Below are 115343 nucleotides of genomic sequence, written 5' to 3'. Positions count from 1 at the left end.
ATTGAGAATATCTCTGCTGGTGCTGTTAAAGGATAAGAATTATTTGAAGCCACTTCACTTATGTGGCTTCTTTTAGAATAGATTGAAAGGAACATAAAATGAAAAACTCAAAATTGTATTATGGTGATACAGTTTTAAACTCAGATGATAAGAAGGTCCTCTTTGATACAGTGGATTTTGGTGGTGAAACTTATTTCAAAATCGAAAACTATGATCAAATGAACCCCTTCTTTATGACCATAGTAAGTCCGGTAGACTTCTGGACATTTGTATCTTCTACAGGTGGTATTACTGCTGGTAGAAAGAGTCCAGATCATGCATTTTTTCCTTATTATACAGATGATAAAATTCATGACAGTCATACCACAACAGGCTCTCATACAAGTATTATTGTAAGAGGGGATGATAAAAGCTTTATATGGAATCCCTTTAATATGGGACAGGTTAATCTTTACAAGATAAGTAGAAACATCTATAAGAATACCATGGGCAATAAACTTGTTTTTGAAGAAGTCAATCATGATTTAAGTTTAAGCTTTAGGTACACTTGGAAAACCAGTGATTTATACGGTCTTGTAAAAGAATCAGAGCTTGTCAATAATTCTGATGACAACATCAGTGTGGAGATTTTAGATGGTATCAGAAACATCTTACCTTATGGCGTTGATCAAATGTTGCAAATGTCTAAGAGTACCCTAGTAGATGGCTACAAGAGAAATGAGTTATTAGAGGATTCAGGCTTAGGTTTGTTTACTTTGAGTTCGATTATTACAGATAAGGCTGAGCCAAGTGAATCATTAAAATGTACAAGTGTTTGGTCAAAAGGTCTTATGAATCCAAAATACTTATTGTCAACGGTACAAGTAGATGGCTTCATGAAAGGGGATCAGATAGAAACAGAAAGAGACATTAAGGGACGTCGAGGTGGATTTTATGTTTCTGATTCATTAGACCTAGATGGTCAATCATCTAAAAAGTGGGTAATTGTTTCTGAACTTAACCAGTCTGCTTCAGATATAGAAAACTTGATCCATGAGCTTAAAGATGAGTGCATTCTTTCGAAATTATCTGAGGATATAAATAAAGGTGACCAAATTCTTAAAAACCTAGTATTTGAAGCGGATGGTCTACAAATAAGCAAGCATTCAAACAATGCTCATAGACATTTTTCAAACACACTTTATAACATCATGCGTGGTGGCATTTATGCGGATGCTTATAAAATTGATGTCAGTGATTTAAAGCTCTTTATCTCTAGCTGGAATAAAGATACTTACAATAAATATGTGGATTTCTTAGATGAATTAGGTTCTAACATAGACTATAAGGACCTGCTTATCCATGTGAAATCTCAGAAAGACTTGTCACTTGAACGATTAATTTACGAGTATTTACCTTTGACATATTCAAGACGTCATGGTGACCCAAGTAGACCTTGGAACAAGTTTAATATTGAAGTTACCAAAGAAAATGGGGATAAGAATCTTAATTATGAAGGTAATTGGAGAGATATTTTTCAGAACTGGGAGGCCTTATCTTTGTCCTATCCACTTTACTTGGGTGGTATTATCTCTAAGTTTGTAAATGCATCAACACCTGATGGTTACAATCCATATAGAATAACAAAAGACGGCATAGATTGGGAAGTATTAGACCCTGAAGATCCATGGTCAAATATTGGCTATTGGGGAGACCACCAGGTTATTTATCTTCAAAAGTTAATGGAACTTTCTAGAAGCTATAATTCTGATGAGTTAGATGAACTTCTTTCAAGTGAAATCTTTGCCTATGCCAATGTGCCTTATAGAATTAAAGGCTTTGAAGACCTGTTAGCTGATCCTAGAAATACAATTTTATTTGATGATATAAGTGCTGGTCAAATTGAAGAACGCGTAGAAAGCTTAGGTGCTGATGGCAAGTTGGTATTTGTAAATGATGACATTTATCAAGTTAACTTAATGGAAAAAATTCTAGTCATGCTACTGGCGAAACTATCGAATTATGTGCCTGAAGGTGGTATTTGGTTAAACACACAACGCCCAGAATGGAATGACGCCAACAACGCATTAGTTGGTGGCGGTGTCTCTATGGTTACCTTATATTACATGCACCGCATGGTAATGTTTATGTCACATATGGTTGAAAATAAATCGATGGATTTTTCAATTTCAAGTGAAGTAGTAACCATGTTTGAAAGAATATTTGAAGTTTTTAATGAGAATAGTAACCTACTTGGAAAAAACATGGATGACAATAAGCGCTTTGAAATTGTTAGAGCCCTTGGTAGTATTGGTCAAACATACAGAGAAAGCATCTATTCTGGGTTTTCTGGTCATAAGGCTACTTTATCATCAAAGTCGATAGAAAGTTTCTTTGAAGTGGTTGCAGAGCATTTAAAAGACACAATCAAAAAAAATAAAAGAGAAGATGGCTTATACCATGCTTATAACTTACTGGAATTTGAAGGTGAAACTTGTAAAACAACTTACTTGTACGAAATGCTTGAAGGTCAAGTTGCTGTCCTAAGTTCAAATGCCTTAAAAGCAGATGAAGCTTTAGATGTTATCAAACACCTAAAAAACAGCGATATCTATAGAGATGATCAAAATTCTTTTATGCTCTATCCGAATAGAGACCTTGCAAAGTTCTTAGATAAAAACATTATTCCTAAAGAAAAAGTCATGTCATCAAGTCTTTTGAAAACAGAAGTAGAAAAAGGTTTAAGTAGATTTGTTGAAAAAGATAGAAATGGTAATTATCATTTCAATGGACTCTTTAGAAATGGTGATGAACTGGTTGAGGCAATTATAGAAACGAATGAATACAGCGAAAATGATGCAAAAATGGTTGGTCTTCTGTTTAGCGACTTATTTGACCATCGTGCTTTTACTGGCCGTTCAGGCACATTTTATAAGTATGAAGGTTTAGGCTGCATATACTGGCATATGGTTTCAAAACTGGTTTTGGCATGTGGTGAGAACCAGGAGTTTGCTCAAAATCTAAAAGATAAGAAGGACTTATCAGCTTATTTCCATGACCTTAAAGCAGGCATTGGTGTTGATAAATCTCCTGAAGAGTATGGTGCATTTCCAACGGATGCCTATTCACATACCCCTGGTTTTGCTGGTGTTCAGCAGCCTGGTATGACAGGCCAGGTCAAAGAGGATATCTTATCTAGATTCAAGGAACTGGGTGTTCATGTAACGGGTGGTGAACTTAACTTTAATCCGACTTTACTATCAAGTACTGAGTTTTTAGACCAGGAAAAGAAATGGACCTTGCCAGAAAAAGAATTGCTTATGGAGAAAAATCAACTTGGCTTTACTGTTTGTACAGTACCTGTTGTTTATACCAAGAGTAATTATCAGTCTATCACAGTATGTTATCAAAATGGCGATAGATACACCTTTGAAAATACATCTAAATTGACTAGAGAAATTAGTCAAAGTGTATTTGAAAGAAAAAATACAATAGATAAAATACTGGTAAATGTTGATCAGTATAATCTAAGTGAATAATAGACAAACACCAATCTGTATAATCGATTGGTGTTTGTTGTTTCAGTATAAATAACTGTTAAACTTTTTTTCAAGCTCTAGTAGAGGAAGGACAAAGTCATCTGATATTTCAAGATGCATCATCCTAAAATAGATGCTTCTTAAGAAGTGTTTGACATTCACTTTTGCACTAGACCTATGCATCTTATCTTCTATTTCAAAAACACGATTGAAGCCTTGAAGCCAACTTGAAAAGATGACTGGTGTAATCATACTTTCTCCAATGTACTCATACACAATATTTGTTGCTAGTCTTTCATCTTCTTCTCGTGATAATGGTGTTTTGATTCTTAATATATTGTTTTGAATGGTTGATAAGACAGCCATACACATGTCAGTTGGATTTTCTAAACCCAAAGTGTAAAAGAAATTTGTGTCGCTCCAATGTGCAAAGGCATGGGCCCATCCATGTATATCATCGTAACCTCTAAAGTCATTTTCCTTGTTGATATAATCAATCATTTTATTTCTAAAAGCATCCATTTGATCTTCAGATAAAAAAGGTTCTTCTTCATGAACGCATAATATAGGATTGAGTGTTAAAGTAGAGAATGTTCTTCTGTATACAGATGTTTCATCCTTCTTGTCAATGTTATAAAAGATGTAGTTGTCGGACAATAAATCATCAAACATACGACTGAGTGTATCTTTATCAAGTTCTCTGTTGATCTCTATCCAGTGAAGCAGCGTCGGATAAATCAAGTCATCTCTTAAAACAGGGTCTGGATCACCAATGTGTAACATCATGGCTTTGATGTATTCATCTTTATTACCTTGTAGCTTGTAGTCATTTTTCTTAATGTCGAGTAAATCTTTTTTCAATAGTTTTCTTTCCATATGTTCCTCCTAAATGTTATAGTTTACGACCTTTAGGAAATAGAGTAAGGCATACCTGTACCTCCTTAGTTAGTATATAAATAATCTAGCATAAGTTATTATAAGGATACATAACATTTTGTACTCATCTATGTTAAGTAAATATTTCACCTGACAACAGGAATAAACAGTAGATAAATGTTAAGAAATAAAGCAACGTTTTCCTAAAGTTCTTGAAGGATTTTATTGACTATGAGTATGCTTGATGCTATACTACACTCGAATTGAAGAGGGGATGGAGTTCCCCAATAAGTGCTTAAATGCTAATGACTCCTACAAAAAATTCGGAAGGATTTTTTGTAGGAGTTTTTTGTTTTTGGGTTTCTTATAAGAGTTAGAAGGGAGTTATTATGTTACTGAGTTTGGCATTGATTTTAATTATAGGCTACATGTTGAGTGGTGTTTTCACTAGGCTTAATCTTCCAGGTTTTCTTGGAATGATTATCACTGGTATTGTTTTAGGACCTCATGTATTGAATCTTATATCAAGGAGTATTCTTGAAATATCACATGAGTTAAGAGAGATTGCTTTAGTTGTTATACTTGCAAGGGCAGGCTTGTCCTTGGATTTAAAAGACTTGAGAAAAGTCGGTAGACCTGCCATTTTAATGTGTTTCATTCCTGCCACATTTGAGATAATAGCGGTCGTTATATTTGCACCATTACTATTAGGCATAAGTGTTTTAGAAGCTGCTATTTTAGGTACAGTGCTAGCAGCGGTTTCTCCAGCAGTCGTTGTGCCTAAGATGATTAAGTTGATGGAATCTGGCTATGGTAAAAAACACAGCATTCCGCAACTTATTATGGCAGGTTCATCAGTGGATGATATATTCGTCATTGTGTTATTCACTTCATTTTTAGGCATGTATCAAGGGGGACATTTTGATATGATGACACTAATCAATGTACCAATTTCCATTGGTCTAGGCGTAGGTTTAGGTTATGTATCTGGCCTAGTGATGTCGATTGTATTTGATCATTTAAAAGTTAGAGATACGGTGAAGATTTTAATGATACTATCTGTATCATTCTTGTTTGTCAGTCTGGAAACAGCCTTAAAGGGTCTGGTTCCTATTTCAGGCTTACTAGCGGTGATGACGCTTGGTATTGCCATGCTTAAACACAATGAAACAAGAGGCAAGAGAATGGCTCATAGATTTTCTAAAGTTTGGGTACTAGCAGAGCTTCTCTTATTTGTACTGGTAGGAGCAGCAGTGGATATCAGATATGTGGCTTCAGCAGGCTTGTTTGCCTTACTTTTACTTGTTATAGAGTTGGTGTTTAGAATGATAGGTGTACAGCTTTGTCTAATTAAGACGCCTTTAGATATCAAAGAAAGACTCTTTGCATCTGTTGCCTATTTGCCAAAAGCTACTGTTCAGGCGGCTATTGGAGCCATGCCTCTTGCAGCAGGTGTTGAATCTGGAAACACAATACTGGCCGTTGCTGTTTTAACCATTTTAGTAACAGCTCCACTTGGCGCTATAGGAATTGATAAACTTACAGAACCATGTTTGAATAAAGGATAGTGTATAGGTTTTGAAAAAATCAATTAGAATGTCGAATAGATTTAATTTGAAATTGATGAAATCTCATTGATGCTTGTTACATTTGATTCATGATTTTCTTTATTACCTTTTGAACTTAAAAGATGTTTTTTCAAAAGCATTTTCTTTCTCACTAATCTATTTGCCGATATTTCTTATCCTGGGATAAGTCAATCATATCAAAATCCGAAAAACTTATAAGACATTTTATGTTAAATGATTAGTTGAGCTATGAATGATTAACTTCCCTGATTTTAAAGAAGTTTATGTGTATGTTGACCAAGCTAGTAGACAATGATACAATCAATGTGATAATTGTTATCAAGGAGGTTAAATGGCTTGTTCTAAAAGAAAGAATATGGAGACCTTTTATGGTCAAGTTATAAATATAATTAAACATGATGAAACAACTTTTAGTTTTGATATTGAAACAGAAGAAATAAGTAAATGGACGCCGGGTGAGCATACATTTCTTATAGTAAGAGTAGGCGAAAAAGAGGTTGGTAAAAAGCTGTCTATAGCATCTTCACCTCATGAGGGTTTTCTGCGTTTTACAACTCGTGTAACAGAACCTAGAAGCGACTATAAAGAAGTGCTTGTAAATCTTGTAAAAGGTGAGTATGTAAAGCTTGGCAAACCAGAAGGTGTTTTGAAGTTAAGAAGAGAACTTAGGCCATTAGTTCTTCTTTCTGAAGGCATTGGTATTGCACCCATGCGGGCTATGGTTTCATCTTATGTAGACAATCAAAACCATATCAGTGAAATGATTCAGCTAAGTTTAGATGAAATCGGTGATATATATAAGGAAGAGTTTGATCTGTACAAATCAGACTTGAAGCACTTTTCGTCTTATTACTTATCAAGTAAAGCTGGGTATTTTGACATGCTCCACCATGAACTTAGGATGTTGATGAAAAGACAAGATCTAGAACCCATCATATATTTAACTGGAACAGATGATTTTGTTGATGAAAATGTTATTAGACTTAAGGCTTTAGGGTTTTTAGATATTATCAAGGACGATCCCAAAGCTGGTTGTAATGGATGTGGCTCACATTAGAAGTATTCAAACGAATGCTTCTTTTTTGTTAAATTTTTATTTAGCGTCATTTTCTGTATTCGGGGTAACTATCTAACATAGTGAACATTCTAGTTTATACAACTTAAGGGGGATGACATGAAGCTTAAGAATAAGGTTTTAATACCGGTCTTATTGATATTACTGATTGCTATTGTAGGTTTAGGTGGTATCATCTTCTTCCAGATAGAAAACAAGTTGGTTTTGGGATTGATTGAAGAACAAATGGAAAGCCAACTAGATAATATCGAAGAAAGTATCAACACAAGAAGAGAAGTAGAAGCAACGTTTTTTCATACTTTAGATGAAAAAAACTTAGATTTGGCAAAAGCTGTAGCAGAGGCAATTAAATACGGTCCTGAGGCATTAGAACTAAATAATATGATTGCCATAGCAGATAGTATAGGTGTGGATGAAATCCATGTGATGAACAGTGATGGTGTTTTAACAAATGGTAACATCGAAGGCTTTTATGGCTTTGATTTTAACACATCTGATCAAACCAAACCCTTCTTAGATTTAATTGGATCTGAAAATGGTAGATTGGCTCAGGCACCATCTGAAAGAGGGACCGATGCCGTCTTGTTCCAGTATATTGGTGTTTCAAGACTTGACCAGCCTGGTATTGTTCAAATTGGACTTGCACCAAGTTATATTGATGAACTAAGAGAGATTATTGGCCTTCAAGGCTTGATTGAGGGGATTAAAGTTGGTAAAAGTGGTTATGCCTATGTCGTGGATAAGAGCGGCTTGACACTCTTTCATAAAACTCCAGCAAATGTAGGTTTAGATGTAAATGAGATTCCGGTTCTAAAACCATTATTTGAATCTAACACAGGATTTTTCGATTATGTCTATGAAGGCAATAAAATATATGCTTCATTTAGAACTGTAGGAGATTGGAAGATTGTAGCGACTGTTCCTGAAGCAGATTTTGCTGGATCTGTTCAAAGTATTATGACCAATATTATGATTTTTATGGCAGCGATACTTATAGCTGTGGCAATCAGTATCACAGTCATCACAGGCTTAATATTTAGACCAATTACCACCTTATCTAAAAACATGGAATATGCAGGTAATGGTGATTTAAGTGTTAGAATGTCAATCAAGTCTAAAGATGAACTGGGTATCCTTGCTAATAGTTTTAATAAGATGCTTTCAGATATCCAATCACTTATCAAACAGACCCATACTTTAGCAGATGATATTACTGAATCTACTGTAGAGATCCAAAATATTATTGACAATGTCACTGAATCTAATGCACAGATTTCTGCTTCTGTAGAAGAAATATCTATAGGGGCCACTTCACAAGCCCAATCATCTAGTGATTCAGTAGGGGCTATGAATAATCTGTCAGAGCATATTGACATGGCAGCAGAAGGATTAAATAAAACCATTCATTTAACAGAAGATGTTAATGTTAGCAGTCTAAAGAGTGAGTCTTCATTAAAGACACTTAGAATTAACTTTGAAGATAATGTTTCGGCGACAAGAGTTGTTACGGAAAGTGTCGATGAGTTGGCTAAAAAATCATCAACCATTAGTGAGATTATTACAACCATCAGAAATATTTCAGATCAAACAAACTTGTTGGCTTTAAATGCAGCCATTGAAGCTGCTAGAGCTGGTGAACAAGGAAGAGGTTTTGCTGTAGTTGCAGATGAAATTAGAAAACTGGCTGAGCAGTCTTCAGATTCTGCTGAAGAAATAAACTCCATTATATCTGAGATTGTTGAACTGGTAACCAGTACCAACGAAACAATCAGAGGTACCAATACAGCTGTTGAAAAAGTAAATGATTCTGTTTCGGAAACACAGTCTATATTTGAAGAAATCAATGATGCCATAGAAAAAGTATCAGGATTTGTTACAGATCTAGGCACCCAGTTTGAGGAAGTCAATCACATTAAAAATGAGGTGTTAACTGAAATCGAATCTATTTCAGGCGTTTCAGAAGAAACCGCTGCAGGTTCTGAGGAAATCAGTGCATCCACTGTTGAGCAAACAGAAAATCTCAGGAGTATCAGTAGAAAAATTGCTGAAAATAGAAAGCAATTAGATGAATTAAACTCTTCCTTAGCTATCTTTAAGCTTTAGAAAATAGTAAGACCAGTTTCCAAAGGATGCTGGTCTTTTTTTAGCGAACTTATTCATAAGCTGCATAAATCCTCAGCTTTTCAGGAGCTTTAATACAGATGTCAAACCGATTAGAACAATCGAGCACACCTTCTTTTTCCAGTTGACTGAGTACCTTTGTTACAGTTACGCGGTGTAAAGAGGTCATCGAGGCAATTTCTGTATGAGTCAGTTCTAGATGGATATGTGTTTCATTCCCGAGCTTTTTTCCGTATTTTTCTGAGAATGGATAGAGCAGTCTGCAGACATTAGTAATAGGCTTTAAGTAAGCGCTCGTTTCCAGCTGATGAACAAGAACTCTTATCCGTTTTGACATAGATGTCAGCATTTCTTCAGCTAATTCTGGATGTTTTTTTATTATCTCTTGAAAGGTAACTCTATTAAACTCATAAACTTCACAATCCTCATTTGCTATGATAGATGCGTTGGTCGGATGGTGATGAAAAAAACTCACATCATTTAGAATATTACCGGCAAGTGTATACCAGAGTGTTTTTTCCTTACCTTCAGCAGTTACTAATTGAACTTTAACTTGGCCCTTGCTTAAGTAATAAAAAGCATCTGACGCTTGACCTTGACGTGAAAGATAAGCCCCTTTTTTAATTGTCTTTTGGTCTGCAAAATGTAAGAGGCTCTGTAGAACCGGCAAATCATCTACATGATCAATCCACTGCAGTGTAGAAATTGTATCAATATCAAAACCTTTCATTAAAACCCCTTTCATTCTTTGATGTAGCCACAGTTACAGAAATCCTAATTGGACTCATGATAAATTTATCATAAGAGGCATCTTATAACAAGTTAAGAAAACCAGCTTGGAATGAGAAGTTAGCAGATGGAGGGAATCGTATGAAAAATCAAACAAAAGTAGTTTTATTGGGAACCGGTACGCCTAATCCTGTACCTGAAAGATCAGGCCCTTGTGTGGCAGTGGTTGTGAATGACCAATCCTATTTAGTAGACTTTGGACCTGGTCTGGTCCGACAAGCTCAAAAAGCTTATAGAATGGGCATTGATGGTCTTCAAGCTAGAAAGCTTACAAGAGCTTTTTTAACGCACTTGCACTCAGACCATACAGTAGGCTATGCCGATCTAATCTATACACCTTGGGTTATGACCAGAGATCAGCCTTTACAAGTATTTGGTCCTAAAGGTTTGAAAAAGATGACAGAACATATTCTAGCCGCTTATGAAGTGGATATTCATGCAAGAAAATATGGGCTTGAAAAAGCTAATCAAGAAGGTATTGAGGTTGTAGCGAATGAAATCTCAGAAGGGCTTATATACAAGGATGACCTGGTAAGTGTAGAGGCATTTTTAGTTGACCATCCACCATTTGAATCATATGGCTATAAGTTTACAACCCCTGATAAGATTGTGGTTATTTCTGGTGATACTTGTCCATGCGACAATTTAGTCAAGCATGCGAAAGAATGTGATATTTTGGTCCATGAGGTTTATTCAAGTCAAGGGATTAAAGGTAGGACACCTCAGTGGCAAAAATACCATACAAGAGTCCATACTTCCAGCTATGATCTAGGAAAAATTGCAAGTGAGGTTCAGCCTGGTCTTTTAGTTTTATACCATCAACTCTTTATGGTGACAAGAGATGAGGCAACAGACGAATCAGCTATAAAAAAGAGAACTCATGAGATGATTGATGAAATCAAAGTCCACTTCACAGGGCACGTTGTGTCAGGAAATGATATGGATGTATTTGATTAAGCCTCACAGTCTGGATTTATTCAGACTTTTTCTTATATTGTGAAGACCCCTAATTGTTGATTTTCCAATTACTAGGGAGCGGTTTGAATGTCAATAGTTTAATAATAAAAGTTTCTGATACTTGGACCTCTAATTATATAATATTTCGATTTCTACATGTCTTTTCAGTATGCTATACTTCATGAGTCATATGTATTAATTAGGAGGAGTAATATGAAGAAGAATTGGGTCGTAGTTTTATTGGTTGTTACCTTAATTACAACAATGATGGGTTGTAATTCTAATGAAGCTAATAACACATCAAGTGAAGAAGTGGTTACTGAAACAAGTGAAGCTGCAGTTAAAGAAACAGAAGAAGTATCTTCTTATGTAGATGATTCTTATCTAGTAAGTGCAGACTACTTATTGGAAAACTTAAATAATGATAATATTTTACTTTTAGATGCAAGAGGGGACAAGGCATATGCTGATGGACATATTCCTGGTGCTATTGCTGTTTCATGGCCTGCATTTGCCAATGTAGGAGGTGCACCTGGCGAAGCTGGTTGGGGTGTTGTTTTAGACAGCCAAACACTTTCTGAAAAATTATCAACCATTGGCGTTGATATGAATAAAGAAATCATTGTTTATGCTGATACTCAAAATGGTTGGGGTGAAGATGGTAGAATCGTCTGGATGTTAAGAATGGCTGGTATTGAGAATTCTAAAATCCTAGATGGTGGTTATAACTACTGGACTTCTATGAAACATGAGACAACAAAAGAAGCGACACAGCCAGTAGAAAGTGACTTTGTTGTAGAAGCTTTAGATGAGACTTTAACAATTGGCACTGAGGAGCTAGCAAGTAGAAATGGTGACTTTGTTATCTTAGATACAAGAGAGCAAAATGAGTTCGATGGTGATGCTAACTTTGGTGAAAAAAGAGGTGGTCACCTTCCAAATGCAAGACTGCTTACTTTCAATACTTTACTAAATGAAGATGGTACATTTAAGACCGGTCAAGAGTTAGAAGCAATATTCTTAGAAGCTGGTTTAAATAAAGATGACGAGATTGTTACTTACTGCACAGCAGGTATCCGTTCTGCTCATGCACAAATTGCACTAAAAATGATGGGTTATGAAAATGTTAGAAATTACGATGCATCATTTTATGAGTATGCTGCAAATGAAGCTCTACCATTAGAAAGTAAAATTCTAGTGAAGGGTGATTTCAGATACTATACAGCTGATCAGTTAAAAGAAAACTTAGAAAACGAATCACCACTGGTATTATTAGATATTCAAGTTGAAGAAGAATTTGATGCACACCATATCAAAGGTGCTTTAGCAACCTATGCTTATCCAGTAAAGTCTGATGAAGACAAGGCAAAAGTTGATGGTGCATTAGAATCTATTCAAGCGACAAACAGTAAAGTTGTTATCGTATGTCCGAGAGGCGGCGGTGGTGCTGAAAGAACTTACAACTACCTACTTGAAAAAGGTATAGAAGAAGATAGATTATTCATTTTAGAAAACGGACAAGAGGGCTGGCCTTTTGCTGAACTACTAAACTAATCCTGTAAAATCCTTTCAGCTGAAAGGATTTTATTTCTTTCTGGAGGCATATTTATGAAGAATTTAAACAAATATCTAATTTTGAATTTTATAGTACCCATTCTAGTCATTCTTGTACTTTTTATGATAGAACCGGTTAGAACATCGTTTAAACAGGCGATCTTCATCCTGAGTTCTTTAAATGTAGATATTGTAAGAGGTTATATTTTGTCTTATGGTATTTTAGCGCCAGTGGTTTCTTTTTTACTAATGGTATTTCAATCCATAGCGGCACCACTACCAGCTTTTATGATTACTTTCGCCAATGCAGGTTTATTTGGTTGGGTCAAGGGGGCCATATTGTCTTGGACGTCTTCTATGGCGGGAGCCGCTTTGTGTTTTTACTTGGCTAAGTACTTTGGTCGCGGACTGGTTGAAAAGCTAACCAGTAAGCTAGCCCTAGAATCTATTGACAACTTCTTTGATAAATACGGTAATTATGCAGTATTAATCGCAAGGCTATTGCCTTTTATGTCATTTGACATTGTGTCTTATGCTGCTGGTCTTACTTCAATGAGTTTCTGGAAGTTCTTTATTGCAACAGGTATTGGTCAATTACCGGCAACCCTTGTTTATTCTTATGTAGGTGGTATGTTGGTTGGTGGTACAAAAATGTTGGTCTTTGGCTTGTTGATTCTTTTTGCATTGACGACAATGATCTTCTTGTTTAAAAGAATCTACAGTGATAAACAAAAGAAGGAAACACAGGTCCAAGATTAGTTAAATAGTTTCTTACCTATAAATATGTTATGATAAGTTAATCGGTTTATATTGCAGAGGTATTTTATGAAAAAAATTATATTAATGGTTATGATACTGACTTTCTTGGTTTCATGCCAAAGTGAAAAACAAACAAGTTTCGAGGATTATTCTGATTGGGACCAAGTTCTTCAAGAAGGGCAGGGACAAACTGTCACGATTTTGATGTGGGGTGGCAATGAAAGTATCAATCAATACATGGACGGATATGTCAGTGATCATTTAAAGGAAATGTATGACATTACACTCAACCGCGTACCGATGAATGCACCGGAATATTTGAACAAACTGCTTAACGAAAAGAAGTCAGGTGTAGAAATAGGGACTGCTGATCTACTTTGGATCAATGCTGAAAACTTTAAGACGGCCAAGCAAGGTGGTTTGCTTTCAGGTCCATTTACACATTTACTGCCAAACTTAAATACTTATTATGATCAAAATGCAAGTGACTTATCCTATGATTCGGGGATTGCCATCGAAGGTTATGAAGGCATTTGGGGTCGTGCACAGCTGGTTTTTACAGGTGATGACTTAAAGATTAAATCTTATGCAGAACTATTGGATTATGCAAAGTCACATCCTGGTCGAATCACTTACCCAAGAATACCAGATGATTTTGTAGGTGTTGCCTTTTTTAGAAATGCCTATTATGAGTTAACAGGGGAAACAGATATTTTTCAGACAGACATGACACGAGATGAATTTGAAATTTTATCTCAATCTGTCATTGACTACTTTAAGGACTTGCATACATATATGTGGAACCAGGGGCAAGTATTGCCTGCTTCACAGGCTCAACTCGATGAACTATTTAGGAATGGTGAAGTTGATATGACCATGGGATTTGAAATTGGTAAAACAGCAGGCCTTGTTGCTTCAGGTGTTTACGATGAAAGTGTTAAACCATTTGTCTTTGAAACAGGTACCATAGGTAATTCGCACTACTTGGCTGTACCTTATAATTCACCAGAAAAGGCTGGTGCTTTACTTGTTATAGACTTTCTAGAGAGTCCTCCAGCTCAAGTAGAAAAAATGAAGTCAGATGTATGGGGTGATATGCCTGCATTCGATACAAGTAAAGTTGATGATCATGTTCTTGAAGCTTTGAATCAAATAGAGTCTAAACCAGGTAGTCTGACTTTAGAAACTTTAACGGAACATAGAAATCCAGAAATGAAAGCCATTTATGTGGAATGGATAAAGGAAATATGGATAGAAGAATTCGCACAATAGCCTTATTGACACCTATCAGTCTACTTTATGTGGTCTTGATAGGTGGCGGGCTTTTTATGGTCTTAAGAGAAAGTTTAGGTTATATCCCTAACTTAGGTTTTAATCAGGTCACATTTGAATATTACAGACAAGCCTTTTTAGTTAAAGGCTTTTATTCTAGTATCTTGATTTCACTTCTTTGTGCAGGTATTTCATCATCGCTGTCTATGATCATTGGAACAAGTCTGGCCTATAGACTTTCGAGGACTAAGCATCAGGCTTTAAAGAAGGTGACAAACAAGCTGATGAGAATTGGTATGATTATGCCTTATCTTTATATGGTTTTCTTTGTAGTAATGTTCTTCTCTCAATCAGGTCTTCTGTCGAGAATTTTACATGTCTTTTTAAGTCAGTCTACAAACGACTTTCCTAACTTTATTTATGGTGTAGGTGGTGTCATACTGGTATTTACTTTAAAAGGCATTCCTTTTGTCATGATGCTAGTAGTGAATGTTATGTCAAATATCTCCTCAGAATATGATCATGTTGCCCTTACTTTAGGGAGTCATTCCCATCATTTATTCAGAAAAATCTATTTGCCCTTATCTAGAGATACCATTGTTTGGGCTGGCATGGTTTTGTTTGCCTATGATTTGGGATCCTTTGAGGTACCTTATATATTGAGTAATATGAGGAGTCAAACTTTTTCTGTAAAGTTATATAGCTTCTATTTAAGTCCAAATATCAGTGACATCCCTGTTACCATGGCCATGACAGTGATACTCTTTCTTGTCGGTCTGATAAGTGTTGTTATTTTTGCACTGTTCTTTAGAAATCTCATAAGGAGGCTTGGATGAAAAAATATCTAGTATGGGCTGTGATTTTAATACCGATTATCATGATGACCTTGTTATCAGTGTTTTCTTATTATAAGTTTCCGCAAGTGTTACCGAGTAATTTTACACTGGATTATTGGCATGACGTCCTTATAAAAAATCCTCTTTTTTATAAGGGGTTATTCTCGAGCATAGTCATTGGGTTATCAACGTCTCTAATGAGTACTATTATTGGTTTTCTTACAGGTCGAGCCCTTGTTTATCATCTAGGAGGTTTTTCAAAAGGCCTTGCCTTGTTGATTTCAATGCCTTTATTAATACCAGGAATGATTCTTTTTATGGGCATGCATCAAGTGATCTTGATAACACCGTTTAAAAATACCATGCTGGGCATCGTGCTGGTTCATACAGTTATTACTTTACCCTATACAACTAATATAGCCATCGCCTATTTTACTGGTATACCAAAGGCATATGAAATGATTTCTAGCACACTGGGAGCTGGTTATCATCAAACATTTTTAAGGATTACTTTACCTCTTTTGAAGCCAGGACTTTCACTTTCCTTAGTCATCAGCTTCTTAATATCTAATACAGAGTATTTTTCAACATTTTTAATAGGAGGAGGAAAAGTGATTTCTTTATCCATGGTCATGTTTCCCTATATTAACAATGCAGATTATGGCCACAGCGCGGTTATGGGCATCATCTTTTTAGGAATACACTTATTCTTGTTTCTAATTGTAGATAGATTAAGTAGAAAAAGTAGTCAAGTATTATTTGGAGGCAATTAATGGACTTATCAATAAAAAAATTAAATGTGTCATTTGATGAAAGGATCATTCATGATTTAGATCTTCATGTTACTAATGGTGAGTTTTGTACCATCGTTGGTAAATCTGGTTCTGGTAAAAGTACCATACTTAATAGCATTGCTGGTCTTTTGGACATTGAAGCTTCTGAAATGACACTCAATGGAAATAGCATTATGGATTTACCTGTTAATGAAAGAGAAATAGCCTTTGTCTTTCAAAAGCCTTTGCTATTTCCTCATATGACGGTCTATAAAAACATTGCCTATAGTTTAGAAATAAGAAAATGGCCTAAAGCTGATATTGATGAAAGGGTTGAAGAACTCTTGGATTTACTAGAACTTAAGGGATTAAAAAAACGTCTTCCAAGTGAATTGTCAGGTGGGCAACAACAGCGTGTTTCTATCGCTCGTGCCATTGCCTTTGAGCCGAGAATTCTCTTGATGGATGAACCCTTTTCAAGTTTGGATCCTAATCTAAGAGAAAACCTTGGAAGATTCATCAAGAAACTTCAGAAGCGCTTAAAACTGACTGTTTTATTTGTGACCCATTCTCCCATGGAGGCTTTAAGACTATCTGATCGTATAGCCTTTATTTCAAATGGCAGCTTGATTCAATATGCCACACCGAATGAAATTTATTTTGAGCCAGTCACTAGAGAAGTTGGTGACTTCTTTGGATCGGGTAACTGGCTTGAAAAAGAGGAGGTTCAGGCCTTACTTCCAAATGAAGATGCAGACGCTGTTTTCATAAGACCTCAAAAGATACATATGTCAGCTGGGGGTGATTTTGAAGTGGTCTCGTCTGAGAGGCTTGGCAAGTCCTATCTGGTAAGATTGAGAGGAAAAGGATTTGAGCTTATGGCTGAATCATTTAAAGACATGTCGGACCATGAAAACCTTGATATAGAAATCATAAAATACCATACTTATAAAGACCTATAATCCTCGTGATTGTAGGTTTAATTTTTTTCTTGAAAAAAATTTTATATCATAATAGACTGACCTTAATCAATGTTGGTTAAATAATTTAAGGAGAAATGGGTCTGCGCAGGTACTCAAGTGAGAAAATGAAGAATAACTTAGAACATTTAAAAGGTCTTATAGAAAGAGACTATAAGAACATGATGGGGATATGTATTTTAAAAGGGAATAATCTTGTTTATGAAGCATATTTTAATGGTTTTACAAGACATGACACCCTTCACATAGCATCGGTCACAAAGTCTATTACTTCAATTCTAGTAGGTATTGCTATTGATAGGGGCTTTATAAAAAGCGTGGAGGACTATGTACTGGACTATTTTCCTGATTATCATCTTAAAAGAGGTGAGAAGACCATAAAAGAAGTAAAAATCAAACATCTCTTAAGCATGACAGCTCCCTATAAGTACAGGTCTGAACCTTATACAAAAGTTTATTCTAGTAACGACTGGACAAAAGCCGCACTTGATCTTTTGGGTGGTAGAAGCGAGATTGGCAATTTTAAATACTCTACTGTCGGTATGCAGATACTGTCTGCTATTCTTGTAAAGGCTTGTGGGCAGTCTCTTTGGAAGTTTGCAAAGGAAAATCTCTTTGACCCACTGGAGATTATGGTGCCTAGTAGCTTGTATCTAGAAAACAAAGACCAGCACTTGGCCTTTTTGAAAGACAAGAAAGCTTCTGGATGGGTTGTGGATCCTAAAGGTATTCATACTGGTGGATGGGGATTGGCTCTTAAGACCTCAGATTTATTAAAGATTGGAAAGATGTGTCTTGATGGTGGCTATTATAATAAAAAGAGGGTTGTTTCTAAAGAATGGTTATGTAAAAGTACTCAAATACATAGTCGTTTCGAAGACAAAGCCTATGGTTATCTTTGGTGGCTTCTTGAAGGCGGCTATGCTGCTATAGGTGATGGTGGCAACATCATCTATGTATGTCCAGCAAAAAAGATCGTAGTTTCCATAACTTCTAGTTTTAAGCCGCGTGCAAAAGATCGGATAGAGTTTATTTATAAGGATATTTTACCATATCTATAAGAAAAGCCCTACATAAGTAGGGCTACTGATACTATTCTTTGACACTCTTGTCATAAATGAACTTTTCCCATTCATTCTTAAAACTTTTTCTTTCTGAAGAAATACTGATTTCACTTTTGCCGGATAGAAGCACATAGAAAAGTGCAAAACCTCCAAGAAAAGATGTAAAAACACCAGTAAATGCGGCACCAAATCCATAGAAAAAGCTAACGCTTCTAGAAAACTTGTAAAGCAAAAATACTGAAAGTATGGATGCAAATAAGCCAAATATAGTTGTCAGCTCTTGTCCTAAAAACAGGTCAACACCTTCTTGTTCTAAAAGATAAATAGCTGAATCCCTTATAACATTTTTTTCTTCCATTTTTTCAAATATGATATCATTGGTCTCTTTGATTCGATAAACGTTGTAGCTGTGTATAGAACCGATAATGATTGCTAAAACAATATTGATGACAATAGTTATCTTAGCCAACTTTGATAGTCTTTTGTTCATGATTACCTCCTAACGTATCTCTACGTTTTATCTGTTTCCCCCCATATTAAGTTGAATGAAAATTCAAAATTCAACGTAATAATTCATTATAGCATAGCTAGAAGGGAATTTGCATGATGTTAAAAAAATGTAAGGACTTGGATTTTGATAAAACTTGTGAAATATATATCATCTGATTAAGCTCTCTGATTTCGAGTATCTATATAATAGAGACAGTTTGGAGGAGTGTATGAAACATTCATTTTCAATAAGGACAGCTTTGCTTCTTCTAGTATTAATTATCATCATCATATTGGCCATCACTTTTTCATTTTTAGTAGATCGGACTTACAATACTTTGGTCTTAGAACATGGTGAATCTTTGATGTCTGCTATGGAGAAATCTGCAAATGACGATTTGTCTGATTTACTAATGGATCCTCAGTTGGCAAATGGTTTGTTGGCTGGATTACTAGAGCATGATAAATATTATGATCATGAAGATTATCAAGTATTAGAACCCTTGATCTTAGACTTCATGAAAAGAGTAACTGACAGCTTGCCGCAAGTAAGTGCAGTTGGCTATGGTGATGCAAAAAAGAACTATATTGGCTACCGTCTGAATGAAGATTTGACATATGGTTTGATGGTTAAAGATAAATATACAGAAGCCTTGCTGAACATATACACAGGAGAAACAAGAGCGTCAGATGTCATTGCCTCTTATGAGAACTATGACCCTACAAGTAGGCCTTGGTATATGCCAGTCCTTAATAATCCTGTTGCTCAGTGGTCTCAAGTTTATGTCAATTATGATGAAATTCAAAATACTACCATTACATCAATTATTCCTATTTTAGATGAAAAATCCAACGTCATGGGTGTTTCGGGGTTAGACGTGAATTTAAATAGCATCAATACTTTTTTAAGAGGTATAACTGAAAAAAATAAAGGTGTGCTTTATCTAGTTGACAGAGAGTTTAAGGTAATAGCCCATTCAACTGATGAAGTTCTCTTGACCTTAACTGGTGAGGATCCTCCACTTACAGAATTTGCTTATGCTGTAGATAGTGAGAACATATTGATCTCAAAGTCTGCTGGCTATTTGTCTGAAAAGAAACTCCTTAATTCTGTTCAGCAAGTAAATTTTGAAGATACTAGTATCTATACCATGTTGACCTCGATTGATCCGAGGATTGGTCTTGACTGGTACTTTGTTGTTGCTGTACCGGAAGATGATTTGATTGGGACCATCCAGTCTGAGTTTTATGCCATGAGAATGGCCGTCATAATAATTGGCATTGTAGGACTTTTAATAGGTGGATTTTTAGTAAACATTCTTATTTCATCGATCTTGAAGCTTGAGAAGAACCTTGCAACAGTTGATATGGACCATATGACAAAAGAAGTATTTTCACCCGGTAGGTTTGATTTTATAGAGGTATACAATCTTAAAATGGCCTACATGGGCATGATGGAACAGTTGAGTGATTCGTTCAAATCTTTAAATCATAGTAGAAACCGCTATAGATCTTTAATAGAAAATTCAGATGCTATTGTATTTTCTATGACGACGGATGGGATTGTCTTGACCTACAATTCTCATTTAGTCGAGTATATAGATGATAAAAGACATACTTTAGTAGGCGCATCCTTTTATGATTTGATTTCAGAAGACACCAATAGGAAGACTTGGGAAGGAATCATAAATGAAGTTGTTTCTTCTGGTCAAGCATATGATGGGACTTATGAGTATTATGACGCCATAAATAAGAGAAGTGTCTTCAAAATGAAGATCATTCCTGTAAAAAATGGAGATAGGGTCAATATGCTTATAGCGACTCTTGTGAACATCATCGAACTTATTGAGGCTCAAGAAGCGGTAGAAGAACTTATGTTAAAGGAAAAAGAAGAATTAGAACTTTTGGTACAAGAGCGTACCAAAGCCTTAGAACAGGCAATGGAGGAGTTGGTTCAGAAAGAAAAATTGGCTTCTTTAGGGAGTTTGGTTTCAGGCATCAGTCATGAAATAAATACACCATTAGGTGTTGCCGTATCAGTAAGTTCATTTTTAAAGACAAAGGCAAAAGAAGGAAAAGACAAACTCTTAAATGCTGAAATGACCAAATCTCAGTTTGAAAAGTATATTGAGCAGCTTGTAGAGTCTACAGACATAATTGAAGAAAATCTAGTCAGAGCCAATGATTTGATTAAAAGCTTTAAACAGATTTCTGTTGATAAGACATACGCCCATACCATTAATTTTAATGTAGCTCTTACTATTGAATCAACCATTAAAAGTCTCCATCATGAGTTGAAGCAAAATGGTCATGAGATCATCGTTGAATGTCCTGATGAGATAAGCATGTTTGGCGATCCGGGTTCCTTTTCTCAAGTGATAACCAATCTGGTTCTCAATAGCATCCTTCATGGCTATGATGGACAAGAAGGTCTCATGCGTATTGAGGTAGAAAGTGATGAAAATGAGCTGACCATGACTTATTTGGATAATGGTGTAGGTATTGAGGAAGAAAATTTAACTAAAATATTTGATCCATTTTTTACGACCAACCGAAAAAAAGGTGGTTCAGGATTGGGACTCAACATTGTTTATAATATAGTCACTGTTCAGTTTGGAGGTTCTATACATGTGGAATCTGATAAGTCAGGGACTAAGTTTATTTTCAAGTTTCCTCACCAGTCATAAATAGTCCGTATCATCAGATGCGGATTTTTTATGAAGATATTTCAAAATATACATATCTTATTTAGTAAGTTACTATAAATGTTCGGGTTTTGACTTGGTGATTAACTCTAGATATTAACTGAAATTAGAATGTTTTTGGGAATAATGTTGACGATGTGGGACGGGTTTTGTACACTTATATTGTTAAGAATTTGGAGGTAAAAGATGAATCCATTGAATAAAAAGATAGGCATAATTGGTGGCGGACAACTTGGGAAAATGATGATTTTAGATGCCAAGCGCTTGGGATTTAAAGTTGTTACTTTAGATCCAACAGAAGACTGCCCATCTCATAGTATTAGTGATACACATATTGTGGCTTCCTTCCATGACAAAGAAGCTTACAAAACTTTAGCTGAATCAGTTGATGTAATTACCTATGAATTCGAACACATTGATGCTGATTTGTTAATTGAGCTAGAAGAAGCAGGACATGTAGTTTATCCTACTGCGTCTTCTTTAAAGATCATACAGAATAAGTTTACTCAGAAGTCACTCCTCAGGGAAAAAGGCATAGAAATGCCTGACTTTATAAAAGTGGACTCTCTTGAAGACCTAAAAGCAGCTGGTATGAAGTTTGGCTATCCATACATGTTAAAGGCGACAACTGGCGGTTATGATGGCAAAGGTAATGCTGTTGTTAAGAATGAAGACGATATAGAAAATCAGTACAATGTACTTGGTGGTGGCAAGGTAGATCTAATGGCTGAGAAGTTCTTGAACTTTTCTAAAGAGATTTCTGTGTTAGCTTGTAGAGGTATTGATGGTGAGATCACTGTTTACCCAGTAGCAGAAAATATCCATAAGGACAGTATTTTAGATGAGACCATTGTACCGGCTGAAATGACTGATGAGAGCCAAAAAAAGGCTATGAAAATGGCCCATGATGTGATGGAGATATTTGAAGGTGTTGGCATGTTCTGTACTGAAATGTTTTTAGACGATGAGGGTGGAATCTACTTAAATGAAGTTGCACCGAGACCACATAACTCAGGTCATTACACCATTGAAGCTACCATCTCAAGTCAATATGAGCAGCATATTAGAGCAATAACAGGTTTACCACTTGGTGATGTTAATTTAATATCACCAGTTGTCATGAGAAATATACTAGGATCAGGACAGGCTGGAGTAAGTCTGGTAACGGGTATTGAAGAAACTTACAAAAACCCGAGAGTGAAGGTTCATATCTATGGCAAGGCTTCTTCAAAGCCTGGCAGAAAGATGGGTCACTTAACTGTCGTAGGTAATGATATAAATCAAGTGAGAAAAGAAGCCAATGAGGCTTATCATTCTATTAAAATTATAGGAGGCGACAAATGATTGGTATTATAATGGGTAGCGATTCTGATTTGCCAGTAATGAAAGCAGCAGCTGAATTTCTTGATGAGATTGGCTTATCATATGAGTTGACAGTAGTGTCTGCACATAGAACACCAGATAGGTTGGTTGACTATGCTAAAACTGCAAGAGAAAGAGGCATCAAAGTAATCATTGCTGGCGCAGGTGGTGCGGCACACTTACCAGGTATGATAGCAGCTATGACCTCAGTACCAGTAATCGGTGTACCAGTGAAAACAAGTACGCTCAGCGGAGTTGACTCTCTTTACTCTATTGTTCAAATGCCTCCAGGTATTCCAGTGGCAACAGTTGCTATAAATGGTGCTAAAAACGCTGGTATTTTAGCTGGTGAAATCATAGGCACATTTGATGATGAAGTTTACACAAGAGTGGATGACTATAAGAAAAGTCTTGAAAAAATGGTGCTCGATAAGGCTGAAAAGCTTGAGGAATTGAAATACAGTGCTTATCTTGAGCAGATGAATAAATAAGAAATGGCTAGATGCAAGCGAGCATCTAGTTTTTTTATTATTTTGGTATACAATCGAATATGTTTATATTTGGAAGTCGAACTATTAAATCATTTGATTTCTCTTTTTGAGATGGCCTTGGTAGAATGATGATGGATTAAGGAGGGGCTATGAAAAATAGAAAATTAATGATTGTATTAGGCGGCCTGATAATTGGGGTATTATCAGGACTGCTTGTGAAGTTTGGCAATCTAGGAAATATGGGTGTGTGCATTGCATGCTTTCTTAGAGATATTTCTGGTAGCTTAGGCTTACACTCAACATCTAAACTTGCCTACATCAGACCAGAAATTATAGGTATAGTTTTAGGAGCATTTATTGCAGCTTTTGTTGCAAAAGAGTTTAATGTAAAAGGCGGTTCTTCACCTTTTATAAGATTCCTATTGGGTATGACGGTAATGATTGGTGCTTTGGCATTTTTAGGCTGCCCAATGAGAATGGTATTAAGACTGGCAGGTGGAGACTTAAATGCCATTTTAGGTATTGCAGGTTTCTCAGCAGGTATTCTTGTAGGTATTTTCTTCTTAAACAAGGGTTTTACACTTAAGAGAAACTATGATCAGCCAAAAGCGGGCGGTTATATGTTGGTGGCAATTATGGTTGCACTATTAGTAGCACTGCTTGCTAGACCAGCATTTTTGATCTTTGGTGTGGATGGTAAACTACCACCAGCAGCGCCTATTGCACTATCTTTAACAGCAGGTTTGGTTGCAGGTGTTGTTGCACAAAAAACTAGACTTTGTATGGTAGGTGGTATCAGAGATATTATCTTGTTCAAAGACAACTATTTATTATTAGGTTTCTTAAGTATTTTACTGGGCGCTTTTGTTACTAACTTAGCATTTGGAAACTTCAATATTGGTTTTGAAGGTCAGCCAGCAGCTCACAATGTTTGGTACATCAACTTTGTAGGTATGTTTGTAGCAGGTTGGGGATCGGTACTTTTAGGCGGCTGTCCACTTCGCCAATTGATTTTATCAAGTGAAGGTAATGTAGACTCTTCAGTTACAATCATGGGTTTAATGATGGGAGCAGGTGTCGCGCATAACTTAAAGTTAGTTGCTGCATCGCCGAATACAATGCCAGCACTTGTTATACTTACAGTATTCTTATTGTTTGTGAGTCTTGTGAATAGGGAGGTTGTCTAATGAAAATTGATACGTCAGGATTGTCTTGTCCAGAACCAGTTTTAAGAACTAAAAAAGCAATTAAATCTAAACCAGCAAGTATTGAGGTTGTCGTTGACAATAACACAGCCATGCAAAATGTGAAAAGATTTTTAGAAAATAGTGGCTATCAGGTAAGTCTTGATGACTTGCTTGTAAAAGGTACAAAATAATGAAGTATCTTGTCATCTTTCATACTTTCTCAGGTGTTCTTTATTTAGAAAAATACATGAAGAAACAGGGCATAGAATATGAAACAATGCCAGCTCCTAGAGAATTAAGTGTAGATTGTGGCGTTGCTTTGACATTTGTTCATGATGATTTTAATAAGGTCATTGGAGAAATTCATGTAGAAAACATACATCGAATCTATGAAGTCGATGCAAATATATTGGTATATGAAAACAATTAATTGAGGGGATTTTCCCCTCAATAGTTTTTTGTCACATATTCAAATGAATGACTGATCAGCTCTTCTAAAACGGATAAGTCGATGTCATCAAGTTTGTTGATATAGAGACATGATTTGCCTAGTTTGTGTTTGCCTAGCCTTTTTAACAGGTCTTCATAATGGTCATAGCCATTCATGATATACAGGGTTAAGCTTTGTTTTCTAGGTGAAAAGCCTATTTTCATCCACTCAAATTCTTTGCCTGTCGAGTTACTATACTTGTAAGTTCCGAATCCAATAATGGAGTCTCCCCACATCTTTGCTTCTTCCTTTGTTAAGCGACTCATGATTTCTAATACCACAAGTGAGTCTTCTTTTCGTCTCTTATTGTCTACATTATTAAGAAACTCTAAAACATTCTTATCATTAATTTTAGTTTTTAATTCGTACATAATCATCACCTCATTATTGATATTACCCGTTTTTTATTAAAAACCCCACTTTTTTAGTGGGAATTTGCTAAAACTGTAACATAAGTTCTTGTTTAGGGCAAAAAAGTGTGCTATGATTAGGACGTATTTTGGAGGACGTTTATGAAAAGACATTTAATAAAGAACGGCATCATCTTAGGTGTATCACTTGTTATAGCACTTATAATAACCCTTGTAATGGGATGGTCAATGACAACTTTATCAAATTCTTTAACAGGCGTAGGTCTGATAGTTCTAGCTTACGGTGCTGCAGTTGCTTCTAACATCGGTTCCAGAGGTTCTAGAAAAGAACGTCAACAAGAAAGAAATATTCCAGGTAAAAGAGAAGAGAGAGAAAAGCAATATACTGCAAATTTAATCAGTGGATGGTTAACATTTGCTACAGGTGGTATAATAATAGCATTATCTGTTTTAGTGACAAGACTTTAGCGTATAAGTGATACACCGTATCACTTTATAATATAATACAATGTATACTAAAATTGTCGAATTGATGGAAGTTCGGATTTTAGGACGAATAATGAAAAGGAGGGTTTGCATGAAAATACAAACTAATCAAGAGACTGTAGATGCAATCAAAGCGATTGTAGAGCAGCAAGCAGACCAACCTAGCAATATCAGAATTTATATTGCAGGTATGGGTTGAAGTGGTCCAAGCTTTGGTTTAACTCTGGACGAGTTAAGTGAAAATGACGTTAAAGATGATTCTAATGATGTAACATTCATCATGGCAAAGGATCTTCACGAGCAATTAGGTGACATTATTGTTGAATTATCAGGTGGCGGATACATCGTACGTCCTGTAGAGCAACAAGAATCTGCATGTTCTTCATGTGCTGGTAGCTGTGGTTAGTCAAAGTACTCATTGAGTACTTTTTTTTTTTGCAAAAATAAATTACATTTTATAACAAATTATTGACAAACAATAATTTTAAGAGTAAGTTCTAATTAGAATTATAATAAAACAATAATTTTGGAGGACTTATGTATATAGATAAAATAAAAAAAATACTGATCGCAGTAGGTCTTATAGGTATAGCTTTGACCATATTCAGTTTGATAACGAATATTGGTTATAAAGAATTGGTGACATTTCCTTTTATTCAAGTTGCCTGGTTCTTAAGGTGGTTATCCCTTTCTTCTTCCATAGGCAATGTGGTGGCGATTCTTATTTATGTTTCCATTTCAGCCTTACCTTTATTTATACTCATTGGTGTAAGAAGAAAAAAATATGATACAGAAGATATTTTACTTGTAACCACAAGCATTTTACTCTTTGTTACAATATATCTGATGATCAATCCAAGAGAAATGACAGCTGTCATTCCTGGAGGATTAGAAGATTACGGTGGGATTATGCTTTCAAGTGTGACGTATATCAACATAGGTGGCTATGTGGTATTAAGGCTTTTAAGAAGATTTTCATCTAGTCAAACCAATCATTTGCTAAGAGATTTATCATTAGTCCTTGTTTTTACCGCTTCGTTTTTCGTAATAGCACTTTCGTTTATTTACCCACTAAAGGTTATAGAAGAAGTAAATAATCTTAGACTCAGTAATACAGGACGTGGCGATTTCTTCTTATCTGATTTCTTTATTATTTTAAAGTATGCTGTCATAGCCTTACCAACTGGATTTGGTCTTGTTATTATCTTGAAATCACTTGATTTAATTGAGGCCTTAAGTTTGGATAGATACAGCGAAAAAGTCATTGAAACTGCTCAAATCCTTGAAGGTATTTGTAAAAAGGCCATCATTGCATCAACATCAGCAACAGTTGTATTTAGCCTTTTACAAGTTCTCTTTGCAAAATCTTTGATAAGAACAGATTTTCAACTATCCATTCCACTAACATCCATTATACTTGTTTTGATGACCATGTTGTTGACACGTTTTTTTACTGAAACGAAAGAGATAAAAGAGGAAAATGATATGTTTGTCTAGGAGGTAACATGGCAATTAAAGTTTATTTAACCGACATCTTAAAAGAAAAGAACATTACCTCTAAAGAACTCTGCAAGCAAGTGGGGATCACTGAAGCCAACCTATCCATTTTAAGATCGGGTAAGGCGAAGGGCATCAGGTTTCATACCATTAACAAGATTTGCTATTATTTAGGATGTGATGTTGGCGATATTTTAAAGTTTGACGGACACTTGGAGGATGATCATGATTAAAAAAATAATAATATTGGTAATGTGTTTGAGTCTCATTGGATGTCAACTTGCCAAAGAAGATGGTGCAAAAGTTCAGTCAAAAGATGAGTTGATGGGGGTATATATAACCTTTGACTATGTAGACTTATTTGATATGGAAAAGTATCTAGAAGAAAATGCCTCTAAAATAGTAGCTGGTAAAGATATCATTATAGAAGATGATCAAAGAAACAGACTCTATGCCACATACAATGAAGACTTAGTAGATAAGTATGACTTTGGTATCGAAGGTGTTTTATTTGCAAACCTGTCTTATACAGATGAATATGGTGAGGTCTATAAAGTTTCTGGTGATGGTTACATTCATGAAGTTCATATAGGTTCGAGCAATACCTCTGAAAGCATTGAAGGTACACTCTATCTTAAAAGTGGGGGAACTAGGTCTATTTATACCAATCCAGTTTATCAAACAGAGGATGGTCAAGTTTATATGCTGACTGGAACTGGTATTTCAGCATCAGAAGGTTCATTTGGTCAAACTATATCAGAGAGTACAACGGAAACCATCGATGGTATCACAAGTGAGAAGTCATTTGAAGTAAAGGTTAATGTAGAACTGATAGAGCCAGCGGATGCTTATGTTTTTAAGCAGTTTAATGAAGATGATGAAATGATTAAAGTAGAGGATATTGATTTAAATAATATTCCCAAAAGTGTTCAAAGAGATGGTGACACGGCCTATATGATTTTAGAATACTGTCATGACGGACAGGTTGTTGATAGGACACTTATATCAGATGAAGATTATATGTCATTAAATGTATTTGGTGATTCAAAGGCTGCTAAAGGTCACTATGTGTCAATCGACTAGGAGAGAATAATGAGAAAAATTTTAGTAGTATTATCTATAGTTTTAGCTGTAGCAGGTGTCTATTTCATTGAAGTTCATTTTGCTGAAGCTTATGAATTAGAAATCGAAAGGGCCAGACAAGAAGCTGATTTGATAGAATCTGAAATAAACTTGTCTTTTGAAAAGATAGAAAGTGACCTGTCTACTTTATATGGTGATCCTAAATTAGTAGCTTACTTAAATGAAGTTAACTCTAAAGAAGACATAAGAAGCCATAGAAACTTCGACTATGTATTTGAACTTCTAAAATCTAAAGCAGATCAAGGTTATATGTATGCTTGGATTGCAAATGACAGGGCCAATTTCTTTTTAGACAATACAGATTTTATCGGACCAGACGGTTATGATCCTAAAAAGAGACCTTGGTACGAGGCGATAGATCAAGAGGGAATTTATTATAGTGACCCTTATTCTGATATTATAGTGGAAAATAGTTTAATGACAGCTATTAAAGTTATAGATGATATTCCATACAGTTTTGTATGTTTAGACTTTTCTATTTCTAACATATTTGATAGATTCGAAGAGGCTATTTTGATAGATGAAAATGGCATGGTTGTCTACAGTAAAAATCAAGAGCATTTTGCATCTAGTGTTGTAGACTTGGGTTATCTAACAGAGGATATACTGTCAAGTGATGAAGGTACTTATGAAAAAGAGGGGACCATTTCTGTTTTGAAGGAGATACAACCTATGAAACATAAGCTTCTTGTTCACAAGGATTTTTCTGAGATAAGAGACAAGCAGATGTCTTATAAAGTAATGATGCAAACAGGATGTGTAGGTCTTCTTTTACTGGTTATTTTAATCACTATCTTTTTTAAAAGACAAGTAAAGGAGTGTGATGAATGAAGATACTAACATTACTTCTAATGGTTTTGCTTTTAATAGCATGTGGTCCTGAACCTAGTGTAGAAGCTATATATTATACAGATGTTGACGGTAATATTTATGATACTCTTGAAATAGAGGGGACTGTTTGGACAAGTGTAGACCTTAAAACGATTCATGATTTAGATGGTGAAGACTTAACATCCTATGAGGTAGAAGGCCGTGAATCGAGATTATACAATATTAAAATGATTGAAAATCTTATATCAGAAGGCTGGCGTCTACCCACATCTAAGGACTGGGAAACTCTTATGTCAGCCTATCCAAGCATAGAAGATTTAAGAAGTGAACCTTTTAACTTATCCTATGCAGGCATGTATGATTTTACAGGTGTTTACCAATGGACAGACACAGGTTGTCTTTATATTGGTAAAGATGGTGATGAAATTTCCTATTACTTTTATGACGGTCAGGGCAATAGTTTAAAGACTGGCAACTTTCATCCAAAGGATGGATTTTCTATAAGACTGGTTAAAGTTAAGATGCCTAAATAGGCATTTTTCTTTATAAGTACTGAAAACGGTATCAGTTTCGTATTGATAAAGTTCAATAAAGTTAAAGTAAGTAATGATAAAGAACTTGCGCAGTTGAAACAAAAATGATATGATGTTTAAAAATAGAAACCGGTTTCAGTTAGGAGGAATGAATATGAGTACACATATTAATGCTAAACAAGGTGATATTGCAGAAAAAGTTTTGGTACCTGGCGATCCACTTCGTGCCAAATTTATAGCCGACACATTTCTAGAAGATGTTATTTGCTACAACTCGGTTAGGGGGATGTATGGTTATACGGGGACATACAAAGGCAAGAGAGTCTCTGTACAAGGGACTGGTATGGGAATGCCTTCTGCATCAATATACTTACATGAATTGATGAATGATTATGGTGTAAAAAGTGTTATCAGAGTAGGAACTTGTGGAGCGATTAGAGAAGATATAGGTATTAGGGACATCATCATTGCTATGACAGCTTCTACTAACTCAAATATGAATAAGAGAAGATTTGGAAATTTGGACTTTGCACCATGTGCAGACTTTGACTTGCTCCATGCTGCTTATCAGAGAAAAGATATGGTGGATGTACCAGTACATGTTGGAGGTATTTGTTCAAATGATTCCTTTTATGAAGGTGATCCAGAGGAAACAAAACTCTTGGCCTCTTATGGGGTAATGGCCTATGAAATGGAAACCACTGCCTTATATACATTGGCTGCCAAGTTTAATGTAAAAGCATTAACACTTCTTACTGTGAGTGATTCATTGGTAACACATGAAGAAACATCTGCAGAGGAAAGGCAAAATACATTTTTAGATATGATGAAAATAGCACTAGAAATCATTTAAGTCTTGTGCTTTCATCAAGATATTAGTATGATATTTCTTGTGATAGGAGGTTAACTTGAACATAAATGATATAGCAAAGATGGCAGGGGTATCTAAGGCAACTGTCTCAAGAGTTTTAAATGGCATTAAAGTTAAACCTGAATACAAGGAAAAAGTAGACAGGGTGCTACTTGAGACAGGTTATAAACCCAACCGTCTTGCAAGAGAACTGGTATCAAAAAAGACCAAGCTCATTGGTGTTATCTTACCCTCATTAAAACCTAATGTTTATTCATATATTGTAGAGGGCATGGCCAAAGTACTGCAAGATAAAGGCTATTCCCTGATTATAACAACTTGTGATGAGTTTAATGTCAAAGAGGATGATGTCATTGATCTACTTGACTTCTTCATTGACAGGCATGTAGAAGGTATTGTGTATGTGCCTAATATCATTACTGAAGAAACAAAGGCCTATATTGATACTTATCAACTGCCAATGGTTACAATAGGAGAAAAAATCAATGGGTTACCAGCTGTTTTATTTGATGATTACAACGCTTCTAAGTCTATCGTAGATTACCTGGTCAAACTGGGACACGAGTCTATTGGCTATATTGGTATAAAGGATGAATATCATTCAGTTGGTTATCTAAGAAGATTGGGCTATATGAACGGCTTAAAAGAAGCAGGTATTGAAATAGACGAGTCTATGATGGTCACTACAGGCTTTGAAAAAAACAATGGTTATGTTGCGGCTAAAGATTTTATCAAGTCAGTTGGTCAAGTGACGGCTATTTTTGCAGGCTATGACAGGATGGCTTACGGCATCATCAATTACTTAACCAAAGTTGGTTACAAAGTCCCGGAGGATATATCTGTTATTGGTATAGACGATGATGATGTTTCAGCTTATTTTACACCTTCACTGACTTCTGTATCTTTTGATTATGTGAAAACAGGGCAAGTGGCTGCAAATATGATTATAGATTTTATCAAGGAAAATTTAGACATAAAAGATCAAGTGATTGATTTTAAAATTATTGAGAGAAACAGTGTGATATAGCCATCATTGATGGCTATATTTATGGAGTTTTTATGAGAAAAATTATTGTTATGTTATTAGGACTGACCCTTTTGGCTTTGGGTATAAGCTTTATTATACAGTCAAATTTCGGTGCAGATCCTGTAACGGTTATGTTTACTGGGGTGGCCAACCTACTGAATGTCACCATAGGCAGAGCATCACAAATTATCATGGTATGTTTGATTGTCATTGTCTACTTTGTAGATAAATCAAAACTAGGATTTGCGACTGTATCACATGCTGTATTAGTAGGATTTCTAATGGATTTCTTTATGACCTTTAGTTTGCCACAGGGCATTATTTCAAATGTACTAGGGGTGACCATTATGTCAGCAGGTCTTGCTATGTATATAACAGCTGAGTTAGGCGCAGGTGCTTTAGACTGTGTAACCATGATTTTAGTTAATAAATCGAAGTTGGAGTTTAAGTATGTTAGAATAGGTCTTGATGTTGTATTTGTAGCCATAGGCCTTGTGCTCGATGCTACCATTGGCTATGGTTCAATGATTGCAGTTGTCATTACGGGTCCTTTGATTCAAATGTTTTTAAAACAGTTTAATACAATAAAAAAGCTGCGTACAGCATAAAACTAAGGCAAAGTTGCCTTAGTTTTTTTTAGGTTCATTATTGAGCATATGGTCCATAAAGTCTTTTGCTGTATTAGAAAGTGGTAGATTTTCTGATATTGCAAATGATATCTGTCTTGTTGGTAGTTTGGGCGTCAGTTTGACTGGATAAAGGTCGTTTTGGTTTTTTAGGGTATCATCCATGGCAAAACCTATACCCAAATCGGCTTTAACCATTTCTAATATCAAGTCCACACTGACCATTTCAAACTCAGGTTCTAAGACAAAGCCGTTTTCTTTAAAGAAGTGATCCATATACTTACGTGTATTGGTATTTTGCCTTAAAGTGATGATAGGGTGCCCTGAAAGTTCTTGTAGTGTTATTTTGTCACCAATTTTTTCATGCAGTTCCTCACCCACAACACATACTTCTTCATAATCTTGGAGTTTAATGAGTTTGATATTGTCATAAGTAGTATCCTTTGAGATGGCAACAATACCAAAATCCATTAGACCTTCACCTATCATCTGCAGTGTCTTTCTGGAAGGTTGATTGATGATGTTGATTTTTATCTGAGGATACTTTTTATGAAACTTCTTAAAATAAGGCAGCAGGAAGTATTTACATAAGGTATCACTGGCACCAATTGTGATTTCGCCTAAAGAATAATTTTCAATCTTTCTTTCAGCGGCTTTCAAATGCTGATATGCCTGAGAGACATGGGTCAAAAGTATTTGTCCTTCTTCAGTTAAAGAGATCTTTTTTTTATATCTGATAAACAGTTTCGTATCGAGTTTGGTCTCTAATTGCTTGATGGACTGACTCACCGATGACTGAGTAACATAAAGCTGTTCACTGGCTTTGGTAAAGCTTAGGTTAATAGCTGTGAAGTAAAAAATCTTATACAATTCAAAATTAATATCCATTCATTAGCTCTCCTTATCAACTTAATTACTATTATTAATTATAATTATATATCAACCTGTGTTAAAATCAAGGTGAAATTAGATTTTAAAACTGTGGAGGGTTTCGATGGTTAGAAGAATATTTGTTGAAAAGAAAAAAGGTTTTACAGTAGAAGGTGACCACCTTTTAAAGGAATTGAATGAGAACTTAAACTTAGATTTATCACAGGTTCGTGTGATCAATTGTTATGAAATTGAAAACATGAGTGATGAAATATTTGAAGTGGCTAAAGAAAATGTATTTTCAGAGCCAAATGTTGACTTAGTATATGAAAATACCAACTTTTTAGACATGGACTTTGTATTCAGAGTACAACTACTACCAGGCCAATACGATCAAAGAGCAGACTCGGCTGAGCAGTGTGTTCAATTGATTACAGGCATGGAAAGACCACTTGTTGAATCATCAAAAATCATTGCCATTGAAGGTGACCTTTCAGATGATAAAAAAGCTCAGATTAAAAAATACTTAATCAACCCAGTAGAGTCACATGAGATTGGTTTTGAGAAAAAAGTGTCTTTGAAGATGGTGACTGAAGAGCCTGAGCTGGTTAAGCATTATGATGGCTTTAGAAATATGGATTTAAATGCTTTGGAAACTTTCAGAGCTTCTGAAGGTTTTGCTATGAGTAAAGAAGACTTAGAGCACATTAGAAAATACTTTGAAACAGAAGACAGAGATCCAACAGTAACTGAGCTTAAGGCAATTGATACTTACTGGTCAGATCACTGTAGACATACAACATTCTTTACAGAGATTACAGATGTAGAAATTGAAGATAATGAGTTTTCTAAGGCTTTAGAAGATGCTTTAGAATTGTATTATTCAGATAGAAAAGCTTTAGACAGACTTCATAAGCCGGTATCTTTAATGGATTTAGGAACCATTGCAGCTAAGAAGAGAAGACAAGAAGGTCATTTAGAAGACTTAGATATTTCAGAAGAAATCAATGCATGTTCTATAGAAGTTAAAGTGGATGTAGATGGTCGAGAAGAAGATTACTTGGTTATGTTTAAGAATGAAACACATAACCATCCAACAGAAATTGAGCCTTTTGGTGGCGCTGCAACCTGTCTAGGTGGTGCCATTAGAGATCCATTATCAGGCAGAGCATATGTTTACCAGGCAATGAGAATCACAGGTGCTTCAGATCCTAGAAAATCAATTGATCAAACTTTAGCAGGGAAATTACCACAACGTACCATCACAACAGGTGCAACTAAGGGATACTCGTCTTATGGTAACCAAATTGGTGTGACAACAGGTCATGTCAAGGAATACTATCATGATGGCTTCTTGGCAAAGAGAATGGAAGTTGGTGCAGTGATTGCGGCCACACCCAAGTCTGAAGTTATAAGAGAAGTGCCATGTCCAGGTGATGTTGTATTACTTGTTGGTGGTTTAACAGGTAGAGATGGTTGTGGCGGTGCAACAGGGTCGTCAAAAGAACATACAGAAGATTCGATATTAGAGTGTGGTTCAGAAGTTCAAAAAGGTAACGCACCTGTTGAAAGAAAGCTACAAAGATTGTTTAGAAATGAAACTTTATCAAGAATGATAAAAAGATGTAATGACTTTGGTGCTGGAGGGGTATCAGTTGCCATAGGTGAAATTGCAGATTCTTTGGATATTAGATTAGATGCAGTACCTAAGAAGTATGAAGGCCTTGATGGCACTGAGCTGGCAATTTCTGAATCACAAGAGCGTATGGCCGTTGTGGTTACAAAAGAAGATGCAGAAAGCTTTATTAAACTTTCTGAACAAGAAAACCTAGAAGCTGTACATGTTGCAGATGTAACGGACTCAGGCAGACTGATCATGAGCTTTAAGGGGCAAGAAGTCTTTAATATCAAGAGAGATTTCTTAGATACAAATGGTGTAACAAGTAAGATGGATATAAAAATTGTACCACCAACAAAGGGTGATTTCTTTGAAGAAAAAGTGGAAGACTTAAGTGTAAAAGTAGACCAAGTCCTAAGTGATTTAAATGTATGTTCACAAAAGGGTATGGTGGAACACTTTGATGCTACAATAGGTGCTTCTTCAGTATTGATGCCATTTGGTGGTAAGAGATACCAAACGCCAACTGAAGGTATGGTGGCAAAGATTCCTGTTAAGGGTCTTGAAACCAAGACTGCTACTATCATGACGCATGGTTACCACCCAGACCTTGCTTTATGGTCACCATTCCATGGTGGTATGTATGCGGTTGTAGACTCAGTTGCAAAAGTAGTCGCTATGGGTGGCGATTATAGAAATGTTCGTTTAACTTTCCAGGAATATTTTGAAAAGCTAGGTCGTGATTCTGTAAAATGGGGTAAACCTATGGCTGCACTTCTTGGTGCACATGTTGCCCAAGATGCCTTTAAGACAGCAGCAATCGGTGGTAAGGATTCTATGTCTGGTACATTTAAGGACATCCATGTACCTCCAACATTGATTTCTTTTGCAGTAGCACCTGTTCATGTAGACGATGTTATCACTCCAGAGTTTAAAGAAGCAGGTTCTAAACTTGTTTTATTTGAGGCAAAGAGAAATGAAGATGAAACATTAAACTTTGATGCACTTGTGAAGATGTATGAAAGCATTCAAAGTTTAATCAAAGATAAAAAGATCATATCGGCTTATACAATTTCAGAGGGTGGTGCTTTTGCAGCTCTATCTAAGATGGCCTTTGGTAATGGCATTGGCTTTGATGTCAAGCTTGATACAAATAGATTATTTGAAAGAATGATGGGCTCAATTGTTGTTGAAATGACAGATGCAGAAGGCTATGAAGTTATCGGTCAAACAAGAGAGGACTTTAAAGCTGTCATCAACGGTCAAGCCTTTGATTTAGAGAAACTTGAAAAGAAATGGTCAGATCCACTCAGTCATGTATTCCCAATTTCAGAGGATGCAGACGGCAGCGTAGAAGCCATCACTTATCATGCATCTCGCCATATCAAGGCTAAGCAAACATATGATAAGCCTAAGGTTGTCATTCCAGCTTTTCCAGGTACAAACTGTGAAGACGATACAAGAAAAGCTTTTGAAAAAGTAGGCGCTGAAGTTGAAGTGGTACTGATTAGAAACTTGAAATCAGAATGGATTCAAGATTCAATTGCTAGCTTAGAAAAGGCGATTAGATCAGCTCAAATTGTTGCTTTACCAGGTGGTTTCTCAGCTGGTGACGAGCCAGATGGTTCTGGGAAATTCATTGCTTCTGTATTCAAAAATGATAAGATAAAGGCTGCTATTTCAGATTTGCTTGATAACCGTGATGGTTTGATGATTGGTATTTGTAATGGTTTCCAAGCATTAGTTAAGTTAGGATTATTACCATATGGTCAAATACAAGCATTAGATCATGATAGCCCAACACTGACTTACAATAAGATTGGTCGTCACGTAGCTAGATATGCTAAAACAAGAATTGCATCAAATCTTTCTCCATGGTTAAGGGGTGTTCAAGTGGGTGATATTCACGAGGTAGCCTTATCTCATGGTGAAGGTAGATTCTATGCAAGTGAAGACATGTTAAAAGAGTTTATTCAAAATGGACAGATTGCCACTCAATACGTAGATGAGTCGGGTAAACCTTCATATGATGGTATTACTAATCCAAATGGTTCTCTTTATGCCATAGAAGGTTTAACATCTAAAGATGGCCGTATTCTTGGTAAAATGGGTCACTCAGAACGTGTTTCTTATGGTGTTGCTAAAAACATTTATGGTGAAAAAGAAATGAAGATATTTGAAGCGGGTGTGAATTATTTTAGGGGCTTATAAAAAGTCTACAAATCAAGAAACCGTACTTTTATAAACGACGGTCTAAAATTGTTCGTGTTTTTATTGTCAAAAAAGAACTATGGTGTTACTATGACAGTATAAGCATTATATTCTTATTAACTAGCTCAGGAGGCATTCATGGAAAAGATGGAAATGTTATACGAAGGTAAAGCTAAGAAAGTGTTTAAAACAGATGATAAAGATGTTTATCATATTGTTTATAAAGATGATGCAACTGCATTTAATGGTGTTAAGAAGGGTACAATTTCTGATAAGGGTGCAGTCAACAATCAAATGTCTGCCATTTTATTTGAAATGTTAGAAGAAAAAGGTGTACCAACTCATTTTGTAAAACTACTAAATGAAAGAGAAATGCTTGTAAAGGCAGTAGAGATTCTACCTTTAGAAGTTATTGTAAGAAACATTGCTGCTGGTTCTTTGGCAAAACGTCTGGGTTTAGAAGAAGGCGTTGTCATGGAGGAAACAGTTTTAGAGTTCTGTTATAAGAACGATGATTTAGGTGATCCTATGATCAATGATTACCACATTGCTGCTATTAAGTTAGCGACTAAAGAGCAGGTGGAAGTTGTTAAGAAATATGCTTTCATGATTAATGAGGTTTTAGTAGACTTCTTTAAAGAAAGAAAGATCAAGCTTGTAGACTTTAAAATAGAGTTTGGTGTTTATGAAGGCAAGGTTATCTTAGCAGACGAGATTTCTCCTGATACTTGTAGACTTTGGGATGCTGAATCAAATAAAAAATTAGATAAAGATAGATTTAGACGTGACTTAGGTGATGTAGAAGATGCCTATCAAGAAGTTTTAAAGAGACTTAAATAGTCTGGAGGATTAAATGTTTGACGACAAACTGAGAGAAGAGTGTGGCGTTCTGGGGATTTATTCTCCAGAAAATGAAGTCCTAGCACAAATGATGGGATTTGGTCTAGTTGCCTTACAACATAGAGGTCAAGAAAGTGCTGGTATAGCTACTTCAAATAAGGGTACCATGAACTACTATAAAGATATGGGCTTGGTACAGGACGTTTTTACAAATAAGATATTAGAAAGACTTCAAGGTGATGTATCTATCGGTCATGTAAGATACTCTACAACAGGTGAATCTTATGTGTCAAATGCACAACCTTTGGTTGTCAATTATAAGGGAGGGTCCATTGCTCTTGCTCATAATGGCAACTTAGTAAATGCAGACAAGATTAGAGAACGTTTAGAAGATGAAGGTTCGATTTTCCAAACTTCTATAGACTCAGAAGTAATTGCAAACTTAATTGCTAGAAATTACAGTCATGGCTTTAAAGATGCCATTAAGGAAGCTATTTCTGAAATCAAAGGTGCCTTTGCACTCACAATTATTTGTGAAAATAAGTTGATTGGTGTAAGAGATCCAAATGGTTTAAGACCTTTATGTCTTGGTAAACTAGATGGTGGTTTTGTTCTAGCATCAGAATCATGTGCACTAGATGTTGTAGGTGCTGAGTTTATAAGAGACATTGAAAAAGGTGAAATGGTCATCATTGATGATGAGGGCGTTGAATCAATCATTTATGATGATACCAAAAGAAAGTCGCATTGTATCTTTGAATATGTATACTTTGCAAGACCAGATTCTAAAATGGATGGTGAATCTGTCTATATCACCAGAAGAGATGCTGGTAGAGAGTTGGCAAAAGAATTTAAAATTGATGCAGATGTGGTTATAGCAGTACCGGACTCAGGTATTGATGCTGCTATTGGTTATGCAGAAGCATCAGGCATTCCATATGGGGTTGGCCTTATTAAAAATAAATATATTGGTAGAACATTTATTCAGCCTGATCAAAAATCAAGAGAATTGGCTGTTAGACTTAAGTTGAATCCATTAACAGAAAACATCAAAGATAAGCGTGTGATTATGATTGATGATTCAATTGTTCGTGGTACAACTTCAAAGAAGATAGTATCTTCATTAAGAAAAGCAGGTGCCAAAGAAGTTCATGTTCTAGTTTCGTCACCACCAGTTGTACATTCTTGTTACTTTGGTATAGATACACCAGAGAGAAAAGAACTGGTTGGTGCAGTAAAGTCTGTAGAAGAAATTAGACAAATGATTGGTGCAGATAGCCTTGGCTATATCAGTGTGGAAGGCTTGATGAGATCGGTTCATAAAACTTCAGATAATTTATGTGTGGCTTGTTTCAATGGTGACTATCCATTAGAAGTACCTAAGTCTGCAAGTAAATTTATGTTTGAGACCAATAAAGCGGTAGAAATTAAAAATACATAGCTTTTGCTATGTATTTCATTGATATGAAAACTTGTTTTCATAAGTTATTATGATTTCAAATCATGTGTTTATTAAATAAATGAGGTGTAAAAATGAGTGGTTTAACTTACAAAGATGCTGGTGTAGATATTGAAGAAGGCGCGGTAGCAGTCGAAAAAATGAAACAATATGTAAAGGAAACATTTACTAAAGGCGTACTTGGTGGACTAGGTGGCTTTGGCGGTATGTTTGAACTTGACTTAACAGGTTATACAAAGCCAGTTTTGGTATCAGGTACAGATGGTGTAGGTACAAAACTTAAGATTGCGATTATGAAGGACCAGCACGATACAGTAGGTATTGACTTGGTTGCCATGTGTGTCAATGATGTACTTGTACAGGGGGCAAAACCACTTTTCTTCTTAGACTATATTGCAACAGGCAAGTTAGAGTCTGATAAGGTAGCTGACCTTGTAAAAGGTATCTCTGAAGGTTGTAAGCAGTCTGGTGCTGCACTAATCGGTGGTGAGACAGCTGAAATGCCGGGCTTTTATTCTGATGATGAATACGATATGGCTGGTTTTACAGTAGGTATTGTTGATAAAGATAAAATCATTGATGGCTCAGGTATTGAAGAGGGTCAAGTTTTAATCGGTTTACCTTCTACAGGTGTTCATTCGAATGGTTATTCCTTGGTTAGAAAGCTTTTCTTTGACGCACTTGATTTAGGCATTCATGATAGAGTAGAAGAGCTAAATTGTACCGTTGGTCAAGCTTTAATTACACCGACTAAAATATACGTTAAAGAAGTTTTAAAAGTGTTAGAACAAGTATCAGTTAAGGGTATGGTTCATGTGACTGGTGGTGGTTTCATAGAGAACATTCCAAGAATTTTACCTGAAGGTATGGGTGTTGATATCACTTTAAACTCATGGCCACAACTTGATTTATTTAACTTTATCCAAGACAAGGGTAAGATTCAATTAGAAGAGATGTACAAGACCTTCAATATGGGCATTGGCTTTATTATGATTGTTGATAAGAAGGACCAAGACAAGGTATTAAAGATCATCTCAGATATGGATGAAAAAGCTTATGTCATCGGTCAGGTAAAGACAGGTCACGGTGTTAACTTATGTTAAAGAGGATTGCAGTATTGATATCAGGTGGCGGTACCAATTTGCAAGCAGTGATAGACGCTTGTGAGTCTAAAAGGGTACCTGGTCAAGTTGTAGGCGTTATATCCAATAAAGCAGATGCTTACGGCCTGAAAAGAGCGGACAATCATTTGATTTCAAGTCATGTGATTTCTCGGTCTAACTATCCAGATAAGAAAGAAAGAACAAAGGCACTTATAAAATCACTAGAATCTATGAAACCGGATTTAATTGTACTTGCAGGTTTTTTAGAGATTTTACAACCAGAGTTCATTCGAGCTTTTTCTGATAAAATCATTAATATTCATCCTTCATTAATTCCAAAATACGCCGGTAAAGGTTATTATGGTATGAAAGTCCATGAAGCTGTTATTAAAGCAGGGGAAGCTTTTAGCGGCGCGACTGTTCACTTTGTCGACGAACATGTGGACACAGGTCAGATTATTATACAAGAATCATTAAGGGTGGCTTCAGACGAAACACCTGAAAGTTTACAAAAAAGGGTTTTAAATATAGAACATAAGATACTTATAGAGAGCATCAACAAATGTCTAAGGAGTGAGGTTTAAGATGAGAAGAGCATTGATCAGTGTATCGGATAAGACGGGTATTGTACCTTTTGCAAAAAAGTTAATTGAAATGGATATTGAAATTCTTTCGACGGGTGGTACTGCTAAGAGACTGAGAGATTCAGGTCTTAAGGTAACAGATGTATCAGAAATTACAAAATTCCCTGAATGCTTAGATGGTCGTGTAAAAACGCTTCATCCAGTTATTCATGGCGGTATCTTGGCTAGAAGAGACTTAGATTCTCATATGGGCCAGTTAAATGAACTTGGCATTGATACCATTGATTTTGTTGTTATCAACCTTTATCCATTTAAAGCGACTATAGAAAAAGAGGGTGTAGAGCTAGATGAAGCCATTGAGAACATTGATATCGGTGGTCCAACCATGCTTCGTTCTGCAGCTAAGAACTACAAAGATGTCACAGTTATTGTTGACCCAAGTGATTATGCACCTGTTTTAGAGGCTTTAGAAGAAGGGGATGTAAGTTTAGATAAGAAGTATGAACTTGCCTTAAAAGTATTCAAGCACACATCAGAGTACGACACTTTAATTGCAGGTTACTTACGTGAGAGAATTGGCGAAAAATACCCTGATACAATGACACTTGCATACGAAAAGGTAGAGGACTTAAGATATGGTGAGAACCCTCATCAATCGGCAGCCTTCTACAAGGAAGTTAAAAAGACAAAAGGTACTTTAGCAGATGCCAAGCAACTGCATGGTAAGGCTCTATCATTTAACAACATCAATGATGCAAATGGTGCTTTGGAGTTATTAAAAGAGTTTACAGCGCCTACAGTAGTAGCTGTAAAACATACAAATCCATGTGGTGTTGGTTCTGGTATTGACATGTATGATGCTTATACAAAAGCATATGAGTGTGATCCACAATCTATCTTCGGTGGCATTATTGCAGCTAACAGAGAAATCGACAAGCGTACTGCTGAAGAAATCAACAAGATTTTTATTGAGATTGTTATTGCACCTAGCTTCAGCAAAGAGGCTTTAGAGGTGTTAACTAAGAAAAAGAATATCCGTTTACTTCAACTAGACGACATCTTAACAAGAGAATTCTCTATGGACATAAAAAAAGTAAGCGGTGGTATATTGGTTCAAGATATGAATCATGCTTTAAAAGATGACATTGAAGTAGTGACAGAAAGAATCCCAACAGGTCATGAAATGGAAGCTCTAGAGTTTGCATGGAAGGTATGTAAGCATATTAAGTCAAATGGTATCGTTATGGCAAATGAAGATCAGACTTTATCGATAGGACCTGGTCAAGTAAGTAGAATATGGGCGCTTAACAATGCCGTTAGAAACTCATTTATGGATCTAACAGGTGGTGTTATGGCATCTGATGCCTTCTTCCCATTTGAAGACTGTGTTAAGGCTGCTGCTGAAGCGGGTATAAAGGCGATTATCCAGCCAGGTGGTTCAAAGAATGACCAAGCGTCTATTGAAATGGCTAATAAGTATGGTATAGCTATGGTATTTACAGGAATGAGACATTTTAAACACTAGGGGGTCTTATGAAGATATTAGTAATTGGAAGTGGTGCTAGAGAGCATGCGATTGTTTGGAAACTTAAGCAGAGTCCAAGGGTGAAAGAGATTTTCGCAGCCCCAGGTAATGCTGGTATAAAAGATCTTGCAAGATGTGTTTCTATCGCTGCTGATGATTTAGAGGCTCTTGTAGATTTTGCTAAAAAGGAAGCCATCGACTTGACGGTTGTAGGCCCTGAAGTGCCACTGGTTTTAGGGGTTGTTGATGTTTTTCAGGAAGCAGGCCTAAAGATATTCGGACCCAACAAACAAGGTGCTATGTTTGAAGGCTCTAAGGCTTATTCAAAGGCATTTATGGAAAATCATCACATTCCAACAGCTAAGTACAAGGAATTTACAAACTTGGATTCTGCCAAAGAATATGTGGATATGTTCGGTTTCCCTTTAGTAATAAAGGCAGATGGTCTTGCAGCAGGTAAAGGCGTGGTAATTTGTGAAAATCATGAAGATGCCATGGATACTCTAGATAAAATGATGCAAGACAAGGTCTTTGGTGATGCAGGTTCTAAAGTAGTCTTTGAAGAGTTCTTAACAGGAATTGAAGCTTCTATATTATGCTTTGTTGATGGCAAGACCATTAAGCCTATGGCGTCAGCTCAAGACTATAAGAAAGCTTACGACAATGATTTAGGCTTGAATACAGGCGGTATGGGTGCATACTCACCGAGTAGATTATTTGATGAAACATTAAAAGCCCATGTGGATGAGGAAATTTTACAACCTTTTATGAAGGGTGTACTAAGTGAGAACATCGACTATAAGGGTATCATCTTTATTGGCTTGATGATAGAAGATGGCCAAGCTAAGGTAATTGAGTTTAACTGTAGAATGGGTGATCCTGAAACTCAGGTAGTCTTACCAAGAATGGAGAATGATCTTTTGGATGTCCTTGAGGCTTGTGTTGATGGCACTTTAGAAGACATTGACTTAAAATGGTCAGATAAACAAGCTGTTGGTGTTGTTATGGCCTCAGGTGGTTATCCTGAAGCTTATGAGAAAAATAAACTTATCAAGGGACTTGACCAGGTAGATGCGATTGTCTTCCACGCTGGTACAAAAGCAGACAATGACCAGGTATTAACCAATGGTGGTAGAGTTTTAACGGTTGTCAGCTTAAATGAACATTTAAGCCAAGCGAGAGCACATTCTTATAAAGAACTAGAAAAAATTAATTTTGAACATATGATGTATCGAACAGATATTGCAAAATCACAATGCTAGCCATTGTGATTTTTGTTATAATTAAGATATAAGTCATGATAATGTGTACTTTTATAACAATATTGTGTATTTTTCTGTTATTGTCCAGTAAAATAAATTAACAGAATTTTTAGATAGTTTATGGGTATCAATCTTTTAGGGAGATGTTTATGAATAGAGAATTAACAGCAAAAATAATTACGACGATAAAACGGCGTGTATCTAACTGGCGTTTTCTTTTGATGATGCAGTTGAAAAAGGACTTTTTATTAGATGCCATATCATCTAAGTCTTTTTATCATGTCTTATTAAAACATGTGGAGAATAAGGACTTTACTTGTCAAGCTTTAAAAAATGCCTACGAAACCATCTATGCAGATATCTTTGATGAGCCTATGAAAGAAGATTTTTTATCGGTCACCTATCAATATGTCTTATCAAAGTCCTTTCCAGATGCCGTTACTATAGAACTGGATTTTGATTCGAAACCATTTGAGCTTTATTTGACCATGTTGAGGGTCTTTTCTGAGTTTCAAAAGCAGTCAGAGGACGACACTTTTATGAGTGTTTATCCCTTTGAACTACTCACAAAGGAAGAGGTCTTATCTCTTGAAGATCAGAGTGAATACAAAACATTTTCTGATGCCTTTAACAATCAATACATCTATGAAATGATGAAACTGAATTATGAAGTGACGGGACATTCGACCATAGAACATATTCTAGGTGTTCATTATCTTGCCTTAAAACTTGGTAGACAGTTGAAGGCTTGTGGTGTTGATATAGACCTGGGAAGAGTTTCAGGTGCAGCTGCAGGTCATGATATCGGTAAGTTTGGTTGCAGACCGGAGGAGTCCAAAAAGATTGCCTATTACCATTATTATTATACCTATCACTGGTTTAGTGAACTGGACATCAAGTATATCAAGAATGTAGCTGTGTATCACTCGACTTGGGATTTAGAACTTGAGAGTCTGAGCGTGGAATCGCTGATACTTATTTACTCTGACTTTTGTGTAAAAAGATCTAAGTCAAAGCCAGGTAACTTTAAGATGAAATTCTTAACAGTAGATGAATCATTTAAAGTTATATTAGACAAACTTGATAACTTGGATGATAAAAAAATCAAGCGTTATGAAAAGGTTTATCTCAAGTTAAAAAACTTTCATATGTATTTGGGATCTCTTGGCATAGATACTGAGGTTCAAAACTACATAGGCCATAGTTTGCCTGAAAAGAAAAGTCATGTTAAAACAGCATACGATATACTTGATCATGGCCAAAAGATAACTGATCATATCAAGGTCTTAGCAATTGAGAAGAGCATTCAGCTCATGCATCAACTAAGACATGTGGAAAGTTTGAATGAACTAATACAAGTTGCCAAAGATGAAAAAGATGTTTTGATGTTAAGACGTTATCTCTTTATATTTGAAGAGTATTCTACCTATCTGACACCAGAACAAAAGCTCATTACCATTCATTTTCTTAATAATTATATGATACATGGTGAAGAAGATGTCAGAAAAGCCTCTAGTCAGCTGATTGGTCAGCTGATTGCAGACTATGATGAAAACTATACTAAGGAACTGCCTGAAAGGGCTCAAGTAACCTATACGGTTGAAACCAAGTTCAACCTCATAAAGTCCATTATCAATCACTTTATTTATGATGATATAAGGCTGACGCCTATTAAAAGACAGCGCCAAATTACAAGTCATAAGGAGCTTTTAGTAAGCTTATTTAGACATGCTGACGATAGTTTTGGAGATATGTTGTCTAGTTTATTAATGTCTTACTATGAGAGAGATTTAGATGCTGCAGCTGTTATGTTTATGCTTGAGATCGTTGAAGTATTACCAGAAAGGTGTCTTCAAGGACATTATAAAGACATCATAAAGTTTATTGAAAAACATTTACATTCTACAGATGATATCAGAATGATGGCCTTGATGCAGTTGAGAAACTTACTAAAAACGACTTCATCCAATCAAATCATAGCGTCGTTGACTTCAAGACCAAGATGTCAAACCGTCGTTGAATCCTATTTCTTAGAAGATTTGATGGAGACTGGAGATGACTTGTCTATTGAAGCAGTAAAGTCGAGTATGTATTTAAGTAATCTAAAATCTGCTACACCTAAGACTGTTAAGGTCGCTCAAATTGACATGCTGTATAGATACTCATTGATACAAGATGAAAAAGAAAAATTTTATACTTCCATGCACTTTTGTAATATTCTTAAGGTTTCTGAGTTTGAGTCTGTAAGAAATAAGGCTGGAGAGTGTCTGCTTAACTTGTTTGAAGAGCTTACCAGTGAGCAGAAGAATGACATAGTTATTGAGCTTATTCGAGCACTTGAAATAGAAGGTTATGGTTTTACACGTTATATGCCGCACTATTTAGGACAGCTGGTACCAACATTAGAAATCAAGGAATACAAAGAGATTGTCGAAGACATTAAAATAAAGATGAACAATGCCGGTGTTAGAATACGTGTACTTTTACTCGATACACTGGGCACAATGATTCAGAAATGGTTGAGTCTAGGCTCTTTAGAACACATGGATGACCTACTTGGTTGTGTATTTAAAGGTTTCTATTCAGGCGACAAGCTGACGTCTCAAAGTGCTTTCAATGTCTTGTCAAAAGAAATTATTGGTAATCTTGACTTGACCTTAGAAGAACGTCATAAGATATACGGCATGATTTACAAGAAGCTTCATTTCTTTTTAATGGACAACAATCAAGATCAATTGGATATATTTAATTATTCTGTTGGCCTTCATTATGTTTATAAGTTTATCGCGGACTTTGAGTTTTTTAGTGGAAACATGACTTATAAAACCTTTGATAAGGTTGCCTTTTACAATGGTACATTTGATCCCTTCTCACTGGGGCAAAAATCTGCAGCTGTAGATGCTTTTAAAATGGGATTTGAAGTTTACATTCATATTTCTGAATTTCAGTGGCGAAGAAGAACGCAACCATCATTGATGCGAAAAAAAATTGTGGATATGTCCATAGCAGATCAGATGCATGTCCATACATTTCCACAGCACATGCCCATTAACTTAAGAAATAGTGATTACTTGAGGAAATTAAGAGGCCAGTTTAAAGATAAAGATGTCTACATCATCGTTGGTGAAGAAGCCTTGATACAAGACCACCTTTATGATGATCCAGAACATGATATCTTTGATATGCCTCATATTATCTATAAAAGAGATTCTATCAAACATACAGAAGAACATGAAGACTTAATTAAAAAGCGCATTGGTCTTATGAGAAACGACGTCATAATAAGATCTCTAGAGTACAGATACGATATGATTGATGTTGCTCAAATTCGTCGTAATCTTGATAAAAACTGGGATTCCTCTGATGTCATTGATGATTTGGCTATGTACTTTATCAAGAAAAACCGTCTGTATAAAAATGAGCCACAGTTCAAGTCTGTTGTAGCTCTTAGTGATATGGCGGTTAAAGTGATTGCACTAAAGTCGTATGAGAATTTGGAAGAGACGTGCTTAAAGTTTGATATACCTTATGACCGTATCAAAGGACTCTATCAAGGGCAAGCTGGATTAGAGCGTGAAATCTTAATGGTCGTAGAAGCTTCGACAGAAGAAGTTTTAGCTTTTACCGTATATGCTAAGGCGAAGCGAGAACATTTATTTGAAGAAATAAAGAGTTTAGATGTTTTAAAAGAAATAGCTTCAGAGAAGATTGAGAAGATTGTCATCGTAGATGAAATTGCCATGAAGCCCACCCAAAAGCATCATGCACTTGATCAAATCATTTTAACAGAAACCTTGATGCATTTAATACCACAAGGTTATGAGTATGCAGTTGTAAAATGTCATGATCCTCATAAGATGAACAAAGAAGTTAAGGGAGTTATTGTAAAAAGTGGCTTTGTTGAACATAGGTGTACTTATTCAGACGAGCTCTTGTTTGCAGTCGATATGCGTAGACCTGTTGTGATTAACTTAGATGGTACAACAAGGATGAAAGCAGATTATAGGCAAAATGAGTCTATACGTTATATGATTAAACTTGTTAGAACAAACTTACAACAAGCTTTGGTCAACCTTTATCCAGGTATCTTAGTCTTATCCTTTGATCGGTCCATGCTGTACAATCATTTGATTAGAGAAATTACTCGTAGAAATCAAGTAACTGTTGTAGATAATGGCCAAGTGGGTTCTTCAATATGTGTGCCTTATGGTGATATCTTTAAAAGGTGGCTATTGCCTAATACCATTACAAAGGCTTTCCATACAGAACGTTACTATGATGAGGAAATACTCAAATACGATGTATGGTCTTATCCTGGTTATATTTCCATTGAGGACCAGGCGCGGGTATTAAAGGCTTATGATAAACCCATCATACTTGTGGATGATTTGGTGGACAAGGGCAATCGTCTTAAAGCCATCAACCGTTATCTGAAAAAGGAAAGTATTGAGGTGGACGAAGTTGTAGTAGGCATCATGTCTGAAAGGGGGAGAAAGCTGTTTGAACTGGAAGGTATGAAGATTTCTAGTGCTTATTATATCCCTAAAATACGTGTTTGGTTTAATGAATCAGATGTTTATCCATTTATAGGAGGGGACTCTGTTAAAAGGCAAGCCACTTATAATTTCTTACCGTCAGTTAACTTGATGTTGCCATATGTGTATCCACGTTATATAAAGGATGTTTCAAAGGCGGCCCTATTTGACCTATCGAAGGTATGTCTTGAAAATGCCCTTGTTATCTTTGGAGAAATAGAAAAAGTTTATTCCGAGATCAACAATAGGATACTGAGTTTAGAGCATTTAAGAGAAGTTATGATAACACCGAGGGTACCTGATATTGGTGAACATCTTACTTATGATGAGAATTACAAGCCTACAGATTATTTGAGGAGTCAACTTCTAACCTTAGAAAAAATGAAAGCAGCATTTAGGGACACGTAAGTGTCCCTATTTTAAATTTCTAGATTGAGTTAAAAGTTGTATGAGCTTGTTATAGGCCCTGTCATAATAAACTGGCGCAATATCTTTTGCCCATGAGCACACGTTCACACATAATGTGAGCATATATAAGTCCATGGTTTTATGCATGTTTTTGTCCAGTTTTGAATAGGTCCTATAGCCTTCAAAAAATGCCAGTTCTGCTTTAGGGTTTTCTGGAAAGTCTCTTAACATGAGATGGGTGAAATCCGCATTTTTGTCCCAAGGCCTGCACAGTTCAAAGTCAAGAATGGCCTTGAATTTTCTCTGACCGTTTTCTTTAGAAATAAATATATTTCTAGGTGAATAATCAAAGTGAGTCAGTGTGGGGCTTGTTATATAATCAAGAAGAAACAGGTTGTTTTCTATCATTTTTAGACCATGGAGCAGAAAATCCTTGATATCATGATCACAAGATTTTACCTTGTCAAATGCATAACGGTTACTTTCTAAGAAGGCTTTCTTAAAGTCGCTGTATGGTTTTACAAACTTAAGATTTGCATCTAGACTGCCGTAATGGTCAAACTTCTTATATTCATGAAGTTTAGCCAGCTCCTCGCCCATGGACTTATAAATATCCAGCAGCTCATCTTCTGGAATATGCTTCATGATTTTATCCATTGGCATGCCGTCTAACATCTCCATTAAAAGCCATTCTCTTTCCTGACCAAATGTTCCAGAACTCACTAGTTTAGCATGCTTAATTTGAGATTGGTCAAGTAATTTCAAAGTAGAGATTTCTCTGCCGCCATAGGTATCTTGATAGTAATATTTAAAGGCAAAATCGCCTTCTTCTGTCTTAACCTTATAGACCAAATGTCTTCTAAGTTCATGATTGCCAATCGGTAGGAGAACAACATCCTTTTTTAGGATGCTCTCTACAATTGCCTGCATTTCGTTTCTTGAATATCTTTGTACTGCCATAAGCCCTCCTTAATAAATTTATACCACGAATCACCTGATTTAAGCAAAATGTCATTATCACAATTAAATATAGATAGATTCTCTAATTTGGGGTATTATGTAATAGAAGGAGAAGTGTATGAAAAAACAACTAGAGTATGTAGATAGTATTTTAAGAAGTGACCCTTTAAAAGCATATGAGATGGTCTTGGATTTTAAGGAGAAAATTCAAGATATAGAGTTAAAAGTTGAAGCTAAGATCTTAGAAGCTAGAGCTCTAATCGTTATGTCTAGGGTGTCTGAAGCTGTAAAAATAGCTGATGAACTCTTAGCTATGATCAATAAACATGGCTTTGATGAGAAAAAAACAACTGCTTATAATATTATTGGTACAATACAGTTTGAATTTATAAATTATGACAAGGCCCTAGAGGCTTATATGAAAGGTCTTGCAAATATTAAGGCCTATCCAGATACGGATACTGAGGCTATGATCCTCAATAATATTGGGGACATATACAATCATTTAGAAATGTTAGATGAAGCCCTAAACTATTTCTATATGAGTCTTGATTTGGCCAAAGAAAATGAATTTCACTCTTTGGTGGGGATTTGTCAGCTAAATCTTGCAGAAGTTCATTTTAAAAAAGGTGAGTTTGAAACTGCCCTAGATCAAATCAGATTAGCCATCAATTACTTTTCTACAGAGGAAGATTATATCGGTATTTCTCATGCCCATTATTCTATAGGTAAAATCTATAAGACAATTGGCAATTATGAGGAAGCCAAATCTGAACTGAACTTATCTATTACAATCATGAGAAGGCTCCATGAAAAGCATACTTTGATTCAGGCCTATGAATTGATGATTGAGATATTGATCGATGAAAAAGCTTACAATGATGCCTTGGAGTATGTAGAAGATGCCATGCAGATCAGTAAGATTCTTGCCAATAAGAAAGGTTTTGGTGACATAGCGCTTCATGCTGCAAACATTTATGAGATTCAAGAAAACTTAGTTGAAGCCATCAAGTATTATAAGATGTTTGCTGAAACGAGAGAGACATATGAAAAAGATATTGAAGAAGAACATCAAAAGAACATCGATGCCCAGATCAATATTGAAAAAGCCATGCATGAAAAAGAAATCTATCGCTTGAAGAATGTTGAGCTTCGTAAAAAAACGGATGAGATTCAAAAGCTTTATGAAGATATGAACACCATCAATGCTATTAGTCAGGATATTACATCAACCTTAGATATTAGAAAAATCTTATATGTCTTGTATGAAAACATCAATAAGCTTATGGATGCAACTCTTTTTGGTATTTTTTTATACGATGAGAAAAAGCAAAAGCTTTCAACGGACCTAATGCTTCAATATGGTGAACCTTTAGAAGCGATAGAGTTAGATATTGAAGATGAGTCAAGTATCATTGCTTGGGTTGTAAGAGAAAAAGAAGCGATTTTTACAGAAAACTTCTCTTCAGAAAAAGAAAAATATAAGAAAGATTTCGATAGAAACAACTTGGGACATAATTCAAAGTCCATTATTGCGATTCCTCTGATGATACAGGAGAAAGTAGTGGGAGTTATGACAGTTCAGTCTTCTAATGAATCTGCTTACAATTCTTATCATTTTAATCTCTTGATGACTTTGGCATCTCATATAGCCATTGCCATAAAGAATTCACAAGAATCTCTCAAGTTATCAACTGAGATTAAAGAGAGAATAAAAACACAGAATAAGCTGGAAGTATTAAATGAGAAATTGTCACATATGTCTTATATAGATGCTCTTACAAATATTCCTAACAGACGATCGTTTGTCGATTATTTTACAAGAGAGCTACATAGGGCTAAAAGGCAGCAGGAACTTGTAAGTCTATTGATTATTGATATTGATTTCTTTAAGGAATACAATGACAACTATGGTCATGTGGAAGGTGATAAGTGTTTATTCTTAGTAGCCAGTCTGTTAAAGCGTGCTTTGAAACGTGAAATTGACTTTGTTGCGAGATATGGTGGTGATGAGTTTGTTGCGGTCCTATCAAATGTTGATTACGATGGTGCTTTACAAGTAGCAGAAGAAATGACTTATAACATCAAAGACCATGCCATTGAGCATACTTATTCGCCTATTGAAGACATCATTACCATTACAATTGGTGGTTACAGTGTGATTCCATCTAATGATATGACTATGGAGCAAATCATTCATAATGCAGATAATGCTTTATATGTAGCCAAAGATAAGGGGAGAAATCAAATCAGTTTCTACAATGATATGGAGTAGTTTTGAAGAAGAGATATATTGTCATCAGTATAGTTTTAATACTAGTTGCTTTTATATGGATCAACAAAGCATCGAATGAAGCAACTGCAATAGGTATAATAGGTGGTGTAGATGGGCCTACAGCTACATTTGTAGCCACTAGAATACCTTCGTCAATTAGCATAGAAACGGTATTATTGATAGGAGTTCTTTTTATTATTAGTATCATTATATGGTTAAAAAAACGGTAGATTAACTACCGTTTTTCTTATGCCACTTTGACACGTGGCTCTTTTACTATTTTTGTTTCCCAAGTACCTGTTTTATAGATTGCATAGCCAATCAGGCAAATAATCAGGTTACTCAGTATCATGGCATACCATACAGAGTTGGTGCCAAGGTTTGTAAAGTTTTTAAAGATAACAATAAGCGGAATCCTTAGTAGCCATAGTCTACCAGCAGATATAAAGAGTGATAAGCCAGTATGACCTGAACCGATAAAGGTGCCATTTAAAACTGAGAATGCCGCCATAAGTGGTATGGTTGCAATAATGAGCTTTAAGTAAACCGTTGCCTGACTGACCACTTCCGGTACATTGTTAAACTGTAAAATAATCGGCTCTGCTAGGACAAAAATGATAGCCCCACCTGCAACGAGTATGCCTGATGAAAGTAAGAAGGAAACCTTAACCGCTGATTTAGCTCTAGGCACATTTTCAGCACCTAAGTTTGTTCCAACAATAGCACCCAGTGCTGATCCGATGCCCATAGCAGGCATAAGGATCAAACCTGTAATACGATTTCCAATACCAAAAGCTGTAAGAGTCGGCACACCAAATCCAATAACAAAGTTATTTAATACCCCAAAACCAAATGATGACATGACGCTTGAGATAGAAGCGGGTAAACCGATTTGAAATATTTGTTTAATAACAATCATATCTAACTTTAAGTCATGATAGTCCAGTTTCATATGTCTTTTAGATTCTTTAAACAAAGAACCTATGGCAAATACTATAAATAAGCCTCTTGAAAAGATTGTTGCAATGGCCGCACCGGCAATACCCATATCGAATACAATCATTAAGATTGGATCAAGTATGATGTTTAGGGTAACAGATAATATAGAAAATAACATAGGTGAGAAAGTGTCACCTTGAGATTGTTTAATTGCATTAAATGTGAAGAAAAGAAAAACAGTTGGCAGACCAAACATCATAAGTCTTAGATAGATGATGCCATTTTCTAAAACGGCGCCTTCAGCACCCAGTAGTTTGACGATTAGTGGTGTAAATATAGCACCGATAATCCCTAGAATAAGTGATGATATAAAAGAAAAAGATAGGGCTTGCGCAGCGACTTTTTTAGCATGGTCTTCATTACCAGATCCAATATATTGAGATATTAAACTGATACAGGCTGTTGAAATTCCTGTTCCTAAAGCCAAAAGCATACCGATTGCTGGAAATATCAAAATGATAGCAGAAAGCATTTCGCCTTCGAAGCCGTTCATCATTTCATACTGGCCAACCCAGTAGGTGTCAGCTAAATTATAAAGTGTCTGCATCAAGTTGGACATCATAACGGGCAGTGCCATCATCAAGACAACCTTGACCATTGGCGCCTTTAACATCATTTCTTTTTTGTTTTTCATAGAACCTCCCAAATTCATCAGTATTCATTATATCATAAATGTTTCGGATACAGAAATAAATTTTCTGTAGTCAAAATAAATTATGTGTTAAACTGTTTAAAAGAGGAGATTAGATATGATTCTAGAGAAGTCAGTTATTGACAATATGCTGTTAAAAGATGTGATGGATCATGATATTTTGCTTTATGATAACCGTGATTTCAACTTAGAAAGAGCAACAGGTCAACTATTAGATAAGGGTCATAAGTTTATGATGATCAAGAAAAAGGACCAATATGCCATCTTATCAAGTTACGATGTTCTTTCTTTACATATGAATAGAAAATCTTTAGAAGATAAATGGCATGGGGCCATTGATGGTGGTATGACCATAAAAGATTTTATTGAAAAAACAGATGATTACAGGTATTTTGGTGTTTATTCAAACCATGTGCATGGCTTTGTGGATAAGCAAAAGATTTTATCTATGTATCAACAGGTAGACGATGAGAACAGCGTTTTGATAACATCCATACTGGACAACATCCATATGGCCATCTGTATCATCGATACCTCATGTAGAGTTAAGTTTTGGAACAAGAGTGCTGAGAAACTCTATCAGATATCTAGAGAAATCATGTATAACAATGTCTTAACGGATTTTTTCCCAACGGCTCTTTTGCCAACAGTACTCGATACAGAAAAGAAATATGTTGATGTCTACAATCTACCTAGAGAAGGTTGCCATAATCTAATCACTGCCAGTCCCTTATATCAAGATGGTATTTTGATTGGAGCAATTTCTTACGATAAAGACATCTCTGAACAAATAAAAATTACAGAGGACTTAAAGAAAAAAGAGTCTAACTTGGAAGTACTACAGAAAGAATTACAAGCCATTGGTGAAGAAAGATATACCTTTGATACCATGGTAGGAAATGATCCTTCATGGGTTGAAGTTGTTAAACTGACAAGAATGGTTTCAAAATCCATGTTGAATATTTTGATTTCTGGTGAATCAGGTACTGGTAAGGAAGTCCTGGCAAGAGCCATTCACCATGAATCGACTAGAAGTGGTCTGTTTGTACCTATAAACTGTTCTGCTATTCCTAGAGACTTATTTGAATCAGAACTCTTTGGTTATGAATCAGGCGCCTTTTCAGGTGCGTCGACATCTGGAAAAGTTGGACGCTTTGAGTTTGCTAGTGGTGGTACCCTGTTTTTAGATGAAATAGGTGATATGCCGCTTGAAATGCAGGCCAAGTTATTAAGAGTTTTAGAAGATGGTGAAGTTGTACCAGTAGGGAGTAATGAGCCAATCAAAGTTGATGTAAGGGTGATTGCTGCTTCAAACAAGGATCTTTTAGAGCTGAGTGATCAAGGTCTCTTCAGAAAAGACCTGTATTTTAGGTTAAATGGTATTGGTGTTCATCTAGCGCCTCTACGTGAAAGACCTGGCGACATTGAACTGATTGCAAGAAAGTTTTTAGAGGACTTTAAAGAAACTTACGGCTACAGAAATTTAAATATGTCAGATGATATCATGTTACTTCTTAAGAACTATCACTGGGAAGGTAATATTAGAGAGCTTAAAAACATCATTGAAAGAATGGTCATCTTATCTAAAAATAATGGTCTGCATGACATATCAGATGCTTTTTTACCAGATGTTATCAGGAACATGGCCATTAAGATGAAGGTAGGACCTTCTTATTCTTTAAATGACTTGCTTGAAAAGACAGAAAAAGAAGCCATACAGTCAGCACTTGACCAATCAAGTTCAAAGGCTATGGCTGCCAAGCTTTTGAAAATACCGCGTTCTACCTTGTACTTTAAGATGGACAAGTATGGCTTAGAGTAGGTGTCAGGATTCTGACTGCGTGTCAATATTCTGACGTATTCAAATGATTGTGAATGTTATAACAATATTCTAAATTGTCTGAATAATCAAGTGTTTTCAAGATGTCTAAAATTGGCACTAAAAAAGTATAAATAAATAAGACGAATAGGACCTGTCAGAATTCTGACAGGTCTTCTTTTTATGTGTTGAAAAATAGCCATTTTATTTTGGCATGGTTTGTGCTTTATATAGGGCAAATATTGATATAGGGGGGAAATATGAGAATTCATGAACATCCAGTATTGGACTTTAAAAAGGGTAGAGAAGTAGAATTTACATGTAACGGTCAAGTCATTAAGGGTTATGAAGGCGAAACCATAGCGGCAGCACTTCATGCAGCAGGCATCAAGGTATTAAGTCATAGTCATGAACATCATCGACCTAGAGGTTTCTATTGTGCAATCGGCAATTGCTCTTCTTGTTTAATGGAAGTAGATGGCGTTGCCAATGTAAGGATATGTACAGAACCTCTGAAAGAGGGCATGGTGGTTAAATCTCAAGAAGGTAAGGGGGCAATCAAATGAAGCATGTAGAAGTTTTGGTAGTCGGTGGCGGTCCTGCTGGACTATGTGCTGCAATATCTGCAGCTTCAGCTGGTGCTGAGGTTATGTTATGTGAAAGAAGTGACATCCTTGGTGGTCAGTTAATTAAGCAAACACATATGTTTTTTGGATCTGAAAAACAGTATGCAGGTACTAGAGGGATAGATATTACAGATATTCTAATTGACCAGTTAAAATCATTTGAGAAGGTTGAAATCTTAAAAGATGCAAATGTACTGTCTGTTTATGAAGATGGTGTTATCTCAATAGAACAGAGAAACAAGTATTTTAAAGTGCGTCCGGAACGCATTATTATAGCGACAGGTGCTTCAGAGAAATCTCTAGCATTTCCTAATAACGACATGCCTGGTATCTATGGTGCAGGCGCCGTTCAAACACTTATGAACATTCACGGTGTGAGACCAGGTCATAATGTACTCATGGTTGGCGCAGGTAACATTGGCTTAATTGTTTCTTATCAGTTGATGCAGGCAGGTGTTAATGTTAAGGCGATCTTAGATGCCTCTCCAACAATTGGGGGTTATTTGGTTCATGCTTCTAAGATCAGAAGAATGGGTGTACCAATTTTAACAGGACATACAGTAAAACGTGCTGATGGTATAGACTCACTTGAATCTGCAACCATTGTTCAACTTGATGACAAATGGCAACAAGTGCCGGGTACAGAACAAACTTTTGATGTAGATGTCATGTGTGTATCGGTAGGTCTTTCACCACTTTCTGAGCTCTTATTCCAATCAGGTTGTGAAATGAGATTTGTTAGAGAATTCGGTGGTTATGTACCACTTAGAGATAAAGATTTAAAAACGTCGTCAGACCAGATATACATCGCAGGCGATGTTGGTGGTATTGAAGAAGCTTCTAGTGCAATGGTAGAAGGCCACATTGCTGGACTTGCTGCTGCAAAGAGTATTGGTAAAGTACATGATGATTTTGAAAACTTATATGAGGATTATCATGCACAACTTTCGTCACTAAGAGCAGGTCATGCTGGCGATCATATTCGTGCTGGTATGGCAAAAGCGAGTTTATAGGGAGGGACTTATGTTAGAAAAAACAGGTATAGCATCTGAAGAACAAATTGAAAGTAGCTTTCCTTCAATGGAAAGATTGAATAAGGGACCAGTAGCAATTATTGAATGTTTTCAAAGAATACCATGTAATCCTTGTGCAACTTCGTGTAAACGTGGCGCTATGAAGCCTTTTGAAGATATCAATGACTTGCCAGTCATTTATCATGATACATGCAACGGTTGTTCACTTTGTGTATTCAACTGTCCAGGATTAGCCATCATGGTTGTAGACTACACATATTCTGAAGATAAAGCGTCTTTTAAAATACCATATGAGTTTTTACCACTGCCTGAAAAGGGACAGATTGTTAAAGGTTTAAATAGAAATGGTGAGGAAATCTGTGATTGTGAAGTATTAGGTGTTATGAATAGCAAGGTGATGGATAGAACACCATTAGTAACCGTGGCTGTAGATAAGGAACATTTAAAAACATTTAGAAATATTAAGGTGGTGTCATAATGGAAGATAAAACAATTGTATGTCGTTGTTCAGATGTAACAATAGAAGAAATAAGACAAGCCATTAATGATGGATATACCACATTTGATGAACTGAAACGTGTCTTAAGAACGGGGATGGGACCTTGTCAAGGTAGGACATGTATGCCAATTATTTTAAGAGAACTGTCTATTATGACTGGCACACCAATAGAAGAATTAACACCTGGTAGAAATAGACCACCAGTAAATGCAGTTTCTTTAGGTGCAATTGCTGATGCTAAGGAGGATGATGATGAATAAGAAAGCTGATATTGTAATCATAGGTGGTGGTATCTCAGGTGCTGCAATTGCCTATAACCTTGCCAAAAAAGGTATGAAAAACATCATCGTTGTTGAAAAAAGATTTATAGCTTCAGGTGCAACTGGTGCTTGTGGTGCTGGTATTCGTCAGCAGTGGGGCACAGAGATGAACTGTAAAATTGCAAAAATGTCATGTGAATTCTTTGAAACCGCTAATGAAGTTTTAGAATACGATGGGGATATAGAGTTTAAGCAGGGTGGCTATTTGCTACTGGCAACGACTGAAAAAGAGAAGGAGCAGTTTAGAAGAAACATCAAACTTCAAAATTCTTTAGGCATTGAATCAAGAGAGTTGACTTTAGATGAGGCAAAAGAAATTGTACCTATATTAAATACAGACGGTTATGTCTCTGCTGCTTATTATGAAAAAGATGGTCACTTAAATCCATTCCATACAACGCTTGCTTTTGCAAAGGCTGCTGAGAAGCTGGGTGTTGAATTTATGAAATACACAGAAGTAACAGATATTGTTGTTGAAAATGGGCAAGTAACATGTGTTGTAACAGACAAAGGTTTGATTGAAACCAATCAAGTTGTTAATGCGGCAGGTGGGCATTCGCAAGATATCGCTAGAATGGTTGGTGTAGACTTGCCTATCTATTCAGAAAGACATCAGATCTTAGTTACAGAGCCGATAGATCCAATCTTATCAACAATGGTCATGTCTTTTACAGGTAATTTCTATTGTCAACAAGTACCACATGGTGGTTTGGTTATGGGACGTGGTGATGCTGGTGAACCAAGAGATGGCAACATCAATTCAGGATGGCACTTTTTAGATGAGATGGCTAAAACCATTACAGATTTATTACCTCCACTAAAAAAGGCTATGGTAATACGTCAATGGGCAGGCCTTTATAACATCACACCTGACAGACAGCCTATTTTAGGTCCTGTTCATGAAGTTAAAGGTTTTTACCTAGCTGTAGGATTTTCTGGCCATGGTTTCATGTTTGGTCCTGCTACAGGTATTTTGATGGCAGAAATGATTATGGGTGAGGAAACTTCTATTGATATCAGTGCTCTTAACCTGTATAGATTCGAAAAGGGTGAGCTTGTTTTTGAACCATCAGTTGTGTAGTTTAGTAATACTTTAATTGGTTTTGTTAAAAGTATAAAAAGGTATAACAATTGGTTGTTTTTTCAGAAAAATAAGTTTATAATTCATATAAGGCAAAGAGAATAGGGAGGTCGTATTGAAAGTTTTAAATGTGGCGATAGAGAAATGTATCAGCTGTGGCGCTTGCGAGGAAAAGTGCTCAACGCTATTTAAAAAAGAGAACAACAGAGAAAAATCATGTATTCAGATTTTACCTAAGAATGGTGGTAGACTCATTAATGTCTGTAATCAATGCGGCAGATGTATTGATGTCTGTCCAGCTGAAGCTTTAAAGCGTGATGCCAATGGTATTGTTAGGTTAGATAAGAATAGATGTGTTGGCTGTCTGATTTGTGTAGGTTTTTGCCCAACAGGTGCAATGAGACAACATGATGATTACTTGGTACCTTTTAAATGTATTTCATGTGGTCAATGTGTAAACGTTTGTGAACAAGACGCACTTAGCTTATAGGAGGAATCATGCAAATCGAAAAAATGAGAAGTGAACACAAGCTTTTAAAGTCATTTAATTATGAGTTAAAAGAGTTAGAAAAAGGTTATGCCAATCGTACCTTATACATCAACTTAAATGATAACCATATCGAAGAACAACCAGTTACTCAATTTATGAAAGATAAATTTGTAGGTGGTAAAGGTTTTGGTTTATATAAGTTATGGCATGCAGTTAAGCCAGAAACAAGATGGCAAGATCCTGAAAACGAAATCATTATAGCACCTGGCCCTGTTTGTGGTATTACTCAATACCCTGGTACAGGTAAATCACTTGTTGTATCTATATCTCCACTTACAGATATGGTAATAGATTCTAACGTAGGTGGTTATGTTGGTCCTTTCCTTAAGTTCTCAGGTTGGGATGCATTGGAAATTCAAGGTAAGGCTGATAAAGACGTCATTATTGTTATAGATGGTAATGATGGATCTGTTCAAATAGAAGAAGCACCACTAGAAGCTGTTGATGGTCACGTGTTAGGTGAACAGTTAACTGAGATGTATGCCAAAGATGAAGATGACAGAAGAAATGTTGCTGTTGTTACAGCAGGTACTGCTGCTGAGAATACATTAATCGGTTTACTTAACTTTACTTTCTACGATACAAGAAGAAAAGTAGCAAGACTTAAACAAGCTGGTAGAGGTGGTATCGGTACTGTATTCAGAGATAAGAATATCAAGGGTATTGTTATCAGATACGCTGGTACACATGGTAATATGAACAATGTTGATAATATTTCGCCAATTAATAAGGCTGGTATTAAGATTCATAAGCAGATAGACAAGTTAGATGATGTACAATGTAGAATGAGACAAATTGGTACTGCAAACATTGTTGAAGTGATGGATGCCTATGATTTATTACCAACGCACAACTATCAATATGGTTCTCACAAGGATACAATAAATATTGATTCACATACATTTGTTAGAGATTATATTACTCAAAATACACCTGACGGCTGCTGGTATGGTTGTTCATTATCATGTGCAAAAGCTGCAGATCATTTTGAATTAGAATCAGGTCCATATAAGGGTGACAAGGTTGTTGTAGATGGTCCTGAGTATGAAACAGCAGCAGGCTGTGGTTCAAACATTGGTGTCTTTGATCCTAGAGGTATCCTTGAGCTTAACTTCTACTGCGATACTTATGGTATTGATACAATTTCATTTGGTACACTGACTGCTTTTGTAATGGAATGTTATGAAAGAGGTATCATCAATAAAGAAATTACTGGTGGTCTAGAGTTAAACTTTGGTAACAAGTGGGCTGCATATGAGTTGATTCACCAAATGTCTAGAGGTGAAGGATTTGGTAAGATTGCTGGTTTAGGTATCAGAAAGATGAAGGATATCTTCGAAAAAGAATATGGTGCTGATAGAGCCTTCTTAGATGATATCGGTATGGAGCAAAAAGGTTTAGAGTACTCTGAGTATATGTCTAAAGAGTCTCTTGCTCAGCAAGGTGGTTATGGTCTTACTAATAAAGGACCACAACATGATGAGGCTTGGTTGATCTTTATGGATATGGTTAACAATCAAATTCCTACTTTTGAAGATAAGGCTGAAGCGCTTCATTATTTCCCAATGTTTAGAACATGGTTTGGTTTGTGTGGTTTCTGTAAATTACCTTGGAACGACACAACACCTGAATCTAACGCTACGGCTGATGAACCTGCTAAGATGCCTGAACATGTGCAAAACTATGTGGATATCTTTAATGGTGTAACAGGTTTATCCATAGACAAACATGAACTTATTAAACAATCAGAGCGTGTTTATAACTTCCAAAGAATCTTCAATATCCGTATGGGTAAAGGTCTTAGAAAACATGATGCAACGCCTTACCGTTCAATGGGTCCTGTTACTAAGGAAGAGTATTTATCTAGAGAAGAGCGTTATGATGGTCAATTGAAGGATCTAGTAGGTCTTGATCCAACAGGCCTTTCAGTTGAAGATAAAATGGCTAAAACTAGAGAATATAGAGAAAGTCAGTATGAAAAATTAACAGATGCTGTATACTTAAGAAGAGGTTGGACGCCTAATGGTGTACCTAAGGTAGAAAAGCTTGAAGAGTTAGGTATGGACTTACCAGAACTTCTTGAGGTAGTTAAAAAGCATTTATAGAAATGAGGTAGTATGATCACTGTAAACAATACACCTTTTGAAAATGATGGCAGTCTTACTATTAAGGAGCTGTTAGAAAAGAAGAGGTATATGGATCATATGATTGTCGTAAAAGTTAATGGCCTTCATGTACGACCAGAGGATTACAAGACCAAGGTTGTACATGATGGTGATGATGTAAAAGTCATCCATCTTTTTGGCGGTGGTTAAAGTGGAGCGAATGCTCCACTTTTTAATGTGTAAAACCATGCATTTATTCATAAAATTTATATATGGGTTATAAACTATTATTTAATGTTATCGTTAACTATGGTAAAATAATATAGGGGTCATGGTATTTATGAAGAAAAAAAGTATACTTTCTATGTTCATCTTAATAACAGTAAGTTCTTTATCTGCCATAATTACTATTTTTGGTCTCTTATTTTTATTTGATATTTTAAGTGAAAGTAAAGATTTAGAAGTTATCATTGATCAAACAGAGCTCATGCTTGAAGAGGGGATTGGGGTAACGCTGGATTTAGAAGCCACCATTGATGAAATGGTCGAAACTTATTCTTATGAGAAGATGGATAATGCTTTGGATGAAGTCATTGCATCAAGCTCAAATGACAAAGAAGCCTTGCTCTTACACCTAAATAGTAGAGAGTTTATTGATGGCATTTTTATACTAGATAAAAGAGGCAATATTTTATACAGTGATTTGGATGACTTTAAGTCCAATATCCATGAACTAAGAGACGATACCGGTAAAAGAGTAGGAGAGTTATTTTCAGAAGGACTCTTAAAAGAACATTCTTTAAAGTTTTCTTCTACATGGTTAGAAGATGGCGTTTTCGAAGATTATCTTTCTATTATAAAAATGGTTGAAGACAATTACTATGTTGGTATTTACGAAAAAAGAGAGCATGCTATAGAATACTTTAAAGAAAATGTTATCTCTAGTTTAAATACCATACCTGATTCTGAGTTGCTTCAGCTAATCGTTTATGATTATAAGGGCAATGCCATTCGTGGTCATTTGGATGTAGACTCAGATGTCCTTGAACAGATGATTGATGAGGCAAGCGATTCGATTCAAAGGTACAATCATCCAGAGCTCGGTCAGATGTACTACAAGACTTATCCGACCCTTAGATGGCTTGTTATCAATAAATCTGAAGTACTTACTAACTATGTGCGTGAATATGAGACCTTATCCAAAAAGAAAGAAACAAGATTGTGTGTTATGATTCATGTTATTGTCAGTCTACTCTTGGTTACCATAGTCTTTTTCATTTTGACATATCGTAAGATGAGAAAGAAAATTGATCATCAAATTACTTCTTTGTCACATGCGATTCAATTAGATGAACATTTATCGGAAGACGATATTAAGTTTGAGGAATTTAATAGGATTGTTAAGATCGTCAATCAGGTCAAGCCTGTTAAACCAATTTATGAACCAAAAGTTAAAGAAATTGTAGTAGAAGAAAACAATATTTATGTTATGAAGGAACTCTTTAATCAGCTGATTTTATCTAATGTTCATGCTTCTTATGAACATTTTGATATCAAGGCTCTTATAGATAAGAGTGTTGAAGGATATGATAAGGAAAACACCTCTTTCAACATGGATGTAACTTGTGATATAGATGTCATTCTTTTTCAAAACAAAGCACTTTTACAAGGTGTTTTAAGATTCTTGGTACTCAATATACTATTTAACTCAGGTAAAGGTAAGAACAATCAACTTTCAATAGAAGTCTTTTCAGATGAAAAACAGGTTCTGATCAATGTTATGAGAAATACCTCTTCATCCAGTCGTGTGAATGAAGATGACCTGATCAGCAAACTTTCAGAATGTGTAGAACTTGGTTTAAAGGGTCAACTGATAAGTTCCAAGTATGAAAACTCTACTAAGGAACTTACACTGAAGTTTCCGATTGTGAACGAATTGACAGATGACATGTAATTTGTTATGATGTGTATAAATTAATATCTTCAGGGCAGGGTGAAATTCCCGACCGGTGGTGATAGTCCACGAACCCAATGGGTTGACTTGGTGAAATTCCAAGACCGACAGTAAAGTCTGGATGGAAGAAGAATGGTGTTATGATATTTTTGCCCTGGTTTTTTGCCAGGGTTTTTTGCTGTTCTTCTAGGATTGTAATAGGAGGAAGTTTATGAAAAGAAACAGTCAAATCAATTATTTGATTAAAGTAGCACTTTTAAGTGCAGTTGCAGGTGTATTAATGCTTATTGAAGCACCACTTGCTATATTTCCAGAGTTTTTAAAATTAGATATTTCAGATTTACCTGCTGTCATTGGTGCTATCGTAATGGGACCTTTAGCAGGTGCTTTAGTTGAACTAGTAAAGGTCTTATTAAATTTCATTTTAAATGGTACCATGACGGGTGGTATTGGAGAGTTGGCTAACCTATTAATAGGTATATCATTGGTTGTTCCGGTGGGTTTGGTCTATAAGAAGATGCCTTCAGTAAAAGGTGCTGTTATCGGTGGTTTAATTGGTACTGTATTTATGACTTTCATGGGAGCTATGTTAAATTACTTTGTATTGCTACCACTTTATGCCAACCTATTTGGTATGGAAGTGATAGGATTTGTTGAAATGGCTGCTAACTTACCAATCTTTGGTCAGTTTATGGAAACAGTATGGGACTTTATCCTATTCTCTATCGTGCCATTTAACTTACTAAAAGGTATATTGGTAACAGTAATAACAGGTGCTATCTACAAGTTTGTGATTCCACCGTTGATGAGAATTCAAAATTAATCATGAAGCAGCGGTTAATCCGCTGCTATTTTTGTACCTGTATGAATCTTGTAGTATAATATAGTGGCGAGGAGAACTTATGAAGAATTATATAAAACAGATCTTATCACTGATTATTATTGTAGCTACAGCTTTACTTATATATCCTAGATTGAATCATATGACATCAGCAGGCATCATCAGACTGATTCATGTTGGTGAATTTGAGTTAATAGCAGTTTGTGCTATCATCCTTTACTTAGGATCTAAGATTTATCATGAAATGACTTCATGGCGACATGATCGTGAAAACTTATTCATTATGATAGTTATGATGCTCTTGTCATCACTTATGGTTATTCAGTTGATTTATGGCGGCCGTTCTTATTCTGAGTTAGGCTTAAGAATGACTATTTTTTATAGATTTTTTCTTATACTTGGCATGCTTTATATTATTGAAGTCTATGTCTTTGAAAATGTGGTCAACAGATATAGAATTGCCTTTTCGACAGTTATGATTATTCTGATGATATTTACCTTTATATTTACTTTGGACTTAATGTCGGAGTTGACCATCGGTTATTATTTTGTGGCATTAGCTTATTTGATGGTTATGTACCTCAATTGGCAGATGAAAGGAAATACACTTGATCGACTAAGAACCTTTGCAGTTTTCTTAATCAGTCTGGCGTTGATCAATGATATTCTTGTGGTTGCTTATGATATGTCATCAGAGATGTCTTTTATCGTAGTTGCTTTGATGATTGGTTTGGTTATAAGCGGCAAAGTATTACAGAAGGAAGAAAGGTACAGTGAAAAACTCAATGAAATCAAATCACTTAATACAGAAATAAGACGACTTAACAGGAAAAAAAGAGAACTTGAAACCAATGCAATTAGAACAAAAAATGAATTTGCAAATCTAAATTCTACTAGACAAAGTTATTATGAAAACTTAGAGCTTGTCATAGATGTATTAAATACAAATGTCTTGGTTATTAATGAAGATTACAATGTGGAGATGGCCTACGGTATCTTATTTGAATACAACCGTGGTGAAATCGTAGACGCATCAAAGCTTTTGTTTGAAGTAGGAAATGAGGATTCTGAATACTTTAAATCTGTAGTACAGAAGGTGTTTAAAGCAGAAGATCAGGTTAGAGAGCTCTTATTTTTATCGTTACTTGATAAACATTTAACCATTCAAAATGTACCTTACGCCATGCAATATCAGATGATGACTAAAAACCAAGGTGAAAAGGTTTTGATTGTTCATGCAGAGTTAAAAGATGAATACGATTATCAGGGAGAACATGAAGAGGAAAAAGAGATTGCTGAAATGGTGACGGCTGTTGTAAGAAACACTGATATGTTCTTTTCAGATTTATCATCCTTTTTAGATTTTGCTAAAAATATATCTAAGATACTGGATTCAGATGAAACTTTAGAAGACAATATATTCAAAGTATTGCGTAGGGTTCACACATATAAGGGCGTTTTCGACCAATACAATATGAATGCTACTGTAAGGGGCATTACGGATGTAGAAAATGAACTTTTTAATTCTTTACATAATATACAAGGTTTGACCCTTGACCACTTTACCCGTGTCTTGATTGCCTACGACTTAGAAGGTGTGATTGAAATGGACATCCAGCTCTTAAGACAAAGGTTAGGGGAGAAGTTCTTTGATAACAGAACCAAGATGGGGATTGACATCTCATCTTTTAACAGGGTTTACTTGTCTTTAACAGACAAGCTCGGTGTGGATCATGAGCTTGTAAAAGAAATGGAAACACTAAAAAAAGTAGATTTAAGGGATATAATGCTGTCCTTTAAAGAATATATATTGCGTTTAGCAGAAAAACAAGGTAAAATGGTTAACTATGTGGTCAAAGGTGATCCCATAAAAATTAATCGACAGGCCTATATAGAGTTTATTGAAGGTTTGATTCATATTTTAAAGAACTCAGTAACACATGGTGCTGAGTATCCTGATGAAAGAATGTCGGTAGGCAAAGATGAAGTCACGACGATTTCATGTTTTATTAGGAAAAAAGGATCTGACATTCAGTTAACGATTTCTGATGATGGTAAGGGTATAGATATAAAAGAGATTAAAAACCGTTTGTTTATACTTGGTAAGTTTTCCATAGATGAACTCGATCAACTTTCTGATCTTGAAGTGGCCAATATGGTTATTGAAGATGGTGTTACTTCCTATCTGACCCCTACGACGGTTGCCGGTCGAGGTGTAGGTATGGGCAGTATCAAAGAAATCGTTGATAAGGTTGGTGGTAGTATTGAGGTTAAGACTGTTGCCGGTCAAGGTGTTTCTTATGAAATCATCATACCAAATAACCATGATGAGATGATTGTGAGATTCGATAATGAGGAAGTTCTTAGAGATTTCAGCCTGCAGGCAGAAAGAATACTGACAAAATCTGAAAATAAGCAGAGGTTGTCTTCTTCATGGCAGTTTAACAAGTTAAAGATGACAGAAGACCTTTTATTAGATGTTTCTAGTTATTTATCTCTAAGGTCTTATGCAGAAAGAAAAGTGATTATCACAGCAGATGAAAACTTTATTTATCAGTTGATAGGGTCCTATGGGATGAGTATGAAATACAAGGGTTCAAATATAAATGTCATGAATGAAGTCTTATGTAAATTTATTGATGATGTGGTTGAAAAGACCATTGACAGTTTAAGATCTGATAGACAAAAGGTAGATAAAGATTGTCCTGTAATAATGGGAAAGACAATGTTTGAGCAAATCGTTTTTGGTAAGGAAGTTGTCATGTCTGAAATGCACATCCCTGAAGGCAGTCTAAAGATAATTGTTATTGAACATTAGGAGTAATTATGCGAATTGTTGTTGCAGATGAGGATATAGTATCTCGCAAGAAGTTAAGACGTATATTAGAACAAAAGGGATTAAACGTAGTCGGTGAAGCAAAAAATGGTTTACATGTTTATCATAAATATGTAGAAGTAATGCCAGACCTTTTGATCATGAGTTTGAATATGTCCATGTATGATGGCTTAAGTACATTAAGAAGGATAATGGATTATAATAAAGATGCAAAAATTGTCGTTATGGTAGAAGAAGGCGAGAATAAAAAGGCATTTGAGGCAATGGCGTGTGGCGCCATTCACTACCTTACACTTCCTCTTGATAACCACCAGGTGGATCTACTTATTGGGGATGTTATAAGGATACTAGAATAGGAGTTTATGATGTATAAATTAGGTGAGTTTCAACTATTAACGATTGTTGGAAAGAGTCAAGGTGGCTTCTTTATTAAAAGAGAAGATGAGGAAAATGCTGTACTACTACCTTTCGGTGAAGTAATTGGTGATGTAGAAGTATATGATGAGGTCATGGTCTTTTTATACAAGGACACAAAAGATCGCTTGGTTGCAACAATGAAGACACCGCTTGCAACAGTTGGTGAGCTGGCTGTTTTAAAAGTTAAAGAAATCGTTGAGTTTGGTGCTTTTGTTGAAATCGGTTTACAGAGAGATTTGTTTGTGCCTTTAAAAGAAATGGGTATGAACTTAAAGAAGGGTAAATCTTATTTATTCTACATCTATATAGATAAATCAGAACGACTTTGTGCAACACCTAGGGTTTATGATCACCTATCTACAGATCATGAGTATAAAGCCAATGATCAAGTAACAGGTACCATTATAAGGATTAATCCAGAAGTTGGTGTATTTGTTGCAGTAGACAACAAGTATGTAGGTATGATTCCTAAAAATGAGTATTTCGAAAACTTCGAGATGGGAGATACAATCGATCTTAGAGTTATTAGAGTTAGAGAAGACAAGAAGATAGACTTGGCAACTAGAAAACTGGTAGCAGATCAAATGTCTGTGGATGCAGAAAAAATCTACTCGAGGCTTTTAAGTCAAGGTGGTAAGCTTTATTACCATGATAAATCATCTCCTGAAGCTATTAAAGCAGAGTTTCAGATGAGCAAAAAGGCATTTAAGCGTGCCTTAGGCAGACTTATGAAAAACAATAAAATTGAAATATATGAAGATTATATAGAAAAGAAGGATGATTAATATCATCCCTTCTTTAGTTGGCTTGCTTTGTATATGATTTGATCGTGTGTTATTACAGCCGAAAGTTCAGAGTTAAATATATGATGTTTAGGGTTCTGATGAATGATGTCCATGATTTCTATATACTTGGTGATGAACTCGCGTATTGTAATCTCACCGTATGATTTTCCTTGTTCCTTATAGGTCAAGAAAACCCAGTTTTTCAAGGATTCAATGCTTATTTGCAAATCGAGAGGATGCACCTTTTTATAAATATAGGTCAGCTTCTCTCCAAGTTCATAAAAGACATCAAAAGGCAGTCGTTTGAGGTGCATAACGGGTTGTTTGATATCTAGCATGATACTGTGGTTCATATCAATAGAAGTACCTAGTCTCTGCCTAAGAGCTTCATAGGATTTAATGCCCTTGTCTGAATAAAAAAGGTCATGACTGCCACTGAACATAAAGCAAGTGTTTGGTATCTGACCACCTATGGTTAAATCAATAAGGTGTCTTAGATTATAATAGCATTTCTGTCTAATATCAGAACGCTCGTTCATGATGACATCCATTTCATCTACCATTATGATCATGCCTTGATAGCCGAGTAGGGTAATCAACTTGGTAAAGGCCTTTAAAAAATCAATGGAGTTGGATTGATTGATACGACCTTTTATCTGGACCTGTTCTTTTAATTGATAAGGAATACTACCTTCTCCTGTTATCCATGATACAATGGCACTAGTAAGTTCTTTATTGCCGTTGATTCTACCTTTGATATAAGACAAAAATGCACGAGCAAAGGATTGGTTGTATTTACCGATTTCAGAGATGACATATTGAATTTCTTTACTGGCATGATGTTTGTAGTTGTTAGATTTGAGTTTCCTAATCCATAAGTCAAAGATATTTTCAAAAGTTGTCTTTGATAAGGCACTGTTATGAACAAATAAGTTGTGCATAACATGGTAATACAGTTGTTCTAAGTTGTAAAACTTAAAGTTTGAATCGACTTCAATTTTTGCGACAACAAAGCCTAAATCCAAGGCTATGTTCTTGCTGTAGTCAAGTAAAAAAGTTTTTCCAGAGCCATAGGGACCTGTGATAAACTTTATAGTACCTATATCGTTTTGTGTTTGATCAAAGCATCTTTGAAGTTCTTCTATTTCCGCTTGGCGACCAGTCAGTAGAAAATCTAGATGACGATCGGGCACAAGGCCATTTTTGAATGAATTAATCAGTTTTTTATTTTCGTTTTCAATCATACATGCTCCTTTATTCTATTGTAAATGAAGCATATGTGATTTTCAATAAAGTCTAAGAAAGGCGTGTCTATTATGTGGGATGTAATAATAATCGGTTCAGGCCCAGCAGGACTATCTGCAGCTTGTGATCTAAAAGGACTTAAGGTACTTTTAATAGAAAAACAAGACTCCATAGGTATGAAATTAAGGTTATCTGGTGCAGGCCAGTGTAACTTAAGCCATGGTGGCGATATAAAGGCTTATGACAAACATTACAACAAATGGCGATTTGTTAGACATGCCTTGATGAATTATACCAATGATGAGTTAATTCATGATATGGACAAAATGGGTCTAAAAACTTTTGAACGTGAGGACGGAAAGATTTTTCCCGTGTCTTTAAATGCTCAAGATCTGATAGATAGACTCGTAGATGACATTGATAAGGATATTAAAATCAACTTAAAAGAAGAAGTAATTTCTATAGATAGAGAAAACACTTTTATTGTTACAACAAGTAAGGGGAAATATGAGAGTAATGCTGTGATTGTTGCAACTGGCGGTATTTCTTATCCAAAGACTGGCTCTACAGGAGATGCTATAAAGTTTGCAAAAGCATTCGGTTTGTCTTATGAACCTTTTAGGTATGCACTGTCACCTGTTTATTTGGAAAGTCACGATTTTAAGGACTTGATGGGTTTGTCTTTTAAAGAGGCGCAAATAAGTCATTTTAGAGGCAAAAAAATGGGTGATTATACAGGTGATTTACTGGTCACACATTTTGGTTACAGTGGTCCTGTAATCTTAAATGCATCTAGACATATGTTTCCAGGTGATGAACTCCATATAAACTTTATCAACAAGTCATCAGAAGAGTTGGATAAACTATTATTAGAAGACCATGGAAAAAAACTGATAAAGACTGTCATTCAAGCATTTGCACCACAGCGATTTATAGATGCAGTTATAATGTTGCTTGGTTTAAAAGAGACCAAGGTCAGTGAATTAAAAAAATCTGATCGTAAAGCTTTAATTCATCATTTGACCAATTATAGAATACAGATAGCCAAAGTCGGTAAATCACATATTGCCATGGTATCCGCAGGTGGCATAGCTACTACATCCTTAAAAAAGAAGTCTTATGAATCTGATATAGAAGGTTTATATTTCATAGGAGAATGTGTTGATATAGACGGTGATACGGGTGGCTACAATATCCAGTATGCCTTCTCTAGTGGTAAGATGGCAGCAAGACATATAAGGAGTCGTAATGAATAGATGTTTTTGGTGTGAAGGTGATGAACTATACGAAAAGTACCATGACGAAGTATGGGGAAAACCTGTCTATGATGATAGGGAACTCTTTGAGTTTTTAACCTTAGAAGGGGCTCAAGCCGGTTTAAGTTGGATTACTATTCTTAGAAGACAAGCTGCTTATAAGAAGGCTTTTGATGGCTTTGATATAGAAAAGGTTGCAAGTTACGGAGATGATAAAGTTGAAGAACTTATGAAGGATGCTGCCATCATTAGAAATCGTCTTAAGATAAAATCTACGATAAAAAATGCGAAGGGTATACTTAAAATTCAGGAAGAATACGGTTCTTTTAGTCACTACTTATGGTCATATGTGGACCATGAGCCGATTTTAAATGCATTTAAAAATGCAGACCAAGTCCCGGCTGAGACTGAGCTTTCAAAGAAAATATCAAAGGACTTAAAAAAACGTGGCTTTAGCTTTGTAGGACCTACAATTATATATGCATACATGCAGGCTATTGGTATGGTTAACGATCATTATGAAGGATGTCATTTGTTTAAAAGCACTTAAGTGCTTTTTTTTATATACTTTATTTGAGATAATATGATTGGAGGCTTATATGAATAGATGGATTTGGATTAGAACGCTCTTAACTGGTATGATTGCACTTGGATTTATAGCTTTAGAAAACGTGGTAGGATCAAGGTTTATTATCTTGATCACCTTGTTTATTATGCTCATGCTACTGCCTTTTATAAGGTCTATGCTTGCAGATAAGTTTAAAGGACCTTCTTTAATTATAGATGTTATGATACTTGTTATGATGAGTCGCTTGTCACGTTTTGTCATCAACTACTATGTCTACATGCTCTTGATGATTTTACTACTAGAAGTTGGTCTTCTTGTTAAAGATAAGTGGCAAAAGATTATCGGCGCTTTGATTGTTGGTGTAACACTTTATAACTATGGTGTTCTCTTTTATTATAGGCAAAATCTTGGCACACTTTCTGAAATAGTTTTTATGCTTGTTATTCATATTTTAATTGTATTTTCTTTGATTTTGATCAATCAAAACAAGAAGGAAAAAGAGATTCAAAAAGACTTAAATGAGCAGCTGGAGTCTTTAACAAGACTAGCCGTAAAGAACAAGCTTGCCAGAGACATTCATGATACCTTTGGTCATGATATGATGGCCTTGATTATGGAGCTTGAGATGGCTAGTCTCTTAATTGATTCAGAGCCAGATCAGGCTAAAGATATGATTATCAAGGCAAAATCGTCTGCTAGGCAGGGGATGAAAACCATTCGTCAGGTAGTGGAAACCTTGAGGAATGAAGATGACATGATTAGAGAAGATATTCATGTTATGATTGATAGATTTAGAGACCGCGTGAACATTGAAGTTAACTACAAGCTGCCAGATGAGATTGAAGATAAGAATTGTTTTGAAGTCTTGTACAGGTTGATCCAGGAATGTATGACCAATAGCATAAGACATGGCGGTGCTGATAAGATTGACATACAGGTTAAAGAAGGCCTGGGTATGTATAGCTTTGAAATTAGTGATAATGGTCAGGGTGTAGGTACAATCAATGAAGGTTATGGTCTCAAAGGGATGCGAGAGCGTATTGAAGCTTTAAATGGTAAGGTTGACATATCAGGTCAAGACGGGTTTACTGTTAAAGGATATATAGAGGTGAAGAATGATTAAAGTTATGATAGTAGATGACCAAAAGATTTTCAGACAAGGCCTTAAGATGATTCTTGAAAGTCAGGGGATTGATGTGGTTGGCTTATGCGAAAATGGTGACCAAGCTGTAAAAATGCTGTCTGTTTATAAACCGGATGTTGTTTTAATGGATATTCAGATGCCTGTTATGAATGGTGTTGAGGCTGTAAAGCTTATGACTGGTGTGCCAGTTATTATGTTGACAACATTTCATAATGAAGCATTTATTACAGATGCTATCAGAGCAGGCGCTTCGGGTTATCTGTTAAAAGATACAGAAATACAAATTATTATAGATGCTATTAAAACGGTGCTAGATGGAGGGGTTCAGATGTCCAGTGAAGCCCAGCAGGTGCTTGTCAACCAGTTTACCCAAATACCTAATGAGGTCTATGATCTGGACCTTTTGACAGAAAGAGAAAAAGAAGTATGCCTATTGGTGGCAGAAGGACTTAATAACAAAGAAATTGCTGAAAAGGTCTTTTTAGGTGAAGGCACTGTAAAAAATCATATTACTAAGGCACTCTCGAAACTTGAACTGAGAGATAGGACGCAGCTAGCAATCCACGTCTTGAAATCGAAAAAGTGACAAAAGTCATGGTTTAGAAATGACATTCGGTACATGTTATATAAAAAAAAACTTGCTACAATGGTTTCAAAGAGATGGAGGTTACTATGAAAAAGTGGATATGGTTAATATTAATTGTTTTCTTGGTAGGATGCCAAACAGATGCTTTGGAATATTACAGGGATGCAAGTTTAAAGACACAGACAATTGAACAAGGCCAGTCTAAACTGGATATGACTTTAGAAGTTGATTTTTCAGATCAAGTGGTAAAAGATAATCCTGAATTGGAAGATTTTCTAGGCAAGATCGTCTATGAGCAAAATGCCCAGTTCTCTGGAGAAGACGTCATAGCAAGACAGTATCTTGGCAATGACGCCATTGGGCTAGATACAATTTTCTATAAATCTGGTCAAGATGAATATCTTAGAATACCTTTTCTGGGCAAATACTTATCTTTAGCTGAGTATGAGGACAATGAGTTATATGCAGAACCACCTTTTACCAAGGCATCTGAAGAAGAAATAAAGAAAATGTGGTTAGCTCTTGTAGGTGAAGAAGATGTGGTGAATCTAGGTGACGAGGTCATCGATACACCTGAAGGTGAAGTCAAGGTTAAGAAGTTTGTCATTTCATTTTCTAATGAACAGGTTCATCAGTTTTTTGGAGATGTATTGACCCTACTAGAAAAAGATCCTAAGTTTGTTGAGATGATACCAAAGTATCCAAGCTATGTTTATCAAGATGACCAAATGATGACTTATGAAAACAATCTTTCATTAGATGAAATGATCTTAGGTATGCGTACATTTATGGACAATGTTGTTGTTGATGAGTTTAAGATGACGGCTTACATTGACATTGATAAATACATCGTACATCATGTCTATGATGTAAAACTGTCTTTTAAAGACTTTATAGAAGAGGCACTTAATGAAGTCCGTTTTCATGCAGAATATCAACTTTATGATCTACATGAAAAACAAGTGCTGTCATTCCCGGATGTGGGTGAAGAAGATTATATAACCAGTGAAGAAATAATAGAAAACTTTGAAGCTTTTATGGACTAGGAGGATATATGTTAAAAATTAGTAATCTCAAAAAAAGTTATGGTCAGTTACAGGCAGTAAAGGGCATAGATTTGTATATAGAAAAAGGAGAAATCATAGGACTTCTTGGCCCAAATGGTGCTGGAAAATCAACGACCATATCTATGATTTCAACACTTATAAAACCAGATGCTGGCTTAATCGAATTTAAGGAAACGGATGTATTAAAGGACCCAAAACCTATACAAAAGGTACTTGGCATTGTTCCTCAGGAAATTGCTCTTTATCCAACCTTAACAGGCTATGAGAACCTTAAGTTTTGGGGACATGCCTACGGCCTTAAGGGTCATGAATTAAAAAAGCGTATTGAAGAAGTTTCAGAAATTATTGGTATTAAAGACCGTTTAAAAGATAAGGTAGAAAAATATTCTGGTGGTATGAAGCGTAGAATCAATATTGGTGCTGCCTTACTTCATAAACCGGAACTTCTGATCATGGATGAGCCTACAGTAGGCATTGATCCACAGTCTAGAAATCATATTCTAGAGACCATTAAGTCACTTAATGAAGAGGGCATGTCTATCATATATACCAGTCACTATATGGAGGAAGTGGAATTTCTCTGTGACCGTATTTATATTATGGATGAAGGTCAGGTTATTGCATCTGGTACAAAGGATTCTTTGGTATCATCTATTAATGGTGACCGAAAAGTCATTGTTTCATTTGCCAAAGACCCAAATGGTATCAAGGATGTACTTGAAAAGAATGCCCATGTGGACAAGGTGACGGTTGATCAAAATCAGTTAACAGTCTATACAAAGAAAAAAGAGAATCTAATAAAAGAAGTTGTTGAGGCTTCTAGTCAGTTTGATATAGAGATGACATCCATTGATGTGGAAAATCCTAATCTTGAAACGGTATTTTTAAAGCTGACAGGAAAGGCCTTAAGAGATTAAGGAGGAGACCATGGGTCTTATTAATCTAATCAAAAAAGATCTAAAAATAGTCGTAACAGATAGAAAAGCTTTGATTATGCTTGTTGCAATGCCAATTATATTATATACCATCCTAAGTCTTGCCTTGGCCGGTTCATTTGGATCAGGAGACGATGAGGTATGGAAAATTAACATTGGTATTGTCAAGTCATACACCTTAGAGGATAGAGGCGACTATCTATCACTTGAAGATGCAAAAGAATTGGATGGAATTTTAACAGATGTTCTAGATAGTGAAGACTTATCCTTTGTAGCGTATGAGTTTCTTGATTACGACCAAGCCATAAAAAGGATAGAAGAAGATTCTATATCAAGTGTTGTTGTATTGCCTGAAACATATCTTAAGGATATTGCCCTAAATATGTCGCCTGCCTTTAGGAAAAAAGTCAGTGTAGAGGTGATACGAAATCAATCCAGACAATACAGTTCTGATATCGTAGAAAAACTTATCGGTGGGGTTATGGATCAGTTGTCTCAAGTTATGATTATGAACAAGGTAAGTTACGAAACCTTGAATCATTTTAATGTTGACAGTCAGATCATTGATCAAGTCATGACTGGCCTTCAAGAAAGAGAGCAATCACCTTTAGAGGTTAAATCTAGCTTATATAGGATTGACAAGCTTAAGTTGGTCAACTCTGGACAGTATTATTCTACGGCTATGATGGCCATGTTCCTTTTATTTGGGGCATCATACGGTGCTAAGTTCATGCTTTTAGAAAAAAGAAACTATACACTTCAGCGTCAACTGAGTGCAGGAATTTCTTCAAAGATGGTTGTGTTTGGTAAGCTAACTTTGATATTTATCATTGTTATCATGCAGATCAGTCTTATGATTTTAACATCACATTTTGGATTTGGCGTTTACTGGGGAAGACCATCCATGTTGATGCTGGCAATCTTGATAGTTGCCTTTTCAGTAACAGGTTTTGGCACCCTTTTGGCTGCCTTGGCTTTAAAGGCAGGCGATCTTAAGCTATTAAATGTATTAGAATCTGGTATTTTTCAAATCCTCGCCTTGTTTGGTGGTTCTTATTTTCCTTTGTTTATGATGCCAGCATGGTTTCAGTGGATTTCACGTATTCTCTTAAACGGTGCTTCATTAGAAATCTTTCAAAAGGTTATGATGGAAGCGAGTCTAAGAGAGATGATGCCATCCATGGTTTCATTGATTATCAATGGCCTTGTATTTATGGTTTTAGGCCTAATGATTATTTCGAATAAGAAAACACACCGCAGTGTTCAATTAGAGGAGGTGACAGCATGATTGCCATATTAAAACTCCGACTGATGAAGATGCGTGATGATATAAAACTAATTGGGATTATGACTGCAATGACCCTTGTTATGATTGGTGTATTTTCATCAATTGATTATACAAACGAAGTGACTTATATTGGCCTTGTGGATGAAGACAATACCACAATGAGTCAACTACTAGCTGAAAAGTTAGATAAACAAGAAGGTTATGAAGTCATTTCATATTCATTAGATGAGGCAAAAGAAGCTGTAAAAAACTATGATGTATCGGGGGCCTTTTATTTAAGAGAGGGTTTTGAAGAACAAGTAGAGAGTGGCAAGGTTGAAGTTTTAAAACTTATTACAAGCGAAAATATGTCGAATTTACAAATGGATACCTTGTTAAGTGTCAGTATCAATGAAGTGAACAGCGACCAGACGCTTATAAATATGCTCAATCAAGTTGTTCAGAAGGATACTTCTACATATACAAGAGCAGCTTTAAAAGAGCATAGAGATTATAAGAAACCAATCGAGCTTGTTTCAAGAAGTCTAACGGATGCAAGACCATATGATTCTGTCAAACATTCTGTTGTTGGATTCTCACTCTTCTTTGCCATGTTTACCATTGTATTTGGTATATCAGACATTCTAATGGACAAAGAATACCATACTTGGGATAGGTTACTTATTTCGCCGATCTCAAAGCTATCTATTTTAGGTGGCAATTTACTGATGGTCTTTGTTATCGGTTTTGTTCAAGTCAGTTCTATGTTTATCGTGAGTAAGTATCTCTTTAAGGTAGACTGGGCAGGCAATATATTTCATATGCTGATTGTTGTTGCAGCCTTTGTATTTTGTGTAACAGCCTTAGGTATGTTTTTATCAAACTTTGTCAACACGATGGGACAATTGTCAGCCATATCGCCAGTTATTTTAACAGGTACAGCTATGTTAGGTGGCTGCTTCTGGCCACTTGAAATTGTGACAGCAAAACCACTGCTTTTATTATCAAACATCACACCACAGAAATGGGCTGTTTCAGCAATTGAAAAAATCATGGTCTACGGTGCTGGCTTCAATGAGGTAATTTTTAGTGTTGCAGTGCTGGTTGCTATGGGAATGGTCTATATGTTATTAGGCGCATTCTTCCTACAGAAAAAAAGTGCTTAAACCAATCGAAAGATTGGTTTTTCTATTGCAATAAAAAACCCCTCGAAACGAGGGGTGGATCATCAAAAGAACTTTTCTAGGCAACTGGCTGTCTTGCATATTTTATTATCTTAATTACAAATCATGTCCGATGTCCTATCAAGATAAGGTGTGTAAAATATGTTTAGACCCTAGAGTTTTGCGTCCTATATTTTCATATAGTTAGCTTTTTCTGAAAAGCTTTTGGTAACTGGCTATCTTATTTTGTTTCTATTTTGGATAAATGAATATCTAGTGAATAGTAATCAAAACTTAGACCCTATAGTTTTGCGTCATATATTTTCATATAATTTGCTTTTGATTCAGCATATGACTATGCCATTAAAGTGTATACCCAGAATAAATGAATCTAAACACATATCGTGAAAAAAATTTACTAAGGAATCGATTTAATTTTACCGATACTAATAATAAGAATGGAGTCTAATATGAAAATTTTAAATAAATTGTTTCCCGAAGTTAATAAAACTCAACAAATCAAGGTAGAACCTAAGAAAGCTGAAACAAAATACAGTCTTGAGGAAAAGAAGATCCAAGAGCTTTTCGAAAAGAATGGCGAGCAGCTTACACCTGAGAAAATGGAAGAGGTAAAGGAGTTTTTAAGTGAAACTGAAGGTACGCTTGAGTCTAAGTTAGAGACCCTTCAAAAGTCCATGGATAAGGATATAGAAATTACTAAGGAGAATCTTCAGAAAGTGCACCACGCACTGACTTCTGATGCACCTGTTAATGTGGAAATGCCCGAGTTACCAAAGGGGGATTTTTTGCAGAGCCTTCCAAAAGAAGTGAGAAATGAACTCAAAGCCTTAATGGATAAAGGTTTGTCCTTTGAAGAAGCAGTAAAGGTCATGGTTAAAGAGACTATGACTGAAGCTTTTAATGAAGCTGTGAAAGTTATCCAATCTGAAGTAGAAGGTCCTGAAATGAAAGTACCAGAAACTTCTAATGATTATAAAATGAATGAAAAACCAGTTGAAACTGCTAAGGTCAAAGAGCCAGAAACAGATTTAAGTCATGAAGAAATCGACTTGATCGAGGAGGTTTTCGAAGCCTTAGGTGAGTCTTTAGATGAAGTGGCTGAATTTATTTCGCCACATGTAGAAGCGGACTTTTTTACAAAAGAACAACCTGCAATGAAAATGGTTCAGGTGACCATGACTGAAAAAATGGCTGAAACAAAAAAGACCTTTGATATGTATCAAAAGGCTGTTTCTAATCAGCTGAATCAAATTATTGAAAAGCCTGAAAGCCTGCCTGTTAAGGAAGTTTTATCACAGGTAATTGATAAACTTGATCATATCATTATGAAGACCGATGTGCCTTTGTATACAGACATCAAAACTGAAAGAGATCTCTTACAATCCAGTGGGGAACTTGAACTGGCTAGAAACCTCTTAGATCAGGATTTAGATAAGGCTATGAAGATCATAAAAGACGTTAAAGATCTTGTTGATAGAATTTCCTACAAGCCTGTAAAGACGAAAATGTTTGCAGTTTCTAAGCAAGTTCTAATCGAAAATTTATATGAAAAAGAACTCATTAAGTCTGTGCCTCTTAGACTTGAAGGAGATATGAAGTCTAGTCCAAGAGCGGTCCTTGAAACATTCAGATCAATGGGACTTAATCATGAAGCAGAAGTATCTGAAAGACTGAATAAGTTTAGGCGTGATGAAAAGGCACCAGCTAACTTAAAAATGATTTTACTGAAGTTAGAAGAATCAGCGACTGAACGCGTGCAGGCAAAAGAGACACTTGATAACTTAACCGGCCAGCAGCTCCTTAACAAACTTGAGATTAAATCAAATAAACAGCAGATGACTTTCAATGTGCCAATATCTTTAGAAGGTGAAGTCAAAAATATTAAAGTCCATGTGAATGCTAAAAAGGACAGGCAAAAGATTGACTGGAAAAACTCTAGGCTTTATTTTGTGATTCACTTAAACAAATTAGGTGACACGGGTGTTTTAGTTGATGTCAATAATGCTAATGTAAACATCACTATCAAAAACGATAGGGATGATATAGAAAAGAAAATGAAACCTTTTGTATCTCAAGGCCTTAAGAGATTAGAAGAGGTTGGTTTTACAGCGTCTAGTATTAAGTATCAAAAGCTTAATGAAGATATGCAAGAAGAAAAATCAAAAGATGGCTTTGAGGTGACACTATGAAGAATAAATATCAAGCATATGAAAGTGATTATGAATACAGTGATAAATTCAATATGGCTTGTGGTATGATAGAGGAAACAGATGTACCGATTGAAAAGGATCCTAATAAACTTAAAGAAATGATTGATATGGACCTTCGTGAAAATGTACCGCCACAGCTTTATGAACTGATCAGCTGTGTCGTTGAGATAATCGACCAGGCAGAAAGGGCTTAATGATGAAAGTAAACAGTGTTAGAAGAACTGAAAGAACAAGCAAAAAGAAGATTAACAGGGTAGAGCCTTCTTTAGCTTTTGATGAGATATTTGCTTTAACGGAAGAAGAAGGAGAAAGGTCTCACTTAGATGAAATGCTTGATGACATCAAGAAAAAAGGTCGTGAGCTTTCTGAAAAAAGAGATGTAGAAATTTTAATTGAATACAAGGAAATGGTTAAGCAGTTTGTTGAAGAAGCGGTCAATTTTGGCTTAAAGGTTGTAGAAAGACGTGGTCATGGTCGTGCGGGCAGATCAAAGATTATGCGCATGGTTTCAATGATTGATGAGAAGATGATCAATCTGACGGAAGACTTATTGCAACAAGAAAAATCAAGCCTTAAACTTCTTACCAAGATTGGAGAAATAGAGGGTCTCCTTCTTAATATTTATGCATAATCAAAAATATTTATTGATTTTTATAAAAAAGTGTTGACAAGCATACAGAACTTTTGTATGATTGTAAAAAATGAAATACAAATTGCAGAAACAACCACATTGCAATTTATGATTCAAAAGCGATGACGAGAAGAGTAAGTATTATGGAAACATCTAGCGAGTCGGGAATGGTGGAAGCCGACATGTAGTCTAATACCCAAGAACATCTCTGAGCATCTAACCGAAATTGCTGTCGCAAGAGTAGACTTAGACGGATTCAGCCCGTTATAGTTGATAGGTATGTAAGTACCGAATAAGTGAACTGTGATTAGTTAATTTGGGTGGTACCGCGGAATATGTCTTTCGTCCCTGTGTAGGGATGTTGGGCTTTTTTTATTACAAGAAAGTGGTTATTTATTCATGTAGAAGAGGAGATAGGTATCATGAGCAAAGATTATTTAGTAGATTTATCATTAAGAGAAACAGAATCGGCAATCAAAATAGTGAAGGATTTCTTCCAGGCGAAACTGGCTGGAGCACTCAACTTATCAAGAGTGTCAGCACCATTATTTGTTTACAAGGAATCAGGTTTAAACGATGATTTAAACGGCGTAGAAAGACCCGTACAATTTGACGTTATGGATTTAGGTCGAGATGTACAAATCGTTCATTCACTCGCTAAGTGGAAGAGAATGGCACTTCATAGATATGGGTTTGAAGTTGGCGAAGGTCTTTACACAGACATGGATGCAATCAGAAGAGATGAAGTGATGGACCACTTACACTCAATATACGTAGACCAGTGGGACTGGGAAAAAATCATTACAAAAGAAGAGAGAACTGAAGCAACTTTAAAAGAGATTGTCACTTCAATATACTCAACATTTAAGAGTCTTGAAGAAAAAGTACATGACTGTTATCCAGATATCAAACCAATCTTACCTGAAGAGATTACATTTATTTCAGCTCAGGAACTAGAGGATATGTATCCTGAGATGACATCAAAAGAGAGAGAAGATGCTATTTGTAGAGAGAAAAAAGCAGTATTCTTGATTGGCATTGGTGATAAGTTAAAATCAGGTGAAAGACATGATGGTCGTGCACCAGACTACGATGATTGGTCATTAAACGGAGACATTATTTTTTACAACCCTGTACTGGATTCTGCATTTGAAATGTCGTCAATGGGTATCAGAGTTTCTGAAGAAGTATTAGAAGAACAGCTGAAGAAGGCTGATGCTGAAGATAGAAAATCACTTGATTTCCATAAGAAACTTTTAGCTGGTGAACTGCCATATACAGTTGGTGGCGGTATTGGTCAATCAAGAATTTGCATGTTCTTCTTAAGAAAGAGACATATTGGTGAAGTTCAAGCAAGTGTTTGGACAAAAGAGATACATGAAGCATGTGAGAAAGAAGGCATCATGCTTTTATAAAAGATAAGGGGTGCATTATGAGTGAAGTAGCTAAGTATTATGATCAAAACGCCCATAGAGAGTGGGACAGACTTTCAACACATTACAGTCAAGTAGAGTTTGAGACAACCATGTACTTGATTAAAAAATATTTTCCTGTTTCAGGAAAAATCATGGATATTGGATCTGGACCAGGTAGATATTCTGTAGAGCTTGCAAGTATGGGTTATGATATGACTTTAGTAGATATTTCTAAAGAAGAGCTTAAGATTGCAGAAGAAAAAATGACATCTGAAGGCTTTAAAGGTGACTATATCCATAAGTCTGCAACAGACTTGTCAGAGATTCCTGATGACAGCTTTGATGGTGTTTTACTGCTAGGTCCTATGTATCATTTGCATGAGCTGCATGAGAGGTTAAGTGTACTACATGATGTAAGAAGAATTCTTAAAGATGGCGGCACAGCAATCATAGCCTATATCAACACCTTAGGCGTTTTAAAATCAAGTGTCTTTGAATGTCCTGATGTCTTTGAGGATCTCAGTAAGTTAGAAGATTATATGACCGGTGATTTAAAACTCAGTCACGAGGAGTCATTTACAACAGCTTACTTCACAACGCCTGAAAATGCACTAGAAGAAGTACGAGCTTCTAGCCTTCATTTACTGTCATATGCTGGTGCTGAAAGTTTTCTTTCGGGTATGCATTTGGAGATGAAAAGTCTGTATGAACAGTCAAAGACGCTCTATAAAAACTACCTTGAAATGGCATGCAGATGCTGTGAAAAACCTGAGTACAGACAAGCGACTGAGCACTTAACGATTGTGGTTAGAAAATAATTGTTAGAAACTATTATTCTTGGGTATATAGTGATTAGGAAGAAACATTTCCTGATGGAATCGGTAACTCAGAATAGGTTTTTAAAGTTTTAAATTAGAATCACGAACACGTAATTTAGTTTTAAGGTTTAAAAAGAAGTATTTCAGAGTAGTACCGAGTTTTTTATTTTAAGTTTAGTATAGATCGTAAAGAAGTATGAGTTATAAGAGTACAAAGTTACTGATTCTATCCCAATAGTAAAGCACACCATTTATGTCACATTGGTGTGCTTTTTACGTTGTATGTTTTTTGTCTTCTTTATAATAGAAGACTACAAAGTAATTCTAAGCTATGTTATAATATAAGGAACGTATATTCGTAAGGAGAGATTCATGGATTTAAGTACTTTAAATGATATGCAGCGAGCTGCTGTAGAAGCAACAGATGGTCCTGTACTGGTACTGGCAGGGGCCGGTTCAGGTAAGACGAGGGTCTTAACACATAGGATTGCTTATTTATTAGAAGAAAAGCAGGTGTTTCCTAGTAAGATATTAGCCATTACCTTTACCAATAAGGCTGCAAAGGAAATGAAGTCAAGAATTGAGTATTTGGTAGGAGATATTGCAAATGGCATGTGGATTGGAACTTTCCACTCTATTTGTGTACGTATATTAAGAAAGTATGCAGAAGAAATTGGCTATGCATCTGATTATGTTATCTATGATACTTCTGATCAAAAGACTTTGATTAAGCAGTGTATGAAGACATTAAACATCAATGACAAGCAAAATACTGACAGGTCTATTATATCGAAAATCAGTGAAGCTAAAAATGTCATGATTGGACCAGATAAGTTTGAAGAGTTATATTCAGGTGATTATGCTTATAAGGCTGCCATAAAAGTCTATAAACTGTATCAAAAGAAGCTTCAGGAAAACAATGCTATGGACTTTGATGATTTGATCATCAATGCCATTAAAATATTACAAAATAGTCCAGAAGCCTTAGAATATTATCAAACAAGATTTAGATATGTGCTTGTAGATGAGTATCAAGATACGAATAAAGCCCAGTATCTACTTATTAAAATGATATCAGGCTTTCATAAAAACCTATGTGTGGTAGGTGATTTGGACCAGTCCATTTATGGCTGGCGTGGGGCAGATATTAGAAATATCAAAGATTTTGAAAAAGACTACAAGGAAGCAAAGGTGATCAAGCTTGAGCAGAACTATCGTTCAACGGAAATGATCTTAAATGCAGCCAATGCAGTTATCAAACATAACACTCAAAGAAAAGAAAAGAGACTTTGGACGGCCAATGCTGGTGGTCAACCACTTAAGTATTATCAGGCCCAAAATGAGTTTGATGAAGCAGCTCATGTTGTGGGACAAATTCACGATGGTTTCAATTCTGGTAACAACTACAATGAGTACGCCATTTTATATAGAACCAATGCCCAGTCGCGTGTATTTGAGCAGGCTTTTAGAAAATACAACATTCCTTATAAAATCTATGGTGGCCTAAAGTTCTACGATAGAATGGAAATTAAGGATTTACTGGCTTATATGCGTGTGGTACAAAATCAGCAAGATGAGATATCTTTATTAAGAGTTATCAATGTACCCAAACGTGGTATAGGCTTAAAGACCATAGAAAAAATTCAAGGACTTAGAGAAGAAGGTGACACCCTCTTTGATGCCATTGTTATGGCCATTGAGATGAACATGTTCTCTAATAAAATCATAACAGGTTTAAAGGACTTCGTCTCTATTATAGACCGTCATAGAGAAAAAATGTACGATGTAAAAGTTACAAAAATACTAGAATCTATCATCGATCAAACCATGTACATTAGACTGCTACGTGAGGAAAATACCATTGAATCTCAGTCTAGAATAGACAATATCAAGGAACTGGTGTCTGCAACTGTTGAGTTTGAAAAAGCCTCAGATACAGGCCTATTAGAGGATTTCTTAGCAGAAACTTCTTTACAGTCAGATATCGACGGCATGGACGAAGAGGAAAAAGCAGTTGTTATGATGACGCTTCACTCAGCTAAGGGTCTTGAGTTTCCTCATGTTTATCTAGTTGGTGTAGAAGAAAACATCTTTCCTTCATTTAGGTCTATAGAGGATCCAGAAAAACTCGAAGAAGAAAGAAGACTGGCTTATGTTGGCATTACAAGAGCTGAAGAAACACTATGTATTTCTCATGCAACGACTAGAACCATGTTTGGTAAAACACAAGTCAACCAGGTATCAAGATTTATTTCTGAGATTCCAAGAGAGTATTTTGGTGATGTAGAAATAGCCCAGAAGAGAAAAAAAATATCTTTTGGTCTCACCATGGATATGTTAAAGGAAAAGGCTAAGGCTGAAAGCAATGTAAAGACATCTGCTATTACAGATTCAGATGCTGTTAAAGCGGGAACAAAAGTCATGCATAAAGTGTTTGGAAAGGGTATGGTCATTTCAAATAAGAATGGCATTTTAACCATAGCTTTTGATAATAAAGGTATCAAGAAATTGCAAGTAGATATAGCACCACTGGAGGTTATTGAGTGAAACGAATCGAGGCGTTAACGAAACTATTAAATGAACATAACCATAACTATTATGTTCTTGATAATCCTACAATTACAGATTATGAGTACGATATGCTTTTAAAGGAATTGATGGATTTGGAAGAAAAATATCCTGACTTAAAAGCAGAGGATTCGCCGTCTAACAGGGTTGGTGGTGTAGCTTTAGATGCATTTAGCCAGGTAAGTCATACAACACGTATGCTTAGTTTAGACAACTCATACAATGCAGAAGATTTAAGAGACTTTGACAAGAGAGTCAAAAAAGAAGTTTCTGGTGTAGATTATATTCTTGAAATGAAAATAGATGGACTTTCAGTTGCTTTGAAGTATGAAAAGGGCATACTTGTCCAAGGCGCAACACGTGGTAATGGTGAAGTCGGGGAGGATGTTACGGAAAATGTTAAGACCATTAAGTCTATACCCCTTAAGTTGAGTCAGCCTGTGGACATAGAAGTACGTGGTGAAGTCTTTATTTCTAAGAAGGGATTTGAAAAACTGAATCAAAATCAAGAAGAAGCTGGCCTTCCGGCTTTTGCCAATCCTAGAAATGCAGCGGCTGGTTCTTTAAGACAATTGGATTCTAAAATCGCAGCATCAAGACCTTTAGATATATTTGTTTTTAATGTTTTAAACGGTGGTGATGAGACCATAAAAAAACATGATGATAACTTTGAGTTTCTAAAAGAACTTGGCTTTAAAACAACTGAGATTTTTAAGTGTCCTACCATAGAAGAGGTTATAAATCACTGTGATGATATGATCGAAAAGCGTCACAAACTTACTTATGATATCGATGGTATGGTTGTTAAGGTGAATGATTTGTCACAGCGTCAAACTTTAGGTGTAAAGGCCAAAAGTCCTAGATGGGCCATTGCCTATAAGTTTCCAGCTGAAGAGAAAGAGACCCTTGTTAAAGACATCATTGTCCAAGTCGGTAGAACAGGCGTTTTAACACCAAAAGCTGAACTTGAGCCAGTATTTGTAGCAGGTTCAACCATTACTTATGCCACTCTACATAATCAAGACTATATTGATGAAAAGGATATCAGAATCGGCGATACAGTTGTTATTCAGAAGGCTGGTGATGTAATCCCTGCAGTTGTAAGGGTTGTAAAAGATAAGAGAAGCGGTCAGGAAGTTGCTTTTAAACTACCACATCTATGTCCTGTTTGTGGTTATGATACAGAAAGGCTAGAAGGGGAAGTTGCAAGAAGGTGTACAAACCCTATTTGTCCTGCAAAACTACAGAGAGGTTTAGAGCACTTTGTTTCAAGAAATGCTATGAATATTGATGGTTTGGGACCTGCTGTTATTCAAATGCTTTTAAAGGAAGGCTTTGTTAAGAAGATTGAAGACCTTTATGATTTAGATAAGTATAAACTGCCTATGTCTGAAATTGAAGGTTTTGGTGATAAGTCGATTGATAAAATGCTTGATGCCATTGAAAAGTCAAAGGAAAATGAACTACACCAGTTCATAGGAGGTCTTGGTATATCCTTGATTGGAGCTAAGGCAGCCAAAGTATTGTCTGCTCATTTTGGTAATATTGATGATCTCATTCATGCCTCTAAAGAGTCACTTATTGAAATTGATGAGATAGGTGATAAAATGGCAGATTCTTTTGTTGCTTTCTTTAAAGAAGATAGTGCCAAAGAGATGGTTGCTACATTAAAAGAAAAAGGTCTGAAGTTTGTTGTTAAGGCTCAAGCCAGTGCTTCCTTAAGCGGATTGACTTTTGTACTTACTGGTACTCTAGAAAACTACGGTAGAAAAGAACTCCAAATTATACTAGAAAATGCTGGTGCAAAAGTTAGTGGCAGTGTGAGTAAAAAAACAGATTATGTGATTTATGGTGACAAAGCAGGTTCGAAATTAACAAAAGCAGAATCACTTGGTGTAAAAACTATGAACGAAGAAGATGGCTTAGCATTTCTTAAATCGGAAGGTGTTTTATAAATGTTAACGTTTTCTTAACTATGACTTATCTTGTCATATGAATGTTATATAAAGCTTAAATAAAACTGAAATTGAGAAAATAAGGAAAAAATAAGGTTATATTTTCCTTATTTTTTTATTCTTTTGACTTCAATATAATTCATCAAATGGTTTATTATGTAATAAAAGATGATTTTTAAGACTAGTTAAGCTTTAAATCTTAAAAAAATCTTAACTCACGAAATCCGCATGGGGTCAAGCTTTCAGAAATATTTCGTTTTTGTAATTGGACTAAATATTCTGAAAACATTGAAAAGTCTAGCTGTTTAATATAATATATACATGTAAATGTGATAAATGAAAGATATGAAACAAGTTTTATATCAAATAATAGTTTAGAATTACTTAAGCTAAGTGAAATTTTATTCGATGCAAAAGTTTGTTTCGATTTTTTTCGTTCATTTATCTTTGGGGGGAGTTCGATGGAACTGTCGAAAGGAGTGTAAAGTTTGGGAAGTTATATCTTAAAAAGAATTGGTAGTATGGTGATTACCTTAATCTTTGTAATTGCACTAACATTCTTTCTAATGAGAGCACTGCCTGGTGGACCTTTTACTAGAGAAAAGCAATTACCACCAGAAATTGAGCAGGCAATTAAAGAAAAGTATCATTTAGATGATCCATTAATTGTTCAATTTAAAGATTATTTTTTAGGCATTTTAAGATTAGATTTAGGACCTTCTTATACAAGAAAAGGTGAAACTGTAATGGGATTATTACAATTAACATTCCCAGTATCAGCTAGACTTGGTGGGGTTGCAGCCTTATTTGTAATCATACTGGGGATGCCGCTTGGAATTGTCTCCGCCTTGAAACAGAATTCATGGGAGGATTATATCGTAACCATCATGGCAACGGTCGGCGTTGCTGTACCATCATTCGTAATTGGTGCTGGTCTTAGATATTTCCTAACAACTAAGTGGGGTCTACTACCCGCCACGGGCTTAGACACACCAGCTTCATATATTATGCCAGTTATTGCACTTAGTGGTTTCTCACTAGCTTTCGTAGCAAGACTGACACGTTCAAGTATGTTAGAAGTACTTAGACAAGATTATATTCGTACTGCAAGAGCAAAAGGCTTATCAGAATTTGTTGTTATCGGTAAACATGCACTTAAAAATGCATTATTACCAGTTATCACATACATGGGACCAATGATTGCAGCTGTAATGACGGGTTCGTTTGTAGTAGAAAGATTATTTGGTATTCCAGGCATGGGTGATTTCTTCGTATCAAGTGTACAAAGTAGAGATTATACCATGATCATGGGTACAGTTATCCTGTATGCTGCATTGTATATTGTTATGATTTTCTTAGTAGATATCATTTATGTATACATCGATCCAAGAATTAAGTTAAACGATTAGGGGGAATTTTATGTCTGTGAAAAAGATACCTGCAGAAATGTGGGAACGTGTACCAAGTGAATCTATGGAAAAAGACGTAATAGCTCGTCCGAGTCTTACGTATTGGCAAGATGCTTGGAGAAGATTAAAGCAAAATAAATTAGCCATGTTGGGTTTAATCGTTGTTGTTGCCTTAATCATTTGGGGTTACTTCGGAACAGTAGTCGTAGAGTGGAAAAACAACAATGAGTATGAGAATGAAGTAGAAAGATTAAGAGCTGCAGGAGACGATGCTGCTGCAGATGCATTATTTGTTTTACAGCCTGAAAGAAAGATAAACAATGGTAATGCCAATCTTCCATCTATCTTACATCTATATAAGTTTGATGAAGATACATACTTCTATCTGATTCCATATGAGTTTAAAATCATTTTAGTTGAGGATGGTCAAATAGCAGACGAACCTGTACCTGAAATGGAATACAGAAGATATAAAAAAGAAATCAATGAAGCTTTAACAGATGAACAGTTTGCATCAATTGAGAAGTACTTAACACTTCCTAAGGCTATGCATCAATTTAAGTTCTTCCAAATAGAAGACAAGATTGTGTTTGTTCCATATTTCTACTGGAAAGAAGCAAGAGTTGAGTTTGAAAAAGAAATTGATGACATCGAAGACGAAGCTAAAAGAGAAGCAGCTAGAGACGATATTGAAAACAAGTTAAAAGAGATCCAAGTATACAAAGTATTTATTGGTGATCAAGAACTTGAAACGTCTAAAACAATGTTAAACAACAAGTACTGGTTCGGTACTGACCAATTAGGTAGAGATATTTACTCAAGAGTTATGTACGGTGCTAGAATTTCTTTAACAGTGGCATTTGTTGCAACGCTTGTAAACTTTATCATTGGTGTATTCTACGGTGGTATCTCTGGTTACATTGGTGGCACAGTAGATAATGTTATGATGCGTATAGTAGATATTATTTCTACAGTACCGCTTCTAATCTACGTAATCTTAATCCAGGTATTCTTTGATCAAACCGGTCTCTTTACCATATGTCTGGCACTTGGTATTGTATTCTGGGTAAGAATGGCTCGTTTGGTTAGAGGACAGATTTTAAGTATTAAGGAACAAGAATATATTTTGGCAGCAAGAACAATCGGTGCATCTACTGGAAGAATCCTTTCTCGTCACCTGATTCCAAATGCAATGGGTCCAATCATTGTATCACTTGCAATGAGTATTCCATCAGCGATATTTACAGAGGCATTCTTAAGTTTCATCGGTATTGGTATTGCTGTACCAGTAGCATCATGGGGTACAATGGCACAGGAAGCAACTCAAAACTTAAATGCATATCCATATCAGTTGTTCTTCCCAGCTCTATTTATTTCTGCAACAGTATTGGCATTTAATTTCTTGGGTGATGGTTTAAGAGACGCACTTGACCCTAGATTAAGAAAGTAAGAGGTGTAAAATGAGTAAGAATATTTTAGAAGTTAAAGATTTAAAAACCTCATTTTATACCCATTTAGGTGAGGTTCAGGCAGTTAGAGGTGTTTCATTTAACGTAGAAAAAGGTCAGATTCTTGGTATTGTTGGTGAGTCTGGTTCTGGTAAGAGTGTTACATCTTTATCGGTTATGAGATTGTTACAGTTCCCTGGTAAAGTTAAATCGGGTGAGATCCTTTACCAAGGTGAAGATATTGTTAAAAAGTCTGATAAAGAAATGTTAGGTATTCGTGGTGATAAAATAGCTATGATTTTCCAGGATCCAATGACATCTTTAAATCCAGTTTATACAATTGGGAATCAGATTATGGAAGGCTTGAAGCTTCATAGAGGTTTAGATAAGAGTGAAGCGAGAAAAGAAGCCATTAGAATGCTTGATTTAGTTGGTATTCCAGCTCCTGAAGAGCGTATTGATAACTACCCACATGAGTTTTCTGGTGGTATGAGACAGCGTGCCATGATTGCAATCGCTTTGGCTTGTGAACCAGACCTACTTATAGCGGATGAGCCTACAACAGCATTAGATGTAACCATTCAGGCTCAGATATTAGAACTCTTAAGAGAACTTAAGGAAAAAGTAGAAACATCAATTATCTTAATCACACATGATCTTGGTGTTGTGGCTGACTTGTGTTCTAGAGTTGTTGTTATGTATGGTGGCCTTGTAATGGAAGAAGGCGAGATTGATGATATCTTTTATAGCCCAAGACATCCATATACAATGGGACTTTTAAAATCTATTCCAAGATTAGATATTGACGAAGAAGAAAGACTGGTTCCAATCCCTGGTTCACCACCAGACTTATTGAAACCACCAGTAGGATGTCCATTTGCTTCAAGATGTCCATATACTATGAAAATTTGTTTAGATGAATTCCCAGAGTATACATTTGAGCAGAATGGCCATCGATCTGCATGTTGGTTGAACCATCCGGATGCGCCTAAGATTGAAGTACAAACAGGCGTTAGAAGGGAGGTTAAATAATGTCAAATAACAATGAACTTTTATTAGAAGTAAAAAACCTGAAGAAGCATTTTCCAATTAAAAAAGGTTTCTTTGGTAAAACAAACGTTGCAGTTAAGGCTGTAGATGATATATCATTTAACATCAAAAAAGGTGAAACTTTTGGTCTCGTTGGTGAATCTGGTTGTGGTAAATCGACAACTGGTAGAACCTTAATCAGACTTTATAATCCTACTGCAGGTGAAATCATATTTGATGGTGTGGATATTGCTCATTTGAAGGAATCTCAATTAATGGAATATCGTAAGAGAATCCAAATGATTTTCCAAGATCCATATGCTTCATTAAATACAAGAATGACTGTTGCTGATATCATTGGTGAGCCTCTTGATATTCATGGTTTGGCAAAAGGTGCAGAGCGACAGCAAAAGATATTTGATTTACTAGAAACTGTAGGTTTATCGAAAGATCATGCATCTAGATATCCTCATGAGTTCTCAGGTGGACAGCGACAGAGAATTGGTATAGCTAGAGCATTGGCAGTAGACCCAGATTTTATTATCTGTGATGAGCCTATCTCTGCACTAGACGTATCTATTCAAGCTCAGGTTGTCAATATGCTTGAAGATTTACAAAAAGAGCGTGGTTTAACATACTTGTTTATTGCCCATGACTTATCCATGGTTAAGTATATCTCAGATAGAATTGGTGTAATGTACTTAGGTAAGATGACTGAAATTGCAACTTCAGACTCTTTATATGCTGAGCCGCTGCATCCATATGCTCAAGCTCTATTATCTGCAATTCCTATTCCAGATCCAGAGATTATGAGAAATTCTAACAGAATCATCATTGAAGGTGATGTACCATCACCTATTAATCCACCATCAGGCTGTACCTTTAGAACAAGATGTCCTTATGCTAAGGAAGTTTGTGCTGAAGTGGAACCACAGCTTATGGAAGTAAAGGATGACCATTGGGTTTCATGTCACAAAGTGAATGATCCTAATTTCTAAAAAAACTACCTGAACACCTTGTAAATAAAGGTGTTCAGGTGGTACCATACTTCACAGTTTGAATAATTTGAATATTTTGAATATATTTGATTTTTAAGTGGTTATGGTTTATAATGAAACGAGTATAAAATATTACAAAAATGAAACAACCTAATAAGGTGTTTACAGCTTTGCTGTTGACATAAAGCATTTAATAATAGGGAAAGATTAAAAGGAGGGAAAATCTTGAAAAAACTATTAACTCTAATGTTAGTTGTTGCTCTAGTATTCTCGTTATTTGTAGGTTGCGGTGGCAACAATGCTACAGAAGAACCTGCTAACACAGGTACTGAAACAGCTACAGAAACAGAAACTGAAACAGCTACAGAAACTGAAACAGAAACAGAGACTGAAACAACTGAACCAGAAATGACTGAAATGGTTATGAACTGGAACCTTGGTGCTACAATTGAAACTTTAGACCCAGGTTTAAATGCAGCTGTTAACTCTGGTCACGTTGTTAACAATACTTTCGAAGGTTTAATGAGAGAAGTTGACGGTAAACCTGTATACGCTATGGCTGATAGCCATGAAGTATCTGAAGACGGTTTAGTATACACTTTCCATATCAGAGATGGTGTTAAATGGTCTGATGGTAAGCCTGTAACTGCTTTTGATTTCGAATATGCTTGGAACAGAAACACTGATCCTGCTACAGCTTCTGACTACGCTTGGATCTTTGACGAGTTCAATTATGATTCTTGTAAAGCTATCGATGAGTCAACTTTCGAAGTTACTTTAAAAGCTCCAGCTGATTACTTTGTTGGTTTAACTGGTTTTGCTACATTAATGCCATTAAGACAAGAAGCTGTTGAAGCTAAAGCTGATGGTGCTTGGGCATCTGATCCTACTACAGTTATCTGTAATGGTCCATTTATCTTAACTGAATACGTTCCTGGCGACAGAATCGTTTTAGAGAAGAACCCAATGTACTGGCAAGCTGAAGAAGTACAAATCGACAAGATCGTTGCTAAGATGATCAACGAAGGTACTGCAGCATTAGCTGAATACGAATCAGGCGGATTCGATTTCAATACAACTTTACCACCAGCAGAGATTCCAAGATTATTAGTAGAAGATCCTACTTTCAGAATCGAAGCTAGACCTGGTACTTACTACATCAACTTAAACGCTCATAAATTAACTGAGTTACAAGATGTTAGAGTACGTCAAGCATTATCATTAGTAATCGACAGAGTTGCAATCACAGATATGCTTAACTCTGGTAACATTCCTGCTATCAACTTTATTCCTCCAGGAATCAAAGATGCTAACGGTGAAGAGTTTGCTGACAAAGCATTAGCTTATGGTGTTGATATTTACAACATGGAAGCTAACATTGCTAAAGCGAAAGAATTAATGGCTGAAGCTGGCTTTGCTAATGGTGAAGGTTTCCCAGTTATTGAGTATGTAACTAACTCATCTGAAGGTCACTTATTAGTAGCTCAACAAATGCAAGATGCATTTAAGACTCACTTAGGTATTGATATGGAAGTATCATCTATGGAGTGGGGTGTATTCCAAGAGTTAAGAAAATCTCATGAGTTCCAAGTAGCTCGTGGTGGTTGGATCGGCGACTACGTTGACCCATTAACTTTCATCGGTTTCTACATCACTGGTTCTCCACTTAACTCACCAGAGTGGTCAAACGAAGAATTTGATAACTTAATCAAAGGTTCTTCTGCAGCTAAAGGTCAAGAAAGATATGACATGTTAGCTCAAGCTGAGCAAGTTTTAGTTGAAGAAGCTTGGTTTATTCCAATCTACAACTACGTAGATCAAATTCACCAACAAGATTACTTAAAAGACGTTGAGAGAACTGTTCTTGGTAAATTCTACTTTGGTAGAGCTTACATCGATAAGTAAGATTAATAAACCCGTGCTTGCACGGGTTTTCTTATATTAAAATGACACATTATCCCTCCCTGGATAATGTGTTTTTTTGCATTTTATGTTAGAATAAAATAGTGTGAGAGGGGGGCTCATGAAGAAGATTTTTGTAGTAATGTTTATCATATTAAGCTTGTTATGTTTGTCTTCTTGTAATGAGGAAAAACATGTGAGTCCTGTAACAAAAGAAAAAACGGTTTTATATTGGGCGACAGATACACAGCCTCGATTTTTTTATCCAAGTATGCATTTGTCTGATGTGGAAAAACAAATCATCAATCAGATGTATGAAGGACTCACCTTAACCTACGATGGTTTGGTAAGGATGGGCATGGCTCGTACTATTGACATTTCTGGTGATGAGTTGGTTTATGAAATAGAACTGAAAAATGCCCAGTGGTCTGATGGACGAATGGTGACTGTCGATGATTTTCTATATTCATGGGAAAGAAAAGAAAATTACATCGACGATGTTAACTTGCTATATTTTGATGCTATGATTCATTCAGTGGAGAAAATAGATGATTTGCATATGAGGATTATCTTAAATCATACCAATGAAGATTTATTAAAGCAACTGTCTACGGTTGCCTTTATGCCACTTCGTTCTGATGTGATCGATTTGGATTTACCAATTCCAATACTCTTATCAGATGTTACAAATGGTGCCTATACACTTGATAGTTATATGTATTCATCAGGTGCTGTTCTTTCAAAGAATGTTCATTATTATGACTTTTATAATGTTTCAGTAGATGAGATACATTATTCTTTTAGAACAGATGATAGGAAGGTTTATTCTGAATATATAAGTGGTGAAATTGATATCGTTCAAAATATTAACTATTCTCAGTTTAGTGCTTTGATGGAAAATCAGCCGGATTTTCAGATTTTATCAAAACCTGGCGTTTATAGTTTCAATATGAATCCCGAGGAACTGCCCCTTAAAGATATAAAGGTAAGACAACTACTGAATCTGAGCGTAGATAGGTCTACAGTCAATCCCTACAGTGATTTGTTGGTAGATTCGGTTGCTTATTCTATCTTTGATGAAAAGACTCTCGAAAGGCTTAAAAGTATATCGACGAGTGAAGTTGAATATATGGGAGAGATGTACTCCATGAATCCTAAAAAACCATATATTGATGCGGATAAAGTTGAGAGTTTACTAGATGAAATAGACACGTCTTTGATTGAGCAGTTGAATGGTTTGACCATTGTGACGACTAAGTCTACCAATGATATTCAAATAGCCAACACACTTGCTGAATCTTGGAAGAATACCCTAGGTATTTATGTAAGAGTAGATTCAAAAGATTACTTTGATTATGCCTATATTTTAAAGTCAGGGACGTATGATATCATCTTAGACAAGCATTATTATTCTGAGTATTCACCAAGACATATGCTTAAGTATTTCTTTAGTGATACATGCCTTAATAATACCATGTTTGCCAGTGACCAATTTAATCACAATCTATTAAAGACCATTATATATAATGATACAAGCTTGCATAAGCTTTATGAGTCAGCTATAAAAGACGTAGATGACGTATCTTTAATGATTCCACTATTTAATACACAAGAACCAGTTTTAATAAATCCAGACCTTAAAAGTTGGTCTAGGTCTTATGAAGGACTGTTTAATTTTACTAGAGTGAGAAAAGAGGAAAGTTAATTGAAAATAGGAAAGTTAAATAATGATCAACTCCAGTCGATCATTATGGACAGCATTCAATATAGAAGAGAAGATGTTGTTTTAAGATCCGGCATCGGGGAAGACTGTGCCGGTGTTAGATATGGTGATGAGGTTTGTTTATTAACAACAGATCCCATTACAGGTGCAGCAAATGAAGTTGGCAAGTTAGCAGTTCATATATCTTGTAATGATATTGCATCAAATGGTGCATCACCCATTGCCATATTATTGACCATATTAGCGCCTGAGTCGACAACAGAAGAAGACTTAAAGTTAATCATGACACAAGCTCATGAAGAGGCTTCAAAGTTAAATGTAGAGATAGTAGGTGGCCATACAGAGATTACTTCAGCTGTTAACAGGATTGTGGTTTCTTCAACGGCTATTGGTAAACAAAAGTTAGATGAACTTTTTTCTAACAATGGCATTAAAGAAGGTGATCTTTTAGTTATGACAAAGTCGGCAGGACTTGAAGGAACTGGTATCATCGCTTATGAGAAATATGATGAACTGATAAACCACTTTGATGAAGCATTACTGAAAAGTGCCAAGAATATGTTAGATAAGATTTCCGTTGTTAAAGAAGGTGTTATAGCTGGTAAGTTTGGTGTATCTAGTATGCATGATATAACTGAAGGCGGTCTTCTAGGGGCTATATGGGAAATCTGTGAAGGGGCCGGTTTAGGTGCTATTGTTAAATATGAAAGCATTTCTATACCAGATGCAACGTCTAAGATATGTGATCATTATAAAATCAATCCACTGCGTCTGATATCAAGTGGAACCATGTTGATGAGTGTTGCACCTTCTAGAGCTGATGCACTTTTAGAGACACTTACCTCTGAAGGCATTGAGGCAAATATCATTGGTGAAATTACACGTAAGGATGTTTATCTAGAAAAAAGAGGAAGACTCTCATATGTTACACCTCCAGATAGTGATGAACTTTATAAAGTTGTCTTTTAAATCTTGATTGTGTTGATAAAGCTACATCTTAATTAAGATTTGGTGACAAACTTGTTTTTGAATTTAATAGCGTATAAAATTAAATTAGATATCTAGGAGGCAATTTTGAAAAGAATAATTATACTATTTTTAATATGTTTAATGATCATACCAAATGCAGCATTTGCCAATAAATATGCTGAATTTGAAACGGTTGAGTTAACGGATGCTAAGGACAATACGACTGATACTTATGAAGTAGTCAGTTTACTGGTTGGTGGTAATGACGTTTTGGCTGATGTACCAGCCATACTCTATAATTTAAATGGTAACTACAGGACCTTGGTACCTATTTCGTTTATTACGGAAAAAATAGGTGCAGAGATTGCATGGAATGGTGATACACAAGAAGTAACTGTAAAACATGCGGGCAATACAATTGTTTTAACCATTGATAGTGCTCAGGCGGTGGTTAATGGAAAGACCGTTGAACTGCCTAATGGTGTACCTGCAAAGTTGATGGCTTATCAAGGTAATTATAGAACCATGGTGCCGGTTAATTTTATTACCCAGCATCTAGGTTATGAAATCTTCTGGGATGGCAATACAAAGACAGTATCTATTAACAAACCACATCAGACCATTACAGGTATCAGATATGATGACAGCGGTACTTATCCTGAACTGAGATTTAAGGTGACAGGTGAAGTTGATATGACTTCATTTAGTGTAGATGGTAAGTCAGTGGGTGGTGAAGATACCTTAACACTGGATTTTCACAATACCGATTTAGAACTTGACCAACCTTTGAAATATGGTTCTTTATTGATAAACGACATCATTCAAGAAATCTATGATGTTAAGTTAAGTGATTTAGATACAACACCAGGTGGTGTAAGAGCAGTTGTTGGTCTAGGTTATTATAGAAATGGCGAAGTTTCATATGATGCATCTACTGGTGAGATGGTTGTTCAATTAATCAACTCAGTTAAGTATGTAGATGTTGAAGAAAACACAGTTGTTATTGAAACAAACGAGAATCCAGCCTTTAATGTTACCAACTTAGGTGATTCGGTTCTAGTTGATGTCATTCATACAAAATTACAGGAACCCAATAATGCTATGATTGTTCAAGATAATGGTATTGATTCTATTATGTATGAACAGTTTGATAACTCTTCTTTATACGATGTAGGCACACGTTTTACAAGAGTTACAGTTAACTTACAAAACGATGTTACATCTGAAAATGTCTTTGTAGATACATCAGGCTCAAAAATTGTGGTATATGTAGCCAATCAATTATATGGTTCTTATGCCTATGCTAGAAATCTAGCAGATGCAACTTCTGAGTTTGGATTAGATATAATAGGAAGTGGCAACTATCCAGTGAGTTACAATTCAAACAACAATGCCTTGTCATTTTCTATTCCTAAAGATGAAGTCAAAAAGACTTTAGACATCGGTGATAAAAAAGAGGACGATGGTATTGTAAACAAGATATCAGTTGCAGATGCGGGGAGCAATTATCAATTTACCTTGTATCTTGTTGAAGAAACTCAGTATCAGGTAAGAGCTGTAAATGGTCAGTTTTCAATTGCCTTTGCCAATACAAAGTTAAAGAACTCTGAGTTTAAGGATATGTTAATAGTTGTGGATGCTGGTCATGGTGGCCACGATCCAGGTGCTGTTTCTCCGAATGGTACAAAAGAAAAGGATGTTAACTTAGAAGCATCATTGATCTTAAAGAAAAAATTAGAGAATGCCGGTTTCAAGGTTTACTTGACTCGTGAAAGAGACAATTACGTTAAGCTTTCAGACCGTGCAGGTATTGCAAATCAATTAAATGCAGACATATTTGTCAGTATTCATGCGAATGCTGCAGGTAACACATCAGCTAGAGGTATAGAAACCTTGTATGCACCAGACCCAGCGAGAAATAATAAGACATTAGCGACAGACATACAAGAACAGTTAATTGATAAAACTAATGCTGTAGATAGAGGTATTGTGTCAAGAGGTGATCTTGCTGTTACTCGATTAACAGAGATGGATGCAGTTCTAGTAGAGCTTGGATTCTTGACAAATGCTGGTGATGAGGTCAACTTGTTGAACGATTCATATCTTGAAAAATGTGCTGAAGCAATTGTTGATGGTATTATTGACTTTGTGGACTAGTCTTGTTTTAAGTGTTCTATCTAGGGTATATTTTCCTTAGATAGAACTTTTTTATTAGGACGTATTGAGTGGGTGTATAGGAAGGAAAATCAGGTGTGGTTTTCTTATGGAGTGATGTGTATTGATGATTTATAAAAATGAGATACAATCAAGTTTTAAAGCTGTAGATGTATGTGTGAGAGATGTTCTTTTGTTGATGGAAGAACATCCTGAACTGTCAGATGAATCACTTTTATTTAAGATCAGCTTTGTTTTACGTGAACTGATGAACAATTCAGTAGAACATGGCAACAATTTTGATATCAATAAGCGAATTACATGTGAGATTTTTTATGAAGCACCTGTACTTAAAATTGAGATATCAGATGAAGGCAATGGTTTTGTTAAAAATGATGGTTACTACAAGGCTTTAGACAATGATAAGAGAGAGCGAAGGCGGGGCCTTAAGCTTATTGAAGATTTAAACTTCATCATTGAAATGGAAAAAAGTACGATTCGTTTGAATTTAGATATATCATAGAAAGGACTAGAATATGTACAATGAAGTAATTGAAGATAGAATGACTATATTCTTAGAAGAAGACTTAATCGCGCCGAATGTAAAAGAGTTTAATCAGTTTGTATCTGAAAATTTAATGGACCTAGATGAACTAGATGAAGTTGTTTTGAATTTGGGTTCTGTTGAAAATATAGATTCTATTGGTGTTACATTTGTTATTGGCTTATATAAATCTGTTCAAAAGGATGGTTTAGGTTTTGCCATAGCAGATGCATCTGATAATGTACGACAATTGTTTAAGTTGATGAAACTAGAGGATTTATTGGAATAAGCTTATGATGTATAATATTTTAATTGCCGACGATGTGGCAATGAACAGAATGCTTATCAGAAGTATTCTAAAGAGTAAACTGGATAATATCAATTATTTTGAGGCTGAAGATGGTGATGCTGTTATTGAAACTGTTAAGCATCATGCCATTGACTTGATCATCCTCGACTTAATTATGCCTGTAAAAGATGGTTTTGAGACGCTTCAGTATCTAAAAGCTCATAGTCTTTATCATCATATACCTGTTATTGTTAACTCAGCACTGAGCGAAATAACCAGTATAGAAAAGACCTTGGAAATGGGTGCTATTGAGTATTTTACTAAGCCTTTTTCACCAGATGACATTGAGATTATTCTACCGCTTAAGGTTAAGAATGCCCTTCGTTTACATGAGCAAAATAAAGAAATTGAAAGACTGAACATAGAACTTAACCAAGAACTTAAAAATGCCAATGAGTTTGCCAGATACATGTTGCCGATTAAGTCATCTTTTGAGAAGGTAGATTTTGAGATACACTACCATCCTTCTCTTGGTATTGGTGGTGATTTTTTAGACTGTGTTGAAATTGGTGATAAGGTCTGGTTTATGGTAGCAGATATTACGGGTCATGGTATTGCGGCTGGTATGGCTTCATCTATGATTAAGATATTGTTTAGAATGTCACTTGATCAAGAAGATATGACACCGAGTAAGCTTTTGGAGTCAGTTAATAAGAGAATTTTTAAGATTTTTGGTGATCATGAATCTAGTAACTTTATTGTTTTTACAAGTTTTGTTGGTTGTATTGAAAAGTGTCAACTGACTTATGCAAACGCAGCCCAGCCTTATCCTATTATCTATAAGAAAGCACAAGATGAAGTGATTTCTATAGAAAATGGTGGTATGCTGGTTGGTATGATTGAAGACATGACTTATGATGAATATACGGTTGATTTAGAGCCGGGTGATGGTATATTTGTTTATACAGATGGTCTCTTTTCTACAGGAAAATGCAGTGATTATACCCACTGGACTTTGGTAAAGGAATCTTGCGGTGAACTCAAAAGCATCATGGCAAGTGACCCAAAGAAGTTCCTAGAAAATATATTCTGGAAGTTTTCTTTCTTACACAAAACAGCAGGAACGGATTTTACAGATGATGTTGCTCTCATATATTTGAGTTTAAGGGAATAGTTGAGTTAGCTCAGCTATTTTTTTTTATGATTTTGTGATAGAATTCTTAATAGAAGAAGAAAGGATTATTATGATTAGAATAGATAATAGAAAGAATGACGAAAAAAGAAATGTCGTTATAACACCAGATTACTTATTACATCCAGAAGGATCAGTTTTAATAGAGATGGGCAACACAAAGGTTATTTGTACAGCAACCGTTGAAGAGAAAGTACCTAATTTCTTAAAGGGACAAAACAAGGGCTGGGTGACAGCGGAATACAGTATGTTACCACGTTCTACACATACAAGAAAAATCAGAGATATTGCCAAAGGCAAGTTAGATGGCAGAACATCTGAAATTCAAAGACTGATTGGTCGTTCCTTAAGATCCATTGTTGATTTGGAAAAGTTAGGCGAAAGAACGATTTGGCTTGACTGCGATGTGATTCAAGCGGATGGTGGTACAAGAACAGCTTCTATTACAGGTGCATTTGTTGCCATGGTTATGGCCATGAAAAAGCTTAAAGAAGCAGAGCTTATAGAAGAAATTCCTGTAACAGACCATCTAGCTGCTATCAGTGTAGGTATTTTAGAAGATGAAGTTATCCTTGACTTATGTTATGAAGAGGATTCTACAGCTATGATAGATATGAATGTCATTATGACAGGTAGCAAACAAATTGTAGAGGTACAAGGCACTGGAGAGGAAAGACCATTTACTAGAGATGAAATGAACAAGCTGATGGATTTTGCTGAAAAAGGTGTAGAAGAACTTGTACAGATTCAAAAGGATATTCTAGGAGAGTAAATATGAAAGCGATATTAGCATCAAACAACGCCCATAAATTAGAAGAAATTCATGCGATACTTAAGGACTTCGACATTGAACTAATGTCGATGAAAGAAGCTGGTTTAGACATTGAAATTGAAGAGAATGGGACAACATTTGAAGAAAATTCTTTGATAAAGGCAAAGGCAGTTGTCGATGAACTAGGTACCATTGCCATTGCTGATGATTCTGGATTGATGGTTAATGCTTTAGATGGCCAACCAGGTGTATATTCTGCTAGATATGCAGGTGAACCTTCTAACGATCAAAATAACAATGAAAAACTTCTGAAAGAATTGGCTTCTAAGGATGATCGTTCAGCTAAGTTTGTCAGTGTTATCACCATGTTATTTCCTGATGGGAAAACATTAGTTGCAAGAGGTGAAGCTCATGGTGAGATTGGCTTTGAGTATAAGGGGGATAATGGTTTTGGTTATGATCCACTATTTATAGATGAAGTATCAGGTAATACCTTTGCAGAACTATCTTCTGAAGAGAAAAATGAAAGAAGCCATCGTGCTAAGGCATTAGAAATTTTGAAAGAAAAGTTGAAAGAGTTGATGTAATGAAAATATTAGTCTTCAGTGATTCTCATGGAAAAACCAACTTGATGCATCAAATTATTGATAAAACCAAGTGTGATATGATCATTCATCTTGGTGATTGTTACGATGATTTTTTAGAGCTAAAAGATTGCTATGATATTCCTATGGCAGGTGTTGTTGGTAATGTAGATTTTATTTCTGATGGCCCAGCTCATGAAGTTATTTCAGTAGGTGACTATAAGATTTTTATCACACATGGACATCGCTATAGAGTAAAGCATCACTTATTGCATCTAGATGAAAAGACTAGAGAAGTAAAAGCTGATATTACTTTATTTGGACATACTCATATCCCAATGATAGAAGAAGGTCATCATATTTTGATGAACCCAGGCAGTATTTCAAGACCTCGTGATGCTAGACCGAGTTATGGTTTGATTCATATAAACTCAAAGGGGATAGATACCGAGATAATATATGTTTAATAGTACCATTTGATAGTATTATTTGTTATAATACTATTGCATGCACCGTTAGCTCAGTTGGATAGAGTGGCAGACTTCGAATCTGTTCGTCGGGGGTTCGAGTCCCTCACGGTGTGCCAGAAATACCTGAACTCCTAGTATCTGTCTAGGGGTTCTCTTTATTTTAGAGAGTTTATAGTGTGTGTATGAACAGTAGTTTGAAGCTCTTTAACAATAGGTGATACCGAATCAGGAGATGATCTCTGTGAATAAATTTGCAATTAATACTTGACTTATGAAACGGATGTAACTATAATGGTTACAACGGGAGGTGATATTGTGAGAGGTAACACACAGTTTTCAGTAGCGACACATATATTAGCTTTGGTTGGCTTGTCAGAACATTACAATAATCACATGCCTACATCAGCTGAGATAGCTGATAGTGTCAATACCAATCCGGTTGTTATTAGAAGAATCATATCACTTTTGAAAAATGCAGGCTTTGTTTCTGTTAGAGCCGGTGTTGGCGGCGTCGGTTTGTTGAAATCACCAGAATCAATTAGCTTGCTGGATATCTATAAGGCTATACAAACAGGTCAAAATACAAGTGTATTTGATTATCATCATAATACGAAGCAATCTTGCCCGATTGGGGGTACAATAAACACTGTGCTTTCTTCGAAATTAGATGCAGCTCAGAAGAAGATGGAAGATGAACTTGTTCTAACCAGTTTGTATATTGTGATGAAGGAAATTGCAGAGCTCAATGGCTCAGAACTTTAAAATGAATAAATGCAGCAGTAAGCTGCAATTTTTTTAATAAACGTTGTAACAATTGTAGTTACAACAAATGTATAATAAGGGAGCTATGAATATGAAATTCGAGGAATTACAAGTATCAAGTGAAATTGAGTTGGGGAAACTGACAATTAAGAACAGAATAGTTCGATCAGCAACTCATAGTATGTTAGGAAATCTAGACGGCAGTATCAGTGAAGATGAACTTAAAATGTTTAAAGATTTAGCAGAAAATGAAGTCGGTTTAATCATAGCGGGGCAGTTTTTTGTTTCTGGTGAGGCAACAGCAGGTCCTGGATCTAATGAGTTGACCCATGACAGACATATTGAGAGTGCAAGTAAGATAATGGAGCTGGTAAAACCCTTTGACACTAAAGTAGTTGCCCAATTAAATCATGCAGGCGCACATGCTTATAGTCAAACGCCATATGGAGCATCTGAGATGGATTTAGGAGATGGTAGAAAGGCAAGAAGTATCACTATTGAGGAAATCAAAAGAGTAAAGAGTGAGTTTATAGATGCTGCTCTTAGAGCTCAAAAATCTGGCTTTCATGGTATACAATTGCATGCTGCCCACAGTTACTTATTATGTGAGTTTTTAAAGCCTTCGATCAACAAACGTCAGGATCAATATGGTGGCGATTCTGAAAATAGATTCAGATTGATTAAAGAAATCATTGAAGGCATACAGGAAGCTTGTGGAGACAACTATCCAATTTTTATAAAGATAGATACTAATGATCTACAGGAGCAAGAAACATACAATGATGATTTAGAAAACATGATGTCAGAGTTTAGATCTATGGGAATTGAAGCTGTTGAATTTAGTGGCTCAGAGTTTTCAGGTAAGAAGTTTGCTGACCATAACTATTTTTTAGATAGGGCTATAGAAATATCAAAAGACAAAGGTATCAAAACTATTGTAGTAGGCGGTGTGAGACATTTTAATGATATGGAGGCAATTCTTTCTGCAGGAATGGATATGGTTTCAATCTGTAGACCTTTCATTTGTGAACCAGATTTTATAACCAGATTGATTAAGGGACAAGAAAAATCTTCTTGTGTGACATGTAGAAAATGTCCACAAGCAGGTAGAGATAGATGTATTTTAAGGGTAAAGAAATAAGTCAAATGGTAATGTTGACTTAACCAAAGGATAAATAGCCAAATAAAAGCGGCCTAAAAGAAAAGGAGAACGAAAATGAAAATACCACAAATCAGAATTGAAGAGCATTTACAAGACCAATGGACAGATCAAGAGACTGAAAACGCAAGAGTTGTTGTAGACTTTTTTCAAAAGTTGATGAATGAACATGATTTTGATATCACTTTAAAGAGGCATGGAGGAGGTTCTTATAAACAACATAATAGAGCAATTCCAAATGAAATTCCTGGTTTGATTTCTTATGTTAAGACAATGACAAAAAGGTTTCCAGAGTATTCATTTGACGTAAAAAAAATATACGCTGATGGTGATTATGTACTTCTTCATAGCCATGCTACAATGAAAGCCAAGCATAGAGGTGACGAGACCAAGGGCTTCATCATTACAGATACATTTAAGTTACAAGATGGTAAGCTGATAGAGCATTGGGATGCCATTCAAGCTGTTGACTTTTTCTCTAGATTTCTCATGTTGCTAACGGGAGGCAGTGTACAAAACAGTAATCCAACATTTTAGTTCATAAAGTTACCTATGTGGTAATACGAGACTTTATATATGAACGCCTAGATTGTATCTGGGCGTTCTTATTTTAAAAAAACTTATTAAAACCTCTTGAAAAAGTTTTCCTTGTGCTGTATGCTTGTTTTAGAAACTTATTAAAACGACTTTAAAAAGTAGGAGGAAGTATGGCATTTTTTAAGAATATCGAGAAAGTAGTATACGAAGGTCCTGATTCAAAGAATCCTTTAGCATTTAAGTATTATGACCCCGAAAAGATTGTTGCAGGTAAAAAAATGAAAGATCATTTAAGATTTGCAATGTCTTACTGGCATACGCTAACAGGTGATGGATCAGATCCATTTGGTGATGCTACCATGGATAGACCTTGGAATGAACTAGAAGGCATGGAAAAGGCAAAGCTAAGAGCAGATATTGGCTTTGAGTTTATGGAAAAGTTAGGTATTGAGTATTTCTGTTTCCATGATCTTGATATTGCACCAGAAGGCAAGAACTTAAAAGAAAAAAATGAAAACTTAGACGAGATCGTTGCTTATATCGAAACTTTAATGGCTAAAACAGGTATTAAATGTTTATGGGGTACAACAAATGCCTTTACTAAACAAAGATTTGTGCATGGTGCTTCGACATCTCCAAATGCTGATGTGTTTGCAGTAGCAGCCAGCCAAGTAAAAAAAGCTATGGAGATTACACATCGTTTAGGTGGTGTGAATTATGTATTCTGGGGTGGTAGAGAAGGTTATGAAACACTTTTAAATACCGATACTGCTTTAGAGTTAGATAACATGGCAAGATTTTTACAGATGGCGGTAGACTATAAAGCTAAGATTGGATTTGAAGGTCAGTTGTTAATTGAACCAAAGCCAAAAGAGCCGACAAAACATCAATATGATTTTGATACTGCTACTGTACTTTCCTTCTTACAAAAGTACAACTTAAAAGACCACTTTAAAATGAATATAGAAGCCAACCATGCAACACTGGCTATGCATACTTTTGACCATGAGTTAAATATGTGTAGAATCAATGGCGTTTTAGGTTCTATTGATGCCAACCAGGGTGACTTACTACTCGGCTGGGATACAGACCAGTTCCCTACAAATATCTATGATGCAAGTTTGGCAATGATAGAAGTCTTGAAAAACGGTGGTTTAGAGCCAGGTGGTTTAAACTTTGATGCCAAGGTTAGAAGGGGTTCTTTTGAACCAGTTGACCTTTTCTATGCATACATCGCGGGTATGGACACATTTGCAAAAGGCCTTTTGATTGCTGATAAAATCATCGAAGAAGGCGAATTTGATAAATTTGTTGAAGATAGATATGCATCGTACAATTCAGGTATCGGTAAGCAAATTGTTGAAGGTCAAGTTGGATTTGAAGAACTTGAAGCATATGCTATGTCATTAGAAGAAGTAAAAAATACTTCAGGCAGACAAGAACTTTTAGAGAATATCTTTAATTCATACATCTATAGTAAATAATACCTCTTTTCTTTATAATAGAAGTGAGGTGAAAACATGAAACATATTGTAAATACAGAACAAAAATTGGAACAGAGTCAAATTAAAGAGAGAAACAGAGCCATGATTTTAAATGCTTTTAGAAATCATGAGTTCCTCCAAAAGCAAGACCTGGTTAAGATGCTTGGTTTAAGCATTACAACAGTAACAACATTTGTAAATGAATTGTTAGAAGCTGGACTTATCCAGAAAAGAGGGATTGCTAAATCGACTGGTGGAAGAAAACCTCTGGTATTAGAGCTCTCAAAATCATCAAGATTTTCTATTGGGTTAGACATTTCACCCCAAAAGATATCCATTGTATTTATGAATCTTATGTCAGAAATATTAATCAAACGCGTTATGCCCTACGAAGATCTAAGTCTAGATGAAATCCTAGACCGTGCTTATGAAACAATTACAAGCTTGATAAAAGAACTGAACTTAAACTTAGACCATTGTCTTGGATTAGGACTTTCTCTTCCAGGTATCGTAGATGAAGAGCATCTGACACTCATAAATGCACCAAACTTAAGTGCGAAAACATATGATTTTAAAGCTTTTAGACAAAAGTTAAATATGCCATTATTAATAGAAAATGAGGCAAACATTGCAGCCTTTGCAGAAATACATCTTGGAAAAGCTATAGAGCATGAGAACATAGTCTATCTCTCACTGACCGATGGTGTAGGTTGTGGCATTGTTGTATCTGGAAAAGTATTTAAGTCTAGTTACAAGCGAGCTGGAGAATTTGGACATATGAGAATATCAGATCAACCTATCAAGTGTTCTTGTGGTAGAACAGGTTGCTGGGAGCTATTTGCATCTGAAAGAGCTCTACTCAGGTTCTTTGAAGAAGAGGGTGGTAGAGCGCTAGATATTGAAGACTTTTTTAAGCAGTACGATTCAAAGCCTGCTAAAGAAGCTTTAAAAACCTACTATCATTATTTGTCTTTAGGCATTGAGAATATTATGTTAGCACTAGACCCTGAACAAGTGATTATCGGGGGTGAAATTGCTTTTGAACTTAGAAAGCGTTCAATTGATATAAAGGAAAAAATACAATTGAACAGCTCGATTTTGAACTTTGATTCCGATATTGTGGTCATGTCAGAAATGACACCATTTTCTTCTGTGATAGGTGCATGCTTGTTACCTATGATTGAATTATTCGGACTATAAGGAGTCTTATGTATATTGGTATAGATCTAGGTACGTCATCTGTAAAGTTGATGGTGATGGATTTAGAAGGAAATATAGTTTATGAAACAAATAGAGATTACGATGTTTCATATCCAAAACCACTTTGTGCTGAACAAAATCCTGAGGATTGGTGGGCGGCTACATTAAATGGTTTAAAGGAAATAACATCAAAAGTAGATCGCATGCAAATCAAGTCTATTGGATTTTCTGGTCAAATGCATGGTTTAGTAACACTTGATAAGGATAATAATAGTTTGTATCCAGCTATTTTATGGTGCGACCAGAGAACTCAAGATGAGTGTGATGATATCACTGGTTATTTTGGTGAAGAATTAAGTGATTTGGTTGGTAACAAGGCCCTAACCGGCTTTACAGCACCAAAAATCTTATGGTTAAAAAAGCATCAGCCTCATGTGTTTGATAAGATTCACATGATGCTTCTTCCTAAAGATTATGTTCGATTCAGATTAACTGGTGAGTATGCAACAGATTATTCAGATGCATCTGGTATGCTTCTTTTAGATGTTGAGAATAAAGCCTACTCAAAGCCTATGCTTGATTATATTGGTATCAATGAACGTCAATTACCTAAACTTTATGAGTCATACCATGTAACAGGCAAGTTAACAGAAGAAGTTAAACGTATCTTAGGATTAGAACAAGATGTATTGGTGGTTGGTGGTGCTGGCGACCAGGCGGCAGGAGCTATTGGCTCAGGTGTTGTACAATCAGGTGTTGTATCAGTCACACTTGGTACTTCAGGTGTTGTATTCGCAGCTCATGATGATTACAAAGTAGATGATGAAAATAGACTACATGCCTTTTGTCATGCAAGTGGCAAGTACCATACCATGGGGGTTATGATATCAGCTGCTTCGTGTTTAAAGTGGTGGAATGAATCCGCTAGTAAGACTGATGACTTCGATAAAATATTATCTGAAATAGATGATACCATTAGCGACGTTATCTTCTTACCTTACTTGTTGGGAGAAAGAACACCTTATGCAGATCCAAATGCCAAGGGCAACTTCTTTGGCTTAAACATGACTCATGAACGTAAAGATATGACCAAGGCTGTCCTTGAAGGTGTTGCCTTTGGTCTCAAAGATTCTTTAGATTTGATTAAAGACATGGGCCTTCCAGTTAAAGAAATTAGATTGCTAGGCGGTGGTGCAAAAAGCTCTGTATGGAAACAAGTCATCGCAGATGTCTTTGGCCAAACCGTTTATGACATCAACACCAATCAAGGTGGGGCTTTAGGAGCTGCAATACTTGCAGCTGTAGGCGCTGGAGATTTTGATTCGGTAGAGACTGCATCAAGCAAGCTAATAAAAACGACAGTGTCATATGAACCTAATATGGATAACTATGAAAAATATAAGTTAAAACATAAAAAGTACCAAGCACTGTATCATCATTTAAAAGACTTGTTTTAAACTGTAACAGATAAAACACCTACTGGATTCGGTAGGTGTTTTTTTCGGCCCAACTACCTTTAAATCAAGGAGTACTTCGAATCAGGTTATGGCTTGCTTTGCCGTCGGTTCTTGTTATAAACATAAAATGTTTTGATGCAAATGGTAAAATATGGTAAAATGTACACAAGGCTATTTATATCAGGAGGATACAATGGAAAAAGAAAAAACAATGTATACACAAACTGAAGTTTTAAACTTGGGATTTTCTAAGAAACTTATTTCCAGTCTCTTACCAGATCCTTTACTGAAGACAAATCCAGTATATCGTTCAGCAGCACCATTAAAGCTCTTTAATGTAACAGATGTAGAAGAGGCTATGCAGACTGAAGCTTTTAAGATGCACATAGTAGGGGCAGCTGAAAGAAAGGCGCGAGCAAAAAAAGCTGTAGAAACTAAGAGGCGAAAATTTCAGGCTGAAATCGATCTGAAAATAAAGTACATAAGAGTCAGGAAGGTAGATAATGTTATTGCTAGGGCTGTATCAGCTCAACAATCATGGTATTATGAAAAAGGATATTTTGAAAGTTATGCAGAATCTGCGGATGACGAAACTAAAGAAAGATGGGCTGTGAACTTTATAAGGCATAATCTAACAGAATATGAGTATAATCTATATACGATGAAAGGCAAAGTTGGTAAAAGCGAGGGCTATACCAAATACAAACATGCTGTACTTGACAAGATTGCAGAGTATTACCCAGAGTTTAGAGAGGAATGTATTCGACAGAAGAATCATGTAAGACATGAGTTTATATATTAAAGGTTAAAAAGTAATGAGAAATTCCTAAATGAAGATCTCATTACTTTTAAGAAATATGGACTTTTATTTTATGATTCTTATTGCATGATAACCTTCATGAACAGCATCGAGTATTTTACGAGGTTTTATTGCATCGCCAATAACTGATACATCCTTGAAATTATCATAAAGATAATCTTCAAGTTGGTTGTTTGCTCTGAATCCAGTTGCGTTGATGACAACGTCGCATTTGATGGTATTCGAACAACCTTCCTTATTATAAGTTACAAATTTCTCGCCAATTTCAGTTACCATAGAAGAGGCCTCTACTTTAACTTTAGCTTTTTCGACCATTTCTCTAAGTTGGATATCATTGTTTGCTGTATGATCTGCAAGAAAGAGAATGTCTTCTAACATTTCTATGATTGTTACATTTTTCCCTTGATTGCCAAGCTCAACTGCCGCTTCAGTACCTGCAAGTCCACCACCTATTACAACGATTTCTTTTCCTTCTAGGTGCGTATTTGTTAAGTAATCAATAACAGAACTTGTTTTTTCTATTCCCTTAATAGGTGGCTGAAAAATAGAAGCACCTGTAGCTAAAATAACTTTATCAAAAGTTTTATCTTCAAGGTTAGTCTTATTTGCCTCATGATTAAGTTTAATATCAATGTCATATTTCTCACATTGATGAATTAAGTATTTTACCAGGTTGATTACTGAAGTCTTTTCACATGGACCACCTGCTGCCCAAAGGGTGCCTCCTAGTGTGTTTGATTTTTCCCAAACTTCTACTTCAAAACCCCTTTGATGGGCTGTTAAAGCGGCTTGCAAGCCTGCAGGACCACCACCTATTATCAATACTTTTTTATCTAATTTTTCATCAGGAAGTCTATATTTAACTTCTTTCATACATAAAGGATTAACTGCACACGTTAAGCCACATCCTTTAATCTCTGATAGTAAACATTCATTACAGCCAATGCATGGAACGATGTCTTTGAGTTTATTTTCTTTTACCTTATTGGTCCATGATGCGTCTGCAATAAGTTGATGACCAAGACCTATGTAATCTAAGCATTCATTTTCAAGAGCTGATAATGCATCCATCGGATCATCGAGTTTTCCATCACCAAGTACTGGAATACTAACTGCAGCTCTAACTGCTTTTTGAGCTTCTAGCTTATTACCACCTTTAGAGTAAACCGTAGGTATAGATTCGTATAAATTGTCTTTAATACCAACACATACTTGAAGGGCATCTACACCAGCTTTTTCAAATATTTTTGCCATCTCAATGCCTTCGTCAATGGTTCTCAATCCGTTTATTTTGTCTTCAGCCGTATATTTCACGATTACTGGCATATGAGGTGGTATTACTTTCTTAATGGCTTGAACACACTCTGTAGTAAAACGTAATCGGTTTTCCAGACTGCCACCATACTCATCTGTTCTTTGATTCCATTGACTTGAATGGAACTGGTCCATCAGGTAACCGCCGTAAGCAGATAACTCTATAGCATCCGCATTAGCAGCAGCTGCAAGGGAAGCTGCAGTAGCCATTTTTTCTACTAAAAACCTGATTTCTTCCTTTGTATATGGGATACATTTTATATCACTACCAAGTACTGAAGTCGTTGCCGATGCACTTCTTGGTGGCATAGAAGCATCATATGATAACCTACCATTACCAGGATAAATTTGTACACAAAGCTTTGCACCATAGTGGTGTACACTATTAACCAGCTCATTCAATGGCTTAACATGAAATCGGTCTGATAGTTCTGATCCAATCCTGTTTTCAAACTGACTAGTTACAACGTTGGCTCCAGTTATGATTAAACCTGTGCCACCTTTGGCTCTTTCAGTGAAGTAATCAATATCGGCAGGTGTATACCCCCCATACTGTTACCGTTTGTTCCAATTGATGAGGCAAAAATCCTGTTTTTTAACTTCATACCACCAATGGATGTTCTTTCAAATAATCTGTTCATTAATAACTCCTTTCATTTTATCTTCAAAGGTATTCTATTTGAAAGGGGAAACAATTGATTGAAGATAGATGATTTGAAAGTTGAATATAATTGTTAAAATTTTATCTATTTTTATTTCACTTATGATTTTTATAAACATATATCTATCTAGGTGTTTAACTAGATGACATTTTAAGTATTACCTGATCGTATACTTTATCACTTAAAACTCTTTTCATAAAGAGACTTGCTCTTGCCATATAGCCAACAGTGTATCTGGTTCTTGGATTATTGGACTTTATAATCTTAACAAGCAAATCTCCGACTATGTATGGCTGAGAGATGCGTTTGTTACTTGGAGCATATTGTTTGTGGTAGTTTATAATAAGTTTGTTGACTAAAGATTCGTAAGGGCTCCCTTTAGACCTTTTTTCCAATGGTCCAACCATGACACTTCCAAGTTCACTTCTTACCATACCTGGTTCTAAGATAACAACCTTTATACCAAACTCTTTTAACTCCATTCGCATACAGTCACTGAAACCTTCTACAGCATATTTGCTAGCATGATACCAAGCATTAAGAGGTGAGTGAATTTTACCACCGACTGATGAGGTATTGATGATAAGGCCTTGACCTTTTTTTCTCATATGAGGGATAATAGCTTTTGAAACTTCTGAAAGGCCAAATAAGTTGACATCCATTTGAGTTTTAGCATCAGAAAGACTGACTGTTTCTATAGCCCCCATCACGTCTAGTCCAGCATTATTCCATAAGACATCAATATGTCCCTCAGTCTTAATAATATCATCCATAATAGCTGGTATCTTTTCGAATTCTCTTACATCCAACTGGATAGCATGGCCACCAGCCTGAACAAGATCTTTCATTTTATTTAGTCGTCTTGCTAGACCATAAACAATATGACCTTCCTTAATAAGCCTCAAGGCAGCAGCTTTACCCAAACCCGATGATGCACCTGTAATTACTATGAGTTTTTTCATATAATCATCTCCTTTGATTTCAAATTATCACAAAGTTTTATTAGAAATAATGAAGAAATCACCTGTAAAATGATAGATATTTCAGATATGAGTGATATTTGCCATAAGACAGGTGATATATGCATTTTAAATTGTTTAATATAGTCTACAATTAAATTAAGATAATTAGATTAAGGAGAATCAATAATGGGCAAAACATTAATAGTCTATCATTCGGTATCTGGAAATACTGAGAAAATAGCTTTAGGGCTGTCACGTCTTTTAGAAGCTGATTTAGTCAAAATAAATGATAAGGAAAAATCGGGTTCACTACTTATAAAGACGCCTAGCATTCTCTTACAGTGGTCAGGTATCCTTAGAAAAGATCAAAAGATTAACATTGATGCATACGAAAGGATATTTATAGGCTCACCTTGTTGGGGATATAGAGTTACACCACAAGTCAAGCACTTTGTGGAAAATCATGATTTTAGAGGTAAAGAAGTACTTTTGTTTATGACGCATGGTGGTGACTGCGGCAATTCTTCAGACCGATTTAAAGCATTGATCAAGGACGGAATTTATCTTGGCATGCTTGACTATCAGATCAGTGTAGAGGATAAGGTGGTCATGAAAGATTTAAAAAGATTAGGTGTAAAGTAAAAATGTATCATTTTACAAGAGATATGTTCATTATAAATCCTGCCCCAGCAGTCTATAATGAAATTACAAGGAGGTCACATGGAAAAGATGCTTCATATAAAAACAATAACAGATATCCATAAGTTGCTTGGAGATAAAAAAGCAGATCATCCATTAATAACAGTTATAGATGTAGAAAGAATAGCCATATTCGACAAGGCTGATCAGATAAAGTATCGAACAGATTGTTATACAATAGCCTTAAAAAATGGTGGAGAATGCGAGATTAAGTATGGTAGACAGACCTATGATTTTACAGAAGGCAGTCTTGTTTTCACAAAACCAGGTCAAGTCTCTGAAATTGAATCAGATGGAAATGGTAAAAAGCCAACCGGTTGGATTTTATGTTTTCATAGAGATTTGTTAAGAGGCAGTGATTTACTGGATAAGATGGGCGGCTATACTTATTTTGATTATAGCAACAATGAAGCGCTTCATTTATCAGAAAAAGAAAAACTTATGATTACATCTATAAAGGATGTCATTGAAACTGAATTTAGTCAAAATCTAGATGTTTATTCCAACAAGCTTATACTCTCTAATCTAGAAACTCTACTTAACTATTGTGAAAGATTTTATGGTCGTCAATTTATTACTAGAAGTCCAGTTATCAAAGAAGGTTACACCTTGTTTGACAAACTATTAAGAGATCGTCTTTCTGTGATAGAGGATTTCGGGATACCGACGGTTGCAGAGTTTGCAGAAAAGATGGGTTACTCGACCAATTATTTTTCAGATATGATTTTAAAGGAAACGGGTAGGAGACCAGGTGACCATATTCATGATGCCATTATTGATATGGCAAAGAACCTACTCTTAGGAACAGACCAGACTGTTGCAGATATTGCTTATGGTTTGGGCTACAACTACCCAGGTCATTTCTCTAAATTCTTTAAAAAGAAAGTTGGTCTTTCACCAAAAGAATACAGATTGTCTCAATAGTCATGCAAGAAGTTAAACATTAGACTCTTGCGACATTGAATTGTAAATTAATATAAAAAAAGTAAAAAGGAGTTAATATGAATAAGTTAGAAAGATTAGAACATGTTTTTAAGTTACAAAAGGAAAATTACAGTCCAGCGAATACCATGACTTATGAAAAGAGAATGGACATCTTAAATAGAATGGATAAAATGTTTAGGAGTCACTACAAAGAAATTACAAAAGTACTTCAAGAAGATTTCGGCTATAGGGGGACAGATTTTATATTTACAGCGGAGTTTTATCCAATTTTATCTCATATCAGTCATGTGAAAAAAGGCTTGAAGTCGTGGATGAGAAAAGAAAGAACAACCTCTTTAAGCATGGCTCTTACAGGTCAAAGAGAATATATCGTAAATGAACCGTTACCAAAAATGTAGAAAAACATAGGAATTACATTCTTAGTTAAAGTCCTAAGACCCCAAAGGCCACGGCTCTCCTTTGTATCGTGTAGGAATCTCGCCTACAGAATGGGATCGTATCTCAGTAAGAATGCCCCAAACGCCTTGTTAAAGCCGATCTTATGTCATTATATGTATTATGTCATTTCTT

The 115343-nt window shown here is 35.7% G+C and carries 103 protein-coding genes, 1 tRNA gene, 4 riboswitches and 1 other annotated feature (1 of these 109 running past the window's edge); of the genes, 93 read left to right on the top strand and 11 right to left on the bottom strand.

Annotated elements, in window-relative coordinates; genetic code table 11:
• Both EZV73_RS20605 and EZV73_RS20600 read left to right on the top strand, forming a co-directional pair.
• A protein-coding gene (locus EZV73_RS20605; protein ID WP_240842318.1) for a carbohydrate ABC transporter permease crosses the window boundary here: on the top strand, positions 1–36 show its final stretch. 867 nt of this gene lie to the left of the window's left edge; the window shows 36 of its 903 coding nt (coding positions 868–903); the start codon falls outside the window, past its left edge; its stop codon occupies positions 34–36.
• A gap of 62 nt (positions 37–98) precedes the next feature.
• A complete protein-coding gene (locus EZV73_RS20600; protein WP_240842317.1) occupies positions 99–3518 on the top strand; it encodes a hypothetical protein in 3420 nt (1139 codons plus the stop codon).
• A 42-nt stretch (positions 3519–3560) separates the two neighbouring features.
• Here EZV73_RS20600 and EZV73_RS20595 read toward each other — a convergent pair whose 3' ends face one another.
• Positions 3561–4394 carry a DUF2785 domain-containing protein gene (locus EZV73_RS20595; protein ID WP_240842316.1) on the bottom strand — a complete coding sequence of 278 codons (834 nt, stop codon included), beginning with the start codon at positions 4392–4394 and terminating at the stop codon, positions 3561–3563.
• A 261-nt stretch (positions 4395–4655) separates the two neighbouring features.
• A riboswitch (Fluoride riboswitch) is annotated at positions 4656–4716 on the top strand.
• A gap of 67 nt (positions 4717–4783) precedes the next feature.
• Here EZV73_RS20595 and EZV73_RS20590 point away from each other — a divergent pair.
• The 3 genes from EZV73_RS20590 (at position 4784) to EZV73_RS20580 (ending at position 9161) form a co-directional block, all read left to right on the top strand.
• Positions 4784–5962 carry a sodium:proton antiporter gene (locus tag EZV73_RS20590; protein ID WP_240842315.1) on the top strand — a complete coding sequence of 393 codons (1179 nt, stop codon included), beginning with the start codon at positions 4784–4786 and terminating at the stop codon, positions 5960–5962.
• Positions 5963–6314: 352 nt separating this feature from the next.
• Positions 6315–7040 (top strand): ferredoxin--NADP reductase, encoded by a 726-nt coding sequence (locus tag EZV73_RS20585; RefSeq protein ID WP_240842314.1) that lies wholly within the window; start codon positions 6315–6317, stop codon positions 7038–7040.
• A gap of 117 nt (positions 7041–7157) precedes the next feature.
• Complete coding sequence (locus tag EZV73_RS20580; RefSeq protein WP_240842313.1) at positions 7158–9161, top strand: methyl-accepting chemotaxis protein; 2004 nt, start codon at positions 7158–7160, stop codon at positions 9159–9161.
• A 49-nt stretch (positions 9162–9210) separates the two neighbouring features.
• Here EZV73_RS20580 and EZV73_RS20575 read toward each other — a convergent pair whose 3' ends face one another.
• Complete coding sequence (locus tag EZV73_RS20575; RefSeq protein WP_240842312.1) at positions 9211–9909, bottom strand: Crp/Fnr family transcriptional regulator; 699 nt, start codon at positions 9907–9909, stop codon at positions 9211–9213.
• 140 nt (positions 9910–10049) lie between these two features.
• On the opposite strand from EZV73_RS20575, the gene EZV73_RS20570 reads away from it, so the two are divergent.
• The 8 genes from EZV73_RS20570 to EZV73_RS20535 all read left to right on the top strand — a co-directional run bounded on the left by EZV73_RS20570 (position 10050) and on the right by EZV73_RS20535 (position 18160).
• Entirely contained in the window at positions 10050–10925 is an 876-nt protein-coding gene (locus EZV73_RS20570) for an MBL fold metallo-hydrolase (RefSeq protein ID WP_240842311.1), read from the top strand.
• 213 nt (positions 10926–11138) lie between these two features.
• A complete protein-coding gene (locus EZV73_RS20565) occupies positions 11139–12479 on the top strand; it encodes a rhodanese-like domain-containing protein (protein WP_240842310.1) in 1341 nt (446 codons plus the stop codon).
• Positions 12480–12533: 54 nt separating this feature from the next.
• On the top strand, positions 12534–13238 hold the full coding sequence (locus EZV73_RS20560; RefSeq protein WP_240842309.1) for a TVP38/TMEM64 family protein: 705 nt from the start codon (positions 12534–12536) through the stop codon (positions 13236–13238).
• A 66-nt stretch (positions 13239–13304) separates the two neighbouring features.
• The gene (locus tag EZV73_RS20555) at positions 13305–14510 is read left to right on the top strand and encodes an ABC transporter substrate-binding protein (RefSeq protein ID WP_240842308.1); all 1206 of its coding nucleotides are present in this window, start codon (positions 13305–13307) and stop codon (positions 14508–14510) included.
• Positions 14486–15346, top strand: a complete 861-nt coding sequence (locus EZV73_RS20550) for an ABC transporter permease (RefSeq protein WP_240842307.1) — start codon at positions 14486–14488, stop codon at positions 15344–15346. The genes EZV73_RS20555 and EZV73_RS20550 overlap by 25 nt, the downstream gene beginning before the upstream one ends.
• The gene (locus tag EZV73_RS20545; protein ID WP_240842306.1) at positions 15343–16119 is read left to right on the top strand and encodes an ABC transporter permease; all 777 of its coding nucleotides are present in this window, start codon (positions 15343–15345) and stop codon (positions 16117–16119) included. The genes EZV73_RS20550 and EZV73_RS20545 overlap by 4 nt, the downstream gene beginning before the upstream one ends.
• Positions 16119–17081, top strand: a complete 963-nt coding sequence (locus EZV73_RS20540; RefSeq protein WP_240842305.1) for an ABC transporter ATP-binding protein — start codon at positions 16119–16121, stop codon at positions 17079–17081. The genes EZV73_RS20545 and EZV73_RS20540 overlap by 1 nt, the downstream gene beginning before the upstream one ends.
• Before the next feature lie 125 nt (positions 17082–17206).
• The gene (locus EZV73_RS20535; RefSeq protein ID WP_240842304.1) at positions 17207–18160 is read left to right on the top strand and encodes a serine hydrolase; all 954 of its coding nucleotides are present in this window, start codon (positions 17207–17209) and stop codon (positions 18158–18160) included.
• Between the two features lie 31 nt (positions 18161–18191).
• Here EZV73_RS20535 and EZV73_RS20530 read toward each other — a convergent pair whose 3' ends face one another.
• Positions 18192–18653 (bottom strand): hypothetical protein, encoded by a 462-nt coding sequence (locus EZV73_RS20530; RefSeq protein ID WP_240842303.1) that lies wholly within the window; start codon positions 18651–18653, stop codon positions 18192–18194.
• Positions 18654–18882: 229 nt separating this feature from the next.
• On the opposite strand from EZV73_RS20530, the gene EZV73_RS20525 reads away from it, so the two are divergent.
• The 6 genes from EZV73_RS20525 to EZV73_RS20500 all read left to right on the top strand — a co-directional run bounded on the left by EZV73_RS20525 (position 18883) and on the right by EZV73_RS20500 (position 24827).
• Positions 18883–21339 carry an ATP-binding protein gene (locus EZV73_RS20525; RefSeq protein WP_240842302.1) on the top strand — a complete coding sequence of 819 codons (2457 nt, stop codon included), beginning with the start codon at positions 18883–18885 and terminating at the stop codon, positions 21337–21339.
• A 204-nt stretch (positions 21340–21543) separates the two neighbouring features.
• Entirely contained in the window at positions 21544–22701 is a 1158-nt protein-coding gene (gene purK, locus EZV73_RS20520; RefSeq protein WP_240842301.1) for a 5-(carboxyamino)imidazole ribonucleotide synthase, read from the top strand.
• Positions 22698–23210 carry a 5-(carboxyamino)imidazole ribonucleotide mutase gene (gene purE, locus EZV73_RS20515; RefSeq protein WP_240842300.1) on the top strand — a complete coding sequence of 171 codons (513 nt, stop codon included), beginning with the start codon at positions 22698–22700 and terminating at the stop codon, positions 23208–23210. The genes purK and purE overlap by 4 nt, the downstream gene beginning before the upstream one ends.
• Positions 23211–23359: 149 nt before the next feature.
• The gene (yedE, locus tag EZV73_RS20510; protein WP_240842299.1) at positions 23360–24397 is read left to right on the top strand and encodes a YedE family putative selenium transporter; all 1038 of its coding nucleotides are present in this window, start codon (positions 23360–23362) and stop codon (positions 24395–24397) included.
• A complete protein-coding gene (locus EZV73_RS20505; RefSeq protein ID WP_240842298.1) occupies positions 24397–24588 on the top strand; it encodes a sulfurtransferase TusA family protein in 192 nt (63 codons plus the stop codon). Before yedE ends, EZV73_RS20505 begins: the two co-directional genes overlap by 1 nt.
• Positions 24588–24827, top strand: coding sequence for a DUF3343 domain-containing protein (locus EZV73_RS20500; RefSeq protein WP_240842297.1), 240 nt, complete (start codon positions 24588–24590; stop codon positions 24825–24827). Before EZV73_RS20505 ends, EZV73_RS20500 begins: the two co-directional genes overlap by 1 nt.
• Before the next feature lie 17 nt (positions 24828–24844).
• Here EZV73_RS20500 and EZV73_RS20495 read toward each other — a convergent pair whose 3' ends face one another.
• Positions 24845–25258: a DUF1801 domain-containing protein gene (locus EZV73_RS20495; protein WP_240842296.1), complete on the bottom strand. Its 414-nt coding sequence runs from the start codon at positions 25256–25258 to the stop codon at positions 24845–24847.
• Between the two features lie 141 nt (positions 25259–25399).
• Here EZV73_RS20495 and EZV73_RS20490 point away from each other — a divergent pair, with 141 nt between their 5' ends.
• The 10 genes from EZV73_RS20490 to EZV73_RS20450 all read left to right on the top strand — a co-directional run bounded on the left by EZV73_RS20490 (position 25400) and on the right by EZV73_RS20450 (position 32254).
• On the top strand, positions 25400–25726 hold the full coding sequence (locus tag EZV73_RS20490; RefSeq protein ID WP_240842295.1) for a hypothetical protein: 327 nt from the start codon (positions 25400–25402) through the stop codon (positions 25724–25726).
• Between the two features lie 298 nt (positions 25727–26024).
• Positions 26025–26150 (top strand): hypothetical protein, encoded by a 126-nt coding sequence (locus EZV73_RS28725; RefSeq protein ID WP_255813790.1) that lies wholly within the window; start codon positions 26025–26027, stop codon positions 26148–26150.
• Positions 26151–26281: 131 nt separating this feature from the next.
• Entirely contained in the window at positions 26282–27241 is a 960-nt protein-coding gene (locus EZV73_RS20485; protein WP_240842294.1) for a hypothetical protein, read from the top strand.
• An 8-nt stretch (positions 27242–27249) separates the two neighbouring features.
• Positions 27250–27474 (top strand): helix-turn-helix transcriptional regulator, encoded by a 225-nt coding sequence (locus EZV73_RS20480; RefSeq protein ID WP_240842293.1) that lies wholly within the window; start codon positions 27250–27252, stop codon positions 27472–27474.
• On the top strand, positions 27467–28324 hold the full coding sequence (locus EZV73_RS20475) for a hypothetical protein (RefSeq protein WP_240842292.1): 858 nt from the start codon (positions 27467–27469) through the stop codon (positions 28322–28324). Before EZV73_RS20480 ends, EZV73_RS20475 begins: the two co-directional genes overlap by 8 nt.
• A 9-nt stretch (positions 28325–28333) precedes the next feature.
• On the top strand, positions 28334–29215 hold the full coding sequence (locus EZV73_RS20470; protein WP_240842291.1) for a cache domain-containing protein: 882 nt from the start codon (positions 28334–28336) through the stop codon (positions 29213–29215).
• Entirely contained in the window at positions 29212–29748 is a 537-nt protein-coding gene (locus EZV73_RS20465; RefSeq protein ID WP_240842290.1) for a fibrobacter succinogenes major paralogous domain-containing protein, read from the top strand. The genes EZV73_RS20470 and EZV73_RS20465 overlap by 4 nt, the downstream gene beginning before the upstream one ends.
• Positions 29749–29902: 154 nt before the next feature.
• Positions 29903–30601, top strand: a complete 699-nt coding sequence (gene deoD, locus EZV73_RS20460; RefSeq protein ID WP_240842289.1) for a purine-nucleoside phosphorylase — start codon at positions 29903–29905, stop codon at positions 30599–30601.
• Between the two features lie 55 nt (positions 30602–30656).
• Positions 30657–31646, top strand: coding sequence for a LacI family DNA-binding transcriptional regulator (locus tag EZV73_RS20455; protein ID WP_240842288.1), 990 nt, complete (start codon positions 30657–30659; stop codon positions 31644–31646).
• 32 nt (positions 31647–31678) lie between these two features.
• Positions 31679–32254 carry a YitT family protein gene (locus EZV73_RS20450; RefSeq protein ID WP_240842287.1) on the top strand — a complete coding sequence of 192 codons (576 nt, stop codon included), beginning with the start codon at positions 31679–31681 and terminating at the stop codon, positions 32252–32254.
• Positions 32255–32272: 18 nt separating this feature from the next.
• Here EZV73_RS20450 and EZV73_RS20445 read toward each other — a convergent pair whose 3' ends face one another.
• On the bottom strand, positions 32273–33160 hold the full coding sequence (locus EZV73_RS20445) for a LysR family transcriptional regulator (RefSeq protein ID WP_240842286.1): 888 nt from the start codon (positions 33158–33160) through the stop codon (positions 32273–32275).
• A 106-nt stretch (positions 33161–33266) separates the two neighbouring features.
• Between EZV73_RS20445 and EZV73_RS20440 the strand changes: the two genes are divergently transcribed.
• The 8 genes from EZV73_RS20440 (at position 33267) to EZV73_RS20405 (ending at position 48687) form a co-directional block, all read left to right on the top strand.
• Positions 33267–36971 carry a phosphoribosylformylglycinamidine synthase gene (locus EZV73_RS20440; RefSeq protein ID WP_240842285.1) on the top strand — a complete coding sequence of 1235 codons (3705 nt, stop codon included), beginning with the start codon at positions 33267–33269 and terminating at the stop codon, positions 36969–36971.
• Positions 36972–37109: 138 nt separating this feature from the next.
• A complete protein-coding gene (gene purC, locus EZV73_RS20435; RefSeq protein WP_240842284.1) occupies positions 37110–37811 on the top strand; it encodes a phosphoribosylaminoimidazolesuccinocarboxamide synthase in 702 nt (233 codons plus the stop codon).
• Positions 37812–37824: 13 nt separating this feature from the next.
• A complete protein-coding gene (gene purF / locus EZV73_RS20430) occupies positions 37825–39252 on the top strand; it encodes an amidophosphoribosyltransferase (protein ID WP_240842283.1) in 1428 nt (475 codons plus the stop codon).
• Between the two features lie 92 nt (positions 39253–39344).
• Entirely contained in the window at positions 39345–40373 is a 1029-nt protein-coding gene (purM, locus tag EZV73_RS20425; RefSeq protein WP_240842282.1) for a phosphoribosylformylglycinamidine cyclo-ligase, read from the top strand.
• Entirely contained in the window at positions 40367–40957 is a 591-nt protein-coding gene (gene purN, locus EZV73_RS20420) for a phosphoribosylglycinamide formyltransferase (RefSeq protein ID WP_240842281.1), read from the top strand. The genes purM and purN overlap by 7 nt, the downstream gene beginning before the upstream one ends.
• Position 40958: 1 nt before the next feature.
• The gene (gene purH / locus EZV73_RS20415) at positions 40959–42482 is read left to right on the top strand and encodes a bifunctional phosphoribosylaminoimidazolecarboxamide formyltransferase/IMP cyclohydrolase (protein WP_240842280.1); all 1524 of its coding nucleotides are present in this window, start codon (positions 40959–40961) and stop codon (positions 42480–42482) included.
• Positions 42483–42490: 8 nt separating this feature from the next.
• Complete coding sequence (purD, locus tag EZV73_RS20410) at positions 42491–43744, top strand: phosphoribosylamine--glycine ligase (protein ID WP_240842279.1); 1254 nt, start codon at positions 42491–42493, stop codon at positions 43742–43744.
• Positions 43745–43893: 149 nt separating this feature from the next.
• Positions 43894–48687, top strand: a complete 4794-nt coding sequence (locus EZV73_RS20405) for a hypothetical protein (protein WP_240842278.1) — start codon at positions 43894–43896, stop codon at positions 48685–48687.
• Between the two features lie 6 nt (positions 48688–48693).
• Here the strand turns inward: EZV73_RS20405 and EZV73_RS20400 are convergent, their stop codons facing one another.
• On the bottom strand, positions 48694–49647 hold the full coding sequence (locus tag EZV73_RS20400; protein ID WP_240842277.1) for a phosphotransferase family protein: 954 nt from the start codon (positions 49645–49647) through the stop codon (positions 48694–48696).
• A gap of 118 nt (positions 49648–49765) precedes the next feature.
• Between EZV73_RS20400 and EZV73_RS20395 the strand changes: the two genes are divergently transcribed.
• Both EZV73_RS20395 and EZV73_RS20390 read left to right on the top strand, forming a co-directional pair.
• Entirely contained in the window at positions 49766–51922 is a 2157-nt protein-coding gene (locus EZV73_RS20395) for a diguanylate cyclase (protein WP_240842276.1), read from the top strand.
• Positions 51923–51924: 2 nt separating this feature from the next.
• The gene (locus EZV73_RS20390; RefSeq protein WP_240842275.1) at positions 51925–52152 is read left to right on the top strand and encodes a sodium ion-translocating decarboxylase subunit beta; all 228 of its coding nucleotides are present in this window, start codon (positions 51925–51927) and stop codon (positions 52150–52152) included.
• 17 nt (positions 52153–52169) lie between these two features.
• Here EZV73_RS20390 and EZV73_RS20385 read toward each other — a convergent pair whose 3' ends face one another.
• Positions 52170–53555, bottom strand: a complete 1386-nt coding sequence (locus EZV73_RS20385) for an MATE family efflux transporter (protein ID WP_240842274.1) — start codon at positions 53553–53555, stop codon at positions 52170–52172.
• Positions 53556–53670: 115 nt separating this feature from the next.
• Here EZV73_RS20385 and EZV73_RS20380 point away from each other — a divergent pair, with 115 nt between their 5' ends.
• The 14 genes from EZV73_RS20380 to EZV73_RS20315 all read left to right on the top strand — a co-directional run bounded on the left by EZV73_RS20380 (position 53671) and on the right by EZV73_RS20315 (position 68440).
• Positions 53671–55395 (top strand): sigma-54-dependent Fis family transcriptional regulator, encoded by a 1725-nt coding sequence (locus tag EZV73_RS20380; protein WP_240842273.1) that lies wholly within the window; start codon positions 53671–53673, stop codon positions 55393–55395.
• A 257-nt stretch (positions 55396–55652) separates the two neighbouring features.
• Complete coding sequence (locus EZV73_RS20375) at positions 55653–55958, top strand: (2Fe-2S)-binding protein (protein ID WP_240842272.1); 306 nt, start codon at positions 55653–55655, stop codon at positions 55956–55958.
• A complete protein-coding gene (locus EZV73_RS20370) occupies positions 55955–57031 on the top strand; it encodes an NAD(P)/FAD-dependent oxidoreductase (protein ID WP_240842271.1) in 1077 nt (358 codons plus the stop codon). Before EZV73_RS20375 ends, EZV73_RS20370 begins: the two co-directional genes overlap by 4 nt.
• 10 nt (positions 57032–57041) lie before the next feature.
• Entirely contained in the window at positions 57042–57530 is a 489-nt protein-coding gene (locus EZV73_RS20365) for a 4Fe-4S ferredoxin (RefSeq protein WP_240842270.1), read from the top strand.
• A complete protein-coding gene (locus tag EZV73_RS20360; RefSeq protein WP_240842269.1) occupies positions 57530–57811 on the top strand; it encodes a (2Fe-2S)-binding protein in 282 nt (93 codons plus the stop codon). The genes EZV73_RS20365 and EZV73_RS20360 overlap by 1 nt, the downstream gene beginning before the upstream one ends.
• A complete protein-coding gene (locus tag EZV73_RS20355; RefSeq protein WP_240842268.1) occupies positions 57804–58952 on the top strand; it encodes an FAD-binding oxidoreductase in 1149 nt (382 codons plus the stop codon). The genes EZV73_RS20360 and EZV73_RS20355 overlap by 8 nt, the downstream gene beginning before the upstream one ends.
• Positions 58953–59067: 115 nt before the next feature.
• Positions 59068–59442, top strand: a complete 375-nt coding sequence (locus EZV73_RS20350) for a 4Fe-4S binding protein (protein WP_240842267.1) — start codon at positions 59068–59070, stop codon at positions 59440–59442.
• Positions 59443–59450: 8 nt separating this feature from the next.
• Positions 59451–61607, top strand: coding sequence for an aldehyde ferredoxin oxidoreductase family protein (locus EZV73_RS20345; RefSeq protein WP_240842266.1), 2157 nt, complete (start codon positions 59451–59453; stop codon positions 61605–61607).
• A 12-nt stretch (positions 61608–61619) separates the two neighbouring features.
• Entirely contained in the window at positions 61620–61817 is a 198-nt protein-coding gene (gene thiS, locus EZV73_RS20340) for a sulfur carrier protein ThiS (RefSeq protein ID WP_240842265.1), read from the top strand.
• 130 nt (positions 61818–61947) lie between these two features.
• Positions 61948–63561 carry a hypothetical protein gene (locus EZV73_RS20335; protein ID WP_240842264.1) on the top strand — a complete coding sequence of 538 codons (1614 nt, stop codon included), beginning with the start codon at positions 61948–61950 and terminating at the stop codon, positions 63559–63561.
• Positions 63562–63582: 21 nt separating this feature from the next.
• A riboswitch (FMN riboswitch) is annotated at positions 63583–63698 on the top strand.
• Positions 63699–63772: 74 nt separating this feature from the next.
• Positions 63773–64384 (top strand): ECF transporter S component, encoded by a 612-nt coding sequence (locus EZV73_RS20330; RefSeq protein ID WP_240842263.1) that lies wholly within the window; start codon positions 63773–63775, stop codon positions 64382–64384.
• Between the two features lie 79 nt (positions 64385–64463).
• Positions 64464–67220, top strand: a complete 2757-nt coding sequence (locus EZV73_RS20325; RefSeq protein ID WP_240842262.1) for an ATP-binding protein — start codon at positions 64464–64466, stop codon at positions 67218–67220.
• Positions 67221–67228: 8 nt separating this feature from the next.
• A complete protein-coding gene (locus EZV73_RS20320; protein WP_240842261.1) occupies positions 67229–67594 on the top strand; it encodes a response regulator in 366 nt (121 codons plus the stop codon).
• Positions 67595–67603: 9 nt separating this feature from the next.
• Positions 67604–68440 carry a S1 RNA-binding domain-containing protein gene (locus EZV73_RS20315; protein WP_240842260.1) on the top strand — a complete coding sequence of 279 codons (837 nt, stop codon included), beginning with the start codon at positions 67604–67606 and terminating at the stop codon, positions 68438–68440.
• Between the two features lie 2 nt (positions 68441–68442).
• Here EZV73_RS20315 and EZV73_RS20310 read toward each other — a convergent pair whose 3' ends face one another.
• Positions 68443–69684 carry a BREX system ATP-binding domain-containing protein gene (locus tag EZV73_RS20310; RefSeq protein WP_240842259.1) on the bottom strand — a complete coding sequence of 414 codons (1242 nt, stop codon included), beginning with the start codon at positions 69682–69684 and terminating at the stop codon, positions 68443–68445.
• A 72-nt stretch (positions 69685–69756) separates the two neighbouring features.
• Between EZV73_RS20310 and EZV73_RS20305 the strand changes: the two genes are divergently transcribed.
• The 37 genes from EZV73_RS20305 to EZV73_RS20125 all read left to right on the top strand — a co-directional run bounded on the left by EZV73_RS20305 (position 69757) and on the right by EZV73_RS20125 (position 110173).
• On the top strand, positions 69757–70941 hold the full coding sequence (locus EZV73_RS20305) for an NAD(P)/FAD-dependent oxidoreductase (RefSeq protein ID WP_240842258.1): 1185 nt from the start codon (positions 69757–69759) through the stop codon (positions 70939–70941).
• The gene (locus tag EZV73_RS20300) at positions 70934–71491 is read left to right on the top strand and encodes a DNA-3-methyladenine glycosylase I (RefSeq protein ID WP_240842257.1); all 558 of its coding nucleotides are present in this window, start codon (positions 70934–70936) and stop codon (positions 71489–71491) included. Before EZV73_RS20305 ends, EZV73_RS20300 begins: the two co-directional genes overlap by 8 nt.
• 49 nt (positions 71492–71540) lie before the next feature.
• On the top strand, positions 71541–72632 hold the full coding sequence (locus EZV73_RS20295) for a sensor histidine kinase (RefSeq protein ID WP_240842256.1): 1092 nt from the start codon (positions 71541–71543) through the stop codon (positions 72630–72632).
• The gene (locus EZV73_RS20290) at positions 72625–73239 is read left to right on the top strand and encodes a response regulator transcription factor (RefSeq protein WP_240842255.1); all 615 of its coding nucleotides are present in this window, start codon (positions 72625–72627) and stop codon (positions 73237–73239) included. Before EZV73_RS20295 ends, EZV73_RS20290 begins: the two co-directional genes overlap by 8 nt.
• Before the next feature lie 86 nt (positions 73240–73325).
• Positions 73326–74285: a hypothetical protein gene (locus EZV73_RS20285; RefSeq protein ID WP_240842254.1), complete on the top strand. Its 960-nt coding sequence runs from the start codon at positions 73326–73328 to the stop codon at positions 74283–74285.
• Between the two features lie 8 nt (positions 74286–74293).
• Positions 74294–75223 carry an ABC transporter ATP-binding protein gene (locus tag EZV73_RS20280; protein WP_240842253.1) on the top strand — a complete coding sequence of 310 codons (930 nt, stop codon included), beginning with the start codon at positions 74294–74296 and terminating at the stop codon, positions 75221–75223.
• A 10-nt stretch (positions 75224–75233) separates the two neighbouring features.
• Complete coding sequence (locus tag EZV73_RS20275; RefSeq protein WP_240842252.1) at positions 75234–76529, top strand: ABC transporter permease; 1296 nt, start codon at positions 75234–75236, stop codon at positions 76527–76529.
• Positions 76526–77674, top strand: coding sequence for an ABC transporter permease (locus EZV73_RS20270; protein WP_240842251.1), 1149 nt, complete (start codon positions 76526–76528; stop codon positions 77672–77674). The genes EZV73_RS20275 and EZV73_RS20270 overlap by 4 nt, the downstream gene beginning before the upstream one ends.
• A gap of 76 nt (positions 77675–77750) precedes the next feature.
• Positions 77751–77891: riboswitch (cyclic di-GMP riboswitch) on the bottom strand.
• Between the two features lie 4 nt (positions 77892–77895).
• Positions 77896–78019, bottom strand: a riboswitch (cyclic di-GMP riboswitch).
• 122 nt (positions 78020–78141) lie between these two features.
• Positions 78142–79881, top strand: coding sequence for a hypothetical protein (locus EZV73_RS20265; protein WP_240842250.1), 1740 nt, complete (start codon positions 78142–78144; stop codon positions 79879–79881).
• A complete protein-coding gene (locus EZV73_RS20260; protein ID WP_240842249.1) occupies positions 79878–80096 on the top strand; it encodes a hypothetical protein in 219 nt (72 codons plus the stop codon). Before EZV73_RS20265 ends, EZV73_RS20260 begins: the two co-directional genes overlap by 4 nt.
• 2 nt (positions 80097–80098) lie before the next feature.
• Positions 80099–80533 (top strand): YaaR family protein, encoded by a 435-nt coding sequence (locus tag EZV73_RS20255; protein WP_240842248.1) that lies wholly within the window; start codon positions 80099–80101, stop codon positions 80531–80533.
• Positions 80534–80646: 113 nt separating this feature from the next.
• Positions 80647–80886 (top strand) — a binding site (T-box leader).
• Between the two features lie 69 nt (positions 80887–80955).
• The gene (asnA, locus tag EZV73_RS20250; RefSeq protein ID WP_240842247.1) at positions 80956–81948 is read left to right on the top strand and encodes an aspartate--ammonia ligase; all 993 of its coding nucleotides are present in this window, start codon (positions 80956–80958) and stop codon (positions 81946–81948) included.
• A 17-nt stretch (positions 81949–81965) separates the two neighbouring features.
• Positions 81966–82766, top strand: a complete 801-nt coding sequence (locus EZV73_RS20245) for a bifunctional 2-polyprenyl-6-hydroxyphenol methylase/3-demethylubiquinol 3-O-methyltransferase UbiG (RefSeq protein ID WP_240842246.1) — start codon at positions 81966–81968, stop codon at positions 82764–82766.
• Between the two features lie 372 nt (positions 82767–83138).
• Entirely contained in the window at positions 83139–85313 is a 2175-nt protein-coding gene (locus EZV73_RS20240; protein ID WP_240842245.1) for an ATP-dependent helicase, read from the top strand.
• The gene (gene ligA, locus EZV73_RS20235) at positions 85310–87289 is read left to right on the top strand and encodes an NAD-dependent DNA ligase LigA (protein ID WP_240842244.1); all 1980 of its coding nucleotides are present in this window, start codon (positions 85310–85312) and stop codon (positions 87287–87289) included. The genes EZV73_RS20240 and ligA overlap by 4 nt, the downstream gene beginning before the upstream one ends.
• A 488-nt stretch (positions 87290–87777) precedes the next feature.
• On the top strand, positions 87778–88698 hold the full coding sequence (locus tag EZV73_RS20230) for an ABC transporter permease (protein WP_240842243.1): 921 nt from the start codon (positions 87778–87780) through the stop codon (positions 88696–88698).
• 10 nt (positions 88699–88708) lie between these two features.
• Entirely contained in the window at positions 88709–90148 is a 1440-nt protein-coding gene (locus EZV73_RS20225; protein ID WP_240842242.1) for an ABC transporter permease, read from the top strand.
• Between the two features lie 10 nt (positions 90149–90158).
• On the top strand, positions 90159–91178 hold the full coding sequence (locus tag EZV73_RS20220) for an ABC transporter ATP-binding protein (RefSeq protein WP_240842241.1): 1020 nt from the start codon (positions 90159–90161) through the stop codon (positions 91176–91178).
• A complete protein-coding gene (locus EZV73_RS20215; protein ID WP_240842240.1) occupies positions 91178–92173 on the top strand; it encodes an ABC transporter ATP-binding protein in 996 nt (331 codons plus the stop codon). The genes EZV73_RS20220 and EZV73_RS20215 overlap by 1 nt, the downstream gene beginning before the upstream one ends.
• Positions 92174–92398: 225 nt before the next feature.
• The gene (locus EZV73_RS20210) at positions 92399–94078 is read left to right on the top strand and encodes a peptide ABC transporter substrate-binding protein (protein WP_240842239.1); all 1680 of its coding nucleotides are present in this window, start codon (positions 92399–92401) and stop codon (positions 94076–94078) included.
• 118 nt (positions 94079–94196) lie between these two features.
• Positions 94197–95780 (top strand): ABC transporter substrate-binding protein, encoded by a 1584-nt coding sequence (locus EZV73_RS20205; RefSeq protein ID WP_240842238.1) that lies wholly within the window; start codon positions 94197–94199, stop codon positions 95778–95780.
• Complete coding sequence (locus tag EZV73_RS20200) at positions 95781–96767, top strand: AIR synthase family protein (RefSeq protein ID WP_240842237.1); 987 nt, start codon at positions 95781–95783, stop codon at positions 96765–96767.
• Positions 96768–96872: 105 nt separating this feature from the next.
• Positions 96873–98924, top strand: a complete 2052-nt coding sequence (locus EZV73_RS20195; protein WP_240842236.1) for an N-acetylmuramoyl-L-alanine amidase — start codon at positions 96873–96875, stop codon at positions 98922–98924.
• Positions 98925–99048: 124 nt separating this feature from the next.
• Positions 99049–99444, top strand: coding sequence for an ATP-binding protein (locus EZV73_RS20190; protein WP_240842235.1), 396 nt, complete (start codon positions 99049–99051; stop codon positions 99442–99444).
• 13 nt (positions 99445–99457) lie between these two features.
• On the top strand, positions 99458–99754 hold the full coding sequence (locus EZV73_RS20185) for an STAS domain-containing protein (protein WP_240842234.1): 297 nt from the start codon (positions 99458–99460) through the stop codon (positions 99752–99754).
• Positions 99755–99758: 4 nt separating this feature from the next.
• Complete coding sequence (locus EZV73_RS20180) at positions 99759–100928, top strand: PP2C family protein-serine/threonine phosphatase (protein ID WP_240842233.1); 1170 nt, start codon at positions 99759–99761, stop codon at positions 100926–100928.
• 70 nt (positions 100929–100998) lie between these two features.
• Positions 100999–101718: a ribonuclease PH gene (rph, locus tag EZV73_RS20175; protein ID WP_255813771.1), complete on the top strand. Its 720-nt coding sequence runs from the start codon at positions 100999–101001 to the stop codon at positions 101716–101718.
• A gap of 2 nt (positions 101719–101720) precedes the next feature.
• Positions 101721–102305 carry an XTP/dITP diphosphatase gene (locus EZV73_RS20170; protein ID WP_240842232.1) on the top strand — a complete coding sequence of 195 codons (585 nt, stop codon included), beginning with the start codon at positions 101721–101723 and terminating at the stop codon, positions 102303–102305.
• Positions 102305–102769, top strand: coding sequence for a YfcE family phosphodiesterase (locus EZV73_RS20165; protein WP_240842231.1), 465 nt, complete (start codon positions 102305–102307; stop codon positions 102767–102769). Before EZV73_RS20170 ends, EZV73_RS20165 begins: the two co-directional genes overlap by 1 nt.
• A gap of 42 nt (positions 102770–102811) precedes the next feature.
• Positions 102812–102888 (top strand) — tRNA-Arg (locus tag EZV73_RS20160).
• A gap of 199 nt (positions 102889–103087) precedes the next feature.
• Positions 103088–103534 carry an Rrf2 family transcriptional regulator gene (locus EZV73_RS20155; RefSeq protein WP_240842230.1) on the top strand — a complete coding sequence of 149 codons (447 nt, stop codon included), beginning with the start codon at positions 103088–103090 and terminating at the stop codon, positions 103532–103534.
• A 91-nt stretch (positions 103535–103625) separates the two neighbouring features.
• On the top strand, positions 103626–104675 hold the full coding sequence (locus EZV73_RS20150; protein ID WP_240842229.1) for an NADH:flavin oxidoreductase: 1050 nt from the start codon (positions 103626–103628) through the stop codon (positions 104673–104675).
• 75 nt (positions 104676–104750) lie between these two features.
• The gene (locus EZV73_RS20145; protein ID WP_240842228.1) at positions 104751–105230 is read left to right on the top strand and encodes an ester cyclase; all 480 of its coding nucleotides are present in this window, start codon (positions 104751–104753) and stop codon (positions 105228–105230) included.
• Between the two features lie 170 nt (positions 105231–105400).
• Entirely contained in the window at positions 105401–106714 is a 1314-nt protein-coding gene (xylA, locus tag EZV73_RS20140) for a xylose isomerase (RefSeq protein ID WP_240842227.1), read from the top strand.
• Between the two features lie 36 nt (positions 106715–106750).
• Entirely contained in the window at positions 106751–107914 is a 1164-nt protein-coding gene (locus tag EZV73_RS20135) for an ROK family transcriptional regulator (RefSeq protein WP_240842226.1), read from the top strand.
• Positions 107915–107922: 8 nt separating this feature from the next.
• The gene (xylB, locus tag EZV73_RS20130; protein WP_240842225.1) at positions 107923–109371 is read left to right on the top strand and encodes a xylulokinase; all 1449 of its coding nucleotides are present in this window, start codon (positions 107923–107925) and stop codon (positions 109369–109371) included.
• A gap of 193 nt (positions 109372–109564) precedes the next feature.
• Positions 109565–110173, top strand: a complete 609-nt coding sequence (locus tag EZV73_RS20125; protein WP_240842224.1) for a hypothetical protein — start codon at positions 109565–109567, stop codon at positions 110171–110173.
• A 63-nt stretch (positions 110174–110236) separates the two neighbouring features.
• Here EZV73_RS20125 and EZV73_RS28920 read toward each other — a convergent pair whose 3' ends face one another.
• From EZV73_RS28920 to EZV73_RS20110, 3 genes are all read right to left on the bottom strand, one after another.
• A complete protein-coding gene (locus EZV73_RS28920) occupies positions 110237–111988 on the bottom strand; it encodes an FAD-dependent oxidoreductase (RefSeq protein ID WP_240842335.1) in 1752 nt (583 codons plus the stop codon).
• A gap of 2 nt (positions 111989–111990) precedes the next feature.
• Complete coding sequence (locus tag EZV73_RS20115; RefSeq protein WP_240842223.1) at positions 111991–112146, bottom strand: hypothetical protein; 156 nt, start codon at positions 112144–112146, stop codon at positions 111991–111993.
• 155 nt (positions 112147–112301) lie between these two features.
• Positions 112302–113129: an oxidoreductase gene (locus EZV73_RS20110; protein WP_240842222.1), complete on the bottom strand. Its 828-nt coding sequence runs from the start codon at positions 113127–113129 to the stop codon at positions 112302–112304.
• A 186-nt stretch (positions 113130–113315) separates the two neighbouring features.
• On the opposite strand from EZV73_RS20110, the gene EZV73_RS20105 reads away from it, so the two are divergent.
• The 3 genes from EZV73_RS20105 to EZV73_RS20095 all read left to right on the top strand — a co-directional run bounded on the left by EZV73_RS20105 (position 113316) and on the right by EZV73_RS20095 (position 115171).
• Complete coding sequence (locus EZV73_RS20105; RefSeq protein ID WP_240842221.1) at positions 113316–113771, top strand: flavodoxin; 456 nt, start codon at positions 113316–113318, stop codon at positions 113769–113771.
• A 78-nt stretch (positions 113772–113849) separates the two neighbouring features.
• The gene (locus EZV73_RS20100) at positions 113850–114752 is read left to right on the top strand and encodes an AraC family transcriptional regulator (RefSeq protein WP_240842220.1); all 903 of its coding nucleotides are present in this window, start codon (positions 113850–113852) and stop codon (positions 114750–114752) included.
• Between the two features lie 77 nt (positions 114753–114829).
• A complete protein-coding gene (locus EZV73_RS20095; RefSeq protein ID WP_240842219.1) occupies positions 114830–115171 on the top strand; it encodes a hypothetical protein in 342 nt (113 codons plus the stop codon).
• Positions 115172–115343 lie beyond the last annotated feature (172 nt).

The sequence above is a fragment of the Acidaminobacter sp. JC074 genome (assembly GCF_022496765.1).
Classification (GTDB): domain Bacteria; phylum Bacillota; class Clostridia; order Peptostreptococcales; family Acidaminobacteraceae; genus JABXKX01.
The sequence above is the reverse complement of the archived record's forward strand: the minus strand, read 5'-3'. Positions and strand labels throughout refer to the sequence as shown.

Bases quoted from the DNA above. Each gene is read 5' to 3' on its own strand.
- EZV73_RS20600 (WP_240842317.1), top strand. From the start codon at position 99: ATGAAAAACTCAAAATTGTATTATGGTGATACAGTTTTAAACTCAGAT.
- EZV73_RS20595 (WP_240842316.1), bottom strand. From the start codon at position 4,394: ATGGAAAGAAAACTATTGAAAAAAGATTTACTCGACATTAAGAAAAAT.
- EZV73_RS20590 (WP_240842315.1), top strand. From the start codon at position 4,784: ATGTTACTGAGTTTGGCATTGATTTTAATTATAGGCTACATGTTGAGT.
- EZV73_RS20585 (WP_240842314.1), top strand. From the start codon at position 6,315: ATGGCTTGTTCTAAAAGAAAGAATATGGAGACCTTTTATGGTCAAGTT.
- EZV73_RS20580 (WP_240842313.1), top strand. From the start codon at position 7,158: ATGAAGCTTAAGAATAAGGTTTTAATACCGGTCTTATTGATATTACTG.
- EZV73_RS20575 (WP_240842312.1), bottom strand. From the start codon at position 9,909: ATGAAAGGTTTTGATATTGATACAATTTCTACACTGCAGTGGATTGAT.
- EZV73_RS20570 (WP_240842311.1), top strand. From the start codon at position 10,050: ATGAAAAATCAAACAAAAGTAGTTTTATTGGGAACCGGTACGCCTAAT.
- EZV73_RS20565 (WP_240842310.1), top strand. From the start codon at position 11,139: ATGAAGAAGAATTGGGTCGTAGTTTTATTGGTTGTTACCTTAATTACA.
- EZV73_RS20560 (WP_240842309.1), top strand. From the start codon at position 12,534: ATGAAGAATTTAAACAAATATCTAATTTTGAATTTTATAGTACCCATT.
- EZV73_RS20555 (WP_240842308.1), top strand. From the start codon at position 13,305: ATGAAAAAAATTATATTAATGGTTATGATACTGACTTTCTTGGTTTCA.
- EZV73_RS20550 (WP_240842307.1), top strand. From the start codon at position 14,486: ATGGATAGAAGAATTCGCACAATAGCCTTATTGACACCTATCAGTCTA.
- EZV73_RS20545 (WP_240842306.1), top strand. From the start codon at position 15,343: ATGAAAAAATATCTAGTATGGGCTGTGATTTTAATACCGATTATCATG.
- EZV73_RS20540 (WP_240842305.1), top strand. From the start codon at position 16,119: ATGGACTTATCAATAAAAAAATTAAATGTGTCATTTGATGAAAGGATC.
- EZV73_RS20535 (WP_240842304.1), top strand. From the start codon at position 17,207: ATGAAGAATAACTTAGAACATTTAAAAGGTCTTATAGAAAGAGACTAT.
- EZV73_RS20530 (WP_240842303.1), bottom strand. From the start codon at position 18,653: ATGAACAAAAGACTATCAAAGTTGGCTAAGATAACTATTGTCATCAAT.
- EZV73_RS20525 (WP_240842302.1), top strand. From the start codon at position 18,883: ATGAAACATTCATTTTCAATAAGGACAGCTTTGCTTCTTCTAGTATTA.
- purK (WP_240842301.1), top strand. From the start codon at position 21,544: ATGAATCCATTGAATAAAAAGATAGGCATAATTGGTGGCGGACAACTT.
- purE (WP_240842300.1), top strand. From the start codon at position 22,698: ATGATTGGTATTATAATGGGTAGCGATTCTGATTTGCCAGTAATGAAA.
- yedE (WP_240842299.1), top strand. From the start codon at position 23,360: ATGAAAAATAGAAAATTAATGATTGTATTAGGCGGCCTGATAATTGGG.
- EZV73_RS20505 (WP_240842298.1), top strand. From the start codon at position 24,397: ATGAAAATTGATACGTCAGGATTGTCTTGTCCAGAACCAGTTTTAAGA.
- EZV73_RS20500 (WP_240842297.1), top strand. From the start codon at position 24,588: ATGAAGTATCTTGTCATCTTTCATACTTTCTCAGGTGTTCTTTATTTA.
- EZV73_RS20495 (WP_240842296.1), bottom strand. From the start codon at position 25,258: ATGTACGAATTAAAAACTAAAATTAATGATAAGAATGTTTTAGAGTTT.
- EZV73_RS20490 (WP_240842295.1), top strand. From the start codon at position 25,400: ATGAAAAGACATTTAATAAAGAACGGCATCATCTTAGGTGTATCACTT.
- EZV73_RS28725 (WP_255813790.1), top strand. From the start codon at position 26,025: ATGGCAAAGGATCTTCACGAGCAATTAGGTGACATTATTGTTGAATTA.
- EZV73_RS20485 (WP_240842294.1), top strand. From the start codon at position 26,282: ATGTATATAGATAAAATAAAAAAAATACTGATCGCAGTAGGTCTTATA.
- EZV73_RS20480 (WP_240842293.1), top strand. From the start codon at position 27,250: ATGGCAATTAAAGTTTATTTAACCGACATCTTAAAAGAAAAGAACATT.
- EZV73_RS20475 (WP_240842292.1), top strand. From the start codon at position 27,467: ATGATTAAAAAAATAATAATATTGGTAATGTGTTTGAGTCTCATTGGA.
- EZV73_RS20470 (WP_240842291.1), top strand. From the start codon at position 28,334: ATGAGAAAAATTTTAGTAGTATTATCTATAGTTTTAGCTGTAGCAGGT.
- EZV73_RS20465 (WP_240842290.1), top strand. From the start codon at position 29,212: ATGAAGATACTAACATTACTTCTAATGGTTTTGCTTTTAATAGCATGT.
- deoD (WP_240842289.1), top strand. From the start codon at position 29,903: ATGAGTACACATATTAATGCTAAACAAGGTGATATTGCAGAAAAAGTT.
- EZV73_RS20450 (WP_240842287.1), top strand. From the start codon at position 31,679: ATGAGAAAAATTATTGTTATGTTATTAGGACTGACCCTTTTGGCTTTG.
- EZV73_RS20445 (WP_240842286.1), bottom strand. From the start codon at position 33,160: ATGGATATTAATTTTGAATTGTATAAGATTTTTTACTTCACAGCTATT.
- EZV73_RS20440 (WP_240842285.1), top strand. From the start codon at position 33,267: ATGGTTAGAAGAATATTTGTTGAAAAGAAAAAAGGTTTTACAGTAGAA.
- purC (WP_240842284.1), top strand. From the start codon at position 37,110: ATGGAAAAGATGGAAATGTTATACGAAGGTAAAGCTAAGAAAGTGTTT.
- purF (WP_240842283.1), top strand. From the start codon at position 37,825: ATGTTTGACGACAAACTGAGAGAAGAGTGTGGCGTTCTGGGGATTTAT.
- purM (WP_240842282.1), top strand. From the start codon at position 39,345: ATGAGTGGTTTAACTTACAAAGATGCTGGTGTAGATATTGAAGAAGGC.
- purN (WP_240842281.1), top strand. From the start codon at position 40,367: ATGTTAAAGAGGATTGCAGTATTGATATCAGGTGGCGGTACCAATTTG.
- purH (WP_240842280.1), top strand. From the start codon at position 40,959: ATGAGAAGAGCATTGATCAGTGTATCGGATAAGACGGGTATTGTACCT.
- purD (WP_240842279.1), top strand. From the start codon at position 42,491: ATGAAGATATTAGTAATTGGAAGTGGTGCTAGAGAGCATGCGATTGTT.
- EZV73_RS20405 (WP_240842278.1), top strand. From the start codon at position 43,894: ATGAATAGAGAATTAACAGCAAAAATAATTACGACGATAAAACGGCGT.
- EZV73_RS20400 (WP_240842277.1), bottom strand. From the start codon at position 49,647: ATGGCAGTACAAAGATATTCAAGAAACGAAATGCAGGCAATTGTAGAG.
- EZV73_RS20395 (WP_240842276.1), top strand. From the start codon at position 49,766: ATGAAAAAACAACTAGAGTATGTAGATAGTATTTTAAGAAGTGACCCT.
- EZV73_RS20385 (WP_240842274.1), bottom strand. From the start codon at position 53,555: ATGAAAAACAAAAAAGAAATGATGTTAAAGGCGCCAATGGTCAAGGTT.
- EZV73_RS20380 (WP_240842273.1), top strand. From the start codon at position 53,671: ATGATTCTAGAGAAGTCAGTTATTGACAATATGCTGTTAAAAGATGTG.
- EZV73_RS20375 (WP_240842272.1), top strand. From the start codon at position 55,653: ATGAGAATTCATGAACATCCAGTATTGGACTTTAAAAAGGGTAGAGAA.
- EZV73_RS20370 (WP_240842271.1), top strand. From the start codon at position 55,955: ATGAAGCATGTAGAAGTTTTGGTAGTCGGTGGCGGTCCTGCTGGACTA.
- EZV73_RS20365 (WP_240842270.1), top strand. From the start codon at position 57,042: ATGTTAGAAAAAACAGGTATAGCATCTGAAGAACAAATTGAAAGTAGC.
- EZV73_RS20360 (WP_240842269.1), top strand. From the start codon at position 57,530: ATGGAAGATAAAACAATTGTATGTCGTTGTTCAGATGTAACAATAGAA.
- EZV73_RS20355 (WP_240842268.1), top strand. From the start codon at position 57,804: ATGAATAAGAAAGCTGATATTGTAATCATAGGTGGTGGTATCTCAGGT.
- EZV73_RS20345 (WP_240842266.1), top strand. From the start codon at position 59,451: ATGCAAATCGAAAAAATGAGAAGTGAACACAAGCTTTTAAAGTCATTT.
- thiS (WP_240842265.1), top strand. From the start codon at position 61,620: ATGATCACTGTAAACAATACACCTTTTGAAAATGATGGCAGTCTTACT.
- EZV73_RS20335 (WP_240842264.1), top strand. From the start codon at position 61,948: ATGAAGAAAAAAAGTATACTTTCTATGTTCATCTTAATAACAGTAAGT.
- EZV73_RS20330 (WP_240842263.1), top strand. From the start codon at position 63,773: ATGAAAAGAAACAGTCAAATCAATTATTTGATTAAAGTAGCACTTTTA.
- EZV73_RS20325 (WP_240842262.1), top strand. From the start codon at position 64,464: ATGAAGAATTATATAAAACAGATCTTATCACTGATTATTATTGTAGCT.
- EZV73_RS20320 (WP_240842261.1), top strand. From the start codon at position 67,229: ATGCGAATTGTTGTTGCAGATGAGGATATAGTATCTCGCAAGAAGTTA.
- EZV73_RS20315 (WP_240842260.1), top strand. From the start codon at position 67,604: ATGTATAAATTAGGTGAGTTTCAACTATTAACGATTGTTGGAAAGAGT.
- EZV73_RS20310 (WP_240842259.1), bottom strand. From the start codon at position 69,684: ATGATTGAAAACGAAAATAAAAAACTGATTAATTCATTCAAAAATGGC.
- EZV73_RS20305 (WP_240842258.1), top strand. From the start codon at position 69,757: ATGTGGGATGTAATAATAATCGGTTCAGGCCCAGCAGGACTATCTGCA.
- EZV73_RS20300 (WP_240842257.1), top strand. From the start codon at position 70,934: ATGAATAGATGTTTTTGGTGTGAAGGTGATGAACTATACGAAAAGTAC.
- EZV73_RS20295 (WP_240842256.1), top strand. From the start codon at position 71,541: ATGAATAGATGGATTTGGATTAGAACGCTCTTAACTGGTATGATTGCA.
- EZV73_RS20290 (WP_240842255.1), top strand. From the start codon at position 72,625: ATGATTAAAGTTATGATAGTAGATGACCAAAAGATTTTCAGACAAGGC.
- EZV73_RS20285 (WP_240842254.1), top strand. From the start codon at position 73,326: ATGAAAAAGTGGATATGGTTAATATTAATTGTTTTCTTGGTAGGATGC.
- EZV73_RS20280 (WP_240842253.1), top strand. From the start codon at position 74,294: ATGTTAAAAATTAGTAATCTCAAAAAAAGTTATGGTCAGTTACAGGCA.
- EZV73_RS20275 (WP_240842252.1), top strand. From the start codon at position 75,234: ATGGGTCTTATTAATCTAATCAAAAAAGATCTAAAAATAGTCGTAACA.
- EZV73_RS20270 (WP_240842251.1), top strand. From the start codon at position 76,526: ATGATTGCCATATTAAAACTCCGACTGATGAAGATGCGTGATGATATA.
- EZV73_RS20265 (WP_240842250.1), top strand. From the start codon at position 78,142: ATGAAAATTTTAAATAAATTGTTTCCCGAAGTTAATAAAACTCAACAA.
- EZV73_RS20260 (WP_240842249.1), top strand. From the start codon at position 79,878: ATGAAGAATAAATATCAAGCATATGAAAGTGATTATGAATACAGTGAT.
- EZV73_RS20255 (WP_240842248.1), top strand. From the start codon at position 80,099: ATGAAAGTAAACAGTGTTAGAAGAACTGAAAGAACAAGCAAAAAGAAG.
- asnA (WP_240842247.1), top strand. From the start codon at position 80,956: ATGAGCAAAGATTATTTAGTAGATTTATCATTAAGAGAAACAGAATCG.
- EZV73_RS20245 (WP_240842246.1), top strand. From the start codon at position 81,966: ATGAGTGAAGTAGCTAAGTATTATGATCAAAACGCCCATAGAGAGTGG.
- EZV73_RS20240 (WP_240842245.1), top strand. From the start codon at position 83,139: ATGGATTTAAGTACTTTAAATGATATGCAGCGAGCTGCTGTAGAAGCA.
- EZV73_RS20225 (WP_240842242.1), top strand. From the start codon at position 88,709: ATGTCTGTGAAAAAGATACCTGCAGAAATGTGGGAACGTGTACCAAGT.
- EZV73_RS20220 (WP_240842241.1), top strand. From the start codon at position 90,159: ATGAGTAAGAATATTTTAGAAGTTAAAGATTTAAAAACCTCATTTTAT.
- EZV73_RS20215 (WP_240842240.1), top strand. From the start codon at position 91,178: ATGTCAAATAACAATGAACTTTTATTAGAAGTAAAAAACCTGAAGAAG.
- EZV73_RS20205 (WP_240842238.1), top strand. From the start codon at position 94,197: ATGAAGAAGATTTTTGTAGTAATGTTTATCATATTAAGCTTGTTATGT.
- EZV73_RS20190 (WP_240842235.1), top strand. From the start codon at position 99,049: ATGATTTATAAAAATGAGATACAATCAAGTTTTAAAGCTGTAGATGTA.
- EZV73_RS20185 (WP_240842234.1), top strand. From the start codon at position 99,458: ATGTACAATGAAGTAATTGAAGATAGAATGACTATATTCTTAGAAGAA.
- EZV73_RS20180 (WP_240842233.1), top strand. From the start codon at position 99,759: ATGATGTATAATATTTTAATTGCCGACGATGTGGCAATGAACAGAATG.
- rph (WP_255813771.1), top strand. From the start codon at position 100,999: ATGATTAGAATAGATAATAGAAAGAATGACGAAAAAAGAAATGTCGTT.
- EZV73_RS20170 (WP_240842232.1), top strand. From the start codon at position 101,721: ATGAAAGCGATATTAGCATCAAACAACGCCCATAAATTAGAAGAAATT.
- EZV73_RS20165 (WP_240842231.1), top strand. From the start codon at position 102,305: ATGAAAATATTAGTCTTCAGTGATTCTCATGGAAAAACCAACTTGATG.
- EZV73_RS20150 (WP_240842229.1), top strand. From the start codon at position 103,626: ATGAAATTCGAGGAATTACAAGTATCAAGTGAAATTGAGTTGGGGAAA.
- EZV73_RS20145 (WP_240842228.1), top strand. From the start codon at position 104,751: ATGAAAATACCACAAATCAGAATTGAAGAGCATTTACAAGACCAATGG.
- xylA (WP_240842227.1), top strand. From the start codon at position 105,401: ATGGCATTTTTTAAGAATATCGAGAAAGTAGTATACGAAGGTCCTGAT.
- EZV73_RS20135 (WP_240842226.1), top strand. From the start codon at position 106,751: ATGAAACATATTGTAAATACAGAACAAAAATTGGAACAGAGTCAAATT.
- xylB (WP_240842225.1), top strand. From the start codon at position 107,923: ATGTATATTGGTATAGATCTAGGTACGTCATCTGTAAAGTTGATGGTG.
- EZV73_RS20125 (WP_240842224.1), top strand. From the start codon at position 109,565: ATGGAAAAAGAAAAAACAATGTATACACAAACTGAAGTTTTAAACTTG.
- EZV73_RS20115 (WP_240842223.1), bottom strand. From the start codon at position 112,146: ATGAACAGATTATTTGAAAGAACATCCATTGGTGGTATGAAGTTAAAA.
- EZV73_RS20110 (WP_240842222.1), bottom strand. From the start codon at position 113,129: ATGAAAAAACTCATAGTAATTACAGGTGCATCATCGGGTTTGGGTAAA.
- EZV73_RS20105 (WP_240842221.1), top strand. From the start codon at position 113,316: ATGGGCAAAACATTAATAGTCTATCATTCGGTATCTGGAAATACTGAG.
- EZV73_RS20100 (WP_240842220.1), top strand. From the start codon at position 113,850: ATGGAAAAGATGCTTCATATAAAAACAATAACAGATATCCATAAGTTG.
- EZV73_RS20095 (WP_240842219.1), top strand. From the start codon at position 114,830: ATGAATAAGTTAGAAAGATTAGAACATGTTTTTAAGTTACAAAAGGAA.